Origin of the sequence: Simplicispira hankyongi, from assembly GCF_003570885.1 — a bacterium.
Taxonomy (GTDB): Bacteria; Pseudomonadota; Gammaproteobacteria; order Burkholderiales; family Burkholderiaceae_C; genus Simplicispira; species Simplicispira hankyongi.
Window position 1 is genome coordinate 114,590 of record NZ_QXJC01000003.1, and the last position, 113,297, is coordinate 227,886.

Here is a 113,297-nt window from a genome sequence, read left to right on the forward strand (position 1 = left end):
ATGGGGGGCGGTGTGTCGTGGGGGGTATCGGGCATAAGAAAAGGCGCGCAGAACGGGGCAAAGGTGCAGAGCATACGCACCACCGCAGCGCCCACCCTGTCGCCGGGCGCCCGTGGCTCAGCTGGCCACGGTAAACCGCTGCTGCACGTGGCGGGGCGTTTCGAGTTCATCGACGATGGCCACGGCAAGGTCTGCCACGCTGATGCCACCGGGCTGGTCGCCGTTCATCAGGGGCGCGTCAACGCCCAGGCGGTACTGGCCCGTGCGCTCACCCGGGGCCAGCAGGATGGGAGGCGAGAGAAACGTCCAGGCTAGGGTGCTCTCGCTGCGGATCAGGTTCAGCGCTTCGCGCGCCGCAAGCGCACCCTGTTTGTAGTCAGCCGGGAAACCGGGGGTGTCCACCAACTGCACACCAGGCGCCACAAACAGGCTGCCCGCACCGCCCACCACCAGCAGGCGGCGCACGCCCGACTGCCGGGTGCCCGCGTAAATGGCGCGCGTGCCCTTGAGAAACTCGTCATAAATGTCGGGGCGGCCCCAGCCCGGGTTGTAAGCGCTGACGACGGCATCGTGGCCCGCCACGGCCTTGGCGACCTGGGCGGTGTCTTGCGCATCGGCGGCCACCACGGAAAGGCCTTCGCGGGCAGAGAGCTTGGCGGGGTTGCGCGCCAGCACGGTCACGCGGTGGCCGCGTTGCAGCAACTCCGTGAGTACGGCCGTGCCGACAAAGCCGGTGGCACCAATCAAGGCGATGTTCATAGGGGTTCCTCATTCATTAAAAAGTGCTGATGCGTGAGAATAAGAGCTTGTCAAAGCCGGCGGTAGGCGGCTAAAAACACCTTTTGTTTGAAGCTGTACTTCACAATCAACGCACCAACCCCATGGATGACCTCAAACGCATGGCCGTTTTTGCGGCCGTGGTGCAGCACGGTTCGATGAGTGGCGCTGCCCGGGCACTGGGCATGAGCACGTCGGCCGTGAGCCAGCAGGTGCGCAAGCTCGAACGCGATGGCGGCGTCACGCTGCTGCACCGCTCCACGCGCAAGCTGGCGCTGACCGACGCCGGCCAGCGCTACCACGCAGGCTGCGCAGCCATGTGGGCGGCGGCCGAGCAGGCACGGGCCGAGCTGGCAGCCTCGCGCGACGCACCCAGCGGCGAGCTGCGCCTGTCGGCCACGGTGGGTTTTGCGCGCCACGTGGCTCCCGCACTGGGCGCTCTGCTGGCAGCCCACCCAGCCCTGCGACTGCGGCTGCTGGTGGACGACGCGCCGATCGACCTCATCAACACCCGCATTGACCTGGCCGTGCGCTTTGGCCGCCTGCAGGACTCCACCTGGGCAGCCCGGCGTCTGGGCGGTATGCAGTGGTGGCTGTGCGCAGCACCCGCCTGGGTGGCCACGCACGGCCTGCCGCAGCACCCGGACGCGCTGCTCTCACAAAGCTGGCTGGGCTTTGCGCGCGAGGGCAGAGGGCTGGTGATGGATCTGCACAGCCCCACAGGTGAACCACGGGCGCTGCGCGTGGAGCCACGCATTGCCAGCAACAACCAGTTGTCGATCCAGCAGATGTGCGAGGCCGGGCTGGGCCTGGCACTGATGGGCAGCATGGACGTGCAAGAGGCGCTGCAGGCCGGCCGGCTGGTGCGGCTGCTGCCCGATTGGTCGTTTGGCACGCTCGCCATCTGGGCCGTGACGCCCCAGCGCGACGCCCAACCGGCCAAGGTCCGCATGGCGATTGCCGCCCTGCACCGCTATTTCCAGCAACTGCCTGGTGCAGGTTATTTCTGAAAATCCTGCGCCGCCCGGTCAACCCGCCGTCAGAACGGAAAGCGCAGGCTAAAAGAAGTGCTGCCCGGCTGCGAGGCGACCGCTACATCGCCCTTGTGCGCACGCAGGATCGCCTGCGTGATGGCCAGGCCCAGCCCGGTTCCCTCGCCCGAGGCGTGCTGGCGCGACGGATCGGCCCGGTAAAAGCGCTCGAACAGCCGGGCCAGGTGCTGCGCGGGAATCATCTCACCTGTGTTCTCCACCGTGAGCGACAGTAGGCCTTCCTGCCGAACGATGGTCACGGCAACATGCCCCCCGGCTGGGGTATGGCGCAGCGCGTTGGACAGCAGGTTGTTCAGCGCCCTGCGCAGCATGAGCCGGTCGCCCTGCACCACGCCCGCGCCTTGCATTTCCAGCCGAATCGTTCTTTCGTCGGCCAGCGCCTCGTAGAAGTCAAACAGGTCATGCACCTCACGGGCCAAATCCACCGGCTCGCGGTGCACGATGGCCAGGCCGTTCTCGGCCTTGGCCAGAAACAACATGTCGGAAATCATCCGGGCCAGGCGCTCATGCTCCTCTGCATTCGACTCCAGGATGTCGCGGTAGCTGTCCGCGTCACGTGGCCGGCTCAATGCCACCTGGGTCTGCATCATCAGGTTGCTGATGGGGGTGCGCAACTCGTGCGCCAGATCCGAAGAAAAATCGGACAGCCGCCGAAAGGCATCCTCCAGGCGTTCGAGCATCTCGTTCAGCGTGGTGGCCAGGTCGGCCAGCTCGGCCGGTACGGCCTGGGTCGGCAGCCGCCGGTCCAGGCTTTGTGCCGTGACAGCGGCGGCCTGCTCGCGCATGGCGCGCAAAGGCGCCAGCCCGCGCCGCGCGGCCACCCAGCCGAGCAGCCCCATCAAGAGCATGGCCCCGGCAATGAAGCGCCAGAGCGTACGCCGGAAGCTGCGCATGAACCTATCGTGGTGCGCGGTATCGACGGCAAGAATCAGTTCGATGGGCCCATCGCCAGCACCCGGCAGCACCCTGGCCAGGCCGTGGAAGCTGCGGCCCCCGGCGTTCCAGCGCAAAACCTCGGTGGCATTACCCAACGGGGCCGGGAACTGGACGCCAGGCGAAGCCAACCACAGGCGGCCCTGCGGCCCGCGCACCTGCATCACCAGCTCGCTGTGGCCCGCAAACGTCGCCGAGAGGCGCTCGGCCACCACCTCGCGCCGCAGGGGCTGCTCCATCGCCGCGATGACATGCGCGGCATGCTCGATCTTGCCCGCCACCTCTTCGCGGTCGAGGTCCTCGAAATGCGAGGCGATGGTGCTGGCCACCAGCCAGCCCAAGGCCAGCAGCACCGCGCCCGAGCCCAGGGTGAACAGCAGCGTCAGGCGCACCGTCAGCGGAACGCGCCAGCGCATCAGCCAGGTACCTCCAGCACATAGCCCATGCCGCGCACGGTGCGGATCAACTTGGGCTCAAAGGCGTCGTCCATCTTGGCGCGCAGGCGCCGCATGGCCACCTCGATCACGTTGGTGTCGCTGTCGAAATTCATGTCCCAGACCTGCGAGGCAATCAGCGAACGCGGCAGCACTTCGCCCTGCCGGCGCAGCAGCAATTCAAGCAGCGCGAATTCCTTGGCTGTCAAATCAATGCGGTGCCCGGCACGCTGGGCGCGTCGGCGCAGCAGGTCCAGCTCCAGGTCGGCGATGCGCAGCACCGTGGCTTCGAGCCCGGCTTTGCCGCGCCGCAGCAGCGTACGCACCCGCGCCAGGAACTCGGAAAATGCAAACGGCTTGACGAGATAGTCGTCTGCGCCCAGCTCCAGTCCCTTGACGCGGTCCTCCACCTGGTCACGCGCCGTCAGAAACAACACCGGCAGCTCGCTGCCGCTGCGCCGCAGGGCTTCGAGCAGTTGCCAGCCGTTCAGGCCGGGCAGCATGACATCGAGGATCAAAAGGTCGTGATCGCCCGTGAGTGCCAGGTGCAGGCCATCGGTGCCGGTGCGCGCCAGATCGACCAGGAAGCCGGCTTCCGACAGTCCCTGGCGCAGGTAGTCCCCGGTTTTGGTCTCGTCTTCGACGATCAGCACTTTCATGCGCCAGATTGTGCCGGCCCGCGGCAGCAAGCGGCGCCACCTTACCAATTTGTAATGCGGCGGAAATCTGGCCGTGGGGGTCGCCCCGGCACCATCGCGTTCGCCTTGAAACCCGTGGCATCGCCGGCCCAGCGCCCGCTGATGCCACCAAGAACAACGAGCCAGGAACCCTTATGAAAACTGCGAGCGCCCTGGCCCTTGGCCTGGTGGCCGTCCTTGTCTCCCTACCGCTGGGCGCGCAGACCCTGGGCGATGCCTTGTCCAACGCGCTGGCCAGCCACCCTGCGGCCGTTGCCGGCGCGGCGCGTGCCGAAGCTGCCGATCTGCTCGTCGAAGCGGCAGACAGCCTGACACCGCGCCCGCCGTCCGCCTCGCTGGCCACGCTCAGCGACCGCCTGGGCTCCCACTACGGAAGGCAGGAATGGGAGCTGGAACTTGCCGCCCCGCTGTGGCTGCCGGGCCAGAAGGCCAGCCAGGCAGCACTTGCCGCAAGCGCCCGCGACGCGCTGCGCGCCAGCCAGCAACTGCTGCGCCTGCAACTGGCCGGCGAGCTGCGCGAAGCCTGGTGGGCGGTGGCGGCCGCGCGCAATGGCGAGCAACTGGCACAGCGCCGTGCGCACACCGCCGCCAGCCTGGAGGCGGACGTGCAGCGCCGCTTTCAGGCAGGTGAGCTCGCGCGCGTGGACGCCAACCTGGCACAGAGTGAAAACCTGGACGCCCAAGCCGCATTGGCCACGGCCCGCTCAGAGCGTCTGCAGGCCGAGCAGGTTTTCCACACCTTGAGCGGCATGGCCGCGCCCGCCGTGCTGGCGCCCGAACCAGCGCCGACAGTGGGCGTCGCCCCTGCGGCGATACATCCCCAACTCGCTGTCGACCGGGCCGCTGTGCAACTGGCGCGCGCCCGGTTGGTGGTGGCCGACGCGACACCGCGGGAAGCGCCCGAACTGGCGCTGCGCGTGCTGCGCGAGCGCAGTGCCCGCAGCGACCCGTATGCGAATGCGCTGGGCATCAAGCTCACCATCCCCTTTTCGCCGGGCCCGCGCGCCCGCCAGGAAAGTGCGGCCGCGCGCGCCGAACTTGTACAGGCCGAAGCCCAGGTGGCGCTGCAGGAGCGCAAGCTGACCCAGGAGACGGCCAAGGCCCACCGCGAGCGGGCGGTGGCCCAACAGCAACTGGGCATGGCCCGCGAGCGCCTGGCGCTCACGGCGGACAGCCTAGCGCTGGCCGAAAAGAGCTTTCACCTGGGTGAATCTGATCTCGTGGCCTTGCTGCGCGCCCGCGCCGTGGCGCAGGAAGCCGAGGCAAGCCTGCAGCGCGAGGAGATCGCGCTGGCCGCCTCGCAGTCCCGTTTGAACCAGTCCCTGGGAGTTCTTCCGTGAAGTTTTTGCGCATCTTTTGTGTCGCCGTGGCCCTGGCGGTCCCGCCCCTCACAAGCCATGCCCATGGCGGTGAGGACCACGGTAACGCCCCGGCACCGGCCCCAGTGGCCTCGGCCGCCCCGCGCGCCCAGGCACAGTCGGAAGACTTTGAACTGGTAGCCGAAGTGCAGGGGCAGGGGCAAGCGCTGGTGCTGTTTCTGGACCGATTTGACAGCAACGCACCTGTCGTCGGAGCCCAGGTGGAGGTAGACGGTGGTGGCCCGCCGACCATGGCTGCCGAGACGGCGCCAGGCGTCTACCGCGTGGCGGCTGGCCCCTGGACCCAGCCAGGTCGCCACGCGCTCACCGTGTCGGTGCAGGCCGGCGACACCGCAGACCTGCTCAGCGCCACGCTGGACGTTCCCGCTGCGGCGGCCGCCGCGCCCGCGGCACCCCTGGCCGTTGGCTCGCCCGCGACCACCAAGCGCAGCCTCTGGGCGCTTGCCGGAGCACTGGCACTGGCTGCGCTGGGCGGTTTCACCTGGCTGCGCCGCCGCACCTCCACCTCTTCCTGACGCAGGACATCCCATGAAGAACCCCCACCTCGCCCTCATGGCGGGCAGCGCACTGCTCGTGCTCACCGGCCACGCTGGGGCCCACGGCGACGAAGACCACAACCAGAGCACGCCGCCCGCCGCCATCGCCACCGTGACCACCGCCGCCGCGATGCCCGGAACATCTACCGCGCCCCAGCGCCTGGAGGATGGCAGCTTGTTCGTCCCCAAGGCGGTGCAGCGGCAACTGGGTCTGCGCACCCGCGTGGCGGTGGTGCAGGAGCTGGCGGTCACAGTGGAATTGGCCGGCAAGGTCGTGGCCGACGCACGTGCCGGGGGCCTGGTGCAGGCGGGCCAGGCCGGGCGCGTGGAGGCCACCAGTGCCGGCCTGCCGGTACTGGGCCAGGCCGTGCACAAAGGCGAACTGCTGGCGCAACTGCGGCCGGTGCTCAGCAGCATGGAGCGCGGCAGCAATCTGGCGCAGATCGCCGAGATCACGGCCCAACTCGCGATTGCCGAGCGCAAGGTGGCGCGCTACGCGCAACTCGAAGGCGCTGTGCCGCAGGCCACCATAGACGCGGCACGCCTGGAACGCGACGCCCTGCGCCAGCGCCGCAGCGCGCTGGGCAGCGGTCTGAACCAGGCCGAAGCCCTGCGCGCGCCCATTTCGGGCGTGGTGAGCGCCGCCCACGCCGTCGCCGGCCAGGTGGTGGACGCAAAAGACGTGCTGTTCGAGGTGGTTGACCCGGCGCGGCTGTCGGTCGAAGCCCTGGCCTATGACCCCCTGCCGGCCAGCGGTGTGGCCCGGGCCAGCGCCGCCGTGCCCGGCGGCGCACTCGATCTGGCCTACGTGGGCAGCGGGCAGCAACTGCGCGAGCAGGCCCAGGTGCTGCTGTTTCGCGTGCAGCCGGGTGGCCCGGCCGTGGCGGTGGGGCAGCCGCTGACGGTGCTCGCCACCACGGCAGGGCGCGTACACGGCGCGGCGGTTCCGCGCAGTGCGCTCGTCAAGACCGCCACCGGAGGGGCCGCCGTGTGGGTGCACACCGCGGCCGAGCGCTTCGTGCAACGCCCGGTGACAGCGCAGGCGCTGGGCGCCCTGGAGCTTGCCGTCACCCAGGGCCTGGCCCAAGGCGAGCGTGTGGTGACCGATGGGGCCGCGCTGCTGGCCCAGGTGCGCTGACATGTTCGCCTTTCTGATCCAGACCAGCCTGCGCCAGCGGCTGATCGTACTCGGGGTCTCGCTGCTGCTGGTGGTCTACGGCGTGCTCACCGTGCGCCAAATGCCGGTGGACGTATTCCCCGACCTGAACAAGCCTACCGTGACGCTGATGATCGAAGCCGGCGGCATGGCCCCCGAAGAGGTCGAGCAGCTCGTCACCTTCCCCATCGAGTCGGGCATGAACGGCATGCCGGGCGTGACGCGGGTGCGCTCGGTCTCGGGCGTCGGCCTGTCCATCGTCTACGTCGAGTTTGAATGGGGCTCGGACATCTACAAGAACCGCCAGCAGATCGCCGAGCGCCTGAACCTGGTGCGCGAACAATTGCCACCTGGCGTGGTGGCGCAAATGGGGCCGATCTCGTCCATCATGGGCGAAATCCTGCTCATCGCCTTGCCCGCCGACCCCGCCAAGGTCAGCGCCATGCAGGTGCGCGAGTACGCCGACTGGGTGATGCGCCCGCGCCTGCTGACGATTCCGGGCATTGCCCAGGTCACGCCCATAGGCGGCGAGGTGCGCCAGTACCGGGTCGAAATAAAGCAAGCGCAGCTCCAGGCACTGGGCGTGGAGCGCGAAAAACTCGAAGCCGCGCTGCGCGACTTTGGTGCCAACACCAGCGGCGGTTTTCTGGAGTCCGAGGGACGCGAATACCTGATCCGCCAGATCGGCCGCACCAGCCGTCTGCGGGACCTGCAAAACGTGGTGGTCGCCGTCAAGAACGGCCAAGCCATCCTGCTGCACCAACTGGCCGATGTGAAGATAGCACCGGCCGCCAAGCGTGGTGACGGCGGCTACAACGGCAAGCCGGCGGTCATCCTGTCGGTACAGAAGCAGCCCGGCGCCGACAGCGTGACGCTGACGCGCGAGGTCGAGCAGGCGCTGGGCGAACTGAAAAAAAACCAGCCCGCTGGCATCGAGGCTCCGAAGTTCCTGTTCAAGCAGGCCGATTTCATCGAACACTCGGTGCGCAACGTCCAGGAAGCCCTGCGCGACGGCGCCATCCTGGTGGCGGTGGTGCTGTTCCTGTTCCTGCTCAACGTGCGCACCACGCTGATCTCGCTGACCGCGATTCCGGTGTCCCTGCTGGCGACGGCGCTGGTGTTCCACTACTTCGGCCTGTCCATCAACACCATGACGCTGGGCGGCCTGGCCATTGCCATTGGCGAGCTGGTGGACGACGCGGTGGTCGGGGTGGAAAACGTGCTGCGCCGGCTCAAGCTCAACAGCGCCCTGCCCCAGCCGCGCCCCGCAGCGGCGGTGATCGCCAGCGCCACGCTGGAAGTGCGCTCGGCCATCGTCTATGCCACCGCCATCATCGTGCTGGTGTTCGTCCCACTGTTCGTGCTCCCGGGCATCGAGGGGCGCTTGTTCACCCCGCTGGGCGTGGCCTACATCGTCTCGATCCTGGCGAGCATGGTGGTGTCCGTCACGCTCACGCCAGTGATGGCGTACTACCTGCTGCCGCGCATGAAGCAGATGGGCCATGGCGACAGCGCCCTGGTGGCCCATCTCAAGCGCTGGGACGCACGGCTGCTGCACTGGTCTTTCGGCCACTCGGGCATGCTGCTGGCCGCGGCGCTGCTGGCCGTGGTGCTGGCGGCCGCCACGGTGCCCTTCTTTCCGCGCGCCTTCCTGCCCGATTTCAACGAGGGCACGCTGACGGTGAACGTGGTGCTCAACCCCGGCACCTCGCTGGCCGAATCCAACCGCATCGGCGCGCTGGCCGAGGAGATCGTGGCCGGAGTTCCCGAAGTCACGCAGGTGGGCCGGCGCACCGGCCGCGCCGAACTCGACGAACACGCCGAAGGGGTGCACTACACCGAGATGGACGTGGATCTCAAGCCCTCGGCACGCAGCCGCAGCGCCATCATCCAGGACATCCGCACGCGCCTGGGCGTTCTGCCGGCGGCAAGCAACGTCGGCCAGCCCATCTCGCACCGGCTTGACCACCTGCTCTCGGGGGTGCGGGCGCAGATCGCGCTCAAGGTGTACGGCGACGACCTGGCCACCCTGCGCACGCTGGCGGCCGAGCTGCGCACGCGCCTGGCCAGCGTGCCGGGCCTGACCGATCTGCAGATCGAGAAGCAGGTGCTGATCCCTGAGATCAAGATCCATGTGGATTACGATCAGGCCGCGCGCTACGGCGTGGCGCCGGGCACACTCCTGCGCTCACTCCAGCAAATGGTCGAAGGCGAACGCATCACGCAGATCGTCGAAGGCAACCGGCGTTTCGACCTGGTGGTGCGCCTGCCCGAAAGCGGTCGGGGCCTGATGGCGTTGCAAAACCTGCTCATCGAAACCCCCATGGGCGCTGTGCCGCTCGCCAAGCTCGCGACGATCGAGGACGGCGACGGCCCCAACCAGGTCAGCCGCGAGAACGCGCGCCGCCGCATCGTGCTCTCGGCCAACACCGACGGCAGCGACATGGCGCGCGTGGTCGCCGGCATTCGCGCGGAAATCGCCGCCAAGGTGCTTCCCGAAGGCTATTCGGTAGCACTTGAAGGCCAGTTCCAAGCGCAGGAGCAGGCCTCACGGCTGATTGCCCTGCTGGCACTGCTGTCGCTGACCATGGTCTTCCTGGTGCTGTACAGCCGGTACCGTTCGACGGCGCTCACCCTCATCATCATGGGCAACATTCCGCTGGCACTGGTGGGCAGCGTGATCGCGCTGTGGATTTCCGGCCAGCCGCTGTCGGTGGCGGCGCTGGTGGGCTTCATCACGCTCACCGGCATCGCCACGCGCAACGGCATTCTCAAGATCAGCCACTACATCAACCTGTGTGCCTTCGAAGGCGAACACTTTGGCCGGGCGCTCATCGTGCGCGGCTCGCTTGAGCGCCTGACGCCGGTGCTGATGACCGCGCTGGTGGCCGCGTTCGCGCTGGTACCGCTCCTGGTCTCGGCCGACGCGCCCGGCAAGGAGGTGCTGCACCCAGTGGCCGTCGTGATCTTCGGCGGCCTGGTCAGCTCCACGCTGCTCGACACCTTCCTGACGCCGCTGATGTTCTGGCGCTGGGGCCAAAAGCCCCTGGCACGTCTGCTCGCCGCGCGCAGCACCGATGGCCCGCAAGAGAGTTTCTGATTCTTCGACCCCCGACTTCTACAAGGAGCAACCCATGAAAAAGATCTTCTGGTTCCCCACCCTGGCCATGGCCAGTCTGCTTGCCGCCGGCAGCGCCCTGGCGCACGACGACGCCTACCTCGACACCCAGCAGGCCCCCCATGGCGGCCAACTGCGCATGGCGGGCGTGTACCACTTTGAACTGGTGCTGGACCACAGCAGCCCCGAACCCAAGGACAAGCCGGTGCGGGTCTACCTGACCGACCATGCGGGCCAGAAGATCAGCACGGCGGGCGCCACCGGCACCGTCACGCTGCTCTCGGGCAAGACCCGCGCCACCGTAGCGCTCACACCCGACGGGGACAACCGCCTGAAGGGCGCCGGCACCTACGCGTCCCCCCCCGGGCTCAAGGCCGTGGTGTCGGTCACACTGGCTGGCAAGGCACCCGAGCAGGCGCGCTTCACGCCGCTGGCCGGCGCCGCGAAGTAGACAAGTGCCTTCCAGAGGCTGAGAATATGAGCAAAAATAGCCTCTAGCGCACTGTTTATATGCAGTTGCAGCTATTTTTTCAATAGCAAATGGAGAACTGCATGGCGGAACATGGGGCCGACATCCTGTGGGAACGGGGCGAACAGGACTTTTTGGGCCAGCGCTACAGCCGCCGGCACCACATCCGTTTCGATGGGGGTATCGAGATCGCCGGCTCGTCGTCCCCGCATGTGGTGCCGCCGCCCTGGTCCGACGCATCGGCGGTAGACCCTGAAGAGGCCTTCGTAGCGTCTCTGTCGAGTTGCCACATGCTCTGGTTCCTCTCGATCGCCGCCCAGCACGGCTTCTGCGTGGACCGCTATGCCGACGCTGCCTGCGGCGTCATGCAGAAGAACGCCGAGGGCAGAATGGCCATGACCGTCGTCACGCTGCGCCCCGAGGTCAGGTTTTCCGGCACTACCCTGCCCACGCGCGACCAAATCGACACCCTACACCATGAAGCCCACGAAGCCTGCTTCATTGCCAACTCGGTCAAGACCGAGGTGCGCTGCGAACCGGTCTACCAGCCGGCGCCGTAGCCATGCTTACGGAATAAGTAAGCAAAATCAGCATCCAGCGCTTACTCCATATGGTTTCAGCGCTATCAAATCACCATAGAAGCCGTATGCAGCGCCACCGTGGTCACATGCATGGGCTCCGGCACACGCGGGTATTGCCTGAGAATCTCCCGCGCCGTGCTCGGCTGGCGCCCCTAGAATTTGCCTATTCGCGTCCATAGCGCGCAAAGGACCTCTTCCATGAAAACAGCCCAGCAAGAAATCGACGAGCGGACCAACCTCACCGGCAGCAACAAATTCGAGCTGTTGCTGTTTCGCCTGGGCACCGACAGTGCGCTGGGCCAGTCGGAGCTCTTTGGTATCAACGTCTTCAAGATCCGCGAAATCGTCGCCATGCCGGTCATCACGCCCATCGTGGGGGGTTCACCGCATTCGCTGGGGGTGGTCAACCTGCGTGGGCAAGTGATTCCGGTGCTTGATCTGCCGTCCATCGTCGGCTGCACACCGAAAACGGGCCTGAACATCATGCTGGTGACCGAATTTGCGCGCACCACCCAGGCCTTTGCGGTGGAGTCGGTGGAAGACATTGCCCGTCTCGACTGGAACCAGGTGATGTCGGCCGAGTCGAGCGGCGCGGCCGGAAAACTCGTCACCAGCATTGCGCGGCTGGACGGCAACACCGACAACACGCGCCTGGCGCAGGTGCTCGACGTCGAAGCCATCCTGCAAATGGTCTCGCCATCCGACGAGCACCAGGTGGACCCACAGAAGGTAGGCGCCAAACTGTTGCTCAGGCCTGGCACCATCGTGCTGGCAGCCGACGACTCCTTCGTCGCGCGCTCGCTCATCGAGCAGGAGCTCACGGTGCTGCAGGCGCCCTACGAGATGACCAAATCGGGCAAGGAGGCCTGGGACCGGCTCAATATGCTGGCGGATGCCGCCGAGGCCGAAGGCAAAACAGTGCTCGACAAGGTCGCCCTGGTGCTCACCGATCTGGAAATGCCGGAAATGGATGGGTTCACCCTCACACGCAACATCAAGCAGAGCGCGCGTCTGAGCGGCCTGCCCGTGATCATCCACTCTTCGCTCTCCGGTTCAGCCAATGAGGACCATGTGCGCAGCGTGGGCGCCGATGGCTACGTGGCCAAGTTCGTCGCCGAAGACCTTGCCAATGCGCTGCGTAAGGTCCTTCTTTCCTGATCGAACGTTCAAGCAGCAATGCGGAGACATGCTGCAACATCTGACAAGCGCAGGCAAAGACTGCGCAATGTAGGTTTTGGCCGTCAACCACAGGCCTCGCAACAGCGTATAAGCAGGGATGAGTCCCGCCGCACAGCGTTTGTGCCGTGGAATCCACTAGCCATGGGCCGCCTCGCTACCGGAGCACCGATATGACGTCAAACCACGTTTCCAAACTTGCCGCAACTGCCGTGCTGCTGGCAGCCGCCACCGGCTGCGCCGTACCAGGCGACCCGTATTACTCGGGTGGGTACGCACCCACCCCGGTGTACGGGGCAACCACCATCTATGAATCAGGCGCCTACCCGGCGTATCCCGCTTATGCGGATCGCGATCGCGAAGACCGCTGGGAAGATATGCGCAATGATCGAGAGCGGCGCGCCTGGCGCGAGCGCCAGGCAGAGCGCGAGCGCGAGCGCGTACAGCGGGCGCGCGACGAACAGGCACGGCGCGACCTTGAACGCCAACGTGACCAACGCGACCAATGGGCGCGGCAACAACGCGAGCGCGACCTTGCGCAACGCCAGCGCGAACAGCGTTCCCGCGCCACTCGCAACGACCGCAACTCCGACGGCAGCCCGCGCACCGACTACGACCGCTACAACCCATCGACAGGGGCCTGGATGCCGCGTTCGGAAGACATGCCCTGAACACACGTTCCAGCCAGGCTGAAAGACTCCAGTCAGTCCAGTCAGCGCAACACGCCCATCCAGGAGGTTTACTTGACCCACGCGCACAAGTTCCACAAGTTCCTTGTCCCGCTGGCGTCTGTGTTTTGGGTCGCTCTGGGCGTGCTGTCGCCCTTTGAGGCGGCGTCCGCCCAGGTTCTGCGCTGCACCGACGCGCGCACGGGCAAGGTCACCTATACCGACTCCGCCTGCGACAGCGGTACGCAGAGTCGGGAAGTTCAGCCGCGCAAGAGCCCAGAAGAGCTGGCGCAGGAACGTGCACAAGGCGAAGAGGCAGCCCAGCGCATGCGCGAGCGCCTGGCCGCCGAGGCAGCCGCCACCCAGCAGCGTGAAGCGCAGCAGGCCCGTGAAGAGCGCGAGGCACGGCGCGCACAGCGAGGTACCAGCGCAGCCGACTATGCCAACAGCGCTGCTTGCGCCAACGCCCGCCGTGCGCTCGATGCCGTCGCCGCCAGCGTGGCGGGGAGTGCAGAGGATCAGTCGGCCCGGCTGGACACCGCGCAGCGCCAGATGGAACTCTCCTGCCTAGGCCCAGAGGGCTATGCGCGCGCCGAAGCTGCACGTGCCAATCGGCCGCAGGTCGTGGTGGTGCAACCGCCCGCCTGGCCCGTGCACCCCCGGCCGCCCCATCAGCCCAATCGTGCGGATCGCCCGTATATCAAGGGATGCACTTCATTTACCTGCACCGACAGCAACGGCAAGCGCTACCCGCGCACCGGGCCCGGTAGTTTTGACGGGCGTTGAGCCTGGAAACAACTGCTCAACCCAGATTTTCAGGCGACATATAGGCAACCCGCCACTCTTCAAACGGTTGGCTGTCGGCTGACTCAATGGTTTTTTGCTCTTCCCAGGACTGCGCCGCCATGTGCTCGAAACGGGCCTGTTCTTGGGCCGGCCAGGGCATGGCCAGCAGCGCCTCTTGGGCCTTGCCAGAGCATTGCGCCGCAAAGCGCACATAGCTGTTGTGGTGTTCACTCGCCATGGCATCAAGCACGCGGGCAGAGGGAGTGGTGTGCGCTGCAGCGAGCGTGCCGCGCGCAGCGGACAGGGCTTTTGCAAACCCATCACCGCCATGCGCGGTGTCCAGCGCCTGGGCGTAGGGCACGCATTCCTCCAGCACTTGCGCTGCCCATTCGGTCAATGGCACGGAGCGCCCCCGACGCAGCAGGTGCAGACCGGGTTCACGCCCCCGGGCAGCCGTCAGGTGCTGGTTGTGCTTGATTTCCGTGATCTCGTCCGGCGTATCGTGTGGGCTATCGGAAAGGAGGCAATGCAGCAAAAACACGTCCAGCACCCGCATGGTCTCGGCCGTGATGCCCACCGGGACGAACGGATCCAGGTCCATGAGCCGCACTTCCACGTATTCGACGCCACGCTCACGCAGCGCGTGCAGCGGGCGCTCGCCAAGGCGAATCACCCGCTTGGGTCGGATGGTGCCGTAGAACTCGTTCTCGATCTGCAGCAGGCTGGTGCCTAGCTGGTTGTAATCGCCCCCCGGGTTGCGTATGCCCACCGCCTCGTAGGCGGGGTAGGGCTGGGTCAGTGCCTGGTGAAGCGATTGCGCGTAGCCATCAAGTCCGTTGTAGCTCACCGCCAGCGTAGCCTGCGCGTCGCTCTGGTAGCCCAGGCGCCCCATGCGCAGCGATGTGGCATGCGGCAGGTACAACGCGTCCGGCCCGAGCGTTTGCAAGGCATGCGGCCGGCCTTGGGCAAAGCATGAACACAGTGCGGGCGAGGCGCCGAACAGGTACAGCAGCACAAAGGCGTGGCGCCGGAAATTGCGAATCAACGCGAAATACTGCTCGCTGGTGACGCCGGGCATCGACCAGTTGTAATGGATGCCGCAAATGGTCTGCATGCGCCGACCGTAACGGTGGCCCAGACCCATGCGGTAAATACTCTTGGCGCGACCGACGTTCGAACTGCCAAAGCGCGCCAGCGGAATCGTCTCGTCGGTCGGCAATCGGCACGGCATGCTCGACGCCCACACGCGCTCGTCGCCCTGGGCCGCCAGCGTCCGGTGCACAAATTGGTGGATGCGCGTGAGCTCGTCCAGACAATCGTCAATCGCCAGGTGCGCGCCGGTGACCAGCTCGATCTGCGATTCGCTGTAGTCGGTGGTGATGTGCGGGTGCGTCAGCGCCGATCCCAGCGCTGCGGGGTGCGGCGTCAGGGCCAGATCGCCCGCAGGCTGTACGCGCAATCCCTCTTTTTCAATGCCGCGGCGGATGCCCAGGAGGGGTTGCGCACGAAGGGTGTCCTGCAGGGAGCTCATGAATGGCGGGCCGATGGCGTGTTTTTGGGTTCGCGGAACTTAGCACGCGGCCCGCAGCCGTGCGCAGCGCAGGGAAATTCGGCTGCGCCCCTCTCGCGCCATCAGCGGCGCGCGGCCATGGCCTTCTGCACTTCGAGCGCGCCCTGGGCGCCTCCGTTGGCCGGCACCTGCTCACCCTCGCGCGCAGTGACTTCGGCCAGGCGGGCAGCGAGTTGCTCGGGCGCATCTGGCCCTGTGCCGATGTAAACGCCTTGCGTCATGGTGACGTGCGCCGCCTCGAAACTGCCTGCGCCCGCACACAAGGTGGTCCGGGTGGGTGCACTCTCATGCGCCAGCACCAGCATGGCCGGCACCACGGCCTCCGGCGCCAGCATGGCCAGCACTTCGGCCGGCATCAGCCCCTCCGTCATGCGCGTGGCAGCCGTGGGCGCCAGTGCGTTGACGTGGATGTGGTGCTTGGCGCCTTCGATGGCCAGCGTCTGCATCAGCCCGACCAGCGCCAGCTTGGCGGCGCCGTAGTTGCTCTGGCCGAAGTTGCCATACAGGCCGGTGGAGGACGTCGTCATCACAATGCGACCGTATTCCTGCGCCACCATGTGCGGCCAGACCGCCTTGCAGCAGTGCGCCGCGCCCATCAGGTGCACATCGACCACGGTGCGAAAGTCCGCCATGTCCATCTTGGCGAAGCTCTTGTCGCGCAGGATGCCAGCGTTGTTCACCAGCACATCGACCCGGCCCCAGGCGTCCACCACCTGCTGCACCATGGCCTGCACGGCGGCGAAGTCGGTCACCGAAGCACCATTGGCCAGCGCCTCACCACCGGCAGCGCGAATCTCATCGACCACTTTCTGTGCGGCGCTGACCGAGCCGCCCTCGCCATGCACGCCGCCGCCCAGGTCGTTGACCAGCACCCGAGCGCCGCGCGCTGCCAAAGCCAGGGCGTGCGCCCGGCCCAAGCCGCCACCCGCACCGGTCACGATGGCCACGCGGCCTTTGAAATCCAATTCCATTTTTCAACTCCAGTAAAAAACTTGACCGCGGGTACTGTAGCGGGACATAGCAAGTCGGCGGTTGCCGTGCGAGACTGTGCGCTTTACTCGCCACCAACCATGCAAGCTGCTGCCCCCACCAGCCAGGAAACCCCACGCGACTCGGCCAGCATCATGCTGTTGCAGGATGCACCAGCGGGGATGCAGGTCTTGCTGCTGCGCCGCCATGCCAAGGCATCCAACATGGCGGGCGTGTACGTGTTTCCGGGCGGCAAACTTGACCCCGAGGACCAGTGGGACGATGGGGCGCCACAACTGGACCAGACCCGCCAGACACTCGCCAGCGCGCTGGCCGAGCCAGGCACGCCGCCCGAGCGGGCTGCGGCGCTGTACGTTGCGGCCCTGCGCGAAGCGGTAGAGGAATGCGGCCTGCTGCTCGCTGAACCCACCGCTGGTGGCCAGCCCCTGGATGCCGCGGCGGCCCGGGCGCGGCTGCGCGGCGGAGAAACCTTTACGTCCATGCTGCAGTCCCTGGCGCTGCGCCTGCAGACCCGGGCCCTGGTGCCGTGGTCGCGCTGGATCACGCCAGTGGCGCCAAGCATGGCGAGCCGGCGCTTCGACACCCGATTTTTCGTCGCCCGCGCACCCCAGGGCCAGGTGGCGCGCCACGACAACCAGGAAACGGTCGACACGCTGTGGGTGGCGCCGCGCACCGCGCTGGAGCAGTACCGCGATGGCGCCATCGACCTGGCACCGCCGCAAATCATGACGCTGGCCCACCTGGCACGGCACGCCAGCGTGGCGCAGGTGCTCGAAGCAGCGCTGCGCCAGCGCCCGCCCACCATCCTGCCGCAGGCTTTTGACGACCACGGCAGCCGTGTCATCTGCTACCCCGGCGACGAGCGCCATGCGGTGCGCGAGCGTGCCATGCCTGGCCCTACGCGCTTGCTCTACCGCGAGCACCGCTTCTATCCGGAACGCGGGTTCGATGCCTTGTTTGAATAAACGTCACAGCGCATACTGAACCGCGCGGCGGTAGCGCGGGTCATGGTGCCACGCCCAATAAGTGGCGGTGAGTTGTCGCGTCACCGGCCCCACACACCCGTCGCCCACGGCTTTGCCATTGATCCGCGTGACCGGGAGCAAACCGCCGCCCGAACTGGAGACGAATGCCTCACGGGCCTCTTGCAGTTCCTGAACGGGCAAGGTCCGCTGCTCCAGCGGCACCCCGAGAGCCTGCGCCATCTCAAGCACCGTGCGGCGCGTGATGCCTTCGAGCACCCCCTGATCGGGCGTGACCAGAACCCCTTGCGCATTGAGGCAGAACACATTGAAGCCCGGGCCTTCGACCACGTGGCCCGCACCGTCGGTCAGAACCACCGTGTCGCCACCCGCATCCAGTGCGCCAAGCAGGCCCATGGTCAGGTCGTTCCAGTGGTAGTTCTTGGCGCGGGGATCGACGCTGCTCGCGGGAATACGCTGCACATCGCTCACCATGAGGTTCAGGCCCCGCGTGCGCTGGGCCTCGTCGGCAATCCAGACAAATGGCACGGCAAAGGCATAGAACTGGTTAACCGCTTGGCGTGGGTCGCGCGAGCCCCAGGGCGGCTGGCCACGCGTGGCAATCATTTCGACGTAGCTGTTGCGCAGCCCCGAGAGGCGCACGCACTGTTCAAGCACCTCGGTGATCTGCTCTGGCGAGCGCCCAGGATCGAGGCGAAAGCTCGCGCAGCTGCGTGCGAAGCGTTCAAGGTGTGCGTCGAGCCGAAAGAAAGCGCCCTCCCAGACGGTCACTACATCGTAGGTGGCGTCGGAGCGCAAAAAGCCCCAATCGGTCAGGGGGATGGCTGCATCGGCAATGGGCACGTACTGGCCGCGCACATACGCCACGCCTTGGGAATAATCAGGTGCTGTCGTCATGCGGCTATTCTGGCCGTTTCAGCAAGCTGCGGGTGACCCGCAGAGCTGTGTACTCCGAAACCCCCTCCATGCAGCCACGCGCTGCCCATAAGGAAGCACCATGAAAGCCGTCTGGAATGGCATCACCGTCGCCGAGAGCGACGACACCGTCGTCGTCGAAGGCAACCACTATTTCCCCGAGAACGCGCTCAAACGCGAATTTTTCACTTTCAGCAACCACAAGACCATGTGCCCGTGGAAAGGTCAGGCAACGTATTTCTCGCTGCTGGTGGACGGCGAGATGAACCCGGATGCCGCCTGGACCTACGCCGATCCCAAGCCCGAAGCCGAGCAGATTCGTGGCCGCGTAGCCTTTTGGAAGGGCGTCACCGTGGCGCCTTGAGGCCATGCAATGTCGGCACGCGTTGTCCCCGCAAAAACTGGACAATCATGTGGATAAGCCGGGGAAGCATCGGTATGGCAGCCGCAAGCCATTGATCTACAATAGTTTTTATTGCATCGCTTAAATTTTTTGCAGCTTGCCACATGCGCTTGCAACGCAGTTATCCCGCCAGACACTGGACAATGCTGGGGATAACTTCTGCTAAGCCCTGTACGGCCGGCGCAAGTGACTGGTACACAAGGGTTTGCTACCCAGTGCCTGCTTTTTGACCAGCTCCGCATCCCCAGCGCCATCCAGGTATTCGTGCTCTAAACTATACTTTTCATAGCTGTAAGCGCTTATGGATACTGCGCTAGAGCCTTATTTCTTTATAAATTTTGACCCCCCTCCAGCACAGCCCGGCCGCCGAACGCAACAGCGCGGCCATTCTTGAGCAGCTGCGCGCGCTCCTAGGCAGCACCGGCGAGGCCCTGGAAATCGCCAGCGGTACCGGCCAGCATGCTGCCACCTTCGCAGCGGCTCTGCCCGGCTGGCATTGGCAGCCCAGCGATTGGCAGGCCGATGCCTTCGATTCCATCGCCGCCTGGACGAGCCAATCCGGCGCCCACAACGTCCGCGCCCCCGTGCTGCTCGACGTGCGCGCCGCCAGCTGGCCGGCGGACGGGCCCCCCTTTGGGCACCCGTTCGATCTGATCTATTGCGCCAACATGCTGCACATCGCGCCGTGGGAATGCTGCGCAGGGCTGATGCAAGGCGCGGCCCGGCACCTGGCACCGCAGGGCCTGCTCGTGACCTATGGCCCTTATCTGGAAGACGGGGTGCCCACTGCCGCCAGCAACCTGGCCTTCGATCAGAGCCTGCGCGAGCGCCATCCTGCCTGGGGGCTGCGCGCCCTCGCGGCCGTGCAAGTGCAGGCGCAAAGCGCCGGCCTGCAGTTGCGGGAGCGCTGCGCCATGCCCGCCAACAATCTGCTGCTGGTGTTTGGCCGATCGCTTTGAAAGCCCTACCCTGTTCCCGCTCCCATGACCACACCGCCAACCATTCCCCCTTTCTTCACCGCCCTCATTCAGCCGGAAGGGCTCACTTGCGACGCCTGGCCCGAGCAGCCCCTGCTGCTTTCCATGGAGCAGGGCGGCATCGACTGGGAAAGCTCCTGCCGCAACGGCACCTGCCGCACCTGCATTGGTCGACTCATCTCTGGCGAGGTGCGTTACGCCATCGAGTGGCCGGGCATTACCACCGAAGAAATGCAGGCCGGCTGCGTGCTGCCCTGCGTGGCCTACCCGACATCCGACGTGGAACTACAGCCGGGCGAGCCCTTCCCGTAAAATCACGGGTTTTCCCGGCCGCACAGTGCGGCCCGGTTGCGGCAGCGCCGCAGCGCATGTTCTTTGGATGGCTGGCGGGCGTGGCACCCGGCCCGCCAGGAGTGTGCAGCGCGCACCGCTACGCCTCATTTGCTGAAAGCATCCCATGAACGCACCCCTTCCCGCATCTGCTGCCGCTACAGCCTCCATTTCGCCGGTAGAAGACATCGTGGCGGAAATCCGCGCCGGGCGCATGGTCATCCTCGTCGACGAGGAGGACCGCGAAAACGAAGGTGACCTGGTGCTTGCTGCCGACCATGTCACGCCCGAAGCCATCAACTTCATGGCGCGCTTTGGCCGCGGCCTGATCTGCCTGACGCTGACGCGTGAGCGCTGTGAATTTCTGAAGCTCCCGCCGATGGCCGCACGCAATGGTGCGGCCTACAGCACCGCTTTCACCGTGTCCATCGAGGCCGCCGAAGGTGTCACCACCGGCATCTCGGCCGCCGACCGCGCACGCACGGTGCAAGCGGCTGTCGCGCGCCATGCAAAGGCCGAAGATCTGGTCCAACCCGGCCATATCTTCCCGCTGCAGGCGGTGGACGGCGGCGTGCTGATGCGCGCGGGCCACACGGAGGCCGGCTGCGACCTGTCGGCCATGGCCGGCTGCAGCCCCGCCGCCGTGATCTGCGAGGTGATGAAGGACGACGGCACCATGGCGCGCCTGCCCGACCTGCAACTGTTCGCAGCCGAGCACGGCATCAAGATCGGCACCATTGCCGATCTCATCGAGCACCGCAGCCGCACCGAATCGCTGGTGCAAAAAGTCGGCACGCGCACCTTGCAGACAGCGGCCGGTGAATTCGTTGCACACGCCTTTCGCGACATTCCCAGCCAGTCGCTGCACATCGCCCTGGTGCGCGGCCAGTGGCAAGCGAGCGATTCGGTGCCCGTGCGCGTGCACGAGCCGCTCTCGGTGCTGGACGCGCTGGAAGTCAACCGGGCCATGCACACCTGGGGGCTGGACACCAGCCTGGCCTACATCGCCCGCCAGGGCTGCGGCGTGGCGGTGCTGCTCAACTGCGGCGAAAGTGCCGAGCAATTGCTGGCGCAGTTCGACGGCACAGCGCGCGCGGCGCATGCGCCCGAGCGCGGCCGCATGGACCTGCGCACCTACGGCATTGGCGCGCAAATCCTGCGCGAATGCGGCGTGGCGCGCATGCAGCTCATGGGCCAGCCGCGCCGCATGCCCAGCATGGCGGGCTACGGGCTCGAAATCACTGGTTACATCCCTAAGGAATAAGCAATGTTCGGCGCAGACAAAGGAACCGCAGACAGGCAGGACGGCAGCAAGCTGCACGTCGCCATGGTGCAGGCACGCTTCAACGAAGGCATCACCAACGCGCTGGCCGAGGCCTGCCGTACCGAGCTGCTGGCGCTCGGGGTGCAGGAAAAGCACATTCGCCACATCACCGTGCCGGGCGCGCTGGAAGTGCCCACCGCCTTGCAGGCACTGGCCGAGCAGGACGAATACGATGCGCTGATTGCGCTCGGCTGCATTATTCGCGGCGAAACCTACCATTTCGAGCTGGTGGCCAACGAATCCGGCGCAGGCGTCTCGCGCATTGCGCTGGACTACCACCTGCCGGTGGCGAATGCCATCCTGACCACCGAAAACCTGGAACAAGCCATCGCACGCCAGCACGAAAAGGGGCGCGACGCCGCCCGCGTGGCCGTGGAAATGGCCAACCTGATGGAGACCCTCGAATGAGCGATGCCTTGCCCGAAACCGCCGCTCCCGCGCGCAAAGGCGCTGCCGGCACCGGTGGGCGCCGCGCGTCAACCAAATCAGCCCGCAGCCGTGCCCGTGAATTCGCACTGCAGGCGTTGTACCAGCACCTGGTCGGGCGCAACGACGCGGCGGCCATCGACAGCTTTACGCGCGATCTGGCCGGTTTTAACAAATGCGACTCGGTGCACTACGACGCGCTCTTGCATGGCTGTGTGGAAGGCGCCGAGCAACTCGACGCGCTCATCGTGCCGCTGCTCGACCGCAAACTGGCTGAGATATCGCCCATCGAGCGCGCCGTGATGTGGATGGGGGCTTACGAGTTCCAGCACTGTCTCGATGTGCCCTGGCGCGTGGTGCTCAACGAATACATCGAGCTGTCCAAGGATTTCGGCGGCACCGACGGCTACAAGTACGTCAACGGCGTGCTCGGCGGCCTGGCACCCCAACTGCGTGCGGCCGAAGTGGCCAAGGACCAGGGGAGCGTGCGCACGTCCAGGGCCGCGCCATGAGGGTCTCTGCGCGCGCGCAGCGCATCGAGCCGTTCTACGTGATGGAAGTGGCCAAGGCGGCGCAAACGCTGGCGCATGCTGTGGCGGGCGGCCCCGAGCCGATGATCTTCCTCAACATCGGCGAGCCCGATTTCACCGCGCCGCCGCTGGTGCAAGAGGCCGCCACCCGCGCCATTGCCGATGGCGCCACCCAATACACCCAAGCGCTGGGCATGCCGGCGCTGCGCGAACGCATCAGCGGCTGGTACGCCGAGCGCTTCGGCGCCCACATACCGGCGCGGCGCATTGTCGTCACCGCCGGCGCGTCGGCGGCTTTGCAGTTGGCGTGCCTGGCGCTGATCGAATCGGGCGACGAAATCCTCATGCCCGACCCGAGCTACCCCTGCAACCGCCATTTCGTCAGTGCTGCCGAGGGAACGGCGGTGCTGATCCCCACCACGGCCAGCGAACGCTACCAGCTCAGCGCCGACAAGGTACGCGCCGCCTGGACCGCACAGACCCGCGGCGTGCTGCTGGCGTCCCCATCGAACCCCACCGGCACTTCAATTGCGCCCGATGAACTGCGCCGCATCCACGGCGTGGTACAGGAGCACGGCGGCATCACGCTGATCGACGAGATCTACCTGGGCCTGTCGTACGAAGCGCAGTTCGGTCACACCGCGCTGGCCATTGCCGACGACATCATCAGCATCAACAGCTTCAGCAAGTACTTCAACATGACAGGCTGGCGCCTGGGCTGGATGGTGGTGCCCGAGCAGCTCGTGCCAGTCGTCGAGCGACTGGCACAAAACCTGTTCATCTGCGCCAGCACGGTCGCGCAGCATGCCGCTCTGGCCTGCTTCGAGCCCGCCAGCATCGCCGAATACGAGCGCCGCCGCACCGAATTCAAGGCCCGGCGCGATTACTTCATTCCTGAACTGCAGCGCCTGGGCCTCGACGTACCCGTGCTGCCAGACGGCGCCTTCTACGCCTGGGCCGATGGCACGCAGGCCGCCACTCGGCTGGGGGTGCAAGGCAGCTGGGACCTGGCCTATGCGCTGATGGACCGCGCCCACCTGGCCGTCACGCCGGGGCGCGACTTCGGTACGCACGAGCCCGAGCGCTTTCTGCGCTTTTCCACCGCCAGCTCCATGGACCACCTGCAAGAAGCCGTGCGTCGGCTGCGGGCCTTGCTGGGCTGACAAGCATGGTGTTCGAATTCCCTGTGCGGGTTTACTGGGAAGACACGGATGCCGGCGGCATCGTGTTCTACGCCAATTACCTCAAGTTCTTTGAGCGTGCCCGTACCGAGTGGCTGCGTGCCCTGGGCATCGGCCAGCACGGTTTGCGGGAACAAAGCGGCGGTATGTTTGTCGTAAGTGAAGCGCGCCTGAGCTACCACGCACCAGCGCGCCTCGACGATGCACTCATTGTTACTGCTGAACTCATGGACAAAGGCCGGGCATCCCTGACAATCCGACACCAAGCGCTATTGAATAATGAGCATTCTGGTGCACAGAGAAGTCTTCTCTGTGCAGGCCAGGTGCGCCTCGGCTGGGTGGACGCCACCAGCCTGCGCCCAGCGCGTATCCCTTCTGCCCTTCTGGAAATCCTTTCATGAATTCGCAAGACATGTCCATCGTCACCCTGGTGCTGCACGCAAGCTGGGTGGTGCAGTTCGTCATGCTGCTGCTGCTCAGCGTGTCGGTCGCCAGCTGGGCCGCCATTTTTCGCAAACTCTTCGGCTTGAAGCGCGTCAAGGCACTGAACGAAGATTTCGAGCGTGAGTTCTGGTCGGGCACCAGCCTGAACGACCTGTATGCCAGCGCCGCCAGCAGTACCCAGGATATCGGCCCCATGGAACGCATTTTCGCCAGCGGCATGCGTGAGTTCCAGAAGCTGCGCGAGCGCCATATTCAAGACGCAGGAACCCTGCTCGATGGTGCGCGCCGTGCTATGCGCGCCAGTTTCCAGCGCGAAATGGACGTCATCGAATCCAGCCTGTCGTTCCTCGCCTCGGTGGGCTCGGTATCGCCCTACGTGGGCCTGTTCGGCACGGTGTGGGGCATCATGCACGCTTTCACCGGCTTTGCCGGCATGCAGCAGGTGACGTTGGCCACCGTGGCGCCCGGCATCGCCGAAGCGCTGGTGGCGACGGCCATTGGCCTGTTTGCCGCCATTCCTGCCGTGGTGGCGTACAACCGCTTCGCGCGTGATATCGACCGCGTGGCGAACCACCAGGAAACCTTCATCGAAGAGTTCTCCAACATCTTGCAGCGCAACCTGGGCGCGCACCCTGCGGTGCCAGCCACGGCCCATTGAAGGAGCTGCGCCATGCCTGCCATTGCCTCGCGCGGCCGCGGCCGCCGCACCATCAACGAGATCAACATGGTGCCGTTCATCGACGTGATGCTGGTGCTGCTCATCATCTTCATGGTGACGGCGCCCATGCTGACGCCGGGCATGATCGACGTACCCAGCGTGGGCAAGAGCAAGAACATGCCGCCGGTGGTCGCGCAAATCATCGTGAACAAGGATGGTTCGCTGCAGCTCAAGACCCCGGCGGCGACGCGCACCATGAACACGCGCGAAATCGGTGACGCCGCACTCGCCTGGCAGAAAGACCAGAGCAAGGACACGGCAGTCGTCATCGTCGCCGACAAGGGCGTGCAATACGATTCCGTGGTCAAGGCCATGGCCGCACTGCAGAAGGCCGGCGTGCAGCGCGTGGGCCTGTCCGTAAAACAAGGCGGTTGACCGCGCCCTACCCGTTTTAGACAACCGCATGCACGCCCACGACGACCGCGATCAATTTACGCCCCCCCAGCCCCCAGGCCGGGCGCGCGCGGTGACGCTTGCCGTACTGGCGCACTTGCTTTTGCTTGCCGCGCTAACCTGGGGCGTTGCCTGGAAGAACGGGAGCGACCAGCCGGCAGTGGTCGCCGAACTCTGGTCTGCCGTACCACAGCAGGCGGCGCCACGCGCAGAACAACCGCCTACGCCTCCTACCCCTCCCACACCGCCGACACCCCCCAAGCCGCCCACGCCCGAGCCGGCGCCTGTACCGCAGCCGCCCAAGGTCAGCCCACCACCCCCGCCACCGCCGCAGCAGGCACAACCCGACCCGCGCGAAGCCGACATCGCCATCGAACGCGAAAAGAAGCGTCTGGAGAAGGAGAAGCGCGAGCGCGAAGACAAGCAAAAACTCGAACGCGAGAAGAAGCTCAAAGAGCAGCAGCGCCTGGACCAGGAAAAGAAGGACAAGCTCGCCAAGGAGCAGGCTGCACGCGAGCAGGCAGCGCACGACAAGCTCGTCAAAGAACAGGCCGCGCGTGAACAGGCAGCGCGCGACAAAGAGCAAAAACGCGTAGCCGAAGAAAAGCGCAAAAAAGACGAGGCCATCGAAAAGGCCAACGCCAAGGCCGCCGAAGATCGCCGCCAGGAAAACATCCGCCGCATGCAGGGTCTGGCAGGCGCCAGCGGTGCGCCCACGGCAACGGGCACCGCTCTGCATGATTCCGGCCCCTCGGGCGGCTACGGCGGCCGCGTAGCCGCCAAGGTCAAGCCCAACATCGTCTACCCCGACGCGGTGAGCGGCAACCCGCGCGCCGAGGTCGAAGTGCACACCTCGCCCGACGGCACCATCCTTTCCACACGCCTGACCAAATCCAGCGGCAATGCCGCCTGGGACGACGCCGTGCTGCGCGCGCTGCAAAAAACCGCGTCACTGCCACGGGATGTGGACGGGCGCGTGCCCCCATCCCTCGTGATTGGCTTCCGGCCGCAAGACTGATTCCACAACGCAAGCCCCGGTGCGCGGCAATGGCGCACCCCCATGCCGCTTCGTCCGAAGCCGAGGAACTGCCCATGACCCGCCCCGCCCCAGAACTCCTTTTGCCCGCCGGCTCGCTCGAACGCATGCGCGCCGCCTACGACTTTGGCGCCGACGCGGTGTACGCCGGCCAGCCGCGCTACAGCCTGCGCGCGCGCAACAACGAGTTCCGCATCGAGCAGATCCAGACCGGCATCGAAGAAGCCCACGCACGCGGCAAGAAATTCTTTCTGACGAGCAACCTGCTGCCGCACAACGACAAAGTGCGCACCTACCTGCGCGACATCGAGCCCATCATTGCCATGGGCCCGGACGCGCTCATCATGGCCGACCCCGGCCTCATCATGCAGGTGCGCGAGAAGTGGCCCGAGGTGGCGATTCACCTCTCGGTGCAGGCCAACACCACCAACTTCATGGCAGTGAAGTTCTGGCAGAAAGTGGGCATCACGCGGATCATCCTGTCGCGCGAACTGAGCCTGGACGAGATCGAAAAAATCCGCCAGGAATGCCCCGACATGGAGCTTGAAGTGTTTGTGCACGGCGCCCTGTGCATTGCCTACTCGGGCCGCTGCCTGCTCTCGGGCTACTTCAACCGGCGCGACCCCAACCAGGGCGCTTGCACCAACGCCTGCCGCTGGAATTACGCCACGAAAGAGGCGGCCGTAGACCCCAACACCGGCGAAGCCATGGCGGTGCGCATGGAAGGCGATTTCAACTTCAACAAGGCGCAGGAAGACGAGAACGCGGCCTTTTCCGGGTGCGGCGACGGCCAGCGCCACCCGCTGGCCGACAAGGTGTACCTGCTGGAAGAAAAAGAACGCCCCGGCCAGCTCATGCCCATCATGGAAGACGAGCACGGCACCCACATCATGAACAGCAAGGACCTGCGTGCGGTCGAGCACGTGCAGCGTCTGGTCGATATCGGCGTCGATTCGCTCAAGATCGAGGGCCGCACCAAGAGCGCGTACTACGTCTCGCGCACCGCACAGGTCTACCGCCGCGCCATCGACGACGCCATGGCGGGCCGCCCCTTCAACCCGGAGCTCATCACCGAACTCGAAGGCCTGGCCAACCGTGGCTACACCAGCGGCCTGCTGGAGCGCCGCCCGGCCCACGACTACCAAAACTACGAAACCGGTAGCTCCGAATCCAGGCGCAGCCAGTATGTGGCCCAGGTGAAGAGCGTGGCCGATGGCTGGGCCGAGGTCGAAACCAAGAACCACTTTGCCGTGGGCGACCTGCTGGAGATCATCCACCCCAGCGGCAACCGCACCGTGCGGCTGACCGAGATGCAAAGCGTTGAAGGCGAGGCCCTTCAGGTGGCGGCCGGCAGCCCGCTGCGGGTGCGGATTGCGCTCACCGGCGAGGTGCAAGGCGCGCTGTTGGCCCGGGTATTCGAGGCTGAAAAAGTTTAGGTTAAATTGGCCTCTAGCGCTTATCCCATATGCGCTGGCAGCTTCTTTTTAAATAGCATTTAACAAGCAGGCGCATCTCATCCACACGGGGGTTTTTGGTCGAGATCCAGCGCGCTCTTTTTGTGCCTGTATTCATTCAAAACCATGCGCTTTACAGAGTGGCCATGAAGTTGGAACCTGCGCACGCCTGATTCCCGGAGACCGCATTGAATCCACTCGGCGCCAGTCGCACAGCCCTCGCCACCTCGCTGATGCGCGCACTGCATTCGCGCCATGACCCTGCCCCTCTGATCGATGACGATTGGGGCGATCGACTCGTGCCAGACACTGCGCGCACAGCCCTGTTCCAACGCGTTCTGGACCGCATGCCACCGACTGCGCGGCTCAAAGCGGCGGCAGCCCCTGAAGCATTGCTCGGCCAGTCGTTGCGTGCGAATACCGCCTACGCGGGCGTGATTCTCCGGACCCGCTATACCGAGGATGCGCTGGAGGCGGCGGTCAAACAAGGCGTCACGCAGTACGTCATCATCGGCGCCGGCTTCGACAGCTTTGCGTATCGACGGCCGGACTGGGCGGCCAAACTGGCCATCTTCGAGGTCGACCATCCCGCGACACAAGCCGTGAAGCGCCAGCGCCTGGCGGAATGCGGCGTCGATGCGCCAGCATCTGTCGAATTTGTCGCGACCGACCTCTCAGTAGAGAACTTGGGCGCAGCCCTGGCACGGTCCTCATTCCAACCCGCCCAGCCGACGTTCTTCTCATGGCTCGGCGTAACCATCTACCTTACCCAAGAAGCAAATCTCTCTGCACTGCGGGCGATTGCCTTGTGCGCTCCAGCAGGCAGCGAACTGGTTTTTACCTATGTTGACCAGAAGATTCTTGATCCTGATGCCGTCGTGACGGAAGCGTTCCACAAACAGAAGGCAGCGGTGTCTTCAGCGGGAGAGCCCTTTCTATCTGGCTTCGATCCGCACATGCTTGGCGAGCAACTGCGCGCGGGAGGCTTGTTGCTCCTTGAGGATTTGAACGGAATTCAAGCCGTCGCCAAATATGACGCCTCCGGCGTGAACGGTTTGAGAACTGCAGGTGCATGGCATATTGCACACGCTCGCGTTGCCCCTATTCCGGCGAGAACGTCCGTCTGACCAGTTGGGACCGGCAGGCTGAACCTGACTTGCCTAGCGATCCATTTTCTGCGGCACCACCCGGCAGGCCTAGAAAACCTCAACCGAAAATTTCTTCGAAATTTTTGTCTAGCGCTTGTTCAGCATTGCCTTAAGCATGGAGAGTTCGCTATCAAAAAAGCCCGCAGGTGCTTTCGCTCGCTGCGGGCTGGGTCAGTAGGCGCACGGACGACTTGTCCGGCGCCCCTTCAAGGCTTAGGCGCTTACGCCATCCGCCACGCCCTTGTACTCGGCGATCTGGTCGAAGTTCAGGTATTGGTAGATCTTGTCGCCGTTCTGGTTGACGACGCCCACGTCGGCCAGGTATTCCTGCTTGCTCGGAATACGGCCCAGCTTGGAGCAGATGGCCGAGAGTTCGGCCGAACCCAGATACACATTGGTGTTCTTGCCCAGGCGGTTGGGGAAGTTGCGCGTGCTGGTGGACATGACCGTAGCGCCTTCTTTCACCTGTGCCTGATTGCCCATGCACAGCGAGCAGCCGGGCATTTCCATGCGGGCGCCAGCGGCGCCGAAAACACCGTAATGGCCTTCCTCGGTGAGCTGCTTCGCATCCATCTTGGTGGGCGGGGCCATCCAGAGCTTGACGGGCATGTCCTTCTTGCCTTCCAGCAGCTTGGACGCGGCGCGGAAGTGGCCGATGTTGGTCATGCACGAGCCGATGAACACTTCGTCGATCTTCGCGCCCGCCACGTCAGACAGCGTCTTGGCGTCGTCCGGGTCGTTGGGGCAGCAGACGATAGGCTCCGTGATCTCGGCCAGGTCGATCTCGATCACGGCAGCGTATTCAGCATCCGCATCGGGTGCCAGCAACTGCGGGTTGGCCAGCCAGGCCTCCATGCCCTGAATGCGGCGGCGGATCGTGCGCGCGTCTTCGTAGCCTTGGGCGATCATGTTCTTGAGCAGCACGATGTTCGAGTTGATGTACTCGATGATCGGCTCCTTGTTCAGGCGCACCGTGCAACCGGCCGCTGAGCGTTCGGCCGACGCGTCGGACAGCTCGAAGGCCTGCTCAGCCTTGAGGTTGGGCAGCCCTTCGATTTCAAGAATGCGGCCAGAGAAGATGTTCTTCTTGCCCTTCTTCTCGACCGTGAGCAGGCCGGCCTTGATGGCGTAGAGCGGAATGGCATGCACCAGATCGCGCAGCGTGACGCCCGGCTGCATCTGGCCCTTGAAGCGCACGAGCACCGATTCGGGCATGTCCAGCGGCATGACGCCGGTTGCAGCGGCAAAGGCCACCAGGCCCGAGCCGGCGGGGAAGCTGATGCCTACGGGGAAGCGCGTGTGGCTGTCACCACCCGTGCCCACGGTGTCGGGCAACAGCATGCGGTTGAGCCAACTGTGGATGATGCCGTCGCCGGGTTTGAGGGAAATACCGCCACGGTTGCTGATGAACTCGGGCAGTTCGTGGTGCATCTTCACGTCCACGGGCTTGGGGTAAGCCGCCGTGTGGCAGAAGGACTGCATCACCAGATCGGCGCTGAAACCCAGGCAGGCGAGGTCTTTCAGCTCGTCGCGCGTCATCGGGCCAGTGGTGTCCTGCGAGCCGACCGAGGTCATCTTGGGTTCGCAGTAGGTGCCGGGCAGCACGCCCTGGCCTTCGGGCAGGCCGCAGGCACGGCCGACCATCTTCTGCGCCAGGGTGAAGCCCTTGCCGTGGCCCTTGGGCACTTGCGGCAGGCGGAACAAAGTGGAAGCCGCCAGGCCCAGCGCCTCGCGTGCCTTGGCGGTCAGGCCACGGCCGATGATCAGCGGAATGCGGCCACCGGCGCGCACCTCGTCGAACAGCACATCGCTCTTGACCTCGAACTCGGCAATCACCTTGCCGTCCTTCAAGGCCTTGCCTTCGTAGGGGCGCAGCTCGATGGTGTCGCCCATGTTCATCTGGCTCACGTCGAGCTCAATGGGCAGCGCACCCGCGTCTTCCATGGTGTTGTAGAAGATCGGTGCAATCTTGCTGCCCAGACACACACCACCGAAACGCTTGTTGGGCACGAAGGGAATGTCTTCGCCGGTGAACCACAGCACGCTGTTGGTGGCCGACTTGCGGCTCGAACCGGTGCCGACCACGTCGCCCACATAGGCCACCAGGTTGCCCTTGGCGCGCAGGTCTTCGATAAATTTCACCGGGCCGCGCTTGCCGTCTTCTTCGGGCGTGATGCCGTCGCGCTTGTTCTTGAGCATGGCGAGGGCATGCAGCGGGATGTCGGGGCGGCTCCAGGCGTCGGGTGCGGGTGAGAGGTCGTCGGTGTTGGTCTCGCCCGTGACCTTGAGCACGGTGAGCGTGATGCTCTTGGGTACTTCGGGACGGCTGGTGAACCACTCGGCATCGGCCCAGCTTTGCACCACGGCCTTGGCAAAGGCATTGCCCTTGTCGGCCTTTTCCTTGACGTCGTGGAACTGGTCGAACATCAGCAACGTCTTTTTCAGCGCCTCAGCAGCGACAGCGGCCACAGCCGTATCGTCCAGCAGGTCGATCAGCGGCGTGAGGTTGTAGCCACCCAGCATGGTGCCCAGCAACTCGGTGGCTTGCTCACGGCTGATGAGCGGGCACTTTTCGCTGCCGTGGGCCACGGCGGCCAGGTAGCTGGCCTTGACCTTGGCGGCATCGTCCACGCCGGCGGGGACGCGGTGCGTGATCAGCTCGACCAGCGTGGCTTCTTCGCCAGCAGGCGGGTTCTTGAGCAGTTCGACCAGCTCCCCGGTTTGCTTGGCGGTCAGGGGCAGCGGCGGAATGCCCAGTGCGGCGCGCTCGGCCACGTGGTCACGGTAGGCTTGCAACATCTTTCTTCTTTCGTGGTTTCAGTATTTCTTGTTCGTCGAACGGGCCGCAAAGCCAGGCCAACGGGTTATTTCGCGGGTGCGTCCAGCAGGCTGCGCGCAGGCGCCTTCTTCATGCTTTCGGCCACGGCGACCTGCGCCGGGCTCTTGCAGTCATCGGCCAGGCGTTGACCATGCTTCTGGTCCATGAGCATGGATTTGTTGGCAATCTGCAGCCAGACAGCGCCGCCCACCTTGTCTTCAAGGCGTACCGCACCGGTGGTCGTTGCAACGGGCGCCATACGGTAGCGAAAGCCCTTGCCGTCCAGCTGGAAATAGCCTGGCATGGCGGCGTCAGCCGACACGTTCACGTGTGCGCCGAGCTCGCAAGGAATTTCGCCCACATACACCTGCTTGGCGATATCGAGTTCCGCCTGGCTAAGTGCGGCGTCTGCAGCGCGCACGCCGCTGGCCATCTGATTGGCTTTGCTCTTGAGCTCAGCGCGGCTGGACGCAGCCGAGGTCTTCTTCGCGTGCTTGCCATTGGCGATAGTCTTCTTCTTGGCGACAGGCTTGGCCGCCGCCTTCTTGTGCACGGGCGTTGCCGCATCGGAATTGGCGGGTGCGGACTGCGCAAGCACCAACCCGGGAACCAGGCCCAGCAGGGCCGAAACAAGCAAAGCTTTCATGGGATCATTCCTGCAAAAAATTAAGGGGTAGAGATTAGAGGGACCGAAAACCACTGTTGCACAGCGCGTGGCAATGTGCGCCCAGTATGCTGTGCCCGCTCCAGCAATTGCCAGAAGTAGCGGTAGCTGGCACGGTCGTGCAAAACGCCCGCTAAACTGATCGGAGCCCAGTTTGCATCAGCGCCAGCAGCTATGATTTTCGCAGCTTCATCAACGGCCTCCTGCTGGGGCGCGAAGGCTTCGATAATGGGGCGAATCTGCGCCGGGTGGATGCTCCACATGCGTGTAAAGCCGAAACGCCTGGCCGCTTGCCCGGCCGCACTGCGCAAGGCGTCCAGGTCGGAGAACTCGGTGACCACGCAATGCGAAGGCACCTTGCCATGGGCGTGGCAGGCAGACGCAATTTCGAGTTTGGCACGCACCACCAGCGGGTGATCAAACTGCCCTTTCGACCCCATGGCGGACGCCGGAATAGCCCCGCCATGCGCCGAGACAAAGTCCATCAGCCCAAAGCTCAGACTTTGAACGCGCGGATGCTCGGCGATGGCAAAGGCCTGCTGCACGGCAGCAGGCGACTCGATCAGCACATGCAGCGGCAGGTGGGCCATGCCCGCACGGTCCACGGCACGCTCAGCCAGCAACACATCGTCCAGCGAATCAACCTTGGGAACCATCAGGTGCGTGAGCCGGTGGCCGGCCTGCCCCGCAATCGTTGCCACGTCCGCTTCAAAAGCAGGGTGGTCCACCGGGTGCACGCGCGCCGCCACCCGAGCGCCGGGCGTGGCCTCACAGGCCAGCGTAGCCACCAGGGCTGCGTGCTCGGCCTCGGCACCCACGGGGGCGCCGTCTTCACAGTCCAGCGTCACATCAAAAACGCAGGCACCGAACTCTTGTGCCATTTGCGCCTGCAGCTGCAGGCTTTTGCGCATCCGCGCGGGGACTCCGCTGTAATGGTCGCAGACCGGCAACAAATTTGCCGCCGCCTGGGCGCCCAGCAGGATGTCGCGCGGATGTGGGATGGCCCCCACGCTTGTCATTGCGTGCGCTGCGCTCCCCCTCGTGGGGGCCTTGGCGGCTTGGGGCAATCCGGCGTCGCTCATGGGCGATTACAGCAGGTGCTTGACGCCGTCCTGCTCGCCTTGCAACTCGGCCAGGGTCTTGTTGATGCGCTCTTGCGAGAATGCGTCGATTTCCAGGCCCTCGACGATCTTGTATTCGCCGTTTTCGCAGGTCACAGGGAAGCCGAACATCGTGTCTTTGGGAATGCCGTACTGACCGTCCGACGGGATACCCATGGTGACCCACTTGCCGTTGGTGCCCAGGGCCCAGTCGTGCATGTGGTCGATGGCAGCGTTGGCAGCCGAGGCGGCCGAAGACAGGCCGCGGGCCTCGATGATGGCGGCGCCGCGCTTGCCCACGGTGGGCAGGAACACGTTGGCGTTCCATTCCTGGTCATTGATCATCTTGGCGACGCTTTCGCCGTTGATGGTGGCAAAGCGGTAGTCGGCGTACATCGTCGGCGAATGGTTGCCCCAGACGGTGAGCTTTTCAATGTCTGCCACGGCCTTGCCGGTCTTGGCAGCGATCTGGCTGGCTGCGCGGTTGTGGTCCAGGCGCAGCATGGCGGTGAAGTTCTTGCGCGGCAGATCCGGCGCACTCTTCATGGCGATGTAGGCATTGGTGTTGGCGGGGTTGCCAACCACCAGCACCTTGACGTTGCGGCTGGCGACGGCGTTGAGCGCCTTGCCCTGTGCCGTGAAGATGGCGCCATTGACAGCCAGCAGCTCGGCACGTTCCATGCCGGGGCCGCGGGGGCGCGAGCCGACCAGCAATGCATAGTCGGCATCCTTGAAGGCGGTCATGGGGTCGCTGTGCGCAGTCATTTCGACGAGCAGCGGGAAAGCGCAGTCGTCGAGCTCCATCATCACACCCTTGAGTGCTTTTTGCGGGCCTTCAACCGGCACTTCCAGCAGTTGCAGGATGATGGGCTGATCTTTGCCCAACATTTCGCCAGAGGCGATGCGAAACAGAAGGGCGTAACCAATTTGGCCTGCGGCGCCGGTGACGGCAACGCGAACGGGTTTTTTGCTCATGGTGAACTCCGATGGTGTGAGAAATAAGGACGTGATCAGCGGATGCCGGCTGCGCCCTGTCTTCCCGCAGCATTTGCCCGCAAATAGCCGGCGATTTTACTGCCGGTTTCCGCAGTGCGTCAATTTGTCTTATGTCTTATATAAGATATGATGAAGCTTTCCGGCATACGCGACGGCAGCATCCCCTCTGCAAAGTCGCCTGAGGCCTCGCAGAGCCGGTTTTGTACGCCGTTCTTCATGTCAGCAACTCCACCTTTCGCTGCCGATACCGCATTGCCGTCTGTCGCAGGCTTGCCGGCGCCTGCCTTCAGCCCGCTGTACCAGCAGATCAAGGGACTGATCCTGCAGAGTCTGCAGGCCGGCGAATGGAAGCCTGGGGAAGCCATCCCCAGCGAGATGGATCTTGCGGCACGCTTTGGCGTCAGTCAGGGCACGGTGCGCAAGGCCATCGATGAACTGGCAGGCGAAAACCTGCTGCTGCGCCGCCAGGGCAAGGGCACCTTCGTGTCCACGCATGCGGAGCAGCAAGTGCAGTACCGCTTCCTGCGCCTGATGCCCGACAGCGGGGACGCCACTACCGAGGGGCCAGCTGAGCGGCGCGTCATTGATTGCCGCAGTGTCCGCGCCAACGCCGAGGTGGCACGTGCGCTGGGCTTGCGCGCCGGCGAATCAGTGATCCAGGCGCGGCGCGTACTCTCGTTCCAAGGCGAGCCCACCATCCTCGAAGATCTGTGGCTGCCAGGCAGCGCTTTCAAAGGACTGACAGCGTTGCAGATGAGCGACTACCCCGGTCCGACCTACGCCATGCTTGAGCTTGAATTCGGTGTGCGCATGGTGCGGGCAGACGAAAAAATTCGCGCTGTACTGCCAGACGCGGAGCAGGCTTCGCTGCTGCAGGTCACCGAGCAGACACCGCTGCTGAGCGTGGTGCGCACTTCTTACACCTACAACGATGCCCCCATGGAACTGCGCCGAGGCTTATACCGCACAGACCGGCATCACTATCGCAATGCGTTAGGGTAACCGTATGCCTGCAGACCGTAATTACCGAATTTTCACCTGCATCAAACGAACAGTTGCTGCATTGCAATAGAATTTTGTATTCTCCTGCGCTCGAAGTTACCACGCAGTTACACCCACGAAAGCACCAGCCATGACCGAAATAGCGAAGAAGCGGCCCGAGTTCCGCAACATCAACGCCTTCAAGGATCTGACGACCTACCGCATGACTGCAGCGGCATGGACGTCCATCCTGCACCGTGCCAGTGGCGCCATCATGTTTTTGCTATTGCCGCTGGTGATCTGGTTTTTCGACACATCCGTGTCTTCCGAAGTGTCTTACGAGCGGTTCACCGCAGCCTTTGCATCTGGCATCGGCTTTGTGCCGGGCTGGCTGCTCAAGCTCGTCAGCCTGGGGCTGATCTGGGGTTACCTGCACCACATGTTTGCCGGCATTCGCCACCTCATCATGGACATCGACCACCATGCGGTGAACAACCAATTCGGCAAAGCCTCAGGCCTGACCGTCATCAGCCTTGCCATCGTACTGACGCTGCTGCTCGGCGCCAAGCTGTTCGGACTGTACTGATTCGGGTCCGCCTTGCCTGAGCGGCGCAGCGCACTGAAAACCACAAGAACCACCGGAATCCCACTATGACTGACTACGGAAACAAACGCACCATCGTCGGTGCCCACTATGGCATGCGCGACTGGCTCAGCCAGCGCGTAACGGCTGTGCTGATGGTGCTTTTCACTATCGCCCTGATTGCCCAGGTGCTGCTGAAGAAAGGCCCTATTGGCTACGACCTCTGGGCAGGCATTTTTGCAGCGCAGTGGATGAAATTCGTCACCTTCACCGTCATCCTCGCGTTGGCCTACCACGCCTGGGTAGGCGTGCGCAATATCTGGATGGATTACATCAAGCCCGCAGGCCTGCGCCTGGTACTTGAGGTCTTCACCATCGTCTGGCTGTTGGGCTGCGTGGGCTGGGGTGTCCAGGTCCTGTGGCGCTTGTAAGCACACGCTCCGTTTTTGCGATCAAAGGCTAAATTTTATGAGTTACACCAACGCCAACATCACCAAGCGCAAGTTCGACGTCGTCATCATCGGCGCCGGCGGCTCCGGCATGCGCGCGGCGCTTGAACTCTCGCGCGCCGGCCTCAACGTGGCCTCGCTGTCCAAGGTGTTCCCCACCCGCTCGCACACCGTGGCGGCACAGGGTGGCGTGTCCGCCTCGCTGGGCAACATGAGCGAGGACAACTGGCATTACCACTTCTACGACACCGTCAAAGGCGGCGACTGGCTGAGCGATCAGGATGCCGTCGAATTCATGTGTCGCGAAGCACCCAACGTGGTGTATGAGCTGGAGCATTTCGGCATGCCGTTCGACCGCAACCCGGACGGCACCATCTATCAGCGCCCCTTTGGCGGCCACACCGCCAACTACGGCGAGAAGCCGGTGCAGCGCGCCTGCGCCGCCGCCGACCGTACCGGCCACGCCATGCTGCACACGCTCTACCAGCAGAACGTCAAGGCCAAAACCAACTTCTTTGTCGAATGGATGGCACTGGACCTGATCCGCGATCAGGATGGCGACGTGGTCGGCGTCACGGCACTGGAGATGGAAACCGGCGACCTGTACATCCTGGAAGCCAAAACCGTACTGATGGCCACTGGTGGCGCAGGCCGCATTTTTGCCGCCTCCACCAACGCCTTCATCAACACCGGTGACGGCCTCGGCATGGCAGCACGCGCCGGCATCCCGCTGCAGGACATGGAGTTCTGGCAATTTCACCCCACGGGCGTGGCCGGTGCAGGCGTGTTGCTGACCGAAGGCTGCCGCGGCGAGGGCGCCATCCTGCTCAACAGCAACGGCGAGCGCTTCATGGAGCGCTACGCACCAACGCTGAAAGACCTGGCCCCGCGCGACTTCGTGTCACGCTCGATGGACCAGGAAATCAAGGAAGGACGCGGCTGCGGTCCGAACAAGGATTACGTGCTGCTCAAGCTCGACCATCTGGGTTCCGAGACCATCCACAAACGTCTGCCTTCGGTGTACGAAATCGGCATCAACTTCGCCAACGTGGACATCACGAAAGAGCCCATCCCCGTGGTACCCACCATCCACTACCAGATGGGTGGTGTGCCGACCAACATCCACGGCCAGGTGGTAACGCACAATGGCACGGCCAATCAAGTCGTCAACGGCCTGTACGCCGTGGGCGAATGCGCCTGCGTAAGCGTGCACGGCGCCAACCGTCTGGGCACCAATTCCCTGCTCGACCTGCTGGTCTTTGGCAAGGCGGCAGGCCGCCACATTGTCGAATTCAATGCCCGCAACGCGCAGCACAAGCCGATGCCCAAGGATGCAGCCGATCGCACTCTTGAGCGCCTCAACCAGCTTGAGAACTCCACCGGTGGCACCTACTCGCAAGCCCTGGCAGGCGAGATTCGCGCCACCATGCAGCAGCATGCAGGCGTGTTCCGCACCCAGGCCAGCATGGACGAGGGCGTCACCAAGGTCGCGGCCCTGCGCGAACGCGTTGCCAGCATTGAACTCAAGGACAAATCCAAGGTGTTCAATACCGCCCGCGTCGAGGCGTTGGAAGTGGCCAATCTGATGGAGGTGGCCCAGGCCACGATGGTGTCGGCTGCCGCGCGCAAAGAATGCCGTGGCGCCCACATGGTGTACGACTACGAACACCCCGCCGACCACCCCACCGCACCACTGGGCCGCGACGACGTGAACTGGCTCAAACACACGCTCTGGGACAGCGCCACCAATACGCTGTCGTACAAGCCCGTGACCCTCAAACCCCTGACGGTTGAGAGCGTTCCACCCAAGGTCCGTACGTTCTGAAAACCCGGCCGCCCCACGAGAGAAGCACCATGCAAAAACGCACCTTTCAGATTTATCGTTACGACCCGGACAAAGATTCCAAGCCCTACATGCAGACCATCGAGATCGAACTCGACGGACACGAACGCATGTTGCTCGATGCGCTGATCAAGCTCAAGGCACAAGACCCGGCGCTGTCGTTCCGCCGCTCCTGCCGCGAAGGCGTCTGCGGATCGGACGCCATGAACATCAACGGCAAGAACGGTCTGGCCTGCCTGACCAACATGAACACGCTGCAGGGCACGATCGTACTCAAGCCGCTGCCTGGGCTGCCGGTGGTCCGCGACCTGATCGTCGACATGACGCAGTTCTTCAAGCAGTACCACTCGATCAAGCCCTACTTGATCAACGATGACATCCCACCCGAAAAGGAGCGTCTGCAGTCGCCCGAGCAGCGTGAGGAACTTGATGGCCTGTACGAGTGCATTCTGTGCGCCAGCTGCTCGACCGCCTGTCCGAGTTTCTGGTGGAACCCCGACAAGTTTGTCGGTCCTGCCGGCTTGCTGCAGGCCTATCGCTTCCTGGCTGACAGCCGCGACCAAGCATCCGGCGAACGTCTGGACAACCTGGAAGACCCCTACCGTTTGTTCCGCTGCCACTCCATCATGAACTGCGTTGACGTGTGTCCCAAGGGGCTCAACCCCACACGCGCCATCGGCAAGATCAAGGAGCTGATGGTGCGCCGCGCCATCTGAGCCCTCTGAGTATTGCCAGCATGCAAGCCGACGCCCTTCATGATGCCTCCGCCCTCCTTGACCCCAGGGCGCTGAGCAAACTGCACTGGCGTTGCCGGCGCGGTCTGCTCGAGAACGATTTGTTCATCGAACAATTTTTCCTGCGCCATGAAAGCGAAATCACCCAGTTTCATGCGATAGGGCTGACCGCTCTGATGGATTTGGCCGACAACGATCTGCTGGATCTTCTTCTGCGTCGCAAGGAGCCCACCGGCTCACTCGACCAGCCCGCCGTGCACACCGTGCTGGACATGCTGCGGCAAAGCGGCGCGATCGCCTGCCCCCAGGGCTGAAAACGCCCCACACCCTCCTATTCAACAGCACTCTCCCCCAAAGGAATCGAACCATGAAGCTCGCTGACAACAAGGCCATCCTGAATTTCAGCAACGGCAGTCCAAGCATGGAACTGCCTGTCTATCAGGGCACGATTGGCCCGGATGTCATCGATATCCGCAAGCTGTACGCACAGACGGGCATGTTCACCTATGACCCGGGCTTTCTGTCGACCGCAGCCTGCCAATCGGCCATTACGTATATCGATGGCGACAAGGGCGAGCTGCTGTACCGCGGCTACCCCATTGAGCAAATTGCCACCAAGTGCGACTACCTCGACACCTGCTACCTGCTGCTCAAGGGTGATCTGCCCAACCCGACGGAGCGCGGTGACTTCCACAAACTCGTCATCAACCACACGATGGTGCACGAGCAGATGCAGTTCTTCCTGCGTGGTTTCCGTCGTGATGCACACCCGATGGCCGTGCTGACCGGCCTGATCGGCGCGCTCTCGGCCTTCTACCACGACAGCACGGATATCAACAATCCGCAGCATCGCGATATCGCCGCGATCCGCCTGATCGCCAAGATGCCAACCCTTGTCGCCATGGCCTACAAGTACGGCGTTGGCCAGCCCTACATGTACCCGCGCAACGACCTGTCCTACGCCGGCAACTTCCTGCGCATGATGTTCGGCACACCCTGTGAAGACTACGTGGTCAACCCGGTGCTCGAACGTGCCCTGGACCGCATCTTCATCCTGCACGCCGACCACGAGCAGAACGCTTCCACCTCCACGGTGCGCCTGTGCGGTTCGTCGGGCACGAACCCGTTCGCCGCCATTGCTGCTGGCGTGGCCTGCCTGTGGGGCCCTGCGCACGGCGGCGCCAACGAAGCCTGCCTGAACATGCTCGAAGACATCCAGCGCCAGGGCGGTGTCAGCAAGGTGGGCGAGTTCATGGAGAAGGTCAAGGACAAGAACTCTGGCGTCAAGCTGATGGGTTTTGGCCACCGCGTCTACAAGAACTACGACCCACGCGCCAAGCTGATGCAGGAAACCTGCGACGAGGTGCTGGCCGAGTTGGGCCTGCAAAATGACCCCTTGTTCAAACTGGCCAAGGAAGTCGAGAAGATCGCCCTGGAGGACGACTACTTCGTTTCGCGCAAGCTCTACCCCAATGTGGACTTCTATTCGGGCATCGTGCAGCGCGCGATCGGCATCCCGGTGCATCTGTTCACTGGCGTCTTCGCACTGGCGCGCACCGTCGGCTGGATCGCCCAGCTCAACGAGATGATCAGCGACCCCGAGTACAAGATTGGTCGCCCACGCCAGCTCTACACGGGCGCCCCACGCCGCGATATCGACGGCGCTGCCAGGTAAGCACACAACCCAACTGGCGCTTTGGCGCCACCAAAGCCCGCCGCATTCCGGCGGGCTTTTTCATGGGCAATTGCCGGCGCCATGCTCACCCGACCGCCCAAGGCGCTCGCGACACACCTGTTGTGCAGCACCCAACTCCGTCCCACGAAACACTGGTCGCTGCGATTGCCGTATGTGGCAGAGGTCCCGCCCTTGAACAGCCCAGTGTCGGCTACGCAAATGCTGCCCGGGCACACCGCGTACAGTGGCGCATCCTTGTTTCTGGTGCGACCAGAGCGATTGCCCGAAGGTGCAACCGCCATGTCGCAGCATTTCCTGAAAGAACGCCATGAAATCCCGTGCCGCCGTTGCCTTTAAAGCCGGAGAACCCCTGCGAATCGTCGAAATCGACGTTGCCCCGCCGCAAAAGGGTGAAGTGCTGGTCAAGATCACCCACACAGGCATTTGCCACACCGACGCCTTCACCCTGTCGGGCGACGATCCGGAAGGCCTCTTCCCCTCGGTGCTCGGCCATGAAGGCGCAGGCATCGTGGTGGAAGTCGGAGAAGGCGTCACAAGCGTGCAGCCCGGCGACCATGTCATCCCCCTCTACACCGCAGAGTGCGGCGAATGCCTGTTCTGCAAGAGCGGCAAGACCAACTTGTGTATCGCCGTACGCGCCACGCAGGGCAAAGGCGTGATGCCCGACGGCACGACGCGCTTGAGCTACAACGGCGAGCCCCTCTACCACTACATGGGCTGCAGCACCTTCAGCGAGTACACCGTGGTGGCCGCCGTCTCGCTGGCCAAGATCAACCCGCTCGCCAATCCTGAGCAGGTTTGCTTGCTGGGCTGCGGGGTGACCACGGGCCTTGGCGCTGTCAAGAACACCGCCAAGGTGCAGGAGGGCGACAGCGTGGCCGTGTTTGGCCTGGGAGGCATTGGGCTCGCGGTTCTCCAGGGGGCAAAGATAGCCAAGGCGGGCCGGATCATCGCCATCGACACCAACCCTGCCAAGTTCGATCTGGCCCGCACGTTTGGCGCCACCGATTGTGTCAACCCGAAAGACTTTGACAAGCCGATCCAGCAAGTCATCGTCGAGATGACCGGCTGGGGTGTGGACCACAGCTTTGAATGCATCGGCAACGTTGACGTGATGCGCGCCGCGCTCGAATGTGCGCACCGGGGCTGGGGCCAATCGGTCATCATCGGCGTGGCGGGTGCGGGCAAAGAGATTTCCACCCGCCCGTTCCAGCTGGTCACGGGCCGCAAGTGGCTGGGTTCGGCCTTTGGCGGTGTCAAGGGCCGCAGCGAGTTGCCCGGCATGGTCGAGGACGCCATGCGCGGGAAAATCCAGTTGGCCCCGTTTGTGACGCACACCATGCCGCTGCTGGATATCAACAAAGCCTTCGATCTCATGCACGAAGGCAAGTCGATCCGCTCGGTCGTTATCTATTAAAAAATGAGCATCTAGCGCTTATCTGGTAAGCCTTTGCGTATTAATACATGCTATATCAACCTAGATACAAGCGCTGGCAGCTCTCATTTTAGGAGTTTCCAATGCCCCTCGCCTCTCTCGACCTGCAGGGCGCCCACGCCTGCTTTGGCGGTGCCCAGCGCTTTTACCGGCACAACTCGCGCGAGGTTGGCTTGCCGATGAAGTTTTCGGTCTACCTGCCGCCGCAAGCGTTGGAGGGGGCCAAGGTGCCGGCGCTGATCTACCTGGCAGGTCTGACCTGCAACGAGGAAACCTTCATGGTGAAGGCTGGCGCCCAGCGGTCAGCGGCCGAGCTGGGCATGGCCCTGGTGGCACCCGACACCAGCCCGCGCGGCGCCAACGTGCCAGGTGAAGCCGATGCCTGGGATTTTGGCGTCGGCGCCGGCTTCTACCTTGACGCTACCGAGGCGCCCTGGAAGCCGCATTGGCGCATGGAGAGCTACCTCACACAGGAACTGCTGCCGCTTCTGGGCGAGCATCTGCCCATCGACACGGCGCGGATCGGCATCTTCGGCCACTCCATGGGGGGCCACGGCGCGCTGACACTCGCGCTGCGCCACCCCGCACTGTTCCGATCGGTCTCTGCCTTCGCTCCAATCTGCGCGCCCAGCCAGTGTCCTTGGGGCGAGAAAGCGTTTACCGGGTACCTGGGGCCGGACCGAAGCCAATGGTCCGCACACGATGCCACGGGCCTGATGCAAGCGTGCGAGCAACCCCCTTTTCCTGCCGGTATCCTGATCGACCAGGGTCTATCCGATCCATTCCTGGCGGAGCAGCTCCATCCACAGCGCTTCGAGGCCGCCTGTGCCCAGGCAGGGCAGCCGCTCACCCTGCGCCGCCATGCAGGCTACGACCACGGGTACTACTTCGTGCAGAGCTTCGTCGCAGACCATCTGGAGCACCATGCGGCGCAACTTGGCGTCCTCCCTTTGCGGGCGTCACATTAAACTGCACTTAACCGGCGGCGGCTAATCTACCCCTGATACATTTCTCCTTGCGCTCACCAGCGCCGCGCCGTGCTGCGCACCACGTGATGCCCACAAACCTAACCAAACCCCGCGCCGCCCACCCAGTCACGATCGTGCTGCCCTTGGCAGTCTGGTTGGCTTCCGTCTGCAACTGGCCCTTGTGGCGCGCCCTGGCAAACACCCACGCAGCCGGTGCCACCGCGCATGGCTGGCTATTTTTTTTCGCCTTCGGGTTTCTGATCGCCGCTGGCAATACAGCCGTGCTCGCGCTCTTCGCCTGGCGCTGGACGCTCAAACCGGCAGGCACGCTGTTGGTTCTGTTTGCCGCCTTCGGCGCCTACTTCATGCTCAGCTATGGCATCGCCATCGATTCGAGCATGCTGCAGAACGTCTTCCAAACCGACGTGCGCGAAACCGGCGACCTGTTTTCCTGGCGCATGCTGGCCATGGTGCTCGCGTTGGCGGCTCCGCCGCTGTGGTGGCTGTGGCGCAGGCCGCTGCGCCATGCATCGGGCCTGCGGCAGGTGATGCGCAACACCGCCCTGCTGCTAACCTGCGTGGGGCTGGTGGTGGCAAGCATCTTGCTGGTATTCCAGGAGTTTTCCTCCACCATGCGCAACCAGCCGCAGTTGCGCTACCTGATCAACCCGCTCAATACCGTTTATGCCCTGGGCGACCTGGCGGCACGCCCGCTGCGCATGGACACGCATACCCTGCTGCCGCTTGGCCGCGACGCCAAGCTGGGCGCAAGCTATGCCGGTCAAGCCAAACCTCCGCTGTTGGTGCTGGTCGTAGGCGAGACCGGGCGCAGCGGCAATTTCGGCATCAACGGCTATGCCCGTGACACCACGCCGCAACTCTCGGCGCGCAGAGACCTCTCCAGTGCGCGCAACGCCTGGTCGTGCGGCACCAGCACCGCGACGGCCCTGCCCTGCATGTTTTCGAATCTGGGGAAAACCGCGTACGAAGCACGCAAGAGCAACTATGAAAACCTGCTCGACGTGCTCCAGCACGCGGGCTTGGCCGTACTCTGGCTGGACAACCAGTCAGGCTGTAAGGGCATTTGCGCACGCGTCCCCTCGGCCAGCACCACGGCGCTCAAAGACCCGCAGCTCTGCACGGGTGGCGAATGCCTCGATCCCATTTTGCTGGTGGGGCTGGATGAGCGGCTTGCCGCCTTGCCAGCGGAGCAGCGCGCTCGCGGAACCGTGGTCGTGCTCCACCAGATGGGCAGCCACGGCCCTGCGTATGCGCACCGCTCCGCGCCGGCCCTCAAGAAGTTCAAGCCCGAGTGCCAATCCAACGCCTTGCAGGAGTGCAGCCAGGCAGAAGTCGTCAATGCCTATGACAACAGCATTGTGGAGACCGACGCCTTCCTGAGCGACACCTTGCACTGGCTGGAGCGCCAGGAGCCCAAGGCCGATACCGCAATGATCTATGTCGCCGACCACGGTGAGTCTCTGGGCGAGAACAATATCTACCTGCACGGTTTGCCGTACAGCATCGCGCCCGATGTGCAAAAGCACGTCCCCTGGATCACCTGGCTCTCACCCGCCATGCAAGCACGCTCAGGTGTGCACACGGATTGCCTGCAGCGCGATCTGGCTGACCGACACATCACGCAGGACAGCTACTTTCATTCGGTGCTGGGCCTGATGGATGTACAGACCTCAGCGTACCAAGCCGATCGGGATTTGTTCAGCACCTGCCGCGCCCATTCCTGACCCCGATGGGGCACTCGCGCCGGCAAAAGGCCTAGCCCGCTAAGTGCCCATGCGTCAGGGCCACCAACAAGCTGCCGCCCATAAGTTGGGCTTCCCAGCGCAAGGCCTGCCAGGCGGTGGCGCCGTGGCGCTCCACGCGCTCGTAGAGCAACCAGCCCGCTGCAATGGACAGGCCGAACGCGCTCAACAGCCCGATAGCGTGCACCAGCGGCTCGCCGGGCCAAGCATAGGCGAAGAGTGCATTCACCATCAGGCAGACTGGAAAATGCACCAGGAATACAGAGTAAGAGCGCTGACCCACCCAAATCAACGGCGCCGCCAGGGCTTTGGCACGCGAGGGCCTGGTCGATGGCGCGCGCAAGGCAAGCCAGGCCAGCCAGGCAGCAGTGCCCAGCGCTAGCAGAATACGCAGGCGGAAATCAACGGCGAGCGCCAAGCCGCCTAGCAACGCCAGCGCCAGCAGCCAGCGGCCGGGGTGAGAACTGCGCACGGCCCAAAGCGTTGCCATGCCAAGCCCATACGAGCCAAAAAAGTAAATGCCCCAGGCATCGAGCGCGGCAAACCGGTTGAATACCAGCAGCGACGCGGCGCACAACGCCACCACCAGCACTTTGCCCGCAAATGCGGCCCACTGGGCTGCCCCGCCAGAGAGACGGCGCGCCAGCGCCAGCAGCAGAACCGCACCGGCATACAGCTGGAAATCGATGGCTACGTACCAGACGCCGGCCGAAAGAGCCGGCTGGCCCAGCACATCCTGCAGCATCAGCGCGTTGGCCAGCAATTGGGCGAAGTGCGGGCTGTCCGGCACACTGGGATCGTCCAGCCAAGGGCGCACCAGCGCCGCGGCGGCGACCGCCGTCAGCAGCGCTGCCGCATAAGGCACGGCCAGTCGCATGAAGCGCCGCGCGATCTGCACTCCCGCTGCTTCAAACCGCGCAACGCCAGCGGGCGCAAGGCTCGCCGCGGCCAGATAGCCGCCCACCACCAGAAAAATCTGCACCGCCATGCGCGCATAGTCGTAGAGCCAGGCCATCAACTGCGGCGCAAAGGGCCGCACCGTGTCGGAGAGCGGGCCATAGACCGAGAGATGGTGCGCCACGATGGCAAGGCAGGCGGCGCCTTTGGTGGCGTCCAGCCAAGGGCTGCGAAGGGAAGATTGGGACATGGTGCGAGAAAGGTGCCTACCCAGCCGCAAGCGTGGGCGCGGCGCGGGGCAAGCACCCATAAGCCGCCAGGCGCCCCGCGCGTTGACATGCCAACCCAATTTGGGGCAAAAATACCAGCATGCCGCAGTGCGAAATTCCGGCAGGGCTACACTGGCCCGTTGCCCCGCCAAATAGTGCCTGCCATGCCCAAACCGCCTCTCACTGTCTCGTCCCTGGATCTGGAGCGCCTGGAAACGCTGCTCCAGACCTCTGCGGGCGCGAGCTTCCCAGGCCGCCCGCAGTTACAGGCAGAACTGGACCGCGCAGACATTGTCAACCCCGCCGATATGCCGCCGGAAGTCGTCACCATGAATTCCACGGTGAAATTCTCCATTCAGGAGACGGGCAAAGATTTTTGCCTCACGCTGGTCTATCCGCGCGACGCCGGCAGCACGCCCAACGCCATTTCGATTTTTGCGCCGGTCGGCAGCGCTTTGCTGGGCCTGTCCGTGGGCAACGAACTGGCCTGGCCCGTACCAGGTGGCGCCTGCATGACGGTGCGCGTAGCCGAAGTAACCTACCAGCCCGAGCGCTCGGGCGAGTTACACCGCTAGCCAAAGCTGTGCCATGGGTGCGTGTTCTCCCTCCGAATCGGGCCATTCTTTGATCGCGGTGGAACGGCAGCCTCCCGCCGAAGCCTTCGACCCAAACTCCACTACCGCCTTCCAGCGGCGTATGGAGCGCGCGCCGGAATGGTTTTGCTCCTTCCTGGCAGGCAATACACGCGAGAAAACACGTTTTCGCAGCGAGCTTGCCACCATGAAGGGCTCCATAGTCTGGTTGATTCGCCAGCGCCAGCGGGGCGCCTGGACGACCACCGAGCGCGCGCATCTGCGCAATGTGATGCGCTCTGCGTCTTCGGTGAGTCCGTATTTGTTCGTCTGGGTGATTCCAGGCTCACTCGTCCTGCTGCCGTTCCTGGCCTGGTTCATGGACCGCAGACGGCGGCGCCCTGACCGGCTCAAGGACACAACAGACAACACAGCCCGCCTTTAACACAAAACGCATAACCACTGTTGTTACTCAAATTAGCATAATTTGTATAATTTACGGGTGTTTTAAAACCTGTTTTACGGGTAATCCCGACCTGACGCCCTCCGGGCACAAGGTTTTTGAAAGAAAGCACGCCAACAGCGTGCTTTTTCTTTTTCCGGCCATCCCTTTGGATAGTCCGGACCTCTCTGCTCTGCCAACAAAACCCTGCCAGCGGTGGGGCGGCAGTGCACTTTGCTGGCCATGCTGCGCATTGGCCCCATAACCCAGCCCAGTCCGCTTCAAGCGGGCTATGCGGGGTTCCGACACGAGGAGATCCCACCATGGCCAAACAAGTCACCATTGAGCACGCCTTCAAGGTATTTGGCGATTCACCGCAGGCTGCTCTGGAGCTGGTGCGCCAGGGCTGCAGCAAGGCGGAGATCCTTGCGCGCACCGGCCAGTCGATTGGCGTATTCGATGCGCATTTCACCATTGAGCCAGGCGAGATTTTCGTCGTCATGGGGCTGTCGGGTTCCGGCAAATCAACGCTGGTGCGCATGCTCAACCGCTTGATCGAGCCCACCGCCGGCCGCATCCTGGTCGATGGCGTGGACATGGCCAAGCTTTCGGACGCAGCTCTGCGCGCCCTGCGCCGCAAGGACATCAGCATGGTGTTCCAGTCGTTTGCGCTGATGCCGCACATGACGGTGCAGGACAACACCGCGCTCGGTCTGGAGCTGGCCGGCGTAGCACGCGAAGAGCGCCAAAGCCAGGCCGCGCAGGCGCTGGAGCTGGTGGGCCTGGCCGGCTGGGGCGCAAGCTACCCCGACGAGCTCTCGGGTGGCATGCAGCAGCGCGTCGGACTGGCACGCGCGCTCGCTTCCGACCCGTCGATTTTGCTGATGGACGAGGCGTTTTCAGCCCTCGACCCCATCATCCGCACCGAGATGCAGAGTGAGCTGCTGCGCCTGCAGGAGATTCGCCGCCGCACCATCGTTTTCATCTCGCACGATCTGGACGAAGCCATGCGCATTGGCGACCGCATCGCCATCATGAAAGACGGCCATGTGGTGCAGGTGGGCACGCCCGACGAAATCCTGCGCGCCCCGGCCAACGACTACGTGCGCAGCTTTGTGCGCGGAGTGGACGCGGCCGCAGTGTTCAAAGCTGGCGACATCGTGCGCAAACCGCTCACCATCGTCTCCGAGCATACCGACCGCGGCTCGCGCGCCGCGCTCAAGCTCATCGAGAACGACGACCGCGACTTTGCCTACATCGTGAATCCCAAAGGCCGCTACCTGGGGACAGTATCGGCCGAATCGCTGCGCGATGCGCTCGACGGCCACCGAGGGCCACTTGGATTGCAGCACGCGTTTCTCTCCAACCTGCAACCGATTGCCGCGGAGGCTCCAGTGGCCGACTTGTTTGGCCAGGTCGCCCATGCGCCCTGCGCCGTGCCGGTGCTGCAGGAAGGCGGTCGCCTGGCAGGTGTGATCAGCAAGACCACGCTGCTCAAATTTCTCGACCGTGACACCCCGCACATTGAAGCGCCAGCCGCTTCGAGCGCGCAAGTTGCCGCTGTGGCGGTCTGAAGGACACCCCATGAACGCATCCACAGTTACCGTACTGCTGGCGCAAGCAGCGCAAGACACCCCTCTCGCACCGCCAACGGACACCAACCCCTGGGCGAATGCCAGCGATGCCGCAGCCGCAATGCCCTCCCCCTGGGACACTGCCGCAGCGCCTGCAGCCACGGCATCCACACCCCCTGGCGCCGATGCCTGGGGAGTGACCACGGCAACACCCGACCCGGCAGCCGCCAGCGGCTGGCTGGACGCCCCCGCCAACACGGCAGACGCACTGGCATCACAGGCCAGCGCCGCAGGCCACCACACCGGTTTTGCACTGCACCAGCTCTGGGATGGCTCCTTGCCCATTGAGGCCTGGATCAACCACGCCCTGGCCTGGGTGGTGCAGAATTTTCGGCCGTTCTTTCAGACCGTGCGCGTGCCCATCGACGGCACGCTCAACTGTGTGGAGAGCCTGCTGACCAGCATTCCTTCGCTGGCCATGATTGCCCTCCTCGGCGTGCTCGCCTGGCAGTTTGCCGGGCGCTTGATTGCCATCGGCGCCGTGGTCTCGCTGCTGATCGTGGCCATGCTGGGCATCTGGCCCGAGGCCATGGTGACGCTCTCGCTGGTGCTCACCTCGCTGGTGTTTTGCGTCGTCATCGGGCTGCCGCTGGGCATCCTGCTGGCTTCGAGCGATCAGGCGCAGCGCATCATGCGGCCCTTCCTGGACGCCATGCAGACCACGCCGGCCTTTGTCTACCTGGTGCCGGTGGTGATGCTGTTTGGCATTGGCAACGTGCCGGGCGTCATCGTCACCATCGTCTTTGCCCTGCCGCCGCTGGTGCGCCTGACCAACCTGGGCATCCGCCAGGTGCGGCCCGACCTGATCGAGGCGGCGCGTGCCTATGGCGCTTCGCCGATGCAGATGCTGCTCAAGGTGCAATTGCCGTTGGCCATGCCTTCCGTCATGGCCGGCATCAACCAGTCGCTGATGCTGTCCCTTTCCATGGTGGTGATCGCTTCCATGATCGCCGTCGGCGGCCTGGGCCAGATGGTGCTGCGCGGTATTGGCCGCCTCGACATGGGCCTGGCCACTGTCGGCGGCCTGGGCATCGTGCTGCTGGCCATCACGCTTGACCGCATCACCCAGGCCATGGGCCAGCCGCGCCGCGGTGTGCGCCACTGGTGGCAGACCGGCCCGGCAGGACTGGTGCTGCGCCTGGTGCGCCCTGCCAAGTCCACACCAGCACCTGCCGCCACAGATCCACAGACCGAGCTCACCTACTCTTCATCCGCACGCGGGTGACGACCTCCCCTGTTTTTTCACCCGCAAGGAGACATCTATGCATACCCAAGCTTTCAAAGCCCATCGCCTGGTCGCTGCCGCAGCGCTCGCCTTCGGCCTGGCTGGCACCGCCGTAGCAACCGAATCCATGCCCGGCAAGGGCATCGAGGTCCAGCCGCTCAAGAGCTCGATCGCCGAGGAAACCTTCCAGACCGAGCTGGTCATGAAGGCACTGGAAAAGTTGGGCTACGACGTGAAGCCCATCAAGGAAGTGGAATACCCCACGGCCCACATCGCCATTGCCAATGGGGACGCCACCTTCATGGCCGACCACTGGAACCCCATGCACGCCGATTTCTACAAGAACGCCGGCGGCGATGCCAAGCTCTCGCGCAAGGGCGTGTACTCGGACCATGCGGCCCAGGGCTACTTGATCGACAAGAAGACGGCCGACAAATACCACATCACCAACATCGCGCAATTCAAAGATCCGAAAATCGCCAAGCTGTTTGACGCCGACGGCGACGGCAAGGCCGACCTGACCGGCTGCAATCCGGGCTGGGGCTGCGAAGCCGTGATCGAGCACCAGCTCACCGCCTTCAAGTTGCGGGACACCGTCACGCACCAGCAGGGCAGCTACTCGGCGCTGATTGCCGACACCATCACCCGCTTCAAGGCTGGCAAGCCAGTGTTCTATTACACCTGGACGCCCTACTGGGTGAGCGCGCAGCTCAAGCCCGGCAAGGACGTGGTCTGGCTGGAGGTACCGTTCTCCTCGCTGCCCGGTGCGCAAGCGAACCTCGACACCAAACTGCCCAATGGCAAGAACTATGGTTTCGTGGTGAACAAGCAGCAGATCGTGGCCAACAAGGCCTTTGTGGAGAAGAACCCCGCCGCCGGCAAATTGTTTGAAGCGATGAAGCTGTCGATCAACGACATCAACGCGCAGAACAACCGCATGGCCCAGGGCGAAAACACCGCCGCCGACATCGACCGCCACACCGAGGGTTGGATCAAGGCACACCAGAAGACGTTTGACAGCTGGCTGGCACAAGCACGTGCAGCAGCAAAATAAGGAAAAACTGCTCTTAGCGCTTATGCGGTAAGCACTAAAAGCTATTTTTTCGATAGCAATGCCGGCGCCCCGCAAGGGTGCCTGCCTTTTTGCCCCAGGGTCGTGCGGGCGCGCACACCGGTGGTGCATGTGCGTTCGATTGCGGTGCAGATCCGGCGCCCAAAGGCTGCTCCAGCCTGGCGCATTTTTTGCTCAAAAGTGTGCATGGCGCCTTTTTGGCGCCGTGTTTCCCCACTTGCCGCACCAAAGGACTCCATGGACGCCACACGCCAGGGCACTGACACCCTTTTCCTTCTGCTGGGCGCCGTCATGGTGCTGGCCATGCACGCAGGCTTTGCTTTTCTGGAACTGGGAACGGTGCGGAAAAAGAACCAGGTGAATGCGCTGGTGAAAATTCTGGTCGATTTCTCGGTCTCTACCGTGGTCTATTTTCTGGTCGGCTACGGCGTCGCCTACGGCAAGCACTTTTTCGTGGGCGCCGACCAACTGGCGCAGCAAAGCGGCTTCGGCCTGGTGCGGTTTTTCTTCCTGCTCACCTTTGCGGCGGCCATCCCCGCCATCATCTCGGGTGGCATTGCAGAGCGCGCACGGTTCTGGCCGCAACTGATCGCAACCGCTGCCATCGTCGGGTTTGTCTACCCGTTCTTCGAGGGCATCGCCTGGAACGGCCACTTGGGCATTCAGGCCTGGATCGCCCGCGTCAGCGGCGCCGAGTTCCACGATTTTGCCGGCTCCGTTGTGGTGCACGCCGTCGGCGGCTGGATTGCACTGCCGGCCGTGCTGCTGCTGGGCTCGCGCGCCAACCGCTACCGCAAGGACGGCGGGATCTCGGCCCACCCTCCGTCGAACATTCCGTTTCTGGCCCTGGGCGCCTGGATTCTCATCGTCGGCTGGTTTGGCTTCAACGTGATGAGCGCGCAGCAGCTCGACAAAATCTCCGGCCTCGTGGCGGTCAATTCCCTGATGGCCATGGTGGGCGGCACACTGGCCGCACTGGCCATGGGCAAGAACGACCCCGGTTTTGTGCACAACGGGCCCCTGGCCGGCCTGGTGGCCGTGTGCGCGGGCTCGGACGTCATGCACCCCCTGGGCGCGCTGGTGGTGGGCGCCGTGGCCGGGGTGGTATTTGTCTCGATGTTCACGCTCACGCAGAACCGCTGGAAGATCGACGACGTGCTGGGCGTGTGGCCGCTGCACGGCCTGTGCGGCACCTGGGGCGGCATTGCGGCCGGCATCTTCGGCAGCAAGGCGCTGGGTGGTCTGGGCGGTGTGGCTCTGGGCGCGCAGCTGCTGGGCACGGGCCTGGGCGTGGTCTGGGCGCTGATGGGCGGGGCGGTGGTGTACGGCGTGCTCAAGGCGACGATGGGCCTGCGCCTGACGCGCGAACAGGAGTTCGACGGGGCCGACCTGTCGATCCACCGCATCAGCTCCACGCCGGACCGCGAAGCGAGCTGGTAGGCGGGCGCCGCGCTGCGTCCGGCGCGGCGTCTGACGCGTGAACACCGGCCCACCGGCTACGCTTGCACCGGGTTGCGCGGGCCGAAGGCCTGAAACCGGTGTTTCGCCGGCGCCGCGTGCCGCCAACGCCATGACGCTTCGCTCCCACCTCGCCAGCCTTGGCCTGCTCTGCTTGCTCAGCGCATGCTCGGGTCTGCCTGAAAACGTTGCGCGACCGGTCTCGCACGCACTGGCCACGCCTGCCGCGACCTCACTGAGCACCAGCGTACAGCAACAGCGCCAACAGGCGCAGGCCCGCAGCAGCTCGGGCTTTCGCTTGCTCAACGGCCCGGACGACGCCTACGGCAGCCGCCTGGCGCTGGCCGAAGCGGCGGAAAAGACACTCGACCTGCAGTACTACGCCATCCATGCCGACGCCAGCACGGCGCGCCTGCTGCGCGCTGTGGTGAAGGCGGCGCGGCGCGGGGTGCGCGTGCGCGTGCTGCTGGACGACTTTCACAGCACCGGGCGCGACGCGCAGGTGATGCGCCTGGCCTTCGAGCCCAACATCGAGATGCGCATGTTCAACCCGGTGGCCGGACCGCGCGCGTCGAAGGTGGGCCGCATCTTCAGTGCCGTGATGGACTTTTCGCGTGCCCAGCAGCGCATGCACAACAAGCTGTTCATCGCCGACAACGCCATGGGCGTGGCGGGCGGGCGCAACCTGGGCGACGCGTATTTCGGCAACGCCGAGGTGGGCAATTTCGTCGATCTCGACGTACTGGCCGCCGGCCCCATCGTGGCCGACCTCTCGCGCAGCTTCGACACCTACTGGAACAACCAGCGCGCCTACCCGGTGGCTTCGCTCATCAGCAAGAAGGAACTGCTGCAGATGCGCGAGCAGGTTCGCGCCGAGGACGCCGCCCAGGCCGACGACCCCGCGGACGATGCCACACAGGCGCAGGCCCAGACGGTGAAGCAGGCGAAAACGGCAAGAGCGACAGAGGCGCCGGCTTCGGCGGCCACGCCGACCGCCAGGACCGTGACCAAGCAGGACGTTAAAGAGGTCCAGAAGCGCCACGCCGAACAGTTCGAGGCGATGGACCTGGCGCACGCCCACTTTGTCTGGGCGCCGGCCGTGGTGCTGGCCGACGAGCCGGCCAAAATCGCCGCGGAAAGCAGTCCGGGCCCAGCGCCCCGCGAAGGCGCTGCGCCCACCAGGCAGCCCCCACCGGCTGCGGGCAACGCCGATGGCGAATCCAATACTCCTGTGGCGCAGCAGGCCACCAGGCCATCCGAACTCCAGGGTGAAACGGTGGTGGACGGCCTGCTGCAGCTCATGGGCCAGGCAAAGCGCGAACTGCTCATCGTCTCGCCCTACTTCGTGCCGGGCAAACGCATCATGCAGGCCTTCCAGGATGCGCGTGCGCGCGGCGTGCGGGTGCGGGTGCTGACCAATTCACTGGCCTCCAACGACGCACCGATTGCACATGCCGGCTACATGGGCCACCGAAAGGCGCTGCTCGATTTGGGCGTCGAGCTCTACGAGATGCGCAGCGAGCAGGGAGAGCTGCGCAATGCCCGGAGCCTCTTGGGCTCGGGCAGCGGCGTCACGGGCAGCTCCCGCGCCATGCTGCACTCCAAGTTTCTCGTCATGGACGGCCAGTTGCTGGCCATTGGCTCGATGAACCTGGACTTGCGCTCGGAGCTGCAAAACACCGAAATCGCCTTGCTGATCCGCAGCCGCAAGCTCTCAGCCGTGGCCAGCAAGCAGATTGAAACCGGCATGCGTGACCTGGCCTGGCATGTGGAGCAAGACGCGCAGGGTCTGATCTGGCACGCACCCGCAGGCAGCGATCTGGAGGACACGCGTTCGGAGCCCGACACCAGCTTCCCGCTGCGCTTGCTGATCAACCTGCTTGGCCCCTTGGCGCCCGATCACCTGCTGTGAAACCTCACTTGCGCGCCACGTCGGCCATGTGCACCAGCGCCGCGCCCACAGCGGTTTGTTCGGTGAGCACGCGCACCGTGTCGTAGGCCTGCTGGGCCTCGGGGTAGCGCCGGCGCAGCAAATTGAGCCACTGCTTGAGCCGCCCGGCGCGCTGGCGCGGTTCGAGCTGGGCGCAAACCAGCTCCCAGAATTCGAGCAGATGCGGCACCAGCGCGCTCCAGGGCAGAGAGGCGGGGGCTGCACCGCTTTCATGCGCGCGCAGTGCCAGCGCCAGGCCCGGATCGGCCACCATGCCCCGCCCCAGCATCAGCGCCTCGCAGCCCGAGGCATCGCGGCAGCGAACAGCATCCGCCACCGTCCAGATTTCACCATTGGCCACCACCGGCACGCGCACCGCCGCGCGGATGGCGGGAATCCGCTCCCAGTACGCGGGCGGGCGGTAACCGTCCTGCTTGGTGCGCGCGTGCACGACGATCTCGCAGGCGCCAGCGTCCGCCATGGCCTGCGCACAGGCGACGGAGAGCGCCGCATCGTCGTAGCCCAGACGCATCTTGCAAGAGACCGGCATGGCCGCCGGCACGGCGCGGCGCACCGCTGCCACCACCTCGGCAATGCGCTCAGGTTCGCGCAGCAGCGAGGCGCCGCCGCCGTGGCGGTTGACCACCCGGGCCGGGCAGCCGAAATTGAGGTCGATGCCCTCGGGGCCGAGCGCCGCCAGGGCGGCGGCGTTGTCCGCCATGCTCACCGGGTCGGAGCCCAACAACTGCGCGCGCACCGGCGTGCCCGCCAGCGTGCGGCCGCCGTGGTGCAGCTCCGGCAGGTAGCGATAAAAGACTTTGTCGGGCAGCAGCGTGCCGGTGACGCGAATGAACTCGGAGACGCAGCGGTCCACGCCGCCCACGCGGGTCAGAATGTCGCGCAGCACAAAATCGAGCAGCCCCTCCATCGGGGCCAGCAGCAGCAAAGGCGGGGTTGCGGCAGACACGAAATTTAGTGCCAAATTGGTCTCTAGCGCTTATCCAGTAAGCGTTAGCAGCTACAAATTCAGGAGTTCTTCATTCGGCGACCGCCAGCCGCCAGAGCGAAGTCACCTCGGCCGAGCGCGCCGCATACAGGGCGTCGCTCGCGTCCTGCGCCTTGGCGTGGTGCGGGCGCACATCGCTGCGGCCCAGCACCTGCAGGCCGGCGGCGGCGACCCAGCCCAGCAACGCCTCGCGCGAGCGCAGGCCCAGGTGCTCCGCCAGGTCCGACAGCAGCAGCCAGGCTTCGCCGCCCGGCGTGAGGTGGTCCGCCAAGCCCGTCAGAAAACCGCGCAGCATCTGGCTGCCTTCGTCGTAGATGGCGTGCTCCAGCGGCGACGCGGGGCGCGCGGGCAGCCAGGGCGGGTTGCAGACGATGAGCGGCGCGCGGCCGGGTGGGAACAGATCGGCGCTGTGCAGCTCCACCTGTTTGGTCAGGCCCAGGCGCTGCAGGTTGTCTTTTGCGCAGGCAAGCGCCCGTGGTGCGTTTTCGGTGGCCACGACCCGCTTGACGCCCCGGCGCACCAGCAAGGCGGCCAGCACCCCGGTGCCGGTGCCAATGTCAAAGGCCAGCGACGTATCGTCAGGCAAGGGCTGCTGGGCCACCAGGTCCAGGTATTCGCCCCGAATCGGCGAAAACACGCCGTAGTGCGGGTGAATGCGGTTGCCCGGCACCTCGCCCAGCACGGGGATCTCGACGCCCGTTTTGCGCCATTCGTGTGCGCCCACGACGCCCAGCAGCTCGCGCAGCGAGGTGACGGTGGGCTCACCGGTGGCAGGGCCCCAGGCCTCGGCAATGGCAGCACGCCAGTCGGGTGCACGGCGCAGGGCGATCGAATAGTCGGGCTCCAGGGCGATCAGCAGCGTGCCCAGGGTGCGCGCGCGCTGCGACTGCGCCTGGCGGTGCAGGTTGAAACGCTCTTGCGGGCTGGCGGCCGCCGCCTTCGCTGCCGCACGGGCCGCCGCTTTGGCAGGCTTGTTGTCCGCGCGGCGTGCCAGTGCCTGCAGCAGTTGGCGGGCGTTTTGGAAGTCGCCCCGCCACAGCATCCCCGTGCCGGCGCACGCCAGGCGGTAGGCGCTGTCGGCGCTCAGGGTGTCGTCCGCCAGCTCCACACGGCGCGGCGCGCTCACCCCGGCCTCACTGTGCCAGGAGGCACTGGCAGCCACTCCCTTGGAAGTGGTCCACGCAATGGTGGGGGCGGCGTCGCTGGCAGAAGCAGGGGTCATTAAAAGAAAGATCTCGGTGAACAGAAGGAAATCAGCCGGCCATCAGCCAGCAATGGCGCGCTTGAGCCGCACTTCCTCGATCTTCACGCTGCCGACCACGGCCGTCTTGGCGGTGGACATTTCGCGCTTGAAGCCGGCGAGTTCGTGAAAGCGGATGGCGCGCTCGTTGCGCAGCGGTACCCAGGCGGTGACGTTGGTGCAGCCCTCTTCCTGCAGGCCGTCGCGGGCGGCGTCCCACAGTGCCAGGCCCACGCCCTTGTCCCAGTGCGAGGGAGCGGCATAGATGGCCCAGATTTCGCCGGTGGTCGGGCGCGATTTTTCGTCACGCGAACGGTCGTAGCCGACAAAGCCGATCACCTTTTCGTCCTCAACCGCCACCTGCACCTGCGGCTCGCAGTACTCAATGGCTTCGCGCCAATAGGCTTGGCGCTTTTCCACCGAGAGGGACTTGAGCTGCTCGTCGGGAACGATGCCCTGGTAGGCCTGTTGCGCGGCGATGGTATGGATTTGCGCGATGGCTTTGGCATCGCGAAGCGTGGCGGGACGAACCTGAATACTGGACATGAAAAAACCAACCGAAACGGACAACGGAAATTGAAAAAGGAGCGGCATTGTCGCCGCAAACGGGTTTTCCCTCCCCAGCGTGGGCCTGCGCGCGCCAGGGTCACACGCCCGCTGTTCCTCCGAAACGCCTAAATGATGCGGCGCAACAACTTGAGCGTGCTGTCAAGCCGCGCGCCATACGGTGGGTAGAACACCGAGCCGAGCGACCAGCGCGACTGGATCAGCACCGACTTCTGGTGGCAAAAGCGCAGGAAGCCCTGCTCCCCGTGGTAGGCGCCCCAGCCGCTGTCGCCCACGCCGCCAAACGGCAGGTTGTCGTGGGCAATGTGCATCAGCGTGTCGTTCACGGTGACGCCGCCGCTCACGGTGCGCGCCAGCACGCCGTCGCGCACGCTGTCGCTGTTGCCGAACCAGTAGAGCGCCAATGGGCGCGGGCCGGCGTTGATATGGGCGACGGCGTCGTCGAGCCGGTCGTACGAGATCACGGGCAGGATGGGGCCGAAGATTTCTTCCTGCATCAGCTGCATGGCCGAGGTGGCGCCCAGCACCAGCACGGGCGCCATCTGGCGGCTGGTGGCGCCGTCGAGCACGGCCGAGGCGGGCGCCACGGATTGGCCCGGCGCCGGGTCCATGGACAGCACCTGCGCGCCCTGCGTCTGCGCCTGCTGCAGCATGGTGCGCAGACGGGCGAGGTGGCGCGGGCTGATGATCGAGGCGTAATCCTTGTTGCCGGCAATCGTCGGGAACAGCTTGGCCACCGCGGCCTTGTAGGCGTCGGCAAAAGCGCTTTCGCTGCCGCGCGGCACCAGCACGTAATCGGGCGCAATGCAGGTCTGGCCGGCGTTCAGCAGCTTGCCGTGGGCGATCTTGAGGGCGGCGTCTTCGAGCCGGCAATCCGCATCGATGATGCAGGGCGACTTGCCGCCGAGTTCGAGCGTGGTGGGGGTCAGGTTGGCGGCGGCCGCCTGCGCCACCTTGCGGCCCACGGCCGTGGAGCCGGTGAACACCAGGTGGTCAAACGGCAGCGCGGCAAAGGCGCTGGCCACGGCCGCGTCGCCCTGCACCACGCAGACCTCATCGGGCGTGAAGAACTGGGCCAGCAGGCGATCGAGCTGCGCCGACGTGTGCGGCGTGAGCTCGCTGGGCTTGATCATCACCCGGTTGCCGGCGGCCAGCGCCGTGATGGCCGGCGCCAGGGCCAGTTGAATGGGGTAGTTCCAGGGCGAGATAACACCCACCACGCCGAGCGGCTGGCGCTCGATGCGGGCGCTCGCCGGCAGCAGGTACAGCGGCGTGCGCACCTTTTGCGGCCGGCTCCAGCGCGCCAGGTGCTTGAGCGTGTGGCCAATGAGGGTGTGCAGCACGAACATGTCGGCCACTTCGGTCAGGCGCTGCGAGCGCACGCCGAAATCGGCCTCGACCGCCGCCGCCAGCGTGCCGCTGTGTTCGTCCAGGAGTTTGCGCATGCGCAGCAGGCGCTCGCGGCGCACCACCAGGGGCACGGCCACATGCTCGCGGCTGGCTTGGTACTGGGTGTCGAACAGGGCGCGCAGGTCGGTGGAAGTCATCGTTGCATCATAGTGGCGGGGCTTTGCCGCTGCTTAGGGGAAACGCCTCAATCGTCTTTAGGCGCACGCGGCGGGCGCGGCTGCACATCGGTGACCTCGTCGGTGCCGGGCAGCGGGCGCATCAAGGGGCCGGCGGCACCCGTTTGCGGCGGTGTCGGCGGCTGTTCGGGTTCGGCCGTTGCCTGGCCCTGCCGGCGCCAGGCGCCGCGGCTTGCTGCTGCGCGCCAGGCGCTGCGCGGGTCGACGCCCATCACCCAGGGAACCACCGGCCGGCCCGTGATGCGCGCCCACAATGCACGCAGGCCCCACAAAGCGGCCAACAGCAGCACGGCGGTCAGCAGACTAAGAAACACCACCAGCCCGGCCACAAGGACCACGGCGCGCAGCAGCCAGCTGGCAAGTCGGTTCAACACTTGGTCCAAAACGGCTTTCGGTAAATTTTTATAAAATATTAGCAAAAACGGCCGCTAGCGCTTATGCAGTAAGCGCTAGAAGCTATCTTTTTAATATCACTTCGGCGCGCCGTCCGCTTGCGACTTCCCGCTGAAATGGAACACCCCCGGCGCCAGCACCGGATCGACATCGACGGCAATCACGCTCTTGGGCAGGAACTTGCCTTCCAGCAAGAGCTTGGAGAGCGGGTTCTCAATGCGCTGCTGGATGGCGCGCTTGAGCGGCCGCGCGCCAAACACCGGGTCGAACCCCACCTTGGCGAGCTCGGCAATGGCCGTCTCGGACACCTGCAGTTCCAGCTCCATCTTCGCCAGCCGCGCCTGCAGAATTTGCAGTTGAATGCGCGCGATGGCCTCGATGTGCGCTGCGTCGAGCGCGTGGAACACCACCGTCTCGTCGATGCGGTTGAGGAATTCGGGTCGGAAATGGTTCTTGAGTTCCCCCCAGACCGCCTCCTTGATGTCGTCCGAATCCTGCCCAACCATCGCCTGGATCAGGTGCGAGCCGATGTTGCTGGTCATCACGATCACCGTGTTCTTGAAGTCCACGGTGCGGCCCTGGCCATCGGTCAGGCGGCCATCGTCCAGCACCTGCAGCAGCACGTTGAACACATCCGGGTGCGCCTTTTCCACCTCGTCGAGCAGCAGCACCGCGTACGGTTTGCGGCGCACGGCTTCGGTGAGGTAGCCGCCTTCTTCGTAGCCCACATAGCCGGGCGGCGCGCCGATCAGGCGGGCCACCGAGTGCTTCTCCATGAATTCGCTCATGTCGATGCGAACCAGATGGTCTTCGCTGTCGAACAGGAAGCCTGCCAGTGCCTTGCACAGCTCGGTCTTGCCGACGCCCGTGGGGCCGAGGAACAGAAAACTGCCCGTGGGGCGGTTCGGGTCCGAGAGGCCCGAGCGGGAGCGGCGGATGGCGTTGGCCACGGCGGCAATCGCCTCGTCCTGGCCCACCACGCGCTCGTGCAGCTTGGTTTCCATCAAAAGCAGCTTGTCGCGCTCGCCCTGCATCATCTTGGAGACCGGAATTCCGGTGGCGCGGCTCACCACTTCGGCGATTTCCTCGGCGCCCACCTGGGTGCGCAGCAGCCGGTTGGGCGTATGGGCACCCGCGCCGGATTCCTTGTCCTGCGCTTCCTTGAGCTGCTTTTCCAGCTCGGGGAGCCTGCCGTATTGCAGCTCGGCCACCTTGTTGAAGTCGCCCTTGCGCTTGAGCTCTTCGATTTGCAGCTTGACGTGCTCCAGCTCTTCGCGCACCTGCTGGCTGCCCTGGGCCTGGGCCTTCTCCGACTGCCAGATTTCGTCCAGATCGGCGATTTCCTTTTGCAAGGACGTGATCTCTTCCTCGATCAGGCCAAAGCGCTTCTGCGAAGCCTCGTCCTTCTCCTTCTTCACGGCTTCGCGCTCGATCTGCAACTGGATCAGGCGCCGGTCGAGCTTGTCCATCACCTCGGGCTTGGAGTCGATCTCGATCTTGATCTTGGCCGCCGCTTCGTCGATCAGGTCAATCGCCTTGTCGGGCAGGAAGCGGTCGGTGATGTAGCGGTTCGACAGCTCGGCAGCAGCCACGATGGCCGGGTCGGTGATCTCCACGCCGTGGTGCAGCTCGTAGCGCTCCTGCAGGCCGCGCAGGATGGCAATGGTCGCTTCCACCGTGGGCTCGCCGACGATGATTTTCTGAAAGCGGCGTTCCAGCGCAGCGTCTTTCTCAATGTACTTGCGGTATTCGTCCAGCGTGGTCGCGCCCACGCAGTGCAGCTCGCCGCGCGCCAGGGCGGGCTTGAGCATGTTGCCCGCGTCCATCGCGCCCTCGGCCTTGCCGGCGCCCACCATGGTGTGCAGCTCGTCGATGAAGACGATGGTTTGCCCTTCGTCCTTGGCAAGTTCGTTCAGCACGGCCTTGAGGCGCTCCTCGAACTCGCCGCGGAACTTGGCGCCCGCCAACAGCGCCGCCATGTCGAGCGAGAGCACGCGCTTGCCCTTGAGCGAATCGGGCACCTCGCCGGCGACGATGCGCTGCGCCAGGCCTTCGACGATGGCCGTCTTGCCGACGCCGGGCTCGCCGATCAGCACCGGGTTGTTCTTGGTGCGCCGCTGCAGCACCTGGATGGCGCGGCGGATTTCGTCGTCGCGGCCAATCACCGGATCGAGCTTGCCGGCGCGAGCGCGCTCGGTCAGGTCGATGCAGTATTTCTTCAGCGCTTCGCGCTGGCCTTCGCCTTCGGCGCTGTCCATTTTTTGGCCGCCGCGCACGGCATCGATCGCCGACTCCAGGCTTTTGCGCGACAGGCCGTTTTCCTTGGCAATGCGGGCCGCATCGCCCTTGCTATCGAGCAGCGCGAGCAGAAACAGTTCGCTGGCAATGAAGTTGTCGCCGCGCTTGATGGCTTCTTTCTCGGTCGCCTGCAGCACGCGGCCGAGCTCGGGGCCGCCCTGGACCTGGTCCTGCCCCGTCACCTGCGGCAGGCGCTTGACGGCAGCCTCGGCCGCCGCCAGCAGGCCGGGCACATTGGCGCCGGCACGCTCGAGGAGCGCACGCGGGCCATCGTCCTGGCGCAGCATGGCGACCAGCAGGTGCACGGGTTCGATGTAGGCGTTGTCGTGCCCCAGCGCAAGCGATTGCGCATCGGAGAGGGCTTCCTGAAATTTGGTGGTGAGTTTGTCGAGACGCATGGGTGTGTTCCTCCAGATTGCTGGGCACGTGGGGCGGAGTCGAACGTATTTCAAGCTGTCCACGCACCGAGGGCTTGCGCCACGTCATGCTTTGTGCAAGCCAGGAGGGCGCGCACTCACTACCAATTCAATAGCTGCCAGCGCTTTACAGCATTGCGCCAGAACCCATTTAGGCCCTATTTTTTTCAGGGCAGCGGCTGTCAGGTGCCCGGCGCGGTCGCCGCTGCACTCCAGGCCAGAGGCGCGGGGGTCTTCAGCGCCGTGCTGGCGAGCGACAACAAGTCGTTAAAGCGCTGCCCCTGGACCAGCACATGCTGGCGCGCGGTCTGGGCCGCGGCCTCGCCGTCGCCTCTTTGCAAGGCGGCCACGATTTCACGGTGTTCCTGCAGCGACTGGCCCATGCGGTTGCGCAGTTGCAGTTGCAGGCGGCGGTAGGGCTTGAGCCGGTTCTTCAGCGCCAGCGTCTGCTGCACCAGGAAAGCGTTGCCGCAGGCTTGGTAAATGCGCTGGTGGAAGTGCTCGTTGGCGTAGTAGTACGCGTTGATGTCCTGGGTTTCGCACTGCGTTGCACATTCCGCCAGCGCGGCTTCAATCTCGTGCAGCACGCCGGCCGTCGCACGCCGTGCCGCCAGGCGCGCGCACAGGGCTTCGAGCTCCGCCATGACCTCGAACATCTCGATCAGCTCGGCAATGCCGATCTGCGCCACGAACGTGCCACGCTTGGGCTGCACGGCGACCAGGCCACTGGCTTCGAGCTGTTGCAAGGCTTCGCGCACCGGCGTGCGCGAGACGCCGAAACGCGCCATCAACTCCTCGATCTGCAGCTGCTCGCCGGGGCGCATGCGCCCATTCACGATGTCGTCCTCCAACTGGTCACGCACCTGCTGGACGCGGCTTCGGGTCTGGGAGACGGAAAGGGTGGACATGGGGGCTTGCGGCGGCGGTGCTGGGGTAATTCCTAGGCGTATCGTCAGGATGATACATATAACATGACGAAAATTTTATACAACAAACCGCCGCAAGGCAGTGGAGACACACCATGACCAAGCCCTTTTTTCGCCCTTTGACCCACGCCCTGGCGGCGGCGGCCCTCGTACTGGCAAGCGGAGCACAGGCCGAGACGGTTCTCAAGCTGTCGCACCAGTTCCCGGGCGGCAAGGGCGACGTGCGCGACGAAATGGTGCAGATGATGGCGCGCGACGTGGCGGCGGCCAAGGTGGACATGGTCATCAAGGTCTTCCCCGGCTCCAGCCTGGTCAAACCCCAGGAGCAATGGAAAGCCATGCTCACGGGCCAGATCGACATGGCCTCGTTCCCGCTCGACTACGCCTCGGGCTTTCACCCGCAGTTCGGCGCCACGCTGATGCCAGGCCTGGTCAAGAGCCACGCGCACGCCCGGCGCATCAACGACTCGGATTTCATGAAGGACATCAAGGCCGTCATCGAACAGGGCGGCGTCAAGGTGCTGGCCGACGCCTGGCTGGCCGGTGCTTTTGCCAGCAAAGACCAATGCATTCGCAAGCCCGACGACGCCAAAGGCCTGAAAGTGCGCTCGGCGGGCGCCACGTTCTCGCAGATGTGGGCGGGCGCAGGGGCCTCGGTGGTGGCCATTCCGTCGAGCGAGGTCTACAACGCGCTGCAGCAGGGCGTGATCTCCGCCACCGACACCTCCACCGGCAGCTTCGTCTCCTTCCGCCTGTACGAACAGGTCAAGTGCATCACCGCGCCGGGCGACAACGGCCTGTGGTTCATGTACGAGCCGGTGCTCATTTCGCTGAAAAGCTGGAACAAGCTGAACGACGCGCAGAAGAAGGCGCTGATGGCGGCGTCGAAAAAGGCAGAGGACTATTTCGAGGGCGAGTCGAAAAAGATGGACGACAAGATGGTCGAGACCTTCAAGGCCAACAAGGTCGAGGTCGTCACCATGACCGAGGCCGAGGCCGACGCCTGGCGCGCCGTCGCCCAGAAAACTTCGTACAAGAACTTTGCCGAGAAGGTGCCCGGCGGCAAAGAGCTGATCGAGAAGGCGCTGAGTGTCAAGTAACGCGTCCGCACCCAGGGGCTCCACCGCGCCGGCGCCCTTGTGGGTCACCGCGGTGGGCGGGGCTTCGCGTCTGTTCGGTGTGGCGGCCGCGGGCATGATCCTGCTCTCGGTCATCGTGGTGTGCCAGATGGTGTTCGTGCGCACGGTACTGCACCAGTCCTCCGTGTGGCAGACCGAGTTCGTGATGTATTTGATCGTGGCCGCTACCTTCATCGGCGCGCCCTACATCCTGCTCACGCAAGGCCACGTCGCGGTCGATGTGCTGCCGCTGATGGCAGGCACGCCCATGCGCCGCGTGCTGCACATCCTAGGCACGCTGATCGCGCTGGTTTTTTGCGGTTTTTTCCTCTACGCCGCGGTGCCCTGGTGGTACGAAACCTGGGTTTCGGGCCAGACCACCTCATCGATCTGGCGGGCGCGGGTCTGGATACCGTACCTCTCCGTGCCCGTCGGCCTCGCCCTGCTCTGCCTGCAGCTGCTCGCCGAGCTGTGGATGGTGCTGACGCAGCGCGCCCACCCCTTCGGCCTCTCGCCCGAAGACGTGCTTTGAACCCCGCGGAGACCTCATGAGCGCACTCACCATTGGGCTGCTGATTTTTGTCGTCACCGTGCTGGTGCTCGCCACGGGCATTCCGATTGCGTTCGGCCTGGGCGCAGTCGCCCTGCTGTTCATGGTCGCGTTCGATGGCTGGAGCAGCATCAACTTCGTGCCCGAGACCATTTTTGCCGGCCTGAGCGACTTCACGCTGGTGTCGCTGCCGATGTTCATCATCATGGGGGCGGCGGTCGCAAGTTCACGCGCTGGCAGCGATCTGTACGAAGCGCTGTCGCGCTGGCTGCACCGCATTCCGGGCTCGCTGGTGATCTCGAACATCGGTGCCTGCGCGCTGTTCTCGGCGCTGACGGGGTCGTCCCCCGCCACCTGCGCGGCCATTGGCAAGATGGGCATCCCCGAAATGCGCAAGCGCGGCTACGACGCCGATCTGGCCACGGGCGCCATTGCCGCCGGAGGCACGCTGGGCATCCTGATTCCGCCCAGCATCACCATGATCCTCTACGGCATCGCGTCGGAAACCTCGATCGGCCGGCTGTTTCTCGCGGGCGTCCTGCCTGGGTTGCTGCTGACCGGCCTGTTCATGGCCTGGGCGCTGTTCCTCAGCTGGAAGCGCGGCACGGTGCTGGTCGATGCCAACCGCGTCTACAGCCTGAAGGAGAAGTTCGAACTGGTCCCCCGGCTGCTGCCTCTCATGGCCGTCATCGTTGGCGTGGTGTACGCGCTGTATGGCGGCATCGCCACGCCCTCGGAGGCCGCTGGCGTGGGCGCTGCGCTGTGCCTGGCCATGGTGATCGTGATCTACCGCGTGTGGCGGCCCATGGACCTGTGGTCCATCCTGCGCGATGGGCTGCGCGAGTCGGGCATGCTGATGCTGATCATGGGCACCTCGATCCTGTTCGGCTACATGATGTCTTCGCTGCAGGTCACGCAGTCGGTGGCGCAGGCGATCGGCGAGATGCACGCCAACCGCTGGCTCATCCTTGCCGCCGTCAATCTGCTGCTGCTGGTCGCCGGCATGTTTTTGCCTCCGGCCGCCATCATCCTGATGACCACGCCCATCCTCATGCCGGTGATCACCGCGGCGGGGTTTGATCCGATCTGGTTTGGCGTGGTGCTCACCATCAACATGGAGCTGGGCCTGATCACGCCGCCGGTGGGCCTGAATCTCTTCGTCATCAACGGCATCACGCCCGATGTGCGCCTGCCCACCATCCTCAAAGGAGCGTTCCCGTTCATGCTGTGCATGGTGGTGGCCATCCTGATCCTGTGCGTGGTGCCCGAAATTGCCACCTGGCTGCCCAAAGCACTGATGGGGTAAGGAGGACTGAAAACCTATGCTCGAACAATTGCTGCGACTCGCCCAGAAAGCGCGCACGGACCACGCCATCAAGCCCTTGGTCGAGGCGTGCCGCCGGCTGCTTTCAGAGCGGGGCCAGGCCAATGTGTACGACCTGGCCCTGCAAGTCATTGAAGGCTACCGGGCGCTACCACCCGCGCGGCGCGAGGCTTTTTTCGCGGCGCTTGCCACCGGCTTTGCTCCGGCCCCCGATGCCGTGCTCAACGCTGCCACGCAGTATGCGAAGGCGCCGACGGCCGAACACCTGGCCGCCCTCACGGCGGTGGTCGAGCCGCCGCGCCAGGAGCTGCTGCGCCGCGTCAATCGCGCCCCGGGCGGCACCGCGATGCTGCTGTCCATGCGCAACGATTTGCTTGCGCTGCGCAAAAGCAACCCCGAGCTGGCGGCGGTGGATGCCGATTTTCTGCACCTGCTCAGCTCCTGGTTCAACCCCGGCTTCCTGCGGCTCGAACGCGTGGACTGGCAATCGAGCGCTGCGCTGCTGGAAAAGCTGATTCAGCACGAGGCAGTGCACGCCATCGCCGGCTGGGACGACTTGCGCCGCCGCGTGCAGACCGACCGCCGGTGCTATGCGTTCTTCCACCCCCAGTTGGCCGGCGAGCCCTTGATTTTCGTGGAGGTCGCCCTGGTCAGCGAGATGGCCGACGCCATTGCGCCGCTGATCGCCGCGCAGCCCGACGCACCGCTGCCCGCCAACGCCAGAACCGCGGTGTTCTATTCCATCAGCAACTGCCAACCAGGGCTGCGCGGCGTGTCGCTGGGCAACTTTTTAATCAAAAAGGTGGTGGACCAGTTGCGCCTCGAACTGCCCCAGCTCAAAACCTTCTGCACCCTCTCGCCGGTGCCAGGTCTGGCGCATTGGCTGGCGAAAGCACCGCCCGCTGAGGACCCCTGGGTCGGTGCGCGCGCACGCGCGGTAGACTGGATCGCGCAGCATGGCACGCCAACGGCCGAAAGCCTGGAGCAGATGGACAAAGCCCTGCAGGCCGACTTTGCCAGCCTGTGCGCGCACTACCTGGTCCACGCATCGCATGCACCCCTGGCCGATCCGGTCGCGCGCTTTCATCTGGACAACGGCGCCCGCCTGGAGCGCATCAATTTCGCCGCCGACCTCTCTCGCAAAGGCCTCAAGCAATCGTTCGGACTGATGGTGAACTACCTCTACGAAGTCACCGAGCTGGAGGCGCGCCACGAGCAGTTTGCGCAGCAAAAGGTCAGCTACTCCTCCACCGTCAAGCGGTTGCTCAAACCCGCCGCTTGATTTCCACAGAACCGCCTCCCACAGCCATGCCTTCACACAACCTCTACGCCCTGTTCCGCAACGCCTTTGGCAAACACCTGGAGCGCACCGCCATCCAGACCGACGATGGCGCGCGCTACAGCTTCGCCGATCTGGACCAGCAATCGGCCCGCATGGCCTGCTGGCTGGAAAGCCTGGGCGTCGCCCCTGGCGAGCGCGTGGTGGTGCAGGTGGAAAAATCCGTGCCAGCGCTCATTTTTTACCTCGCCTGCCTGCGCGCGGGCGTGGTCTATGTGCCGCTCAACACGGCCTACCAAGCGGCCGAACTGAGCTACTTTCTTGAAAGCGCCGAGCCCCGCCTGTTCGTGGTGGACCCGGCCAAGGCGCAAGCCCTGGGCGAACTGGCGGCGCGCCTGAACGTGCCCCATGTGGCGACGCTGGGGGCCGACGGCCAAGGCACGCTGATCGACGCAGCGCAGAGCCAGGGCACCGACCACGCCATCCGCGACGTGCCAGCCGACGCCGTCGCCGCCATTCTCTACACCAGCGGCACCACGGGCCGCAGCAAGGGCGCACAGCTCACACACCGCAACCTCAGCTCCAACGCGCAGACGCTGCACGCGCTGTGGGGCTGGGAGCCGGGCGATGTGCTCATCCATGCCCTGCCGATCTTCCATGTGCACGGCCTGTTCGTTGCCGTGCATTGCGCGCTGCTCAACGCCAGCACCATGCTCTGGATGAGCAAGTTCAAACCCCAGCAGGCGCTGGAATGGTTTGCACAGGCCACCGTGTTCATGGGCGTTCCCACCCTCTACGTCCGGCTGCTGCAGGAGGCCGCACTCACACCCGAGCGCTGTGCGCACATGCGCTTGTTCATCAGCGGGTCGGCGCCGCTGCTCGTCGATACCTTCCGCGAGTGGCAGGAACGCACCGGCCACACCATCCTGGAACGCTACGGCATGAGCGAAACCTCGATGCTCACGTCCAACCCCTACCACGAGGCCGATGGACCGCGCATAGCCGGCACCGTGGGTCGCCCATTACCTGGCGTAGAGCTGCGCTGCATGAACCAGGAGCAGCACCCCTGCGCCGTGGGCGAAGTCGGGGGAATCGAGGTGCGCGGCCCGAACGTGTTTCCGGGCTATTGGCGCATGCCCGAAGCCACTGCCAAGGAATTCACCAGCGACGGCTGGTTCCGCACGGGCGACGTGGGCCAGGTGGACGCCAACGGCTACGTCACCATCGTCGGCCGCAGCAAGGATCTCATCATCACCGGCGGCTACAACGTCTACCCGGCCGAGGTCGAGAGTTACCTCAACGAGATCGACGGCGTGGTCGAATCGGCCGTGATCGGCTGCCCGCACCGCGACTTCGGCGAAGGCGTGGTGGCGGTGGTGGTGCCTCAGCCCGGAGCGCGGCTGAACGCCGAACACCTTATCGAAGCCGTCAAGGCCCAGATTGCCGGGTTCAAGGTGCCCAAGCGGCTGTTCTTCGTCAAGGAATTGCCGCGCAATGTGATGGGGAAAGTGCAGAAAAAGGCGCTGCGCGAGACCTATGCGCATATTTTCGATGGCCAGTGAGGCGTTGAAGAACGCTCTTTATCAGAAGCCCCCTCCAGGGGCCGCTTGTAGCCCACCCAGGCATTGAAGTGGCCTTGGGCATTGCGTTTTGTACCCTTGTTGCAGGGCTGGGCATATCGGCCGGCGCTTGCCGAGGTGTTTGCAGCAACTGCACCGGGATGCGGCTGCGCGGCTTGCCCATCACAGCGGCACAGCCGCCTTCGGCATGTGCAGGCGCACACCTTCGTAGCCAGTTGATGCAATGCGAGCGCACAAATCGGCCCACGCGCAGCCCGCACACGCACCACGAATATCCCCGCTGGCGTACGCCGTGCGCAGGCGTGCCAACAAGCCAACATCCAGCCGCAAGCGGCTGCCCACGCCCACTGGCACCCCCAGCAATGGCGCCAGCGCTTGCGCCGCACGCTGGTCACGCGCCCGCACACCTGCCCCGTGGCAATGTGCGCAGGCCCCCTCGCTCTCGCACAGAGGGGCGCAAATTGCATCCGGCCCTTCCACCAGAGCCACCTCCTCGCCAACGGCCAGGCGGCTGGCGAGACCATCGAAGTTGTGCACGAATTCAGCGCTGTAGCCTTTGCCGACGTACGTCAGCATGCACAGCAGATGGTGGGCGCGCAGTGCTACCGTCACGTGCGCGGCAACCTGCTGCGTGCCGAGTGCCACACTGCCAGCGTGGCAGCGCCCAGGGCCGACTTGACGACATCGCCCACCAGGAAGGGCAGCACGCCCAACTGCCAGCCCTTGGCCGCACCGATCATCGCGCCCAGCCACGTGCCACCCATCAGCAAAATCAAGGTGGTGCACAGCAGCATGGCCCAAAATGCACGCAGCGGATGGGCCCCATCCCAGCCACGCGCGGCGAGCCAGCCCATCAGCATGGCCGCCAGCGGAAAGGCCAGCAAATAGCCTGCCGTCGGGCCAAAGAAGGGAGCCAGCCCACCTTTGCCACCCGCCAGCACGGGCATGCCAAGAGCCGCTTCCAGCAGCCAAGCCAACACGGTCAGGCCGCCCAGGCGCCAGCCGTACAGGGCGCCCACCACCAGCACCGCAAAGGTTTGTAGCGACACCGGCACCGGCTGCATCGGGATGCTGACGTAGGACGAAGCGGCCAGCACCGCCGTACCGCCCAGAATCAGGGCCACTTGGCGCACCCCATTGGAATGGCGCGACACGGGCGCGGAGACAGCACTGGAGAGATCTTGAGACATCGGTTCCTCTTGAATGGTGATGGATATAGGGGCAGCACACACTGCGCAACCCTGTCGGCACGAACTGCATGCGCTGCATGCCACCGCCGTATTGTAAACATTTATCATAATTTTTAGTTTACGTAATTATTGATTTTTAATTCCAATAACCTCTTGCGGATCGCTCAGCAGGCCGGACGCAGGCCTCGAACTTCATTCACCCACCGTCGGCTCCTTTGCGTTGGTGCACACTCGGCGCATGCCACCTGAACCGCCCGCCAGAGCACTTCTGAGCCAACTGGCCGCCGGCGACGCTGTGTCTGGCGAAGCACTCGCCATCCACCTGGGCGTGACGCGGGCGGCTGTCTGGAAGCAGATCGCTGCCTTGCGGGCCATGGGCTTGCCCATCGAGGCACGCAGCCGCGCCGGTTACCGGATGCCATGGCCCCTGCAGCTGCTGGACCTCCCATCGATCGCCTCCAAACTGGGTACGGCCCCCGGTTCGCCCGTCCACCTGCACTGGGAGCTGGATTCGACCCAGGACGAACTGGCGCGTCTCCTGCCCGATGCCGCTGACCTGACGGTGGTCCTGGCCGAGCGCCAAACCCTCGGGCGCGGGCGGCGCAGCCACGGCTGGCTCTCGCCGCCGGGGCTGGGCATCACCCTGTCGTGCCTGAAGCACTTTGCTGGCGGCCCGGCGGTGCTGTCGGGGCTCTCGATCGCCATGGGCGTGTGCGTGGTGCAGGCGCTGACCCGTGCCGGGGTACCCGGGCTACAGCTCAAATGGCCCAACGACGTGGTGACCGACCAAGGCAAGCTGGCCGGCATCCTGATTGAGGTCAGCGGCGAATACGATGGCCCGAGCGTGGTGCGCGTAGGGGTGGGCTTGAATGTGCGCCTGTCACCCGCCGTGCTCAGCCAGCTCGACCAGCCCGCCACCGACCTGGCCACGCTTTGCGGCGGCACGCCGCCCGACCGCAACGCGCTCGCGGCGTGCGTCATTGAGGGGCTGCGCACTGGGCTGCTGCGCTTCGAGCAAGAGGGCCTGGCCCCCTTTGCAAAGGACTTCGCGCACATGGACTGGCTGGCTGGCAAGCCCCTCAGCGTGCGCGGCCCACACGGCATGCAGTCGGGCATAGGACGTGGCTTGGACGCACGCGGCGCCTTGCGCGTGGAAATCGACGGCCGCATCACACCCGTCTACAGCGACACCGTGTCGGTGCGCCCCCAGCAAGGGTGACGCGTGGCCGCAGGCGTTGCGGCGAGCCGCTTGAGGGCGGCTCCCTAACGCCCTGCGTTGCTGGCCTCAATACCCCAGCGCGCCAACGCCGCGTCGTCGCTGACCCGCGCATCCACCCAGCGCGCGCCTTGCGGCGTGGTTTCCTTCTTCCAGAATGGCGCCTGGGTCTTGAGGTAGTCCATCAAAAATTCGCAGGCCTGAAAACTCTGGCCCCGGTGCGCCGAGCTCACCACCACCAGCACGATCTGGTCCAGCGGCGCCAGTACCCCGACACGGTGGATGACGCGCGCGCCCAGAATGTCAAAGCGCGCAAACGCTTCGTGCACCATGGCCTCGATGGAGCGCTCGGTCATGCCGGGGTAGTGCTCCAGTTCCATCGCTGCCACGCCATGCTCCGGGCCGTTGCGGTCGCGCACCGTGCCAACGAAGCTGCACACCGCGCCCACGCGGCCATCGTGCTGGCGCAGCGCGGCGACCTCGGCACTCAGATCAAAGTCCTCGGTCTGGATGGTGATGTGGATGGGGTTCATGGCGGGGTGGCGGTCCATCAAGGCGAGCGGTGCAGGCGCGGCGCAGCCATGAGCTGGCGCGCTTCTTCGACCTGCTCGGCGAACTGGCGCAACGGCGGGGTGGCGGGCAAAGCGGCGAGCAGTCCCTGGAAACGCACGATATCGCCCTCCGACGGCGCCACCTGCGTCTGCGCCAGGGCAGCGGGCAGGTTGCCGGCCTTGACAAGCGCCAGTACCTTGAGTGCCCAGGCATTCTTGTCACGCGTGGCCATGATCGCGTCCCGCAAAATTAGTGTGTAGCATTGCCCGCCACTGTAACGGTATCCCATGGCCACCCAGACAATCGACATTCCCGGCTACAAGCTCTTTCCCTCGCCACGCAACCGCCACCGCGACGTGTTTGACGTACAGGTGTTTGTGCCTTACCCGTACGCGCTCATCGTGCTGGAAGATTTTCATTTTGGCGGCAAGGCCACGCTGTTCGCTGCCTGCCGCGCCAGCGACGGCAAGATGGGGCAGTTGGTGAGCTTCGAGCTGGACGCCGACTGCGAAAAATTCGAGCGCCTGTTCACGCCCGACTGACGCCCCACGCACGCCCCCGCACGGCCATGCAGGAACACGACAACCAGATCTTCGTCCCGCCAAGCTTCATCGCGCTCTACGCCGATGCGCGCGGCCGGTTGCGCGAGACCGCTGACACCCTGCGCCAGCGCTACGAGCTGTGCGAAGACCTGGCGAACCACCTGGTGGAGCACGCACAAACGCTGTACCACGTGCAGGCCCCGTCGGAGGCAGAAATTCTGCGGCGCATCCATGCCGGGCTTTCCAGCGGCGAGGCCGGCCTGGCGCCTTGTGAGGCCACCTGGATCGTCAGCCGCCTGGCCGAATTGCTGGCGTGGCCCTGTCCGGCGCTGACAGAGCCCTGAGACACGCTGAACACAGTACCCTGCGTGGGCCTCAGTGCTCCAGGCTGAACCCGCTCTTGGGCTTGAACACCCCACACCCAATCACCCGCTCGCTCCCCAAAGGCAGGATGTATGAGGTTTTTTCGTCCACCACCCCGGTTACCGGGTTGACTACCTCGTAATCCACCCAGCCGCCACCGCGCCCGGCGGCGGCGAAGAACTCGCGCAACACAAAATCACCATCGAGCCCGCGCACGTCGTGCACGGACTTGCCCACGGTGGCTGGCGTGGAGCCAAACACCTGGTACACGCCCCGGCGGTCGAAGACGAAAATGTACTGGTCGCGGTCACGGTAAGGCCCTGCTTGGTCGTGGAACTGCACCGCAGCCTGCGCAAGGCCGACACGCTCCACGAGCTGCGCCGCACGGCCTACCAGCGCATAGGCCTCGTCGGCTGTTCCCCGGCGCAAGCGGATGCCCGCCACCGAGGCGCTCAGGTTGGCCGAGCGCTCCGCCAAGCCCATGGTCGCATGCAGTGCCTCTTCCACCATGCTGCCGTTGCGCTGCGTGATCTGGTCGAGCTCCCGCACGGCCTGCGCCACTTCGCTCAGCGCCGCGCTTTGCGTCCCGCTGGCTTCACTGATGGCACCCAGGCCTTCTGCCACTTCGCCCACGCCATGGACCACGGTTTCCAGTTGGCCCCTCACCGCGTCAATGCGCGCCACGCCGGCGTCGACCTGTCCGCCCGAGCGCGCAATCAGCTCACGGATCTCGCGCGCCGAGGTGGCGCTGCGCTGCGCCAGGGTGCGCACTTCGCTGGCCACCACGGCAAAGCCGCGCCCGGTATCGCCGGCACGCGCCGCTTCCACGGCGGCGTTCAGTGCCAGGATGTTGGTCTGGAAGGCGATGCCGTCGATCACGCCGACAATTTCGCCCATGCGCCGCGAGCCGGCGGCAATCTCGCCAATCGCCGTGACCGCCACCTCCATGGCGCCGGCGCCGGCGCGGGCTTCGCTCTGCACGCGGCGCGTCAAGGCATCCACCGTGCTGGCGCGCTGCGCCGTACCTTGCACCGATTCGCTGAGCGCGGCAATGCTGGCGCTGGCCTGCTCCAGGCTGGCGGCCTGGGCCTCGGTGCGCTGGGATAGATCTTGCATGCTGGCCGTGAGCCCGGCGCCCGCCTGGGACACGTACAAGGCCTGGTTGCGGATGGTCCCCACCAGGCCCGAGAAGTTCTCGTTCATCGATTCAAGGTGGCGCCCCGCCAGGGCCAGATCGTCACGGCCCGGCACCACCACGGTCTGAGACAAATCGCCGCGCGCGTTGTTGCGGGCCACCTGGCCCAGCGCCGCTACGGCGCCGAGCAAGTTGGCGGCAAAACCCGCATACAGGTAGGCAGACAGGCCCCACACCACCGCTGCCAGCGCTGCGCGCACCCCGAATGCCGAGTCGACAAGGCCCGGCCATGCCACCCATAAAGCCGCAGCGGGACACAGCACCAGGGCCAGCAGGGCCAACAGAGAAAACCGCGCCCGCAGGGACATGCGCTGCAGCAGCCAGGAAGGCGGAAAAAGCACGATTTCGAGGGGGCGCATGGTGTCTCCCGTGGTGTCTGCTGCTGCAAGGACTTCGCCGCCGGCATCCCAAACCGATCCAGGCCGCAAGCCTACTGCGTGTCGCTCACGCAAGCATGCGGGCATCCCATGATGTTTTTTTGATGCGCCGCACAAGTTATTTCAACCAGCCGCCCAGTTCTGCCGTCTTGGGACAAGCCATCTGCGATGGCCGGCCGGGGGCGGAAAGCAGCCATGCGCAGCCAGAACATCACCCTAATTTCCGGCTAAGGAATGCCTGCCAGCATCCAGGCCACACCACTGCGCAAAAGTGACCCACCGCACCATGCCAAGCATGTTCGCCCCCACGCCATCGCTATTGCTATCGCAGACACCGCTCGCGGTCGATGAATGTGCCATCGGGAAAGACAAACACCCCAGGCAGCAAGCCCCTGGCGCCTGGCCACCCGTCGCGCTGACGCTGCTGGTATTTGGGACCGTCTGGCTGGCACTTCTGTCGTTCGTCAGCCTGTCCCCACCGACCGACAACATCGAGCAGCTCACGTGGGTGCACTCCTTGGAGGGCGGGTATTACAAGCACCCGCCTCTGCCCACCTGGCTGCTCTGGATTCCGGTCCGGCTGTTTGGAATCAATGCCCTCACCAGCTACGCCGTCGGTGCCGCCTGCACGCTCGCCAGCATGGCTGTGATGTGGCGGCTGCTGTGCCGCCTGCGGGATGAACGCTACGCCACCATTGCACTGCTGGCAGCGCTGTGCATCACCTTCTACAACGGAAGGCTGTACTACTACAACCACAACGTCGTGCTGATGGTGTTCGTGGCGGCCAGTGCTGCCACCTACTGGCAGGCTTTCCGCACGGGCCTGACACGCTGGTGGGTGGCACTGGGCCTGACCATGGGACTGGGTGCACTGGCCAAATACCAGATGGCGGTATCGGTCGCCTGCATGGTTGCTTTCTGGCTGCACCAGCGCAGTTGGCGGGTGCTCTCGCAGCGGCGCGGCCTGCTGCTGGCGACATTGGTGTCCATGCTGGTGTTTGCGCCGCACGTACTCTGGCTGCGTGCCCACGATTTCGCACCCATCCAGTACGCGACAAGTTCGTCCCTGGGGCTTCACTTGCAGGGGCTGCGCCGCTGGATCGAATCAACGCATTGGCTTACCGACCAGCTCCTGAACCGTGCGCTGCCCGCATGGATTCTCCTTGGCCTGACGGTTTTCCACCTGCGACGCCAAGCACCTCGCAGCCAGGCCCTGCCGAACAAGATGCCCCCCGAACCAGACGCCGCCAGCCGGGTATTTCTGCTGATCTATGGGTTCGGCCCGCTGGTCTTCATGTTCGCCATGGGGCTCTTGACGGGGGCTGAACTTCAATTGCATTGGGGCACCCCTTTTCTGCTCTTTGCCGTACCGGCCGCCATGGAGCTCGCAGGCCGGCATGTGGCGTGGCGAGCCGTTTCGATGCGCCCCGTCTACCTCACGTTCGCTGCATTGCAAGTCGTGCTTCTGCTAGTGGACGGGCTGACGTCTCCGCGCGGACCGGCGGCCTTGCAGGACGGCCATTGGCGCACGTTTGACAGCGTTGCCCTCGCGCGCGCCGTTGAAGGGCCTGCCCGTGCAGAATTGAACGGCAGGATCTGTGTCGTCTCCGGGCCACCTGCCGTGGCGGGAGCGCTGGCGCTGCAATTGGCAGACCACCCAGAAGTGCTGATTGATGGCCGCTATGACCGCAGCCCATGGGTCTCCCCATCCGTCGTGTCCCGGTGCGGGGAATTGATGGTTCGAGAAGGGCCACTGCTCGCAGGCTGGACCGCGGCGGGGCCCAGGTTCCCTTCCCTGTCGTGGTACGCAGAACGGCCCGCTGGCGCACCCGCCCAAAGCTTCGCTCAGGCGCCTACCCGCCCGTCACTGGCGGGAAAAAAGCCACCTCATCGCCTTCTGCCAGGCCAGCATGCTCATGCACGAGTTGCTGGTTGAGTGCCATGCGCACGGCACGGCCAGGGGCCAGCGCCTCGGCCAGCGCGCCACCGCGCGCCAGCAGCTCCGCGCGCAGTTCGGCGATGGTGCCAGCCTCGGTGTCCAGCGATTCGCTGGCGGTGCCGGCCGCCTCGCGGATGGAGGCAAAGTAGCGTACCGTGATGGTCATGACAACAGCTCCGCGAAGGAAATAAAGCGCACCGTGTCGCCCACCGCAATGGTATGGCCGGCCGGGTTGTCCACCACACCATCGCCCCAGACGGCCGAGGTGAGCACGCCCGAGCTCTGGTTCCCAAACAGGTCCAGACCACCGGCATCGTTGTGGCGCACCCGCAAGAATTCACGCCGTTTATCGGCCTTTTCGCAGGTGAAATCTGCACGAGCAGCTATTGTTTTAGGAGCGACGTCGGCCACACCTTGCAAGCGCAGCAAAAACGGCCGCACCAGCACCGCGAAGGTCAGAAAGCTAGACACCGGGTTGCCAGGCAAGCCCATGAAGTGCGCGTTGCCGATGCGCCCATAGGCGAAGGGTTTGCCGGGTTTCATGGCGATCTGCCACAGGTCCAGGCGCCCGAGGGCCTCGACGGCAGGCTTGATGTGGTCTTCCTCGCCCACCGAAACCCCGCCGCTGGTCAAAATCAGGTCGTGCGCCTCGGCCGCCTTGCGCAGCGCGGCAATGGTGGCGTCCCGCTGGTCGGGCACGATGCCGAAGTCGCTCACCTCGCAGCCCAGGCGCAGCAGCATGGCGCGCAGAAAGAAGCGGTTGCTGTTGTAGATGGCGCCGGGTTTCATGTTGCGCGGCGCCACTTCGCCTGGCATGACCAGTTCGTCGCCAGTGGAAAACAGCGCCACGCGCGGGCGGCGTGCCACCAGCAGGTGCGCCAGGCCGATGCTGGCGGCAAGGCCGAGCTCTGCCGGGGTGAGGCGCTTGCCAGCGGCCAGCACTTCGCTGCCCAGAGTGATGTCTTCGCCAGCGCAGCGAATCCATTGGCCGGGGCGGGGCACGGCGTTGACGCGGACGGCGCCGCCGTCCAGCGCCACGCAGTCTTCCTGCATCACGATGGCGTCAGCCCCTGCGGGCACGGGCGCGCCGGTGAAGATGCGCGCTGCGCTACCAAGTGCGAGCGGCTCACCCGCACTGCCGGCCGCAATGCGCTGCGAGACCGGCAGCTCGGCGCCAGCCTGCGGCACATCGGCGCAGCGCAGGGCGTAGCCGTCCATGGCGCTGTTGTCCTGGGGCGGCACGTGCAGCGGCGAGACCGCGCCCGTCTGCAGCACGCGGCCGTCGGCATCCCAGGTGGCCACCGTGTCGCTGCCGGCCAGCGGCACTGCGTGTGCCAGCAGCTCGGCCAGCGCTTCGTCCAGAGGTTTGAGCGGCTTCATCGGTGGGCGCATGGTTTGGTCTCTCCGTGCAGTTCCCAGTCGTAGTCGAAACGCTCGCCCTGGCGCAGCAGCCAGGCGGCCATCTCGGCCGGGGCGTTGAGGTCGAACACCGGCAAGCCGGTCGGCACGGGGAGCTTGTCGGGCGCATCGGTGGCGACGGCGATGACAAAGTCGTCGTTCGCGTAGCGCACCGGGTGCGGCGCACTGCCGGGCTCCGGGGCACGCCAGACTTCAATCTTGGGCAGGTCGCTTTCCTTGAAGCCTTCGACGAAGACCCAATCAACGCCGTCGTACAGCTCGGCGAGCAACTGGTGCACCGAAAGTTGGCTGGGCTGCTCGAACTCGCGCATCAGCGCCAGGCGCCGGTCGGACGCCACCACCACTTCGAACGCGCCGGCTTCCCGGTGGCGCCAGGTGTCCTTGCCGGCGTGGTCGATGTCGAAACTGTGGTGCGCGTGCTTGACGACCGAGACGCGCTGACCCTGCATGCGCAATTCTGGAATCAGCTTTTCCACCAGCGTGGTCTTGCCGCAGCCCGAAAAACCGGCAAAGCCGACAACCTTCATGCGAACTCCTGATTGCTATAAATTAAATAGCTATAGGCGCTTATCAATAAAGCGCTAGAGGCTGTTTTTACTACAAATCACAGTGCTGCGCGATGAACGTCTTGATGTGCTGCACATCGGCAGGCATCACCTGCACGCGCTTGGGGAGCGCCTCAATCCCCTCAAAACGCGCCGGGCGCTCGGGCGGGTGGCCCAGCGCTTCGGTAATGGTTTCGGCAAACTTGATGGGCAGCGCCGTCTCCAGCACGATCATGGGCGCATCGCCAGCACCCAGGTGCTCGCGCGCCACCTTGACGCCGTCGGCGGTGTGGGTATCGATGGTGGTGCCAAAGCGCTTGAAGGTGTCTTGAATCGTGGCCAGGCGGTCGGCATGCGTGCTCTTGCCACTGACAAAGCCGTAGCGGCTCGCGGCCTCGGCAAAGTGCGGGTCGGCGCTCAAATCAAAACGGCCTTCCCGTGCCAGCGCCTCGCCAAACAGCGCCTGCGTGCGCGCGCCGTCACGGCCCAGCAGGTCGAACACGAAGCGCTCGAAGTTGCTGGCCTTGCTGATGTCCATGGAGGGGCTGGACGTCTCGTGCGTGTCGGCGCTGCTGCGCACGCGGTAGACGCCAGTGCGGAAAAACTCGTCGAGCACGTCGTTTTCGTTGGTCGCCACCACCAGTTGGTCAATCGGCAGGCCCATCATGCGTGCGACATGGCCGGCGCAGACGTTGCCGAAGTTGCCGCTGGGCACCGTGAAGCTGACCTTCTGGTCATTCGACGTGGTCGCCTGCAGGTAGCCGGCAAAGTAGTACACCACCTGCGCCAAGAGGCGTGCCCAGTTGATGGAGTTGACGGTGCCGATCTTGTATTGGCGCTTGAACGCCAGGTCGTTGGAGACGGCCTTGACGATGTCCTGGCAGTCGTCGAACACGCCTTCGATGGCGATGTTGTGGATGTTTTCGTCCTGCAGGCTGAACATCTGCGCCTGCTGGAACGCACTCATGCGGCCGTGCGGGCTGGTCATGAAGACGCGCACGCCCTGCTTGCCGCGCATGGCGTATTCGGCCGCGCTGCCGGTGTCGCCGGAAGTCGCCCCGAGGATGTTCAGCTCTTCGCCACGCCGCGCCAGCTCGTACTCGAACAGGTTGCCCAGCAGCTGCATGGCCATGTCCTTGAAGGCCAGCGTGGGCCCGTTGGACAGGGCCTCCAGCCACAGGCCGGGTTCGAGCGGGCGCAGCGGCACGATCTCGGGCGTGCCAAAGACTTCTGCCGTATAGGTCTTGCGGCACAGCGCGTGCAGGTCGGCGGCCGGGATGTCGTCGATGTAGAGCGAGAGGATCTGGAACGCGAGTTCTGCGTAGCCCTGCTCGCGCAGCACGCTGCGCAGACGCGTCAAGGCAGCGTCGTCGATCTGGGGGTAGTGCTCGGGCAGGTACAGGCCACCGTCGGGCGCCAGGCCTTCGAGCAGGATGTCGCAGAAGTGTTTGCGTTCGGCGTGGCCGCGCGTGGAAAGGTACAGCATGGCGGTCTCGTCTGGCCAGGGGTTAGTTCAGCTCTTCCTTGCGGATACGCACGATGGGCGCGAGCACGGTGGGCAGGGCCTGCATCTGGGCAAGCACACCATTGACCGTGCCTTCGCGCGCGTTGTGCGTAAGAATGATGAGGTCGGTCTGGGTCGAACCCTCGCCACCCACGTCCTCGGCTTCGCGCTGCAGCACCGCGTCGATGCTGACGCCGGCCTCGGCCAGCAGCCCGGTCACCTTGGCCAGCACGCCCGCCTGGTCGGCCACCCGCAGGCGCAGGTAGTAGCTGGTGACCACTTCGCTCATCGGCAGCACGGGCAGCTCACCCATGGCGTCTTGCAGCGTGCCCGGCTGGAAGGCCAGGTGCGGTACGCGGTGGTGCGGGTCGGCGGTGTGCAGGCGGGCAATGTCCACCAGGTCGGCAATCACGGCGCTGGCCGTGGGTTCGCTGCCCGCGCCCTTGCCGTAGTACAGCGTGGTGCCCACGGCGTCGCCGTGCACCACGACCGCGTTCATGGCGCCCTCGACGTTCGCGATCAGGCGCTTGGCGGGCACCAGGCTCGGGTGCACGCGCAGCTCAATGCCCTTGTCCACGCGCCGGCTGATACCCAGCAGCTTGATGCGGTAGCCCAATTGCTCGGCGTATTTGATGTCCTGGGCGGCGAGCTGGGTGATGCCTTCGACGTAGGCCTTGTCGAACTGCACCGGAATGCCAAAGGCAATCGCCGACATCAGCGTGACCTTGTGCGCCGCGTCCACGCCTTCGATGTCGAAGGTGGGGTCGGCCTCGGCGTAGCCCAGGCGCTGGGCGTCCTTGAGCGCGGCGTCGAAGTCCAGGCCCTTGTCACGCATCTCGGAGAGGATGAAGTTGGTCGTGCCGTTGATGATGCCGGCCAGCCACTGGATGCGGTTGGCCGTGAGGCCCTCGCGCAGCGCCTTGATGATGGGGATACCCCCGGCAACGGCGGCTTCGAACGCCACCATCACGCCCTTGGCGGACGCAGCGGCAAAAATCTCGCTGCCATGCACCGCCAGCAGCGCCTTGTTGGCCGTGACCACGTGCTTGCCAGCGGCAATGGCTTCGAGCACCAGCGCCTTGGCAATGCCGTAGCCGCCGATCAGCTCGACGACGATGTCGATGTCCGGGTTGGCGATCACGGCGCGCGCGTCGCTCACCACCTGCACGCCGTCGCCCACGATGCTGCGAGCGCGCTCCACGTCGAGGTCGGCCACCATGGTGATCTGGATGCCACGGCCAGCACGGCGCTGGATTTCCTCCTGGTTGCGCGAAAGCACCTTGAACACCCCGCTGCCCACGGTGCCTGCACCCAGAAGCCCTACTTGAATCGGTTTCATAAAAATATCAATCAAATTGGCCTCTAGCGCATACCCAACAAGCGCTATCAGCTATCAAAACAGGAGTTATTCGGTGCCAAAGCGCTTGCGCGCGGCGGCGAGAAAGCGCGCCACCCGGCCAATGGCCTCGCGCAGGTCGTCCTCATGCGGCAGGAACACGATGCGGAAATGGTCCGGCGACGCCCAGTTGAAACCCGTGCCCTGCACCAGCATGACGCGCGTCTCCTGCAACAGCTCCAGGAAGAACTGCTGGTCGTTCTGGATCGGGTAGACCGCCGGGTCCAGCCGGGGAAACATGTAGAGCGCAGCCTGCGGCTTGACGCAGCTGACCCCTGGAATGGCGGTGATCAGCTCGTACGCCAGGTCGCGCTGGCGGCGCAGGCGCCCGCCCTCGCCCACCAGTTCGTTGATGCTCTGGTGGCCGCCCAGCGCCGTCTGAATGGCCCACTGGCCCGGCACGTTGGAGCACAGCCGCATGTTCGAGAGCATGTTCAGGCCCTCGATGTAGTCCTTGGCGGGCTTCTTGTCGCCGGAAAGGACCACCCAGCCAGCCCGGTAGCCGCAGGAGCGGTAGCTTTTGGAGAGCGAATTGAAGGTCAGCGTGAGCACGTCTTCGCTGAGCGAAGCAATCGGCGTGTGGTGCACGCCCTCGTACAGCACCTTGTCGTAGACCTCATCGGCAAAAATGACCAGGCCATGTTCGCGCGCAATGTCCACGATGCCCTGCAGCAGGGTGTCGGAATACAACGCGCCTGTGGGGTTGTTGGGGTTGATGACGACGATGCCGCGGGTAGCGGGGGTGATGCGGGCGCGAATGTCGGCCAGATCGGGCATCCAGCCATTGGCCTCGTCGCACAGATAGTGCACCGGCGTGCCGCCCGAGAGGCTGGCTGCTGCCGTCCACAGCGGGTAGTCGGGCGAGGGCAGCAGCAGCTCGTCGCCGTTGTCGAGCAGCGCGTTGGTCGCCATCACGATCAGCTCGCTGGCACCGTTGCCCAGGTAAATATCGTCCAGGGTAACGCCGCGAATGCCCTGCTTTTGCGTCTCGTGCATCACCGCCTTGCGCGCGGCAAAAATGCCCTTGCTGTCCGAGTAGCCTGCCGAATTGGGCAGGTTGCGGATCATGTCCTGCTGGATTTCCTCGGGCGAATCAAAGCCGAACACGGCCAGATTGCCGATGTTGAGCTTGATGATCTTGTGGCCCTCTTCCTCCATCTGCCGCGCCGCGTCCATGATCGGGCCCCGGATGTCGTAGCAGACGTTGGCGAGCTTGGCGGATTTGTGGATGGTTTTCATGCGCGATGAAGCTAGGGTTTTTGCGGCAAGGGGCGTGCTGGCAGACGGCGAAACCTATAATTTGACCACAGTTCCTCCGCCCCTTGACCGCCTGCTCAGGCGTGCCACCCACACCCGAGACCGCATGAAATTCTCCCCCGAACGCATAGACGCCCAAAGCATTTCGGGCTACGGCCCAGGTTGGGTGGCGGTAGCCGGCGAGAAAATCGAATCCAGCGTGATCCTGGGCGCCAAAGGCTTGCGCGAGGCCTGGGACGTGCAGAGCTTTGAGCAGCTCGGGCCGGAGCATTTCGCCCATCTGGCGACCCTGGACGCCGAAGTCATGCTGCTGGGAACTGGCGAGCACACGCGCTTTGTGCCGCCCAAGTGGCTCGCGCCGCTGTTTTCGCGGCGCATCGGGCTCGAAACCATGGACCGCTTCGCCGCCTGCCGCACCTACAACATCCTCGCAGCCGAGGGGCGCAACGTCGTCGTGGCGCTCATCATCAGCCCACCCCCATCGGTCTGAAGACTCAAGGCAGACGCTGCAGAGCCCCTCAGGATGCCGCGGAATGGGCTTTCAGAGTAAAATCACGGGTTGCTGCCGGGGTTATACGACAAAAAGAACAGATGCATGCCCCGGTTCTTCAACGACCTCACCGAGAGAGATTAAAGATATATGGCGATCGTTGTCAATAAACCCCTCCCAGAATTTGAAGCCAACGCCACCGGTGGTGTGAAAGTAAGCAACATTTCGCACAACGGCCAGGTCATGGTGCTGTACTTCTACCCGAAGGACAACACGCCCGGCTGCACCACGGAAGCCATGCAGTTTCGAGACAAATACAAGGATTTCGTCAAGCTCGGCGCTGCCGTGTTCGGCGTTTCGCGCGACAACATGAAATCGCACGACGAGTTCAAGGAAAAGCTGGAACTGCCTTTTGAGTTGATTGCCGATACTGAAGAAAAAATGTGCCACATGTTCGGTGTGGTCAAAAACAAGATCATGTATGGCAAAAAGGTCAAGGGCATTGAGCGCAGCACCTTCCTCATCGACGCCGACGGCACCCTCGCGGAAGAATGGCGTGGCCTGAAGGTGCCGGGCCATGTGGAAGAAGTGCTCAAATCGGTAAAAGCCCTGAATGCACTGAAAAAGGCGGCCTGACTGGCCTTCCTGCCTTGCCTCGGGAGGCCTGGGTGCCGTGCATAATGGCCCGATGCCGCTGCACCGCGCGACGCCCGCCCTCCCCTTCAAGCCGCCTCGGTCTCCAGGCGGCTTTTTGTTTTTCTGAATTGCCCAGGTCCACTGCCCATGCCACTGCCCCCCGCTCCCAATCGGCGCGCTGCGCTTCTCGCCCAGGACGCCTTTGACCACCAGCAGGCGCCCCAAACACGCAGCCGCAAACGCGTCGCCGAGCCCGATGAAGCCCCGGCGCCGGTCGCTGCGGCCGTGGTAGCACCGGCCGCACCCGCCCCGTCAGAGGCAGCACGGCCAGCCCGGCCACGCACGCGCCGCAGCCAGGACAATGGCGTGGCCCCGGCGCCTGTTGCAGCGCCTGCCGCTCCCGTCGCTACCACTACGGCGCCTGCCGCGGCCCCGGCGCCCAAACCGGCGCGCGAGCGCAAGGCCCGCAGCATGGGCCCGGCCAAGCTCTTCGTGCTCGACACCAATGTGCTGCTGCACGACCCGACCAGCCTGTTCCGCTTCGAAGAGCACGACATCTACCTGCCGATGATCGTGCTCGAAGAGCTCGATGCCCACAAGAAAGGCATGACCGAGGTGGCGCGCAACGGCCGCCAGGTCAGCCGCTCGCTCGATGCGCTGGTCGCCACGCCGGGCGCGGACATCGGCCGCGGCATCAAGCTCGATTCCACCGGCCAGCGCGCTGCTGGCGGCTGCCTGTTCTTCCAGACCTCGGGGCTCGACTTCGATCTGCCCGCCAGCCTGCCACCCGGCAAGGCGGACAACCAGATCCTGGGCGTTGTCGAAGGCCTGCGCAAGCAGCAGTCGGCGCGCGAGGTGGTGCTGGTGTCCAAGGACATCAACATGCGCGTCAAGGCGCGCGCCCTCGGCCTGCCTGCCGAGGACTACCAGAACGACAAAGCACTGGAGGACGGTGACCTGCTGTATTCCGGCATGCTGGCGCTGCCGCCCGATTTCTGGAACCGCAACGGAAAATCGGTGGAAAGCTGGCAGAGCGGCGCGCACACCTTCTACCGCATCAGCGGCCCCATCGTGCCGCAGCTGATGATCAACCAGTTTGTGTACTTCGAGGCGCCGGGCGAGCCCAGCCTGTACGCGCGGGTGAGCGAAATCCGCGACAAGACCGCCGTGCTCAAGACGCTCAAGGACTACGGCCACGCCAAGAACGCCGTGTGGGGCGTGACCACGCGCAACCGCGAGCAGAACTTTGCCGTCAACCTGCTGATGGACCCCGAAGTCGATTTCGTCACCCTGGCCGGCACGGCAGGCACCGGCAAGACGCTGATGGCCCTGGCCACGGGCCTGACGCAGGTGCTCGACGACCGCCGCTACACCGAAATCATCATGACCCGCGCGACGGTGAGCGTGGGCGAGGACATCGGCTTCCTGCCCGGCACCGAGGAAGAAAAGATGGGCCCCTGGATGGGCGCGCTGGACGACAACCTGGAGTTTCTGGCCAAGGGCGACGGCGGCAACGCCGGCGAATGGGGGCGCGCCGCCACCAACGATCTGATTCGCAGCCGCATCAAGATCAAGAGCATGAACTTCATGCGCGGGCGCACGTTCATGAACAAGTTCGTCATCATCGACGAGGCGCAGAACCTCACGCCCAAGCAGATGAAGACCTTGATCACCCGCGCCGGCCCCGGCACCAAGATCATTTGCATGGGCAATTTGGCGCAGATCGACACGCCCTACCTGACCGAAGGTTCGTCGGGCCTGACCTTTGCCGTGGACCGCTTCAAGGGCTGGCCGCACAGCGGCCACATCACGCTGGCGCGCGGCGAGCGTTCGCGCCTGGCGGACTTTGCGAGCGACGTGCTGTAGCGCGGCTCGTCACGGGCTAAAAGAGCTGCCAGCGCTTGTTCCACATGCGCTGGCAGCTCTTTTTGTTGATGGTGAAGAACGCGTAGCCTGCTACGCAATAGATAGCTGCTAGCGCTTACCCAATAAGCGCTAGCAGCCATTTTGACTAAAAATCGTCGCCAGACCCCATCGCCAGGCTCTCGAAGCGCGTCTGCGACTTCTGGAAGAACAGCTTGACCGTGCCCGTGGGGCCGTTGCGCTGCTTGCCAATGATGATCTCGGCGACGTTGGGCTCCTTGCTGTCCTTGTTGTAGTAGTCGTCGCGGTAGATGAACATGATGATGTCGGCGTCCTGCTCGATGGCGCCGGATTCGCGCAGATCGCTCATCATGGGGCGTTTGTCGGTGCGCGTCTCCACGCTGCGGTTGAGCTGCGAGAGCGCGATCACCGGGCACTGCAGTTCTTTGGCGAGCATCTTGAGCCCGCGCGAAATCTCGCCCAACTCGGTGGCGCGGTTCTCGCCCTGTGAACCAGCCGAGCCGCTCATCAGCTGCAAATAGTCGACCACGATCAGGCCCAGCTTGCCGCACTGGCGCGCCAGGCGCCGGGCGTTGGCGCGCAGCTCGCTGGGGGTCAGGCCCGGGGTTTCGTCGATATGCAGCGAGACGTTGCGCAGCTTTTCAATGGCTTCCGTCAGGCGCGGCCATTCGTCGTCGGTCAGCTTGCCGGTGCGCAGATGGCCTTGGTCGATACGGCCAATGGAACCCACGATGCGCACGGCCAACTGGGCTGCGCCCATTTCCATGGAGAACACCGCCACCGGCAGGCCTTCGTTGAGCGCCACGTGCTCGGCGATATTGATCGCCAGCGCCGTCTTGCCCATGGAGGGGCGCGCCGCCAGCACCACCATGTCGCCCGCCTGCAGGCCCGATGTCATGCGGTCGAGGTCGATGAACCCCGTGGGCACGCCGGTGATGTCGTTGGGGTTGTCCGCCATCTCCTGCACGCGGTCGAGCAGGTTGACCACCAGGGTGTCCATGCCCTGGAAGCCCTGCTTCATGCGCGAGCCTTCCTCGCCGATGTTGAAGATCTTCTGCTCGGCTTCGTCCAAGATCTTGTCTACCGGTCTGCCTTGCGGATTGAAGGCATTGGTGGCGATTTCGTCGCTGGCGGTGACGAGTTTGCGCAAAATGGCGCGCTCGCGCACGATTTCGGCATAGCGGCGGATGTTGCTGGCGCTGGGCACGTACTGCGCCAAGGCATTGAGGTAGGCCAGGCCGCCAATTTCCTCCGACTTGCCGATGCTCTGCAACTGCTCGTACACCGTGATCACGTCGGCGGGCTTGCTGGCGTTGATCAGTTTGGAAATGCCGGCGTAGATCAGCCGGTGTTCGAAACGGTAGAAATCGCTCTCGACCAACAGGTCGCCGACGCGGTCCCACGCCTGGTTGTCAAGCAGCAAGCCGCCCAGAACGCTGGACTCCGCTTCGGTTGAGTGCGGTGGCACGCGCAACTGCGCAAGCTGGTGGTCGTACGGTGCGAATTCCTCGTCAACCGGCATCATGAATTCGGACATGGATTTCCTGGGCTAGCACCCGATGGTAGCGGGCGCAGCCCGGCACGTCACCGCACAAGCCTGTGCGCAGGCTGTGGACAAGCCTATGGACAAGCGGTGCAGGCCAGGCTGCAGGCCGCGCGCCGCAAGCCCCACACATCAGCGCCCTGAAAAATCCGAAAAAACAGATTTCAGCCGCACCTCCCACGCCCGCTTGTCCGCCTCGGGCGCGAAACTGGCCTGGAAACTGTTGCGCGCCAACTGCCAGGCATGGGCCGGCGTCATGCCGGTGGCGGCAAATACCTGCAGGAAGTTGTCGTTGATATAGCCGCCGAAATAGGCCGGATCGTCGGAATTCACCGTGGCGCACAGGCCGGCATCCAACAATTGGCGCAGGTTGTGCCGGGCCAGATCCGGAAACACGCAGAGTTTCTGGTTGGACAAGGGGCACACGGTGAGCGGCACGCGTTCGCTTGCGAGACGCGCGACCAGGGCTTCATCTTTCAAAGCCTGGACGCCATGGTCGATGCGCTCGGCGTGCAGCACGTCGAGCGCGCTCCAGATGTAGGCCGGTGGCCCCTCCTCCCCCGCATGCGCCACGCGGTGCAGGCCCAGCTCGCGGCAGCGCGCAAACACGCGCTCGAATTTTTCCGGCGGGTGGCCAAGTTCGCTGGAATCGAGCCCCACGCCAATGAATTGGTCTCGCAGCGGCAGCGCCTGCTCCAGCGTGGCAAAAGCCTCTTCTTCGCTCAGGTGGCGCAGGAAACAGAGAATCAGCGCCGCACTGATGCCCGATTCACGCTGCGCATCCACGCAGGCGCGGTGCAGGCCTTGGATGACCGTCTGCATCGATACGCCGCGTGCCGTGTGCGTCTGCGGGTCAAAGAAAATCTCGGCGCGCACCACGTTGTCGCCAGCGGCCCGGGCCAGGTAGGCACGCGCCATGTCGTAGAAATCCTGCTCATGCAGGAGCACGCTGGCACCAGCGTAGTAAATATCGAGAAAGCTCTGCAGATCGCTGAAGGCATAGGCACTGCGCAAGGCCTCGACGCTGGCGTAGGGCAGGCGTACGCCGTTGCGCTCAGCCAGTTCAAAGATCAGCTCGGGCTCCAGCGAGCCTTCGATATGAATATGCAGTTCGGCCTTGGGCATGGCCTGCAACAAGGCGGGAAGGTGCGCGGCGTCAACGGGGGGCGGAACCAACATGCTGAAATCTCCAGATCAATGAAAAAGGCCGCCCAAAGGCGGCCGGGGCTGGCGCAGTGCAAGCGCGCTGGCTTACTTCTTGTCGCCGCCGGGCACACTGCCCTCGACGCCCTTGACGTAGAAGTTGATGCCCGTGAGGAATTTGTCGTCGGCGACAGCGTCCTTGGCGATGACTTCCTTGCCGGTGTTGTCCACCAGCGGACCCTTCCAGATGTGGAAGGTGCCTGCCTTCAGGCCGGCCTTGGCCTCGTCGACCTTGGCCTTGATCTCGGCGGGCACGTCGTCGGCGATGGACACCAGGTCAATCGCGCCTTCCTTCACGCCCCACCAGGCCTGGCCCGTGGTCCAGGTGCCGTCCAGAACGTCCTTCACGCTCTTGGTGTAGTACGGCGCCCAGTTGATGATGGCCGAGGCCAGGTGGGCCTTGGGGCCGTAGGCTGTCATGTCCGAATCCCAGCCAAAGGCGCGCACGCCCTTTTCCTGTGCGGTCTTGAGGACGGCAGGCGAATCGGTGTTCTGGAACAGGATGTCGGCGCCACCGTTGATGAGCGAAGTGGCGGCTTCGGTTTCCTTGGGCGGGCTGAACCATTCGTTGACCCACACCACCTTGGTCCGGATCTTGGGATTCACGCTTTGCGCGCCCAGCGTAAAGCTGTCGATATTGCGCAGCACCTCGGGGATCGGCACCGAGCCGACCACGCCCAGGGTGTTGGTCTTGGTCATGCCGCCAGCGACCACACCGGCCAGGTAAGCGCCTTCGTAGGTGCGGCTGTCGTAGGTGCGCAGGTTCGGCGCCGTCTTGTAGCCGGTGGCATGCTCGAACTTCACGTCGGGGTTGTCAGCCGCCACCTTGACCATGGTTTCCATGTAGCCAAAGGTGGTGCCGAAAATGAGTTTGTTGCCCTGGCTCACAAAGTCGCGTATCACGCGCTCGGCGTCGGCCGATTCGGGCACGCTCTCGACAAAGGTGGTGACGATCTTGTCGCCAAATTCCTTTTCGATCGCCTTGCGTGCGTTATCGTGCGCGTACGACCAGCCACCATCCCCCACGGGGCCGACATAGGCAAACGCAATCTTCAGCGGCCCGGTCGCCGGCGCTGGCGCAGCGGCCACTGGTGCGGGGGCGGGTTCAGCCGCAGGGGCTGGTGGCGCCTCCTTCTTGCCACAGCCTGCGAGTGCGGCAGCGGCCACGGCGGACAGCGCAGCCACTTTGAGGAGTGTGCGTTTGTGCAGGTCGGTCATGTCGGGTTTCCTTATGGGTTGAAAAACTGGCAGGCTTGGAAGACGGTAAATGCCAATTATGAAGTGTTACACGCTATTTCAGCTACTGACGTGGAAGGGCTTGCCCAGCGACGCCGGCATGTTCACCCGAATCCACGCCGGGTTGCGCGAAATCAGGGCCAGTACCACGATGGTGGCCAGATAGGGCAGCATGCTGAGCCACTGGCTGGGCACCTGCACGCCAGAGACTTGCAGCTGGAACTGCAGCATGGTCACGCCGCCAAACAGATAGGCGCCGAGCAGCACACGCCCTGGGCGCCAGGTGGCAAAGGTGGTGAGCGCCAGGGCGATCCAGCCGCGCCCGGCCACCATGTTTTCCACCCACAGCGGCGTGTAGACGGTGGAGATGTAAGCACCGGCCAGACCGCACAGTGCGCCGCCCGCCATCACCGCGGCCAGCCGGATGCGGCGCACCGGGTAGCCCAGCGCGTGGGCCGATTCGGGCGACTCGCCCACTGAGCGCAGGATCAAGCCGGCTCGGGTGCGGTAGAGGAACCACACCAGCACTCCGGCAAACGCCACCGTCAGGTAGACCAGCGGGTGCTGACGAAACAGCGCGGGGCCCACCAGCGGCAGATCACGCAGCCAGGGCAGCGTGAACTTCGGGATTTCAGGCATGCGCGCCTGCACGTAGTGGATGCCGGCAAATGCCGAAAAACCCACGCCAAACAAACTGAGCGCCAGGCCCGTGGCGTACTGGTTGGTGCCCAGCCAGATCACCAGCCAGCCAAACACCGCCGCCAGCAGCGCGCCCGCCAGCATGCCGGCAGCAAAGCCCAGCCAGGGATTGCCCGTGTGCACCACGGTGGCAAAGCCGGCAATGGCGGCGCACAGCATCATGCCCTCGGCGCCCAGGTTGACGATGCCGGCCTTTTCGTTGATCAACAGGCCCAGGGCGGCAATCGCCAGCACGGTGCCAGCGCTCAGCGTGGAGCCAATCAAGAGTGCCCAGGATTCCATGTCAGCCTCCCGCCTTTGACACCGCTGGACGCACCCAGCGCACGCGGTAGGCAATCAGGGTGTCGCAGGCCAGCAGCGTGAACAGCAGCAGGCCCTGGAACACCCCGGTCAACGATTTTGGCAAACCCAGGCGCGATTGCGCCAGCTCGCCGCCGATGTAGAACATGCTCATCAGAATGGCCGAGAGCACCATGCCCACCGGGTGCAGCCGCCCGACGAAGGCCACGATGATGGCGGCAAAACCGTAGCCTGCCGGCACATAGGGCGTGAGCTGGCCAATCGGGCCCGCGACTTCCAGCGCGCCGGCCAGGCCGGCCGACCCACCCGACACCAATAGCGCAATCCACAGCGCACGGCGCGACGAAAAGCCCGCGTAGCGCGCCGCAGCCGGCGCCAGACCGGAAACCTGCTGCGCAAAGCCGGCGCGCGAGCGGAACAGGAACAGCCACAGCACGGCCGAACCCGCCAGCGCAATCAGCAGGCCAATGTTCATGCGCGAGCCTGCCATGAGGCGCGGAATCTGCGTCACCTTTTCAAACGCCCGCGTTTGCGGAAAGTTGTAGCCCAAGGGGTCTTTCCACGGTCCGAACACCAGGTAGCTGAGCAGCAGTATGGCCACATACACCAGCATCAGGCTCACCAGGATTTCATTGGCATTGAACTTGTCGCGCAGCAAGGCCGTGAGAGCGCCCCAGGCCATGCCGCCCAGCGTGCCGGCGAGCAGCACGGCCACCATGATCCAGTGGCCGGTGGTCTTGTCCGCCAGCAGCGCCACGCCGCCGGCGGCAATCGCGCCCATCACAAACTGGCCTTCGGCGCCGATGTTCCAGACGTTGGAGCGAAAGCACACCGCCAGGCCCAGGGCAATCAAGAGCAGCGGCGTCGCCTTGACCATCAGCTCGCCCAGTGCATAGCGCGACTTGAGCGGCTCCCAGAAGAACACTTCGAGCCCGCGCAGCGGGTCTTTGCCCAGCAGCGCAAACAGCGCCACGCCAATGAGCACGGTGATGGCGAGCGCCAGCACGGGCGATCCGTAGATCCACCATTTCGACGCCGCAGGGCGGGCTTCAAGCTTGAGCATGGTGGGCCTCCGCCGTCTGTTTCAGGTGCTGCTGCACATCGGCATGCCACAGCCCGCTCATCCACTCGCCAATGCGCGGCGCGGTGGCGTCGGCACGGTTGACCGAGGGCGACAGATGCCCCTTGGCCATGACGTAGAGCCGGTCGCACAGATCAAACAGCTCATCGAGCTCTTCGCTCAGCACCAGCACCGCGCAGCCGGCATCGCGCAGCGCCAGGATTTCGCCGCGAATCTGCTGCGCCGCGCCCACGTCCACGCCCCAGGTGGGTTGCGAGACGATCAGCAGGCTGGGGCCAGCGGATATCTCGCGCCCGACGATGAATTTTTGCAAGTTGCCGCCCGAAAGCGATTGCGCCGGCGCGTCCGGCCCGCCGGCCTTGACGCCAAAGCGCGTGATGATGTCCTGCGCCTGGGCGCGCAGCGCGCCCACATCGATCCAGCCGAGCTTGCGCACGGCGTCGCTGCGGGTCAGCAGCAGGTTGTGCGCCAGGCCTATGCTGGGCACGGCGCCCCGCCCCAAGCGCTCTTCCGGCACGAAATGCAGGCCCAACGCGCGGCGCTGGCGCGGCCCCAGGTGGCCGGCGTTGTGCCCCGCCACCTGCACCATGGCCGGTTCGGCGCGCGGGTCTTCGCCCGACAGTGCGTAGAGCAGTTCCTTCTGGCCGTTGCCCGACACGCCGGCGATGCCCACCACCTCGCCGGCCTGCACCTGCAGTTCCAGGTCGATCAAATCGACACCAAACGGATCGGTGCGCACCAGGCTCAGATGGTCCACGCGCAGCACCACGGCGCCCAATTGCACGGCGCGGTGCTCCAGCGCTGGCGGCTCGGCGCCGATCATCAGGCGCGAGAGCGAAGCGTTCGATTCCTCGCGCGGGTCGCACACCCCAGTCACCTTGCCGCCGCGCATCACCGTGCAGGCCGTGCACAACGCGCGGATTTCGTGCAGTTTGTGGCTGATGTAGAGAATGCTGCAGCCCTCGGCCGCCAACTTGCGCAGCACCACGAACAGCCGCTCGACCGCCTGCGGCGTCAGCACCGAGGTGGGTTCGTCAAGAATGAGCAGGCGCGGCTCGGTCAGCAGCGCGCGGATGATTTCGACCCGCTGCATCTCCCCCACGCTGAGCGTGTGCACCGGGCGCTCGGGGTCGATGTCCAGACCATAGTCGGCTGCCTTGGTGGTGATGCGCCGCGCCACTTCGGCCAGCGTGAGGCTCTTGTCCAGCCCCAGCCAGACGTTCTCGGCCACGGTCAGCGTATCGAACAGGCTGAAGTGCTGGAACACCATGGCGATGCCCAGCTGCCGGGCTTCCTGCGGGTTGCGCACCTGCACCGCGCGGCCGTCGAACTGCACGCTGCCCTCGTCGGGCCGCACGGCGCCGTAAATGACTTTCATCAGCGTCGATTTGCCGGCGCCGTTCTCACCGAGTACGGCATGGATTTCGCCCGGCTGCACCCTCAGCGACACGCCGCTGTTGGCCACCACCGCCGGGTAGCGCTTGGTGATCCCGGTGAGCTGCAGGCGCGGCGGCGCCTGGCCTGCGGGCGGAGGAGAAGCGGAGGAGGTCATGCGCGTTGTTGTCTCGGAAATGTTGTATTTTAATAGTCAGATTGGCATCCAGCGCTTATTCTATATGCGCATACAGCTATCCTTTTGGAAGCGATTCGGCCACCTTGCGCACGCATTCGCGCAGCCAGGCCGCTGCGGCGGAATGCTGCGTCCGCGCATGCCAGAGTTGGTAGTAGCCCAGCGGCGGAAACGCCAGCGGCGGCGCCAGAATGGCCAGCGGCAGGCGTGCCGTGAAGCGCTCGCAGTACTGGCGGCCCGTGGTGAGCACCAGCAGGCTCGACGCCACCATCTCCGGAATCTGCCCGAAATGCGCGCAGCGGGCGACGATGTTGCGCGAGAGGCCCAGGCCGTCGAGGTGCGCGTCGATCACGCCGCGCGCGCCGGGGTGGGTGGGCGTGGGGGCAATGTGCTCGGCCTGGAGCCAGTCGTCCAGGCTCCAGCCCCGGCGCACGGCGGGGTGCTCGGGCGAGACCAGGCACACCACCTCATCGGCAAACAGCTTGCCCAGGTGCAGGTCGCCCGGCGGCTCGGGCCAGTTGCCGATGACCAGGTCGGCCCCGCCATCGGCCAGTTGCGCGTGGTAGTGCGCGTCGGGCGAGAGCGGCAGGATCTCGATCGGGCACAGCGGCGCCTCGGCCTTGATGCGCGCCACCAGCCGGGGCAGAAACAGCGGGTCAAGATAATCGCTGGCCGCCACGCGAAAGCTGCGCGTGCTGGTGCGCGGATCAAACCCCCGCGCATCGGAAAACAGCGCCTCGGCGCTGCGCAGAATGTCGGCCGCCGGCTCCACCATGCGCAGCGCGGCATCGGTGGGCACCATGCTGCTGCCCGAGCGCACCAGCAGCGGATCGCCCGCGAGCTCCCGCAGGCGCTTGAGCGCGGTGGACACGGCCGGCTGGTGCATGCCCAGGCGGATGGCGGCCCTCGATACGCTGCGTTCAGTGAGCACGGTGTGCAAGACCCTTATGAGATGGAGGTCTATCTTGTCGAAAAGGGCTTGGTCTCTCATAGTTGTTTGCGCATTCGCGTCATATGCTGGCGCTTATGCGGGCCAGCGCAATGCGTTCTACCCTTAGTAACCGCATTGGGAGCGGATCACACCACTCAGCGAAGCGATCTTGGCTAGGCGCTCTGCCGCAGGCAGTACAAACCGTACGGCAAGGCAGAGCAACAACGCCAAGAGAGTTTTGTTATCCGCTCTCATCCTGTACCGCTGTACCCTTTGACCATGCGCCCCTTGCACTTCATCCGTCGCGGTCAGCCTGTAGCGCTGGCCAATGTACCACCCGAGCGCACGCTCTTGGAGCTGCTGCGGGACGACCTGGGCGCCACCGGAACCAAGGAAGGCTGCGGCGAAGGCGACTGCGGCGCCTGCACCGTGGTGCTGGGCGAAAGGGAAGGCACCGGCGACCAGGAACGCATCCGCTACCGCGCCATCAACGCCTGCATCCGGCTGGCGCATTCCATCGACGGCATGGCGCTGTGGACGGTGGAAGACCTGACCGAGGACCCGTTGATCGAGACGAGCGACGCGCATACCGCAGCAGGTTTGCACCCCGCGCAGGAGGCGATGGTCCAAGCACACGGCTCCCAGTGCGGCTTTTGCACCCCCGGCTTCGTGATGAGCCTGTTTGCCATGTACCAGAACCGTTGCTGCAAAGGCGAGGCGATCACGCGCGCCGATGCGGTGCACGACCTGTCGGGCAACCTGTGCCGCTGCACCGGCTACCGCCCCATTCTGGACGCCGCCCAGGCCATGGGCGATCTGCCGGTGCAGGCCGTCAACGAAACCAAGTTGCTACAACAATTGAAGCTGCTAGCGATTGATAGACAAGCGCTAGAGCCTGATTTGACCTATATTTCTCCTACCACGGAAGCGGCCCTGCTGGCGGCGCGCGCCGCACACCCGCAGGCACAGGTGGTGGCGGGCTGCACCGACGTGGGCTTGTGGGTCACCAAGCAGCACCGCCAGTTTGCGCAGGTCCTGGACGTCACCCAGGCGGCCGAGTTGCGCCGCATCGAGCGCGATGCCGGCCACCTGCGCATTGGCGCCGCCGTGACGCTGGCCGATGCCTTTGGCGCCTTGCAGCAGCACTGGCCCGACGCCCTGCGCTTTGCCGCCCGCTTTGCCGGCTTGCCGGTGCGCAACTCGGGCACGCTGGGCGGCAACGTGGCCAACGGCTCGCCGATTGGCGACTCGATGCCGCTCCTGATCGCGCTGCGCGCCCGCGTCGAACTGGGCAGCGTGCGCGGCACGCGCGAGCTGGCGCTGGAAGACCTCTACACCGGCTACCGGCAAAACGTGATGGCGGCGGACGAGTTGCTCCTGCGCATCCACGTGCCCCTGCCCCAACCGCATGAACGGCTGCGCGCCTACAAGGTGTCCAAGCGCTTTGACGACGACATTTCGGCGGTGTGCCTGGTGCTCAACCTCACCATCGAACACGGTTCTGTTCAAGCAGCCTCGATAGGTGCCGGCGGTGTCGCCGCCACGCCGGCCCGCGCCCGCGCGGCCGAGGCCGCGCTCGTCGGCCAGCCCTGGAGCGAAGCCACGGTGCAGGCCGCCACCGCCGCACTGCAGGCCGAGTTCAATCCGATCTCGGACATGCGCGCCAGCAGCGCCTACCGCCGCGCCATGCTGGCCGCCCTGCCCCTGCGCTTCTGGCTGGAGACCCAAGGGGGTGCACCGGCCAGCCTGGACCTGCTGGCCTTGGAGGAATTGCCATGACTGCACGCGATGAGCTTTCCCTGAGCCGCGATGCCGTGGCCGATCCGGTGACCGTGACAGCCGACGCTGCGGGCAATCTGCCGCCCGCGCCGCAAAGCCAAGCGGCAGCCGCGTCACCGCGGGCGCTGGGCCAACCCCATGCGCACGAAAGCGCACGCGCCCAGGTGGCGGGCAACGCCAGCTATATCGACGACCTGCCCGAGCTCAAGGGCACGCTGTACGCCGCGCCCATCCTGTCCAAAGTGGCGCACGGGCGCTTGAACGGTGTGGACACAGCCGCCGCGTTGGCGATGCCCGGCGTGCGTGGCGTGGTGCTGTCGGCCGACATTCCGGGCGACAAGATGCTGGCCGCATTTGCGCACGACGAGCCGGTGTTCGCCTTTGAGACCGTGCAGCACGTGGGCCAGGTGGTTGGCGTGGTCGTCGCCGAGTCCGTCATGCAGGCGCGCCGCGCTGCGCGCGCCGTGCAGGTGGACATTGCCCCCCTGCCGGCGGTGCTGGACCCACGCGCGGCGCACGCGCAGCAGAGCTACGTGCTGCCGCCCGTGTTCGTGCGCCGCGGCGCGCCTGAGGAGGCCATGGCGCATGCGCCGCACCGCCTCGGCGGCAGTTTCGATGTGGGCGGCCAGGAGCATTTCTATTTGGAAGGCCAGATCGCCTACGCCCTGCCGCTGGAGCAGAACCAGTGGTGGATTCATTCCAGCACGCAGCACCCTGGCGAAGTGCAGCACTGGGTGGCGCACGCACTGGGCATCGACAACCACGCCGTCACCGTGCAGTGCCGGCGCATGGGCGGCGGTTTTGGCGGCAAGGAAACGCAGGCCGGCCATCTGGCCGTGTGGTCCGCCGTGGCGGCGCACAAGTTTGGCGCGCCGGTCAAGCTGCGGCTTGACCGCGACGACGACTTCCTGGTCACCGGCAAGCGCCACCCCTTTGCCTACGACTACGAGGTGGGTTTTGACGGGCGCGGCCGCATCACGGCGCTGGTGCTGACCATGTTGGCCAATTGCGGTTTTTCCGCTGACCTCTCCGGCCCCGTAGCGGACCGTGCGGTGTTCCACTGCGACAACGCGTACTTCCTCGAAAACGTGCTGGTGGCGTCCTACCGCTGCAAGACCAACACGCAAAGCCACACCGCGTTTCGCGGCTTTGGTGGCCCGCAGGGCGTGATTGCCATCGAGCGCATTCTGGGCGACATCGCCGGCGCGCTCAGGCTCGACGCCTTCGACGTGCGCATGGCCAACCTCTACAGCGACGAGCCGCTTGCGGACGGCAAGGCCAAGCGCGACACCACGCACTACCAGATGCAGGTGGAAGACAACATCCTGCACGCACTGATGCCCCAGTTGGAGCAAACCTGCCACTACCGCGCGCGAGCAACCGAGATTGCTGCCTGGAACGCCCAGCAGACAGTGCTGCGCCGTGGCATCGCGATCACGCCGGTCAAGTTCGGCATCAGCTTCACGGCCACCTTGTTCAACCAGGCCGGCGCGCTGGTGCATGTGTACACCGACGGCAGCGTGCAGGTGAACCACGGCGGCACCGAGATGGGACAGGGCCTGCACACCAAGGTGGCGCAGATCGTGGCGGACGAGCTGGGCGTGCCGATGGCGCAGGTGCTGGTGACGGCCAGCGACACCAGCAAGGTGCCCAACGCCAGCGCCACTGCGGCGTCGAGTGGCACCGACTTGAACGGCCGCGCGGCGCAGTTTGCGGCGCGCAACATCCGCGACAACCTGGCCTCCTTCGTCTGCGGGCTCGACACCTGCGGCGCGGGCGAGATCTCGTTTGCCGGAGGCGAAGTCATTTCGCCCAAAGGTCGGCGCAGCTTCAACGAGGTGGTCAAAGAGGCCTACGCCAACCGCATCCAGCTCTGGAGCGACGGCTTCTACCGCACGCCCAAAATTCATTACGACAAGACCACGCTGACCGGGCGCCCGTTCTTCTACTTCGCCTACGGCGCCGCCTGCAGCGAGGTGGTGATCGACACCCTCACGGGCGAGAGCCGGGTGCTCAAGGTGGACATCCTGCACGACGTGGGCCACAGCATCAACCCGGCGATCGACATCGGGCAGATCGAAGGCGGTTTCATCCAGGGCATGGGCTGGCTCACCACCGAGGAACTGGTCTGGAAGGCCGACGGCGCGCTCGCCACGCACGCGCCCAGCACCTACAAAATTCCTGCCACGGGCGACGTCCCCGAACACTTTCGCATCGCCCTGTGGCCCGAAGCAAACCGCGAAGACAACGTGGGCGGCAGCAAGGCCGTGGGCGAGCCGCCTTTCATGCTGGCGGTCAGCGTGTACGAGGCGCTGCGCCACGCGATTGCCGCCGCCTGGCCAGGAGGCAAGGCCAACGGCCCCATTGCGCTGACGGCACCGGCCACCGCGGAAAACGTGCTGCGCGCACTCGGCCGCATGTAAACGGCAGGCCTGACTACGTGTCCACCATCAACTGCACGGCTCCACGCGGCATGACCACCCGATTGCGTCCAGCCCGCTTGGCCTCGTAGCACGCCATATCGGCAGCGCGCAGCACCGCCGATACATCTTTGAGCTCGCTGGTCAACGGCACCAAGCCGATGCTGACGCTGAAGGTAAAGCTGCGACCACCGTACACCGGCTCCCAGGCAGACACGGCTGCGCGCAATTGCTCGGCCACAGCCAAACCATGCGCAGCAGAGCAGGCAGGCATGACGACGACAAATTCATCGCCCCCCAGCCGCGCGACCCACCCCGCCTGGCGCACCTGCGCTTCCAGCAGGCGCGCAACGTGCGCCAACACGTCGTCGCCGGCTTCGTGGCCCGCAATGTCATTCACCAACGTGAAATAGTCCAGATCCAGGTACATGACCACGCCGCACAGAGCGTCAGGTTCTGAATGGCCCACCGATTGGCCTGCTGCCGCGCGACCCAGCAGCACCCCCCGCAGGCGGTCCTCAAATGCGCGCCGATCAGGCAGGCCCGTGACAGGATCGTGCAGGCGTTCGCGCCCGCGCTGTCGACGCGCCTCGTGCACGGCCGTCAGTTCCTCCAGAATCCACACCGTTCCCGCCAGCATGCCGGGTGATTCCGCGGCACGCCCCTGCACACGCGCCCAGACCGGGCTGCCGTCCTTGCGGGCGAAACAGACGTCACCGTCGAAAGCACCGTGAGCGGCAAACGCAGTGCGTACCCGCTTCTTCCATTGCCCATACGCATCATCGGACCCGTACAGCGCACGCACAGCCTTGCCTTGCAATTCATCGGGCGCATAGCCCAGCATTTGCGCGGCCTGGCGTCCCAGCATGCTCAGGCGCGCAGCGCGGGTAATCACAAGCCCTACCGGGGCATGGTCGAGAATGGCTTGCAGCCGCCCAGCCAACGCCCGATCATGCAGCTGCTGTCCATTGCGCTGCTGCACCATCGTCTCCAGCGCTTGTGTCAGCGCCGCCACCTCGTCGCCCCAGGCCTGCACCGGTGCCACCGAATCGTCGAATCCGCTCGGCTGCGCTAGCCGCACCGCACGCTCACGCAGACGTGCCAGTGGCTGCATTTGCCAAAGGTTCAGCATTGCCGCGACCAACGCGATCAGGCCCACTGCCATGGCGGCCAGCCACCACGCGCGGCGCTGCGCCCCCTTCAAAGGGGCCAGCAGCGCCTGTGTATCGCTGATGCGTGCAACGGTCCATTGCGGCAGCGGCATGCCCGCCAAGCTGACCACATGGCCTGACACCGTTTCGGTGAGTATCCGATCACCGCCCGCACCCTGCGCCTCAAGCCAGTGCTGGCTCACCTCTTTCAGCCCCGGCTCATCGCTCACATTCCCCAACACGCGCGTGGGGTCTGGATGGGACAGGATGGTGCCGTCCCGTGCAAACACCACAAGGCGCGAGCCCGAGCGTTCAGGAGGCGCAATGGACGCAGGCAGCAACCCCTGCGATTGCAGGCGCAATGCACCCGCGACCACGCCCATTACGCTCCCGTCCTTGGCGTGCAGCGGCTGGGTGAAGAGCACGCGCGCATCGCCGGCACGGTTGCCGACCACCTCGGACACAATGGGTTTTCCCTCCACCAGCGTGCGCCGCAGGGTATCGCGCTCATCGGGCTCCAAGGCGGCGGCCTCCCCCTGCACACCATATTGCAGGTTGACGCGCAACGATCCATCGGCCCGGGCCACCTGCATGGCGTCAAAAAACTGCACTGCAGGCAAGCCTTGCTGGAGCAGCCAATCGAGCGACGATGGCGCTTCGAGCATTTCAGGCGTAATGCCTGCGGCTACGGTGCGCAGCACTTTCTGGCTTTGTTCAATCTTGCTGGCGAGCACGCGCGCCAAGGTCTGCACTTCATCGCCCTGCTGGCGCACGACCCGCTGGAGGGCTTCGTCAGCGGCGGCGCGCGTGGCGACCCAGCCCGAGAAAGCCCCAGCCAAGGCCACGGCAGCGACCAGCAGCAAGACCATGCGCAGGCCCAAGGAGCCTGGCAGCACGAAATGTCTGGCGTCCTGCCACGTGCTCATGGCGCAGCTGACCGGGATCGCGAGGCGACCACGGTGACAGGTAAGAACGAAATGGCAGACATGGCTGCCAATGAATATACGCAGCCCTCACAGCCACCGTGCTTGGGTGGAACCCGCAACAGGGCGTATGAAAACCCTGAGAAACACAGGACAGCCTCACGCAAACGGGCGGGCGAGGCCTTCAAACACAGGCACGAGCCTCATACGGGTTTGGAATCAAAGAGAACACAAGGCGCGAAGCCGCGAACCGTACAGACGTACGGCAAGGCGAAGCAACGCTATTACATCTTTGCTTGCGAACCTGTATCAAACACCCGCCACAGCCTGCAGCGCGCGTGGCTGCAAGAGCTTGAGCACATTGCCCGAGCCGTGAATCAACCCATGCTCACGCAGGCTGCGCAGTACGCGCGAGAAGGTTTCCGGTGCAATGCCCAGCTGCGCGGCAATCAAGCGTTTGCGCTGGTGCAGCGTCACACTCATCGCGCCGTTGGCGTCGTTCTGCGCGTGGTGCAACAGCCACTGCGCACAACGCGCTTCGGCGTCCTGCGCCAGGCGGCTCACCGCCAACTCTGTTTGTTGGTGGTACCCCATGGCCATGTCATGCATCAACAGTTGTGCCGCGCGCGGCAATGCTTCCACCGCCATTCGAAACTGCGGCAAAGGCTGGCGCCGCAATTGCACTCGGGTTTCGGCAACCATATCGACGACACAGGGCTGCTCCAGCATGGCAGAGGCAGCATCAAGCCAGAACGGGCCATCGACCACGCCGAGCTGATGGCGGATCTGTTCCCCCGCACGCACGCACAGGATCACCCGCCCTTGCAACAGATGCAAAACGTCCTGAGGGCGCTCATGGCGCTGCCGCAGCACCTCGCCAGGTACCGCAGATTCCACTGCAGCGGAGAGAGGAGAAGAGAGATTGGGCAACATCCAAACCACTTTGCAAGGTGGTCAGAATGCAGATATTGAGCAATATCAAAAGGGCTGCCGACCAGACCTCTGGCACGGGTGCCATTTGTCTTGCATCAAGCCGGCGCGCATGCTGCAATGCAACATCGATGGTCTGTCGATTTCCCTGTCGCCAAGCAAGCGAGGCATGGTGGTCGCTGCATGATGATCCGAGAATTCGCCAGATACGCAAGGTTCCGGCATAGCGCTCAAGACCCGGCTGCGGGCGCTGCATCGCGCCAGCCACCCCCCAATGCCTTGTACAGCGCCACCTCGTTTTGTTGGCGCGCCAACCCAATCTGCGCGACGCTCTGCTGCGTCGCAAACAACGAGCGCTGGGCGTCGAGCACGTCCAAGTAGCTGGCAACGCCATTGCGGTAGCGCAGGTCGGCCAAGCGGAAACGGTCGGCCTCTGAGCTTGCTTGCGCCTGTGTCGCAGTCAGTTGCTCACCGAGCGTGGACCGGCTTGCAAGCGCATCAGCCGCCTCCCGAAACGCCACCTGAATGGTTTTCTCGTACTGCGCCACGGCCACCTTGCGACCGACCAGTGCCGAATCCAGATTGGCCTGGTTGCGCCCCCCATCAAAAATCGGCAGCAAGGCCTGCGGTGCCAAGGTCCAACCCCAGGAGCCGTTCTTGAACAACCCGGACAGCGCACTGCTCCCTGTTCCCGCGCTGGCGGTCAGCGAAATACGTGGGAAGAACGCCGCACGGGCAGCGCCAATGTTCGCATTGGCCGCGCGCAACTGCTGCTCGGCTTGAAGCACGTCGGGCCGGCGCGTCAGCAAGTCTGAAGGCAGACCCGCTGGAACGTCTGCAAACGTCGCCAATGGCAGGCCATCGGTACGAAGCAAGTCCTCTGGCAAGGGCCCACCCGCCAGCAAGGTGAGCGCGTTCACGTCCAGCGCACGCAGGCGCTGCTGCTGCGCGAGCGTAGCGCGCGCAGCAGCCGTGAGCGATTCGGCCTGGCGCAGATCAAGTGCCGAGCTCACGCCCTGGTCAAAGCGCAACTGGGTCAGCCGCTGCGAATCTTCGCGCGTGGCAAGCGTGCGCTGCGTCAAGGCCAGCAAGGCATCGTTCGTCTGAAGGCTCAGCCAGGCGTTGGCAAGCGCTGCCACCAGGCTGGTCTGCACCGCATTGCGCGCCTCCTGCGTGGCCAGATACTGGGCCAGCGCCGACTCTTGCAAACTGGCTATGCGGCCGAAAAAATCGATTTCCCAGGATGCCAGGGCAACGCCCGCCGTATAGGCGCTTTGGATACCGCCACTGCCATTGGTCGCCGGCTGGCGGGTTCCGCTGGCCGCCAGGTTGGCGGTGGGAACTCTGTCAGCGGCGCGGATCTGGTACTGCGCATGCGCCTGCTCAATGGCCAAGGCGGCCAGACGCAGGTCGCGATTGCCGTCCAGGGCGCGCGCAATAATGGCCCGCAGGCGTGCGTCGCGCACGAAATCCTGCCACGGGATGTCTGCCGCAGGCTGACCTGCGCCCGTACTGGCCGGCGTTTGAGGGAACTGTGCCGCGATCGGCGCTTCAGGGCGCTGGTAGGTAGGCACAAACGAGCAGCCGGTAGCCAACACAGCGAGTGCACTGGTCGCCAGCAGCCGTAGCCGGGACACGCGCGTAGGAATGGGCTCCATGGTGGCCTCAGGCATGGTGGTCCTCCGCCGCGTTGTGTTGGTGCGCATGCTGGGCGTCAAACTGGCGTTGGCGCGCACTGCCCTTGAACAGGCCGCGCACCAACACGAAAAAGATGGGAACAAAGAACACCGCCAGCGCAGTACCGGTCAGCATTCCGCCAATCACGCCGGTACCGATGGCGCGCTGGCTGGCCGAGCCAGCCCCAGTCGCCACCGCCAGTGGCAGCACCCCCAGCGTAAAGGCCATGGAGGTCATGACGATAGGGCGAAACCGCAAGTGGGCAGCCGCCAGCGCCGCCTCGATCACACTCTTGCCCTGGGCCTGAAGGTCCTTGGCGAATTCAATGATCAAGATCGCATTCTTGGCCGACAGGCCAATGATGGTCACCAACCCCACTTGGAAATACACGTCGTTCGAATAGCTTCGCAAAAACGTCGCGAGCAGCACACCGAGCACGCCCAACGGCACCACCAGGATGACCGACAATGGGATGGACCAGCTCTCATACAGCGCCGCCAGGCACAGAAACACCGCCAGAATGGAGAAGGCGTACACGACGATGGCCTGCGAACCCGCAAGTTTTTCTTCACGCGACTGGCCCGTCCACTCGTAGCCGAAACCCGCCGGCAGCTGTGCGGCGAGCCGCTCCATTTCTGCCATTGCCGTGCCGGTGCTCTGACCTGGGGCCGCCGATCCGCTGATGCGCATGGCCGGATAGCCGTTGTAGCGCACGGTCTGCATGGCACCCGTCACCCAATGCGTACTCGCAAAAGCCGAGAACGGCACAGCCTTGCCCTGCGCGTTCGGCACGTTGAGCTTTAGCAAATCTTCGGGCTGCATACGTGCAGGCGCATCGGCCTGGACCACGACCCGCTGCAGGCGTCCAGCATTCGGAAAATCGTTCACATAGGCCGAGCCCAGCGCCGTGGAAATAGTGCTGTTGATGGCATCGTACGACACGCCAAGCGCGCTGGCTTGGGCACGGTCGATGTCGATCTGCAATTGCGGCGCATCTTCCAGCCCGTCAGGGCGCACCTGGGACAGCACCTTGCTTTGGGCCGCCATGCCGAGCAACTGGTTGCGCGCGGCAAGCAGGGCGTCGTGGCCCAGGCCGGCACGGTCTTGCAGGCGGAAACTGAAACCCGAAGAAGAACCGAGCTCGGGAATCGGCGGCGGGTTAAGCGGGAAGATGAAGGCATCGCGAATGCCAGAGAGCGCACCGAACGCACGCCCGGCCAACCCCGTGGCAGAACTGCCTGGGCCCTTGCGCTTGTCCCAGTCGGTCAGTGTGATGAATGCAAGCGCCGCATTCTGCCCCTGGCCGGAAAAACTGAAACCGAGCACGCTCACCATGCTTTGCACCTCGGGCTGCTTGAGCATGAAGCCTTCGACCTGCTTCATCACGTCCAGGGTGCGCTCCTGGGTCGCGCCAGGAGGAAGCTGGACATTGACCAGCATGGTGCCTTGGTCCTCTTCAGGCAGGAAAGACGTCGGCAGACGCGTATAGACCAGCGCGGCCGCCACACCGATGGCGAAATACAGGATCAGCGTGCGCGGAGCACGCCGCAGCACGCGCGCCACCAGACCTTCGTAGCCGTGGGTGGTGCTGCTGAAACCCCGGTTGAACCAGCCAAAGAAACCACTCTTGGCATGGTGGTGCCCGGCCTCCACCTGCTTGAGCAGCGTGGCGCACAGTGCGGGTGTGAGCGACAGGGCCAGGAAGGCAGAAAACGCGATCGAGGACACCATGACCGCTGCAAACTGGCGGTAGATATTGCCCACCGAACCGGCAAAGAACGCTAGCGGGGTAAACACGGAAATCAGCACCACCGTCACGCCCACAATGGCGCCAGAAATCTGGCCCATGGCCTTGCGTGTGGCCTCGTGCGGGGGCAGGCCCTCCTCGCTCATGATGCGCTCGACGTTTTCCACTACCACAATGGCGTCGTCCACCACGATACCAATCACCAGCACCATGCCAAACATGGTCAGCACGTTGATGGAAAAGCCCAGCGCCAGCAGCGTGGCAAAGGTGCCCAGCAACGCCACCGGCACGACAATCGTCGGAATGATGGTGTAGCGCAGGTTTTGCAGGAACAGGAACATCACCAGAAACACCAGGCCGACGGCTTCCGCCAGCGTCTGCGCCACCTGGGCGATGGAAATCTGCACAAAGCGCGAACTGTCGTAGGGAATCGACCACTTCATGCCTTGCGGGAAAAAGCGCTCCAGCTCCGCCATCTTGGCGCGCACCGCCTTGGCCGCTGCCAGAGCGTTGCCCGACGGCGCGAGCTGCAAACCCACGCCGACAGACGGCTTGCCATTCAGGCGGGCCGAGGTGGCATACGACTGCCCCCCGAGTTCGATGCGCGCCACGTCGCGCAGGCGCACCGTGCTGCCGTTCGGGTTGGCGCGCAAGATGATGGCGCCAAACTCCTTCACACTGTCCAGTTGACCGTTGACCACCACCGTCGCCGAAATACCCTGACCGGCGACGTTGGGCAGGCTGCCCATCTCACCCGCCGACACCTGCGCGTTCTGCCCGCGGATGGCTGCCGTGACGTCGGCACTGCTCAGGTTGTAGCCAAGCAGCTTGTCCGGATCAATCCATATCCGCATGGCACGCTCGGTACCAAACAATTGCGCCTGACCAATGCCGGGGAGTCGCTGCAACTCGGGCACCACGTTGCGCGAAGCATAGTCGCCCAGGGCCACCGGATCCCAATCGGGCGAATCGGACGAGAGCATGGCAAACAGCAAGAAGTTGCTGCGTGACTTGTCCACGCGCACGCCCTGCTGCGTCACTGCCGCCGGCAGGCGCGGCGCAGCGCGGGAGAGACGGTTCTGTACGTCCACCTGCGCCAGATCGGCGTTGGTGCCGGGCTCAAAACTCAGCGTGATGCTGCCGGTTCCGTTGGCCTGAGACACCGATTCCATGTAAATCAGGCCCGGCGAGCCGTTCATCTCGCGCTCGATGACGGACAGCACGCTGTCTTCCAGCGTCTGCGCAGACGCGCCCGGGTACGCCGCCGAGACGACGATGGACGGCGGCGCCACCGGCGGGTACTGGGCAATCGGCAACTGCGTGATGGCCACGCCGCCGAGCACCATGATGAAAAGCGCGATCACCCACGCAAAGATGGGCCGGTCAATAAAGAATTTCGCCATATTGCGCGCCCCTTAGCGCTTGGCTGCACTGGCGGAAGAAGCCGGTGCCTTCGCACTGCTGGCGCCCCCCGGGGACGCGTCGGCGGCCGGGCTGGCCGGGCCGTCAGCCTTCTTGGCTCCAGGGGGGCTCCATGGCACGGCCTTGACGGGCGCGTTGCCGCGCAGCTTCTGAAAACCATCCACTACGACCTGCTCACCTTTTTGCAGCCCCTCGAGCACGACCCAATTGCCGTTTTGCTGACCCCCAAGCTTGACCTGGCGTGGCACGGTCTTGCCATCGGCCCCCACCACCAGAACGCTGTCGCCGCCAGCGGAGCGCGTCACTGCCTGCTGGGGCAAAAGCACCGCATTGCCGGCTTGCGCCTGCTCCAATCGCACACGCACATACAGGCCGGGCAACAGGCGCATGCCGGGGTTCGGCACTTCGGCTCGCAGCGTGATCTGACCGGTGCTGGCGTCTACCGTCAAGTCAGAGAACAGCAATTTGGCTGGCTCTCCATATTCCGTGCCATCTTCCAGCACCAAACGCACCACGGCGGCCTGCGTGCCGCTGGCACTCTTGAGACGGCCTGCCTCCATGGCGCTGCGCAGTGCCATGACCTGCGCCGCCGATTGGGTGAAATTCACATACAGCGGGTTGATCTGTTGAATCACCGCCAACTGCGTCGCTTCGCCCTGTCCGACCAGCGCGCCTTCCGTCACGAGCGACTGACCGATACGACCGGAAATCGGCGCAACCACATTGGCGTATTTCAGGTTGATCTGCGCCGTGGTCACGGCAGCCTTGGCTGCCGCCACATCGGCCGCATTGGCCTGCTGCGCAGCCACGGCAGTGGCGTAATCCTGCTGGCTGACGGCATTGGCCGCGAGCAGCGGCTTGTAACGCTGCGCGAGTGCACTACTTTGCGACAAGTTGGCCTCAGCCCGCGCCAACGCAGCCTGCGCACTTTGCACGGCGGCGGCATACGGCGCGTCGTCAATGCGGTACAGCGACTGGCCGGCTTTTACATCGCTACCTTCGCGAAACAGGCGCTTTTGCACGATGCCGGACACACGGGCACGCACCTGCGCCACCCGCGAGGCTTCGAGCCGGCCCGGCAGTTCGGTGAGCAAGCCCACTTCGCGCGGCTCAACGGTGATCACCCCCACCTCTGGCGGCGGCATCCCGCCACCGGGTGGCCCTTTCGGCGCATCCCCCTTGCCGCATGCGGTGAGTGCCAACACCATGGCGCCTGCAATGGCCAGACGGTTCACGCTGCGAGGCGGCCTGCCAAGAAGAGCAAGGGCAGAAAACACGGGGGCGAACGTAGCGCGTTGCAGATCAGGCATGAGAAATTCTTTCGGGGACGCGGCAGGCGATACCGGCAAGCGCGCCAGTCTAGTAGGACTTTGGAAACCGCGTGCGACGCGCCGCAGAGGCGCCCAACCGCTCGGAATACAAAAAATTATACATACAACCATGAATGTATGTACCATGACCGCCATGATTTTCCGTTCGCACCATGGCCCGTCGTACCAAGGCTGAAGCCCAGATCACCCGCGCTGCGCTGCTCGATGCGGCAGAGCTGCTGTTTGACGAGCACGGTGTCTCTCGCACCTCGCTGGCCGACATTGCCAAGGCCGCAGGCACCACGCGCGGTGCCATCTACTGGCATTTTGCCGACAAGGCCGCCCTGTTTGATGCCATGATCGAGCGCGCCACCGAGGCGCTCGCGCCCGACATGCCGTGCGACGAGGCGGCGATCGATATGGCGCAGCTGTGCTGCGGCCTGGTGGGGGCGCTTGAGGGCATTGCCCACCACCCGCACCTGCGCCGCGTCATGCGCATTGCGATCCACCGCGTTGAATATGTCGGCGAACTCGACGCGATCCGCGCCCGGCATTTGTCGTCCCACCGGGCCTGGACGGCGCGCAGCGAACGTGCTCTGGCCGTCGCATTTGCCGCGCAAAAGCAGCCACCGCCCTTGAGCAGCACGCTCGCAGCCATCGGCCTGCAGGCGCTGGTGGAGGGTTTGCTGCAAAGCTGGCTGCTGGACCCAGACGCCTTTGATCTGGCAGAAACCGGCCGCGCCGCCGTAGCAAACTGGCTGCGGGGGTTGGGACTGGACGATGCCGCCTGCGCCGCGCCTGCCTGAGGCCGCAGCGCAGCACCCCCTATTGCGTCGGCGCTATTGCACCGGCGCACCCGCCTCGAACCAGCGCCCCACCAGCGCACGCTCTTCGTCCGTCATGCCGGTGGCGTTGTTCATGGGCATGAGCTTTTGCACCACCACCATCTGGTAAATGCTCTGTGCGTTCTGTCGTACCAGGGCTGGTGAATCGAGCCGTATGTTCTTCATCTGTACCTGGGCGCCGTGGCACATGTAGCAGCGTTGTTCGAGAACGGCATGGAGTTTTTCATAGCCAATTAACCCTGCAGCGCTTGACTGGCTTGCGCTGGAAGCTATCGAACTTGTAGTACTCGCAACCACGGGAGCCGGCCGCAACCAAACGATGACGCCCACAATCACCGCCATGCCTACCAGCGCGTACGGCAGCGGGTTGCCATTGCGCCCTAGTTTGTAACCGTGGCGCGTGACGAAAAACTGGCGAATCGCGGCGCCGGCAAACATCATCAGAATCAGTACCAGCCAGTTCTGCGGGTGGTTCCAGGTAAAGCTGTAGTGGCCGCTCAGCATGGCAAACAGCACCGGCAGCGTGAAGTACGTGTTGTGCACGCTGCGCTGCTTGCCGCGCTTGCCGTGGATCGGGTCGACCGGCTGGCCGGCCTTGATCTGTGCCACCACGGTGCGCTGGCCCGGAATGATCCAGAAAAACACGTTGGCGCTCATGGCGGTGGCCATCATGGCACCCACCAGCAAAAAGGCTGCGCGCCCCGCAAACCAGTGGCAGGCCAGCCAGGAGGCCATGCACACCAGCACCAGCACCAGCAAACCTACGATGGTGTCGCCATTCTTCTTCTGGCCAAACACGCGGCAAATGGCGTCGTACAGCACCCAGAACACCACCAGAAAGGCGAGCGCCACGGCAATGGCTTCGGCGGGGGCCCATGCCATCTTGGACTTGTCTACAAGATAGGTGCTGGCGCTCCAAAGGTACGACACCGTGAACAGCGAGAAGCCGCTTAGCCAGGTGGTATAGCTTTCCCAAAAGAACCAGTGCAAATGCTTGGGCAGTTGGGGCGGTGCCACATTGAACTTGACCGGGTGGTAGAAGCCCCCACCGTGCACAGCCCAGAGTTCGCCGCTGACGCCTTGGCGCTTTTGCTCCGCGTCCTCGGGCGGCGTGAGGCTGCTGTCGAGAAAGACGAAGTAGAACGACGAGCCGATCCAGGCAATGGCGGTGATGACGTGGACCCAGCGCAGCAGCAGGTTGGCCCAGTCAAACAGATAGCTTTCCATGTGGTGACCTCCGCGGCGGTTGCGATGCACGCCGCTGTGACAGCCTGCTCACCACTGCGGGCGCTCTGAGCAGAAAAAGAGGTCGCGCACTCGGGGTGCGTGGGCCATTGGACCCGCCCGCCCTGGGCACCGCTGCGACACAGACACGAAGTGTATGCAAATTTTGTGTGCAATTCCAGCGCTGCGATGGCGATCAGACCTCGGATTTACCCTCAAACCCAGCATTCAATTGTTGCAGCAACTGCGCCGCAACGGCCACGGCAATCACCTCGGGCTGTTTGCCCAGGATGCCTGGCACCCCGATCGGACAGGTCACATGCTGCAGTTCCTCCGCCGAAAAGCCGCGGCGGCGCAGGCGACTGCGAAACGTCGCCCATTTGGTGGCGCTGCCGATCAGGCCAATGAACGGCAGATCTGCCGCCGTGCGGTGGCGCGTGAGGCAGGCAGCGACGATGTCCAGGTCTTCGGCATGGCTGAAGCTCATGATCAAGACGCGGGAGCCGCTCGCCAGTTGCGGCACGGCGCCGTGCACGGGCTCGGAATGCTCGCACACCACGCTCTCCGGCGCCGGGTCCGGGAAAATGCCGTCGCGGCTATCGATCCAGGTGATCGCGAAAGGCAGAGGCGCCAGCACGCGCACCAGCGCATGGCCCACATGGCCGCCGCCAAACAGCGCCAGAGGCTCGAGCGCGGGCGAGAGGCGTTTTTGCAGGTCCGCAAGCTCAGCATCCTGCGCCGAGAGATTTTCAAACCGCAAGTGCATCACGCCGCCACAGCACTGGCCCAGGCTGGGCCCCAGGGCGTAGCGCAGGGTTTCATTCGGTAGGGTCTTGGGGCCAAGCAAGCGGGTGCGCGCGTGGGCCATGGCCGCAAACTCCACATGGCCGCCACCAATGGTGCCCAGCACCTGATCTTCGAACACCGCCATCCACGCGCCCACTTCGCGCGGCGTGGAGCCCACGGTGCTCTCTATCGTCACAAGACAGGCTGGCGCCCTACGAAGAATTTGCAGGAACTGGTGCAAAAATGCCATCAATCAAGCTCCTCCAAAGACCATCGCTATGAAACCCGATTCCCCGCCACCGACTGTGCCACGCCAGCGCTGGTTTCGCACCGGGCTCATGGCTTCGGTCGCGGCCCTGATCGCCGCCTGCCGCTCGGCGCCCAGTCCGTCACCCAGCGTGCCCCACGTCACCGGCCCTGTCCCTGCGACAAAGGGCTCGGCGCGCCCCTCGGCAGCGAGCGACCCGCGCGCCTACCGCCAGGACGCCGCAACCCACCTCTACGGCCTGAATGCATCCCGCATCTACCAAGGCCGCTTGCCGCCGCTCCTCTATGCCATTGGGGTGCTGCAAGTGGACATCGACGCCCGAGGCCGTGTGCTGCGCACATCCTGGATGCGCGCACCGCACCAGGCACCAGAAGTCATGGCCGAAATCGAGCGCACCGTGCGCGCAGCCGCCCCCTTCCCGGCGCCCGCCCGTATGGGCAAGGTCACCTACACCGACACCTGGCTGTGGGACAAGAGCGGCAAATTTCAACTCGATACCCTGACGGAAGGGCAGGACTAAGTGCATTCCCCTGAGGCGCTTCGCGCCTTCCCCCTTCTCTCGCATGGCTGCGCCATCCGGGAAGGGGGACGATGCCCTCACTGCGGGGCTGCCCTTGCTCGGCATCCCTGACCTGGGCCGCGCCCACTTCATCGCCCGAGCCCTATTCCGCACTCGCAGCCCACTCTCGCTACGACCCCCGGTAGGTCGAATAGCTCCAGGGGCTGACCAGCAGCGGTACGTGGTAGTGCTGATCGGCGTGGGCCACTCCGAAATCCAGACGGACCTGGCCGAGAAAATTCGGCTCCGGCAAGGCCACGCCCTTGCCCTTGAAATAGCGCGCCACATCAAAAGTGAGGCGGTACGTTCCGGTGCGCAGCGAGGCGTTGTCGAACAACGGCGCATCGGTACGTCCATCCTGGTTCAGTACCAGCTCCTTGAGCAACGTGGCCTGCTCACCGTCGGTGGAAAAGAGGGCGACGCGCATGCCAGCCGCCGGGCAGCCATGCATGGTGTCGAGAACGTGGGTACTCAGGCCCATAAGGCGATCTCCTAAAGTTCTGGGGCAGGGCACTTTCTGTGCACCGAAAGTGTATACACTTTTGGCAATCGCGCCTATCATGCCGCCATGGAATCCTCCACCCACGCCATTGTCGAATCGCTGACCCGCGCCATCGTCGAGCACCGCCTGCAGCCCGGCACCAAGCTGGCGGAGCAGAAGCTCGCGGACCATTTTGGTGTCTCCCGCACGCTGGTGCGCCAGGCCCTGTTCCAGCTCGCGCAGAACCGCCTGGTGACGCTGGAGCCCGCACGCGGCGCCTTTGTCTCCACCCCGTCGGCCGACGAAGCGCGCCAGGTGTTTGCCGTGCGCCGCATGCTGGAGACGCAAATGGTGCGCGCCTTTGTGCAGAGCGTCACACCGGCCAAGATCAAGACGCTGCGCGCCCATGTCGCCAGCGAAGCCGCGGCCCTGGGCGCCCAGGACACCAGCGGGCGCACCGAACTGCTGGGCGACTTCCACGTGCGCATTGCCGAACTGATGGGCAACGACGTGCTGGCCCAACTGCTGCGCGACCTGATCTCGCGCTGTGCGCTCATCACGCTGATGTACCAGAGCGCCAGCGAAGCGGCGCACTCGCACGAGGAGCATGCGGAAATCGTCGCCGCGCTGGCGGCGCGCGACGAGGCACGCACGGTGCAACTGATGCACGAGCACCTCGAACATGTGGAAGCCAGCCTCGCCTTCGAGCGCAAACGCCCGGTCAACGACCTTTCGTTGGCGCTCTCACCCCTTTGAATCTGCACACGCCATGACTTACGACAGCACCCTTGCCTACCCGCGCGACCTCGTCGGCTACGGCCCCAAGCCACCGCATGCCCGCTGGCCCGGCGGCGCGCGCATTGCCGTGCAGTTCGTGCTCAATTACGAGGAAGGCGGCGAAAACTGCGTGCTGCATGGCGACGCCGGCTCCGAGCAGTTTCTGTCGGAAATGTTCAACCCCGCGAGCTACCCCGAGCGCCACATCAGCATGGAGGGCATCTACGAATACGGCTCGCGCGCCGGCGTCTGGCGCATCCTGCGGGAATTCCAGCAGCGCGGCCTGCCGCTCACGGTGTTCGGCGTCGCCACGGCGCTGGAGCGCCACCCCGAGGTGGCAAAGGCTTTCGTCCAGGCCGGCCACGAGATCGCCTGCCACGGCCTCAAGTGGATTCACTACCAGCAGGTACCCGAAGCCGTCGAGCGCGAACACATGGCGCAGGCCATGGAAATCATCGAACGCCTCACCGGCACCCGCCCCGAAGGCTGGTACACCGGCCGCGACAGCCCGAACACGCGCCGCCTGGCGGCCGATTTCGGCGGTTTTGCCTACGACAGCGACTACTACGGCGACGACCTGCCGTTCTGGATGAAGGTGCGCAAAACCGACGGCAGCGCAGTGCCCCAGCTCATCGTGCCCTACACGCTGGACTGCAACGATATGCGCTTTGCCCTGCCGCAGGGCTATTCGCACGCCGACCCCTTCTTCCAGTACCTGCGCGATACCTTCGACGTGCTGTATGCCGAAGGCGACCCAGCGGGCCTGGACCGGCCCAAGATGATGAGCATCGGCATGCACTGCCGCCTGCTTGGGCGGCCCGGCCGCATCACCGCCCTGCAGCGCTTTTTGGACCACATCGCGCAGCACCAGGGTGTGTGGGTGTGCCGCCGCATCGACATCGCCCGCCATTGGGCGGAGCAGCATCCTACACCGAAAATTTGAACAAAATTGGCCTCTAGCGCTTATCTGGTAAGCGTTGGCAGCTCACTTTTTGATAGGAAAGCCCATGGTTCTGACCCTGCAGGAACTCAACGCCGCCAGCCCCGCCGAGGCGCTGGCGCTGCTGGACGGCGTCTACGAGCACTCGCCCTGGATTGCAAGCCAAGCCCTGGCCGAGCGCCCGTTTCGCTCGCTCGCCCACCTCAAGCACGCCCTGGCGAGCACCGTGCGCAATGCGCCGGCCGATGCGCAGCTCGCACTGATTCGCGCCCACCCGGAACTGGCCGGCAAGGCCATGGTGAGCCAGACCCTCACGGCGGAATCCACCCACGAGCAGGGCACTGCGGGGCTGACCGATTGCTCCCCCCAAGAATTCGCGCGCATCCAGCAGCTCAATGCAGACTACAACGCGCGCTTTGGCTTCCCCTTCATCCTGGCAGTGCGCGGCCCGCGCGGCACGGGCCTGTCCCGCAGCCAGATCATCGAGACCTTTGCCCGGCGCCTGGACAACCACCCCGACTTCGAGCGCGCCGAGGCGCTGCGCAACATCCACCGCATTGCCGAAATCCGCCTCGCTGACAAGTTCGACGCCC

The 113,297-nt window shown here is 64.8% G+C and carries 106 protein-coding genes (2 of these 106 running past the window's edge); 61 read left to right on the forward strand and 45 right to left on the reverse strand.

Going from position 1 to position 113,297, the window contains the following annotated elements; translation table 11 throughout:
• Positions 1–35 carry the start of a hypothetical protein gene (locus D3F03_RS07240; RefSeq protein WP_119108732.1) on the reverse strand. It extends 451 nt beyond the left edge of the window, so the window shows 35 of its 486 coding nt (coding positions 1–35); the start codon lies at positions 33–35; its stop codon lies beyond the left edge, outside the window.
• An 82-nt stretch (positions 36–117) separates the two neighbouring features.
• Positions 118–759 carry an NAD(P)-dependent oxidoreductase gene (locus D3F03_RS07245; RefSeq protein WP_119108733.1) on the reverse strand — a complete coding sequence of 214 codons (642 nt, stop codon included), beginning with the start codon at positions 757–759 and terminating at the stop codon, positions 118–120.
• A gap of 122 nt (positions 760–881) precedes the next feature.
• On the opposite strand from D3F03_RS07245, the gene D3F03_RS07250 reads away from it, so the two are divergent.
• Complete coding sequence (locus tag D3F03_RS07250; protein ID WP_119108734.1) at positions 882–1,787, forward strand: LysR family transcriptional regulator; 906 nt, start codon at positions 882–884, stop codon at positions 1,785–1,787.
• 29 nt (positions 1,788–1,816) lie between these two features.
• Here the strand turns inward: D3F03_RS07250 and D3F03_RS07255 are convergent, their stop codons facing one another.
• Both D3F03_RS07255 and D3F03_RS07260 read right to left on the reverse strand, forming a co-directional pair.
• Positions 1,817–3,178, reverse strand: coding sequence for a heavy metal sensor histidine kinase (locus tag D3F03_RS07255; protein WP_119108735.1), 1,362 nt, complete (start codon positions 3,176–3,178; stop codon positions 1,817–1,819).
• Complete coding sequence (locus D3F03_RS07260) at positions 3,178–3,855, reverse strand: heavy metal response regulator transcription factor (RefSeq protein WP_119109431.1); 678 nt, start codon at positions 3,853–3,855, stop codon at positions 3,178–3,180. Before D3F03_RS07260 ends, D3F03_RS07255 begins: the two co-directional genes overlap by 1 nt.
• A 173-nt stretch (positions 3,856–4,028) precedes the next feature.
• Here D3F03_RS07260 and D3F03_RS07265 point away from each other — a divergent pair, with 173 nt between their 5' ends.
• From D3F03_RS07265 to D3F03_RS07305, 9 genes are all read left to right on the forward strand, one after another.
• Complete coding sequence (locus D3F03_RS07265) at positions 4,029–5,234, forward strand: TolC family protein (RefSeq protein WP_119108736.1); 1,206 nt, start codon at positions 4,029–4,031, stop codon at positions 5,232–5,234.
• A complete protein-coding gene (locus D3F03_RS07270) occupies positions 5,231–5,788 on the forward strand; it encodes a hypothetical protein (protein ID WP_119108737.1) in 558 nt (185 codons plus the stop codon). The genes D3F03_RS07265 and D3F03_RS07270 overlap by 4 nt, the downstream gene beginning before the upstream one ends.
• A 13-nt stretch (positions 5,789–5,801) precedes the next feature.
• A complete protein-coding gene (locus tag D3F03_RS07275; protein ID WP_119108738.1) occupies positions 5,802–6,947 on the forward strand; it encodes an efflux RND transporter periplasmic adaptor subunit in 1,146 nt (381 codons plus the stop codon).
• Between the two features lies 1 nt (position 6,948).
• Positions 6,949–10,065, forward strand: a complete 3,117-nt coding sequence (locus D3F03_RS07280) for an efflux RND transporter permease subunit (RefSeq protein WP_119108739.1) — start codon at positions 6,949–6,951, stop codon at positions 10,063–10,065.
• 34 nt (positions 10,066–10,099) lie between these two features.
• On the forward strand, positions 10,100–10,534 hold the full coding sequence (locus D3F03_RS07285) for a hypothetical protein (RefSeq protein WP_119108740.1): 435 nt from the start codon (positions 10,100–10,102) through the stop codon (positions 10,532–10,534).
• Positions 10,535–10,635: 101 nt separating this feature from the next.
• Entirely contained in the window at positions 10,636–11,112 is a 477-nt protein-coding gene (locus tag D3F03_RS07290) for an OsmC family protein (protein ID WP_119109432.1), read from the forward strand.
• Between the two features lie 219 nt (positions 11,113–11,331).
• Positions 11,332–12,291 (forward strand): chemotaxis protein, encoded by a 960-nt coding sequence (locus tag D3F03_RS07295; protein ID WP_119108741.1) that lies wholly within the window; start codon positions 11,332–11,334, stop codon positions 12,289–12,291.
• 191 nt (positions 12,292–12,482) lie between these two features.
• Entirely contained in the window at positions 12,483–12,980 is a 498-nt protein-coding gene (locus D3F03_RS07300) for a hypothetical protein (RefSeq protein WP_147414713.1), read from the forward strand.
• Positions 12,981–13,052: 72 nt separating this feature from the next.
• On the forward strand, positions 13,053–13,763 hold the full coding sequence (locus tag D3F03_RS07305) for a DUF4124 domain-containing protein (RefSeq protein WP_245960538.1): 711 nt from the start codon (positions 13,053–13,055) through the stop codon (positions 13,761–13,763).
• Positions 13,764–13,779: 16 nt separating this feature from the next.
• On the opposite strand, the gene gshA is transcribed toward D3F03_RS07305, so the two are convergent.
• Positions 13,780–15,294 (reverse strand): glutamate--cysteine ligase, encoded by a 1,515-nt coding sequence (gshA, locus tag D3F03_RS07310; RefSeq protein WP_119108743.1) that lies wholly within the window; start codon positions 15,292–15,294, stop codon positions 13,780–13,782.
• Positions 15,295–15,395: 101 nt separating this feature from the next.
• Complete coding sequence (locus D3F03_RS07315; RefSeq protein WP_119108744.1) at positions 15,396–16,304, reverse strand: SDR family NAD(P)-dependent oxidoreductase; 909 nt, start codon at positions 16,302–16,304, stop codon at positions 15,396–15,398.
• Between the two features lie 99 nt (positions 16,305–16,403).
• On the opposite strand from D3F03_RS07315, the gene D3F03_RS07320 reads away from it, so the two are divergent.
• Entirely contained in the window at positions 16,404–17,288 is an 885-nt protein-coding gene (locus D3F03_RS07320; RefSeq protein ID WP_119108745.1) for an NUDIX hydrolase, read from the forward strand.
• A 3-nt stretch (positions 17,289–17,291) separates the two neighbouring features.
• Here D3F03_RS07320 and D3F03_RS07325 read toward each other — a convergent pair whose 3' ends face one another.
• Positions 17,292–18,203, reverse strand: coding sequence for an aminotransferase class IV (locus tag D3F03_RS07325; protein WP_119108746.1), 912 nt, complete (start codon positions 18,201–18,203; stop codon positions 17,292–17,294).
• Between the two features lie 100 nt (positions 18,204–18,303).
• Between D3F03_RS07325 and D3F03_RS07330 the strand changes: the two genes are divergently transcribed.
• From D3F03_RS07330 to D3F03_RS07390, 13 genes are all read left to right on the forward strand, one after another.
• On the forward strand, positions 18,304–18,585 hold the full coding sequence (locus D3F03_RS07330; RefSeq protein ID WP_119108747.1) for a DUF427 domain-containing protein: 282 nt from the start codon (positions 18,304–18,306) through the stop codon (positions 18,583–18,585).
• 377 nt (positions 18,586–18,962) lie between these two features.
• Positions 18,963–19,583 carry a DUF938 domain-containing protein gene (locus tag D3F03_RS07335; protein ID WP_119108748.1) on the forward strand — a complete coding sequence of 207 codons (621 nt, stop codon included), beginning with the start codon at positions 18,963–18,965 and terminating at the stop codon, positions 19,581–19,583.
• Positions 19,584–19,607: 24 nt separating this feature from the next.
• Entirely contained in the window at positions 19,608–19,913 is a 306-nt protein-coding gene (locus D3F03_RS07340; protein WP_119108749.1) for a 2Fe-2S iron-sulfur cluster-binding protein, read from the forward strand.
• Positions 19,914–20,058: 145 nt separating this feature from the next.
• Entirely contained in the window at positions 20,059–21,195 is a 1,137-nt protein-coding gene (gene ribBA / locus D3F03_RS07345) for a bifunctional 3,4-dihydroxy-2-butanone-4-phosphate synthase/GTP cyclohydrolase II (protein ID WP_119108750.1), read from the forward strand.
• Positions 21,196–21,198: 3 nt separating this feature from the next.
• Positions 21,199–21,663: a 6,7-dimethyl-8-ribityllumazine synthase gene (ribH, locus tag D3F03_RS07350; protein ID WP_119108751.1), complete on the forward strand. Its 465-nt coding sequence runs from the start codon at positions 21,199–21,201 to the stop codon at positions 21,661–21,663.
• Positions 21,660–22,193, forward strand: a complete 534-nt coding sequence (gene nusB / locus D3F03_RS07355) for a transcription antitermination factor NusB (protein ID WP_119108752.1) — start codon at positions 21,660–21,662, stop codon at positions 22,191–22,193. Before ribH ends, nusB begins: the two co-directional genes overlap by 4 nt.
• Positions 22,190–23,374, forward strand: coding sequence for a pyridoxal phosphate-dependent aminotransferase (locus D3F03_RS07360; RefSeq protein WP_119108753.1), 1,185 nt, complete (start codon positions 22,190–22,192; stop codon positions 23,372–23,374). Before nusB ends, D3F03_RS07360 begins: the two co-directional genes overlap by 4 nt.
• A gap of 5 nt (positions 23,375–23,379) precedes the next feature.
• Positions 23,380–23,793 (forward strand): YbgC/FadM family acyl-CoA thioesterase, encoded by a 414-nt coding sequence (locus tag D3F03_RS07365; RefSeq protein ID WP_119108754.1) that lies wholly within the window; start codon positions 23,380–23,382, stop codon positions 23,791–23,793.
• Positions 23,790–24,494 carry a protein TolQ gene (gene tolQ, locus D3F03_RS07370; protein WP_119108755.1) on the forward strand — a complete coding sequence of 235 codons (705 nt, stop codon included), beginning with the start codon at positions 23,790–23,792 and terminating at the stop codon, positions 24,492–24,494. The genes D3F03_RS07365 and tolQ overlap by 4 nt, the downstream gene beginning before the upstream one ends.
• Positions 24,495–24,506: 12 nt before the next feature.
• Positions 24,507–24,929: an ExbD/TolR family protein gene (locus tag D3F03_RS07375; RefSeq protein ID WP_119108756.1), complete on the forward strand. Its 423-nt coding sequence runs from the start codon at positions 24,507–24,509 to the stop codon at positions 24,927–24,929.
• Positions 24,930–24,957: 28 nt separating this feature from the next.
• Complete coding sequence (gene tolA, locus D3F03_RS07380; protein ID WP_119108757.1) at positions 24,958–25,965, forward strand: cell envelope integrity protein TolA; 1,008 nt, start codon at positions 24,958–24,960, stop codon at positions 25,963–25,965.
• A gap of 74 nt (positions 25,966–26,039) precedes the next feature.
• Complete coding sequence (gene trhP, locus D3F03_RS07385) at positions 26,040–27,419, forward strand: prephenate-dependent tRNA uridine(34) hydroxylase TrhP (protein ID WP_119109434.1); 1,380 nt, start codon at positions 26,040–26,042, stop codon at positions 27,417–27,419.
• 206 nt (positions 27,420–27,625) lie between these two features.
• Complete coding sequence (locus D3F03_RS07390; RefSeq protein WP_119108758.1) at positions 27,626–28,564, forward strand: class I SAM-dependent methyltransferase; 939 nt, start codon at positions 27,626–27,628, stop codon at positions 28,562–28,564.
• 234 nt (positions 28,565–28,798) lie between these two features.
• On the opposite strand, the gene acnB is transcribed toward D3F03_RS07390, so the two are convergent.
• The 4 genes from acnB to D3F03_RS07410 form a co-directional block, all read right to left on the reverse strand.
• The gene (acnB, locus tag D3F03_RS07395; RefSeq protein WP_119108759.1) at positions 28,799–31,384 is read right to left on the reverse strand and encodes a bifunctional aconitate hydratase 2/2-methylisocitrate dehydratase; all 2,586 of its coding nucleotides are present in this window, start codon (positions 31,382–31,384) and stop codon (positions 28,799–28,801) included.
• Between the two features lie 65 nt (positions 31,385–31,449).
• A complete protein-coding gene (locus D3F03_RS07400) occupies positions 31,450–32,049 on the reverse strand; it encodes a hypothetical protein (RefSeq protein WP_119108760.1) in 600 nt (199 codons plus the stop codon).
• Positions 32,050–32,069: 20 nt separating this feature from the next.
• Positions 32,070–33,086, reverse strand: coding sequence for an HpcH/HpaI aldolase/citrate lyase family protein (locus D3F03_RS07405; protein ID WP_119108761.1), 1,017 nt, complete (start codon positions 33,084–33,086; stop codon positions 32,070–32,072).
• A gap of 69 nt (positions 33,087–33,155) precedes the next feature.
• Complete coding sequence (locus D3F03_RS07410; RefSeq protein WP_119108762.1) at positions 33,156–34,142, reverse strand: malate dehydrogenase; 987 nt, start codon at positions 34,140–34,142, stop codon at positions 33,156–33,158.
• Positions 34,143–34,379: 237 nt separating this feature from the next.
• Here D3F03_RS07410 and D3F03_RS07415 point away from each other — a divergent pair, with 237 nt between their 5' ends.
• The 10 genes from D3F03_RS07415 to D3F03_RS07460 all read left to right on the forward strand — a co-directional run bounded on the left by D3F03_RS07415 (position 34,380) and on the right by D3F03_RS07460 (position 44,597).
• Positions 34,380–35,165 carry a GntR family transcriptional regulator gene (locus D3F03_RS07415; protein ID WP_119109435.1) on the forward strand — a complete coding sequence of 262 codons (786 nt, stop codon included), beginning with the start codon at positions 34,380–34,382 and terminating at the stop codon, positions 35,163–35,165.
• Between the two features lie 130 nt (positions 35,166–35,295).
• Entirely contained in the window at positions 35,296–35,730 is a 435-nt protein-coding gene (gene sdhC, locus D3F03_RS07420; RefSeq protein WP_119108763.1) for a succinate dehydrogenase, cytochrome b556 subunit, read from the forward strand.
• Between the two features lie 65 nt (positions 35,731–35,795).
• Complete coding sequence (gene sdhD / locus D3F03_RS07425; RefSeq protein WP_119108764.1) at positions 35,796–36,158, forward strand: succinate dehydrogenase, hydrophobic membrane anchor protein; 363 nt, start codon at positions 35,796–35,798, stop codon at positions 36,156–36,158.
• Positions 36,159–36,195: 37 nt separating this feature from the next.
• Positions 36,196–38,001: a succinate dehydrogenase flavoprotein subunit gene (sdhA, locus tag D3F03_RS07430; RefSeq protein ID WP_119108765.1), complete on the forward strand. Its 1,806-nt coding sequence runs from the start codon at positions 36,196–36,198 to the stop codon at positions 37,999–38,001.
• 29 nt (positions 38,002–38,030) lie between these two features.
• Complete coding sequence (locus D3F03_RS07435) at positions 38,031–38,735, forward strand: succinate dehydrogenase iron-sulfur subunit (RefSeq protein WP_119108766.1); 705 nt, start codon at positions 38,031–38,033, stop codon at positions 38,733–38,735.
• A 20-nt stretch (positions 38,736–38,755) separates the two neighbouring features.
• Entirely contained in the window at positions 38,756–39,067 is a 312-nt protein-coding gene (locus D3F03_RS07440; RefSeq protein ID WP_119108767.1) for an FAD assembly factor SdhE, read from the forward strand.
• Positions 39,068–39,120: 53 nt separating this feature from the next.
• Entirely contained in the window at positions 39,121–40,428 is a 1,308-nt protein-coding gene (gene gltA, locus D3F03_RS07445; protein ID WP_119108768.1) for a citrate synthase, read from the forward strand.
• 328 nt (positions 40,429–40,756) lie between these two features.
• On the forward strand, positions 40,757–41,866 hold the full coding sequence (locus D3F03_RS07450) for an S-(hydroxymethyl)glutathione dehydrogenase/class III alcohol dehydrogenase (RefSeq protein ID WP_119108769.1): 1,110 nt from the start codon (positions 40,757–40,759) through the stop codon (positions 41,864–41,866).
• Between the two features lie 101 nt (positions 41,867–41,967).
• On the forward strand, positions 41,968–42,852 hold the full coding sequence (fghA, locus tag D3F03_RS07455) for an S-formylglutathione hydrolase (RefSeq protein WP_119108770.1): 885 nt from the start codon (positions 41,968–41,970) through the stop codon (positions 42,850–42,852).
• Positions 42,853–42,938: 86 nt separating this feature from the next.
• On the forward strand, positions 42,939–44,597 hold the full coding sequence (locus D3F03_RS07460; protein ID WP_119109436.1) for a phosphoethanolamine transferase: 1,659 nt from the start codon (positions 42,939–42,941) through the stop codon (positions 44,595–44,597).
• A 31-nt stretch (positions 44,598–44,628) separates the two neighbouring features.
• Here the strand turns inward: D3F03_RS07460 and D3F03_RS07465 are convergent, their stop codons facing one another.
• A complete protein-coding gene (locus tag D3F03_RS07465; protein WP_119108771.1) occupies positions 44,629–45,762 on the reverse strand; it encodes an acyltransferase family protein in 1,134 nt (377 codons plus the stop codon).
• 183 nt (positions 45,763–45,945) lie between these two features.
• Here D3F03_RS07465 and rnk point away from each other — a divergent pair, with 183 nt between their 5' ends.
• The 7 genes from rnk (at position 45,946) to D3F03_RS07500 (ending at position 54,096) form a co-directional block, all read left to right on the forward strand.
• Entirely contained in the window at positions 45,946–46,356 is a 411-nt protein-coding gene (rnk, locus tag D3F03_RS07470; protein ID WP_119108772.1) for a nucleoside diphosphate kinase regulator, read from the forward strand.
• A 13-nt stretch (positions 46,357–46,369) separates the two neighbouring features.
• Positions 46,370–46,798, forward strand: a complete 429-nt coding sequence (locus D3F03_RS07475) for a hypothetical protein (RefSeq protein WP_342769307.1) — start codon at positions 46,370–46,372, stop codon at positions 46,796–46,798.
• A 320-nt stretch (positions 46,799–47,118) separates the two neighbouring features.
• Positions 47,119–48,369 carry a glycine betaine/L-proline ABC transporter ATP-binding protein ProV gene (proV, locus tag D3F03_RS07480; RefSeq protein ID WP_119108774.1) on the forward strand — a complete coding sequence of 417 codons (1,251 nt, stop codon included), beginning with the start codon at positions 47,119–47,121 and terminating at the stop codon, positions 48,367–48,369.
• 10 nt (positions 48,370–48,379) lie between these two features.
• A complete protein-coding gene (gene proW / locus D3F03_RS07485; protein WP_245960539.1) occupies positions 48,380–49,654 on the forward strand; it encodes a glycine betaine/L-proline ABC transporter permease ProW in 1,275 nt (424 codons plus the stop codon).
• Positions 49,655–49,691: 37 nt separating this feature from the next.
• The gene (gene proX, locus D3F03_RS07490) at positions 49,692–50,708 is read left to right on the forward strand and encodes a glycine betaine/L-proline ABC transporter substrate-binding protein ProX (RefSeq protein ID WP_119108775.1); all 1,017 of its coding nucleotides are present in this window, start codon (positions 49,692–49,694) and stop codon (positions 50,706–50,708) included.
• Between the two features lie 255 nt (positions 50,709–50,963).
• Complete coding sequence (locus tag D3F03_RS07495; protein ID WP_119108776.1) at positions 50,964–52,166, forward strand: ammonium transporter; 1,203 nt, start codon at positions 50,964–50,966, stop codon at positions 52,164–52,166.
• Between the two features lie 130 nt (positions 52,167–52,296).
• Positions 52,297–54,096: a phospholipase D family protein gene (locus D3F03_RS07500; RefSeq protein WP_119108777.1), complete on the forward strand. Its 1,800-nt coding sequence runs from the start codon at positions 52,297–52,299 to the stop codon at positions 54,094–54,096.
• A gap of 4 nt (positions 54,097–54,100) precedes the next feature.
• Here D3F03_RS07500 and D3F03_RS07505 read toward each other — a convergent pair whose 3' ends face one another.
• The 7 genes from D3F03_RS07505 to D3F03_RS07535 all read right to left on the reverse strand — a co-directional run bounded on the left by D3F03_RS07505 (position 54,101) and on the right by D3F03_RS07535 (position 62,528).
• Positions 54,101–55,042, reverse strand: a complete 942-nt coding sequence (locus D3F03_RS07505) for a tRNA dihydrouridine synthase (RefSeq protein WP_119109438.1) — start codon at positions 55,040–55,042, stop codon at positions 54,101–54,103.
• 109 nt (positions 55,043–55,151) lie between these two features.
• A complete protein-coding gene (locus tag D3F03_RS07510; protein WP_119108778.1) occupies positions 55,152–56,342 on the reverse strand; it encodes a methyltransferase in 1,191 nt (396 codons plus the stop codon).
• Positions 56,343–56,384: 42 nt separating this feature from the next.
• Complete coding sequence (locus D3F03_RS07515; protein ID WP_119109439.1) at positions 56,385–56,906, reverse strand: GNAT family N-acetyltransferase; 522 nt, start codon at positions 56,904–56,906, stop codon at positions 56,385–56,387.
• 128 nt (positions 56,907–57,034) lie between these two features.
• Positions 57,035–58,474: a coniferyl aldehyde dehydrogenase gene (locus tag D3F03_RS07520; RefSeq protein WP_119108779.1), complete on the reverse strand. Its 1,440-nt coding sequence runs from the start codon at positions 58,472–58,474 to the stop codon at positions 57,035–57,037.
• A 47-nt stretch (positions 58,475–58,521) separates the two neighbouring features.
• Positions 58,522–58,884, reverse strand: a complete 363-nt coding sequence (locus D3F03_RS07525) for a hypothetical protein (protein WP_245960540.1) — start codon at positions 58,882–58,884, stop codon at positions 58,522–58,524.
• Between the two features lie 99 nt (positions 58,885–58,983).
• The gene (clpB, locus tag D3F03_RS07530) at positions 58,984–61,602 is read right to left on the reverse strand and encodes an ATP-dependent chaperone ClpB (protein ID WP_119108781.1); all 2,619 of its coding nucleotides are present in this window, start codon (positions 61,600–61,602) and stop codon (positions 58,984–58,986) included.
• 200 nt (positions 61,603–61,802) lie between these two features.
• On the reverse strand, positions 61,803–62,528 hold the full coding sequence (locus tag D3F03_RS07535) for a GntR family transcriptional regulator (RefSeq protein ID WP_119108782.1): 726 nt from the start codon (positions 62,526–62,528) through the stop codon (positions 61,803–61,805).
• 113 nt (positions 62,529–62,641) lie between these two features.
• Here D3F03_RS07535 and dctP point away from each other — a divergent pair, with 113 nt between their 5' ends.
• From dctP to D3F03_RS07560, 5 genes are read left to right on the forward strand one after another with little or no spacing between them, the layout of a single operon-like run.
• Positions 62,642–63,646 (forward strand): TRAP transporter substrate-binding protein DctP, encoded by a 1,005-nt coding sequence (gene dctP, locus D3F03_RS07540; RefSeq protein WP_119108783.1) that lies wholly within the window; start codon positions 62,642–62,644, stop codon positions 63,644–63,646.
• Positions 63,636–64,196: a TRAP transporter small permease subunit gene (locus tag D3F03_RS07545; protein ID WP_199665428.1), complete on the forward strand. Its 561-nt coding sequence runs from the start codon at positions 63,636–63,638 to the stop codon at positions 64,194–64,196. The genes dctP and D3F03_RS07545 overlap by 11 nt, the downstream gene beginning before the upstream one ends.
• Positions 64,197–64,212: 16 nt before the next feature.
• Positions 64,213–65,520, forward strand: a complete 1,308-nt coding sequence (locus D3F03_RS07550) for a TRAP transporter large permease (protein ID WP_119108784.1) — start codon at positions 64,213–64,215, stop codon at positions 65,518–65,520.
• 16 nt (positions 65,521–65,536) lie between these two features.
• Entirely contained in the window at positions 65,537–66,820 is a 1,284-nt protein-coding gene (locus D3F03_RS07555; protein ID WP_119108785.1) for a malonyl-CoA decarboxylase, read from the forward strand.
• Between the two features lie 26 nt (positions 66,821–66,846).
• Entirely contained in the window at positions 66,847–68,379 is a 1,533-nt protein-coding gene (locus D3F03_RS07560) for a malonate--CoA ligase (protein ID WP_119108786.1), read from the forward strand.
• A 180-nt stretch (positions 68,380–68,559) separates the two neighbouring features.
• Here the strand turns inward: D3F03_RS07560 and D3F03_RS07565 are convergent, their stop codons facing one another.
• Entirely contained in the window at positions 68,560–69,009 is a 450-nt protein-coding gene (locus tag D3F03_RS07565) for a DUF1284 domain-containing protein (RefSeq protein ID WP_119109441.1), read from the reverse strand.
• Positions 69,006–69,587, reverse strand: a complete 582-nt coding sequence (locus tag D3F03_RS07570; protein ID WP_119108787.1) for a biotin transporter BioY — start codon at positions 69,585–69,587, stop codon at positions 69,006–69,008. Before D3F03_RS07570 ends, D3F03_RS07565 begins: the two co-directional genes overlap by 4 nt.
• Positions 69,588–69,825: 238 nt before the next feature.
• Between D3F03_RS07570 and D3F03_RS07575 the strand changes: the two genes are divergently transcribed.
• Entirely contained in the window at positions 69,826–70,806 is a 981-nt protein-coding gene (locus D3F03_RS07575) for a biotin--[acetyl-CoA-carboxylase] ligase (protein WP_119108788.1), read from the forward strand.
• Positions 70,807–70,850: 44 nt separating this feature from the next.
• Here the strand turns inward: D3F03_RS07575 and D3F03_RS07580 are convergent, their stop codons facing one another.
• A complete protein-coding gene (locus D3F03_RS07580) occupies positions 70,851–71,354 on the reverse strand; it encodes a molybdenum cofactor biosynthesis protein MoaE (RefSeq protein WP_425453099.1) in 504 nt (167 codons plus the stop codon).
• Complete coding sequence (locus D3F03_RS07585) at positions 71,354–71,587, reverse strand: hypothetical protein (RefSeq protein ID WP_119108789.1); 234 nt, start codon at positions 71,585–71,587, stop codon at positions 71,354–71,356. Before D3F03_RS07585 ends, D3F03_RS07580 begins: the two co-directional genes overlap by 1 nt.
• A gap of 55 nt (positions 71,588–71,642) precedes the next feature.
• Here D3F03_RS07585 and D3F03_RS07590 point away from each other — a divergent pair, with 55 nt between their 5' ends.
• Positions 71,643–71,897, forward strand: coding sequence for a hypothetical protein (locus D3F03_RS07590; RefSeq protein WP_119108790.1), 255 nt, complete (start codon positions 71,643–71,645; stop codon positions 71,895–71,897).
• 26 nt (positions 71,898–71,923) lie between these two features.
• A complete protein-coding gene (locus tag D3F03_RS07595; protein WP_119108791.1) occupies positions 71,924–72,241 on the forward strand; it encodes a hypothetical protein in 318 nt (105 codons plus the stop codon).
• A gap of 31 nt (positions 72,242–72,272) precedes the next feature.
• Here D3F03_RS07595 and D3F03_RS07600 read toward each other — a convergent pair whose 3' ends face one another.
• Positions 72,273–73,814, reverse strand: a complete 1,542-nt coding sequence (locus tag D3F03_RS07600) for a methyl-accepting chemotaxis protein (RefSeq protein ID WP_158606146.1) — start codon at positions 73,812–73,814, stop codon at positions 72,273–72,275.
• Positions 73,815–74,118: 304 nt separating this feature from the next.
• Between D3F03_RS07600 and D3F03_RS07605 the strand changes: the two genes are divergently transcribed.
• Positions 74,119–75,768, forward strand: a complete 1,650-nt coding sequence (locus D3F03_RS07605) for an ArnT family glycosyltransferase (RefSeq protein ID WP_147414714.1) — start codon at positions 74,119–74,121, stop codon at positions 75,766–75,768.
• Here D3F03_RS07605 and moaD read toward each other — a convergent pair.
• The 6 genes from moaD to D3F03_RS07635 form a co-directional block, all read right to left on the reverse strand.
• A complete protein-coding gene (gene moaD, locus D3F03_RS07610) occupies positions 75,686–75,937 on the reverse strand; it encodes a molybdopterin converting factor subunit 1 (protein WP_119108794.1) in 252 nt (83 codons plus the stop codon). The two genes, D3F03_RS07605 and moaD, sit on opposite strands and share 83 nt — an antisense overlap.
• Entirely contained in the window at positions 75,934–77,163 is a 1,230-nt protein-coding gene (locus tag D3F03_RS07615; protein ID WP_119108795.1) for a molybdopterin molybdotransferase MoeA, read from the reverse strand. The genes moaD and D3F03_RS07615 overlap by 4 nt, the downstream gene beginning before the upstream one ends.
• Positions 77,148–77,717, reverse strand: a complete 570-nt coding sequence (mobB, locus tag D3F03_RS07620; protein ID WP_119108796.1) for a molybdopterin-guanine dinucleotide biosynthesis protein B — start codon at positions 77,715–77,717, stop codon at positions 77,148–77,150. Before mobB ends, D3F03_RS07615 begins: the two co-directional genes overlap by 16 nt.
• A gap of 70 nt (positions 77,718–77,787) precedes the next feature.
• Positions 77,788–79,221, reverse strand: coding sequence for a threonine synthase (thrC, locus tag D3F03_RS07625; protein ID WP_119108797.1), 1,434 nt, complete (start codon positions 79,219–79,221; stop codon positions 77,788–77,790).
• Positions 79,222–79,243: 22 nt separating this feature from the next.
• Positions 79,244–80,578 carry a homoserine dehydrogenase gene (locus D3F03_RS07630; RefSeq protein ID WP_119108798.1) on the reverse strand — a complete coding sequence of 445 codons (1,335 nt, stop codon included), beginning with the start codon at positions 80,576–80,578 and terminating at the stop codon, positions 79,244–79,246.
• A gap of 66 nt (positions 80,579–80,644) precedes the next feature.
• On the reverse strand, positions 80,645–81,874 hold the full coding sequence (locus D3F03_RS07635; RefSeq protein WP_119108799.1) for a pyridoxal phosphate-dependent aminotransferase: 1,230 nt from the start codon (positions 81,872–81,874) through the stop codon (positions 80,645–80,647).
• Between the two features lie 124 nt (positions 81,875–81,998).
• Between D3F03_RS07635 and D3F03_RS07640 the strand changes: the two genes are divergently transcribed.
• From D3F03_RS07640 to D3F03_RS07650, 3 genes are all read left to right on the forward strand, one after another.
• Positions 81,999–82,382 carry an Mth938-like domain-containing protein gene (locus D3F03_RS07640; protein WP_119108800.1) on the forward strand — a complete coding sequence of 128 codons (384 nt, stop codon included), beginning with the start codon at positions 81,999–82,001 and terminating at the stop codon, positions 82,380–82,382.
• 150 nt (positions 82,383–82,532) lie between these two features.
• Entirely contained in the window at positions 82,533–83,018 is a 486-nt protein-coding gene (locus tag D3F03_RS07645; protein ID WP_119108801.1) for a peroxiredoxin, read from the forward strand.
• A gap of 147 nt (positions 83,019–83,165) precedes the next feature.
• A complete protein-coding gene (locus D3F03_RS07650; RefSeq protein ID WP_119108802.1) occupies positions 83,166–84,884 on the forward strand; it encodes a PhoH family protein in 1,719 nt (572 codons plus the stop codon).
• Positions 84,885–85,029: 145 nt separating this feature from the next.
• Here D3F03_RS07650 and dnaB read toward each other — a convergent pair whose 3' ends face one another.
• From dnaB to D3F03_RS07685, 7 genes are all read right to left on the reverse strand, one after another.
• Positions 85,030–86,439, reverse strand: coding sequence for a replicative DNA helicase (dnaB, locus tag D3F03_RS07655; RefSeq protein ID WP_119108803.1), 1,410 nt, complete (start codon positions 86,437–86,439; stop codon positions 85,030–85,032).
• A 138-nt stretch (positions 86,440–86,577) separates the two neighbouring features.
• Positions 86,578–87,624 (reverse strand): adenosine deaminase, encoded by a 1,047-nt coding sequence (locus D3F03_RS07660; RefSeq protein WP_119108804.1) that lies wholly within the window; start codon positions 87,622–87,624, stop codon positions 86,578–86,580.
• Positions 87,625–87,696: 72 nt separating this feature from the next.
• Positions 87,697–88,866, reverse strand: coding sequence for a BMP family ABC transporter substrate-binding protein (locus tag D3F03_RS07665; RefSeq protein ID WP_119108805.1), 1,170 nt, complete (start codon positions 88,864–88,866; stop codon positions 87,697–87,699).
• 78 nt (positions 88,867–88,944) lie between these two features.
• Positions 88,945–89,865 (reverse strand): ABC transporter permease, encoded by a 921-nt coding sequence (locus D3F03_RS07670; protein ID WP_119108806.1) that lies wholly within the window; start codon positions 89,863–89,865, stop codon positions 88,945–88,947.
• 1 nt (position 89,866) lies between these two features.
• On the reverse strand, positions 89,867–90,946 hold the full coding sequence (locus D3F03_RS07675; RefSeq protein WP_119108807.1) for an ABC transporter permease: 1,080 nt from the start codon (positions 90,944–90,946) through the stop codon (positions 89,867–89,869).
• A complete protein-coding gene (locus tag D3F03_RS07680) occupies positions 90,933–92,516 on the reverse strand; it encodes an ABC transporter ATP-binding protein (protein WP_119108808.1) in 1,584 nt (527 codons plus the stop codon). The genes D3F03_RS07675 and D3F03_RS07680 overlap by 14 nt, the downstream gene beginning before the upstream one ends.
• Positions 92,517–92,592: 76 nt before the next feature.
• Positions 92,593–93,525, reverse strand: coding sequence for a LysR family transcriptional regulator (locus D3F03_RS07685; RefSeq protein ID WP_119108809.1), 933 nt, complete (start codon positions 93,523–93,525; stop codon positions 92,593–92,595).
• Between the two features lie 219 nt (positions 93,526–93,744).
• Between D3F03_RS07685 and xdhA the strand changes: the two genes are divergently transcribed.
• Positions 93,745–95,244: a xanthine dehydrogenase small subunit gene (gene xdhA / locus D3F03_RS07690; RefSeq protein WP_119109443.1), complete on the forward strand. Its 1,500-nt coding sequence runs from the start codon at positions 93,745–93,747 to the stop codon at positions 95,242–95,244.
• A complete protein-coding gene (xdhB, locus tag D3F03_RS07695; RefSeq protein WP_119108810.1) occupies positions 95,241–97,667 on the forward strand; it encodes a xanthine dehydrogenase molybdopterin binding subunit in 2,427 nt (808 codons plus the stop codon). The genes xdhA and xdhB overlap by 4 nt, the downstream gene beginning before the upstream one ends.
• Before the next feature lie 13 nt (positions 97,668–97,680).
• Here the strand turns inward: xdhB and D3F03_RS07700 are convergent, their stop codons facing one another.
• Both D3F03_RS07700 and D3F03_RS07705 read right to left on the reverse strand, forming a co-directional pair.
• Positions 97,681–99,741, reverse strand: coding sequence for a sensor domain-containing diguanylate cyclase (locus D3F03_RS07700; protein ID WP_119108811.1), 2,061 nt, complete (start codon positions 99,739–99,741; stop codon positions 97,681–97,683).
• 306 nt (positions 99,742–100,047) lie between these two features.
• The gene (locus D3F03_RS07705; RefSeq protein ID WP_119108812.1) at positions 100,048–100,671 is read right to left on the reverse strand and encodes a Crp/Fnr family transcriptional regulator; all 624 of its coding nucleotides are present in this window, start codon (positions 100,669–100,671) and stop codon (positions 100,048–100,050) included.
• Between D3F03_RS07705 and D3F03_RS17150 the strand changes: the two genes are divergently transcribed.
• The gene (locus tag D3F03_RS17150) at positions 100,661–100,855 is read left to right on the forward strand and encodes a hypothetical protein (RefSeq protein WP_147414715.1); all 195 of its coding nucleotides are present in this window, start codon (positions 100,661–100,663) and stop codon (positions 100,853–100,855) included. The genes D3F03_RS07705 and D3F03_RS17150 overlap by 11 nt on opposite strands.
• A 43-nt stretch (positions 100,856–100,898) precedes the next feature.
• On the opposite strand, the gene D3F03_RS07710 is transcribed toward D3F03_RS17150, so the two are convergent.
• The 3 genes from D3F03_RS07710 to D3F03_RS07720 are packed head-to-tail and all read right to left on the reverse strand — an operon-like array spanning position 100,899 to position 106,824.
• Positions 100,899–102,341, reverse strand: a complete 1,443-nt coding sequence (locus D3F03_RS07710; protein ID WP_245960541.1) for an efflux transporter outer membrane subunit — start codon at positions 102,339–102,341, stop codon at positions 100,899–100,901.
• Positions 102,334–105,495 (reverse strand): efflux RND transporter permease subunit, encoded by a 3,162-nt coding sequence (locus D3F03_RS07715; protein WP_119108813.1) that lies wholly within the window; start codon positions 105,493–105,495, stop codon positions 102,334–102,336. The genes D3F03_RS07710 and D3F03_RS07715 overlap by 8 nt, the downstream gene beginning before the upstream one ends.
• Before the next feature lie 12 nt (positions 105,496–105,507).
• Positions 105,508–106,824, reverse strand: a complete 1,317-nt coding sequence (locus D3F03_RS07720; RefSeq protein ID WP_119108814.1) for an efflux RND transporter periplasmic adaptor subunit — start codon at positions 106,822–106,824, stop codon at positions 105,508–105,510.
• A 173-nt stretch (positions 106,825–106,997) separates the two neighbouring features.
• On the opposite strand from D3F03_RS07720, the gene D3F03_RS07725 reads away from it, so the two are divergent.
• Entirely contained in the window at positions 106,998–107,630 is a 633-nt protein-coding gene (locus tag D3F03_RS07725) for a TetR family transcriptional regulator (protein ID WP_119108815.1), read from the forward strand.
• Between the two features lie 33 nt (positions 107,631–107,663).
• Here D3F03_RS07725 and D3F03_RS07730 read toward each other — a convergent pair whose 3' ends face one another.
• Complete coding sequence (locus D3F03_RS07730; RefSeq protein WP_119108816.1) at positions 107,664–108,896, reverse strand: urate hydroxylase PuuD; 1,233 nt, start codon at positions 108,894–108,896, stop codon at positions 107,664–107,666.
• A 193-nt stretch (positions 108,897–109,089) separates the two neighbouring features.
• On the reverse strand, positions 109,090–109,929 hold the full coding sequence (xdhC, locus tag D3F03_RS07735) for a xanthine dehydrogenase accessory protein XdhC (RefSeq protein WP_119108817.1): 840 nt from the start codon (positions 109,927–109,929) through the stop codon (positions 109,090–109,092).
• A gap of 28 nt (positions 109,930–109,957) precedes the next feature.
• On the opposite strand from xdhC, the gene D3F03_RS07740 reads away from it, so the two are divergent.
• Entirely contained in the window at positions 109,958–110,467 is a 510-nt protein-coding gene (locus tag D3F03_RS07740) for a hypothetical protein (RefSeq protein ID WP_119108818.1), read from the forward strand.
• A gap of 169 nt (positions 110,468–110,636) precedes the next feature.
• On the opposite strand, the gene uraH is transcribed toward D3F03_RS07740, so the two are convergent.
• Complete coding sequence (uraH, locus tag D3F03_RS07750; protein WP_119108819.1) at positions 110,637–110,987, reverse strand: hydroxyisourate hydrolase; 351 nt, start codon at positions 110,985–110,987, stop codon at positions 110,637–110,639.
• An 87-nt stretch (positions 110,988–111,074) separates the two neighbouring features.
• Between uraH and D3F03_RS07755 the strand changes: the two genes are divergently transcribed.
• From D3F03_RS07755 to uraD, 3 genes are all read left to right on the forward strand, one after another.
• A complete protein-coding gene (locus D3F03_RS07755; protein WP_119108820.1) occupies positions 111,075–111,743 on the forward strand; it encodes a GntR family transcriptional regulator in 669 nt (222 codons plus the stop codon).
• A 13-nt stretch (positions 111,744–111,756) separates the two neighbouring features.
• Complete coding sequence (gene puuE / locus D3F03_RS07760) at positions 111,757–112,707, forward strand: allantoinase PuuE (protein WP_119108821.1); 951 nt, start codon at positions 111,757–111,759, stop codon at positions 112,705–112,707.
• Positions 112,708–112,771: 64 nt separating this feature from the next.
• Positions 112,772–113,297, forward strand: partial view of a 2-oxo-4-hydroxy-4-carboxy-5-ureidoimidazoline decarboxylase gene (gene uraD / locus D3F03_RS07765; protein WP_119108822.1) — the 5' portion only. It continues 1,256 nt past the right edge of the window; the window shows 526 of its 1,782 coding nt (coding positions 1–526); its start codon is at positions 112,772–112,774; its stop codon lies off the right edge, out of view.

Bases quoted from the DNA above. Each gene is read 5' to 3' on its own strand.
- D3F03_RS07245 (WP_119108733.1), bottom strand. From the start codon at position 759: ATGAACATCGCCTTGATTGGTGCCACCGGCTTTGTCGGCACGGCCGTA.
- D3F03_RS07250 (WP_119108734.1), top strand. From the start codon at position 882: ATGGATGACCTCAAACGCATGGCCGTTTTTGCGGCCGTGGTGCAGCAC.
- D3F03_RS07255 (WP_119108735.1), bottom strand. From the start codon at position 3,178: ATGCGCTGGCGCGTTCCGCTGACGGTGCGCCTGACGCTGCTGTTCACC.
- D3F03_RS07260 (WP_119109431.1), bottom strand. From the start codon at position 3,855: ATGAAAGTGCTGATCGTCGAAGACGAGACCAAAACCGGGGACTACCTG.
- D3F03_RS07265 (WP_119108736.1), top strand. From the start codon at position 4,029: ATGAAAACTGCGAGCGCCCTGGCCCTTGGCCTGGTGGCCGTCCTTGTC.
- D3F03_RS07275 (WP_119108738.1), top strand. From the start codon at position 5,802: ATGAAGAACCCCCACCTCGCCCTCATGGCGGGCAGCGCACTGCTCGTG.
- D3F03_RS07280 (WP_119108739.1), top strand. From the start codon at position 6,949: ATGTTCGCCTTTCTGATCCAGACCAGCCTGCGCCAGCGGCTGATCGTA.
- D3F03_RS07285 (WP_119108740.1), top strand. From the start codon at position 10,100: ATGAAAAAGATCTTCTGGTTCCCCACCCTGGCCATGGCCAGTCTGCTT.
- D3F03_RS07290 (WP_119109432.1), top strand. From the start codon at position 10,636: ATGGCGGAACATGGGGCCGACATCCTGTGGGAACGGGGCGAACAGGAC.
- D3F03_RS07295 (WP_119108741.1), top strand. From the start codon at position 11,332: ATGAAAACAGCCCAGCAAGAAATCGACGAGCGGACCAACCTCACCGGC.
- D3F03_RS07300 (WP_147414713.1), top strand. From the start codon at position 12,483: ATGACGTCAAACCACGTTTCCAAACTTGCCGCAACTGCCGTGCTGCTG.
- gshA (WP_119108743.1), bottom strand. From the start codon at position 15,294: ATGAGCTCCCTGCAGGACACCCTTCGTGCGCAACCCCTCCTGGGCATC.
- D3F03_RS07315 (WP_119108744.1), bottom strand. From the start codon at position 16,304: ATGGAATTGGATTTCAAAGGCCGCGTGGCCATCGTGACCGGTGCGGGT.
- D3F03_RS07320 (WP_119108745.1), top strand. From the start codon at position 16,404: ATGCAAGCTGCTGCCCCCACCAGCCAGGAAACCCCACGCGACTCGGCC.
- D3F03_RS07325 (WP_119108746.1), bottom strand. From the start codon at position 18,203: ATGACGACAGCACCTGATTATTCCCAAGGCGTGGCGTATGTGCGCGGC.
- D3F03_RS07330 (WP_119108747.1), top strand. From the start codon at position 18,304: ATGAAAGCCGTCTGGAATGGCATCACCGTCGCCGAGAGCGACGACACC.
- D3F03_RS07340 (WP_119108749.1), top strand. From the start codon at position 19,608: ATGACCACACCGCCAACCATTCCCCCTTTCTTCACCGCCCTCATTCAG.
- ribBA (WP_119108750.1), top strand. From the start codon at position 20,059: ATGAACGCACCCCTTCCCGCATCTGCTGCCGCTACAGCCTCCATTTCG.
- ribH (WP_119108751.1), top strand. From the start codon at position 21,199: ATGTTCGGCGCAGACAAAGGAACCGCAGACAGGCAGGACGGCAGCAAG.
- nusB (WP_119108752.1), top strand. From the start codon at position 21,660: ATGAGCGATGCCTTGCCCGAAACCGCCGCTCCCGCGCGCAAAGGCGCT.
- D3F03_RS07360 (WP_119108753.1), top strand. From the start codon at position 22,190: ATGAGGGTCTCTGCGCGCGCGCAGCGCATCGAGCCGTTCTACGTGATG.
- D3F03_RS07365 (WP_119108754.1), top strand. From the start codon at position 23,380: ATGGTGTTCGAATTCCCTGTGCGGGTTTACTGGGAAGACACGGATGCC.
- tolQ (WP_119108755.1), top strand. From the start codon at position 23,790: ATGAATTCGCAAGACATGTCCATCGTCACCCTGGTGCTGCACGCAAGC.
- D3F03_RS07375 (WP_119108756.1), top strand. From the start codon at position 24,507: ATGCCTGCCATTGCCTCGCGCGGCCGCGGCCGCCGCACCATCAACGAG.
- tolA (WP_119108757.1), top strand. From the start codon at position 24,958: ATGCACGCCCACGACGACCGCGATCAATTTACGCCCCCCCAGCCCCCA.
- trhP (WP_119109434.1), top strand. From the start codon at position 26,040: ATGACCCGCCCCGCCCCAGAACTCCTTTTGCCCGCCGGCTCGCTCGAA.
- acnB (WP_119108759.1), bottom strand. From the start codon at position 31,384: ATGTTGCAAGCCTACCGTGACCACGTGGCCGAGCGCGCCGCACTGGGC.
- D3F03_RS07400 (WP_119108760.1), bottom strand. From the start codon at position 32,049: ATGAAAGCTTTGCTTGTTTCGGCCCTGCTGGGCCTGGTTCCCGGGTTG.
- D3F03_RS07405 (WP_119108761.1), bottom strand. From the start codon at position 33,086: ATGACAAGCGTGGGGGCCATCCCACATCCGCGCGACATCCTGCTGGGC.
- D3F03_RS07410 (WP_119108762.1), bottom strand. From the start codon at position 34,142: ATGAGCAAAAAACCCGTTCGCGTTGCCGTCACCGGCGCCGCAGGCCAA.
- D3F03_RS07415 (WP_119109435.1), top strand. From the start codon at position 34,380: ATGTCAGCAACTCCACCTTTCGCTGCCGATACCGCATTGCCGTCTGTC.
- sdhC (WP_119108763.1), top strand. From the start codon at position 35,296: ATGACCGAAATAGCGAAGAAGCGGCCCGAGTTCCGCAACATCAACGCC.
- sdhD (WP_119108764.1), top strand. From the start codon at position 35,796: ATGACTGACTACGGAAACAAACGCACCATCGTCGGTGCCCACTATGGC.
- sdhA (WP_119108765.1), top strand. From the start codon at position 36,196: ATGAGTTACACCAACGCCAACATCACCAAGCGCAAGTTCGACGTCGTC.
- D3F03_RS07435 (WP_119108766.1), top strand. From the start codon at position 38,031: ATGCAAAAACGCACCTTTCAGATTTATCGTTACGACCCGGACAAAGAT.
- D3F03_RS07440 (WP_119108767.1), top strand. From the start codon at position 38,756: ATGCAAGCCGACGCCCTTCATGATGCCTCCGCCCTCCTTGACCCCAGG.
- gltA (WP_119108768.1), top strand. From the start codon at position 39,121: ATGAAGCTCGCTGACAACAAGGCCATCCTGAATTTCAGCAACGGCAGT.
- D3F03_RS07450 (WP_119108769.1), top strand. From the start codon at position 40,757: ATGAAATCCCGTGCCGCCGTTGCCTTTAAAGCCGGAGAACCCCTGCGA.
- fghA (WP_119108770.1), top strand. From the start codon at position 41,968: ATGCCCCTCGCCTCTCTCGACCTGCAGGGCGCCCACGCCTGCTTTGGC.
- D3F03_RS07460 (WP_119109436.1), top strand. From the start codon at position 42,939: ATGCCCACAAACCTAACCAAACCCCGCGCCGCCCACCCAGTCACGATC.
- D3F03_RS07465 (WP_119108771.1), bottom strand. From the start codon at position 45,762: ATGTCCCAATCTTCCCTTCGCAGCCCTTGGCTGGACGCCACCAAAGGC.
- rnk (WP_119108772.1), top strand. From the start codon at position 45,946: ATGCCCAAACCGCCTCTCACTGTCTCGTCCCTGGATCTGGAGCGCCTG.
- D3F03_RS07475 (WP_342769307.1), top strand. From the start codon at position 46,370: ATGGGTGCGTGTTCTCCCTCCGAATCGGGCCATTCTTTGATCGCGGTG.
- proV (WP_119108774.1), top strand. From the start codon at position 47,119: ATGGCCAAACAAGTCACCATTGAGCACGCCTTCAAGGTATTTGGCGAT.
- proW (WP_245960539.1), top strand. From the start codon at position 48,380: ATGAACGCATCCACAGTTACCGTACTGCTGGCGCAAGCAGCGCAAGAC.
- proX (WP_119108775.1), top strand. From the start codon at position 49,692: ATGCATACCCAAGCTTTCAAAGCCCATCGCCTGGTCGCTGCCGCAGCG.
- D3F03_RS07495 (WP_119108776.1), top strand. From the start codon at position 50,964: ATGGACGCCACACGCCAGGGCACTGACACCCTTTTCCTTCTGCTGGGC.
- D3F03_RS07500 (WP_119108777.1), top strand. From the start codon at position 52,297: ATGACGCTTCGCTCCCACCTCGCCAGCCTTGGCCTGCTCTGCTTGCTC.
- D3F03_RS07505 (WP_119109438.1), bottom strand. From the start codon at position 55,042: ATGGAGGGGCTGCTCGATTTTGTGCTGCGCGACATTCTGACCCGCGTG.
- D3F03_RS07510 (WP_119108778.1), bottom strand. From the start codon at position 56,342: ATGACCCCTGCTTCTGCCAGCGACGCCGCCCCCACCATTGCGTGGACC.
- D3F03_RS07515 (WP_119109439.1), bottom strand. From the start codon at position 56,906: ATGTCCAGTATTCAGGTTCGTCCCGCCACGCTTCGCGATGCCAAAGCC.
- D3F03_RS07520 (WP_119108779.1), bottom strand. From the start codon at position 58,474: ATGACTTCCACCGACCTGCGCGCCCTGTTCGACACCCAGTACCAAGCC.
- clpB (WP_119108781.1), bottom strand. From the start codon at position 61,602: ATGCGTCTCGACAAACTCACCACCAAATTTCAGGAAGCCCTCTCCGAT.
- D3F03_RS07535 (WP_119108782.1), bottom strand. From the start codon at position 62,528: ATGTCCACCCTTTCCGTCTCCCAGACCCGAAGCCGCGTCCAGCAGGTG.
- dctP (WP_119108783.1), top strand. From the start codon at position 62,642: ATGACCAAGCCCTTTTTTCGCCCTTTGACCCACGCCCTGGCGGCGGCG.
- D3F03_RS07550 (WP_119108784.1), top strand. From the start codon at position 64,213: ATGAGCGCACTCACCATTGGGCTGCTGATTTTTGTCGTCACCGTGCTG.
- D3F03_RS07555 (WP_119108785.1), top strand. From the start codon at position 65,537: ATGCTCGAACAATTGCTGCGACTCGCCCAGAAAGCGCGCACGGACCAC.
- D3F03_RS07560 (WP_119108786.1), top strand. From the start codon at position 66,847: ATGCCTTCACACAACCTCTACGCCCTGTTCCGCAACGCCTTTGGCAAA.
- D3F03_RS07570 (WP_119108787.1), bottom strand. From the start codon at position 69,587: ATGTCTCAAGATCTCTCCAGTGCTGTCTCCGCGCCCGTGTCGCGCCAT.
- D3F03_RS07575 (WP_119108788.1), top strand. From the start codon at position 69,826: ATGCCACCTGAACCGCCCGCCAGAGCACTTCTGAGCCAACTGGCCGCC.
- D3F03_RS07580 (WP_425453099.1), bottom strand. From the start codon at position 71,354: ATGGACCGCCACCCCGCCATGAACCCCATCCACATCACCATCCAGACC.
- D3F03_RS07585 (WP_119108789.1), bottom strand. From the start codon at position 71,587: ATGGCCACGCGTGACAAGAATGCCTGGGCACTCAAGGTACTGGCGCTT.
- D3F03_RS07590 (WP_119108790.1), top strand. From the start codon at position 71,643: ATGGCCACCCAGACAATCGACATTCCCGGCTACAAGCTCTTTCCCTCG.
- D3F03_RS07595 (WP_119108791.1), top strand. From the start codon at position 71,924: ATGCAGGAACACGACAACCAGATCTTCGTCCCGCCAAGCTTCATCGCG.
- D3F03_RS07600 (WP_158606146.1), bottom strand. From the start codon at position 73,814: ATGCGCCCCCTCGAAATCGTGCTTTTTCCGCCTTCCTGGCTGCTGCAG.
- D3F03_RS07605 (WP_147414714.1), top strand. From the start codon at position 74,119: ATGCCAAGCATGTTCGCCCCCACGCCATCGCTATTGCTATCGCAGACA.
- moaD (WP_119108794.1), bottom strand. From the start codon at position 75,937: ATGACCATCACGGTACGCTACTTTGCCTCCATCCGCGAGGCGGCCGGC.
- D3F03_RS07615 (WP_119108795.1), bottom strand. From the start codon at position 77,163: ATGCGCCCACCGATGAAGCCGCTCAAACCTCTGGACGAAGCGCTGGCC.
- mobB (WP_119108796.1), bottom strand. From the start codon at position 77,717: ATGAAGGTTGTCGGCTTTGCCGGTTTTTCGGGCTGCGGCAAGACCACG.
- thrC (WP_119108797.1), bottom strand. From the start codon at position 79,221: ATGCTGTACCTTTCCACGCGCGGCCACGCCGAACGCAAACACTTCTGC.
- D3F03_RS07630 (WP_119108798.1), bottom strand. From the start codon at position 80,578: ATGAAACCGATTCAAGTAGGGCTTCTGGGTGCAGGCACCGTGGGCAGC.
- D3F03_RS07635 (WP_119108799.1), bottom strand. From the start codon at position 81,874: ATGAAAACCATCCACAAATCCGCCAAGCTCGCCAACGTCTGCTACGAC.
- D3F03_RS07640 (WP_119108800.1), top strand. From the start codon at position 81,999: ATGAAATTCTCCCCCGAACGCATAGACGCCCAAAGCATTTCGGGCTAC.
- D3F03_RS07645 (WP_119108801.1), top strand. From the start codon at position 82,533: ATGGCGATCGTTGTCAATAAACCCCTCCCAGAATTTGAAGCCAACGCC.
- D3F03_RS07650 (WP_119108802.1), top strand. From the start codon at position 83,166: ATGCCACTGCCCCCCGCTCCCAATCGGCGCGCTGCGCTTCTCGCCCAG.
- dnaB (WP_119108803.1), bottom strand. From the start codon at position 86,439: ATGTCCGAATTCATGATGCCGGTTGACGAGGAATTCGCACCGTACGAC.
- D3F03_RS07660 (WP_119108804.1), bottom strand. From the start codon at position 87,624: ATGTTGGTTCCGCCCCCCGTTGACGCCGCGCACCTTCCCGCCTTGTTG.
- D3F03_RS07665 (WP_119108805.1), bottom strand. From the start codon at position 88,866: ATGACCGACCTGCACAAACGCACACTCCTCAAAGTGGCTGCGCTGTCC.
- D3F03_RS07670 (WP_119108806.1), bottom strand. From the start codon at position 89,865: ATGGAATCCTGGGCACTCTTGATTGGCTCCACGCTGAGCGCTGGCACC.
- D3F03_RS07675 (WP_119108807.1), bottom strand. From the start codon at position 90,946: ATGCTCAAGCTTGAAGCCCGCCCTGCGGCGTCGAAATGGTGGATCTAC.
- D3F03_RS07680 (WP_119108808.1), bottom strand. From the start codon at position 92,516: ATGACCTCCTCCGCTTCTCCTCCGCCCGCAGGCCAGGCGCCGCCGCGC.
- D3F03_RS07685 (WP_119108809.1), bottom strand. From the start codon at position 93,525: ATGAGAGACCAAGCCCTTTTCGACAAGATAGACCTCCATCTCATAAGG.
- xdhA (WP_119109443.1), top strand. From the start codon at position 93,745: ATGCGCCCCTTGCACTTCATCCGTCGCGGTCAGCCTGTAGCGCTGGCC.
- xdhB (WP_119108810.1), top strand. From the start codon at position 95,241: ATGACTGCACGCGATGAGCTTTCCCTGAGCCGCGATGCCGTGGCCGAT.
- D3F03_RS07700 (WP_119108811.1), bottom strand. From the start codon at position 99,741: ATGAGCACGTGGCAGGACGCCAGACATTTCGTGCTGCCAGGCTCCTTG.
- D3F03_RS07705 (WP_119108812.1), bottom strand. From the start codon at position 100,671: ATGTTGCCCAATCTCTCTTCTCCTCTCTCCGCTGCAGTGGAATCTGCG.
- D3F03_RS07710 (WP_245960541.1), bottom strand. From the start codon at position 102,341: ATGCCTGAGGCCACCATGGAGCCCATTCCTACGCGCGTGTCCCGGCTA.
- D3F03_RS07715 (WP_119108813.1), bottom strand. From the start codon at position 105,495: ATGGCGAAATTCTTTATTGACCGGCCCATCTTTGCGTGGGTGATCGCG.
- D3F03_RS07720 (WP_119108814.1), bottom strand. From the start codon at position 106,824: ATGCCTGATCTGCAACGCGCTACGTTCGCCCCCGTGTTTTCTGCCCTT.
- D3F03_RS07725 (WP_119108815.1), top strand. From the start codon at position 106,998: ATGGCCCGTCGTACCAAGGCTGAAGCCCAGATCACCCGCGCTGCGCTG.
- D3F03_RS07730 (WP_119108816.1), bottom strand. From the start codon at position 108,896: ATGGAAAGCTATCTGTTTGACTGGGCCAACCTGCTGCTGCGCTGGGTC.
- xdhC (WP_119108817.1), bottom strand. From the start codon at position 109,929: ATGGCATTTTTGCACCAGTTCCTGCAAATTCTTCGTAGGGCGCCAGCC.
- D3F03_RS07740 (WP_119108818.1), top strand. From the start codon at position 109,958: ATGAAACCCGATTCCCCGCCACCGACTGTGCCACGCCAGCGCTGGTTT.
- uraH (WP_119108819.1), bottom strand. From the start codon at position 110,987: ATGGGCCTGAGTACCCACGTTCTCGACACCATGCATGGCTGCCCGGCG.
- D3F03_RS07755 (WP_119108820.1), top strand. From the start codon at position 111,075: ATGGAATCCTCCACCCACGCCATTGTCGAATCGCTGACCCGCGCCATC.
- puuE (WP_119108821.1), top strand. From the start codon at position 111,757: ATGACTTACGACAGCACCCTTGCCTACCCGCGCGACCTCGTCGGCTAC.